The organism is Amycolatopsis sp. NPDC004772 (assembly GCF_053601215.1).
This window is the reverse complement of record NZ_JBSGBK010000026.1, coordinates 1-105,560: the sequence shown is the minus strand read 5'-3', so window position 1 is coordinate 105,560 and position 105,560 is coordinate 1. Positions and strand designations below refer to the sequence as shown.

General features: G+C 70.3%; 101 protein-coding genes. 47 read left to right on the top strand and 54 right to left on the bottom strand.

The window, feature by feature from the left end; translation table 11 throughout:
• Positions 1-363, bottom strand: a 363-nt coding sequence (locus ACWEF6_RS18295) for a DUF1707 SHOCT-like domain-containing protein (RefSeq protein ID WP_449684010.1), incomplete at its 3' end; no start/stop codon positions are given.
• Positions 364-435: 72 nt separating this feature from the next.
• On the opposite strand from ACWEF6_RS18295, the gene ACWEF6_RS18290 reads away from it, so the two are divergent.
• Positions 436-1,464 (top strand): hypothetical protein, encoded by a 1,029-nt coding sequence (locus tag ACWEF6_RS18290; RefSeq protein WP_449684009.1) that lies wholly within the window; start codon positions 436-438, stop codon positions 1,462-1,464.
• A 3-nt stretch (positions 1,465-1,467) separates the two neighbouring features.
• On the opposite strand, the gene ACWEF6_RS18285 is transcribed toward ACWEF6_RS18290, so the two are convergent.
• The 3 genes from ACWEF6_RS18285 to ACWEF6_RS18275 are packed head-to-tail and all read right to left on the bottom strand — an operon-like array spanning position 1,468 to position 4,456.
• The gene (locus ACWEF6_RS18285; protein WP_449684008.1) at positions 1,468-2,127 is read right to left on the bottom strand and encodes a response regulator; all 660 of its coding nucleotides are present in this window, start codon (positions 2,125-2,127) and stop codon (positions 1,468-1,470) included.
• Positions 2,124-3,260: a MacS family sensor histidine kinase gene (gene macS, locus ACWEF6_RS18280; RefSeq protein WP_449684007.1), complete on the bottom strand. Its 1,137-nt coding sequence runs from the start codon at positions 3,258-3,260 to the stop codon at positions 2,124-2,126. Before macS ends, ACWEF6_RS18285 begins: the two co-directional genes overlap by 4 nt.
• Positions 3,257-4,456 (bottom strand): AI-2E family transporter, encoded by a 1,200-nt coding sequence (locus tag ACWEF6_RS18275; RefSeq protein WP_449684006.1) that lies wholly within the window; start codon positions 4,454-4,456, stop codon positions 3,257-3,259. The genes macS and ACWEF6_RS18275 overlap by 4 nt, the downstream gene beginning before the upstream one ends.
• Before the next feature lie 226 nt (positions 4,457-4,682).
• On the opposite strand from ACWEF6_RS18275, the gene ACWEF6_RS18270 reads away from it, so the two are divergent.
• Both ACWEF6_RS18270 and ACWEF6_RS18265 read left to right on the top strand, forming a co-directional pair.
• Positions 4,683-5,660 (top strand): hypothetical protein, encoded by a 978-nt coding sequence (locus tag ACWEF6_RS18270; RefSeq protein ID WP_449684005.1) that lies wholly within the window; start codon positions 4,683-4,685, stop codon positions 5,658-5,660.
• Between the two features lie 206 nt (positions 5,661-5,866).
• The gene (locus ACWEF6_RS18265; protein WP_449684004.1) at positions 5,867-9,268 is read left to right on the top strand and encodes a beta strand repeat-containing protein; all 3,402 of its coding nucleotides are present in this window, start codon (positions 5,867-5,869) and stop codon (positions 9,266-9,268) included.
• Positions 9,269-9,492: 224 nt separating this feature from the next.
• Here ACWEF6_RS18265 and ACWEF6_RS18260 read toward each other — a convergent pair whose 3' ends face one another.
• Together ACWEF6_RS18260 and ACWEF6_RS18255 are read right to left on the bottom strand one after the other, a co-directional pair.
• Entirely contained in the window at positions 9,493-10,263 is a 771-nt protein-coding gene (locus ACWEF6_RS18260) for a dioxygenase family protein (protein ID WP_449684003.1), read from the bottom strand.
• Positions 10,264-10,293: 30 nt separating this feature from the next.
• The gene (locus ACWEF6_RS18255) at positions 10,294-10,503 is read right to left on the bottom strand and encodes a hypothetical protein (RefSeq protein WP_449684002.1); all 210 of its coding nucleotides are present in this window, start codon (positions 10,501-10,503) and stop codon (positions 10,294-10,296) included.
• Positions 10,504-10,528: 25 nt separating this feature from the next.
• Here ACWEF6_RS18255 and ACWEF6_RS18250 point away from each other — a divergent pair, with 25 nt between their 5' ends.
• Positions 10,529-10,981, top strand: coding sequence for a MarR family winged helix-turn-helix transcriptional regulator (locus ACWEF6_RS18250; RefSeq protein WP_449684001.1), 453 nt, complete (start codon positions 10,529-10,531; stop codon positions 10,979-10,981).
• On the opposite strand, the gene dnaB is transcribed toward ACWEF6_RS18250, so the two are convergent.
• The 12 genes from dnaB to ACWEF6_RS18190 form a co-directional block, all read right to left on the bottom strand.
• Positions 10,978-12,381: a replicative DNA helicase gene (dnaB, locus tag ACWEF6_RS18245; protein WP_449684000.1), complete on the bottom strand. Its 1,404-nt coding sequence runs from the start codon at positions 12,379-12,381 to the stop codon at positions 10,978-10,980. The two genes, ACWEF6_RS18250 and dnaB, sit on opposite strands and share 4 nt — an antisense overlap.
• A 506-nt stretch (positions 12,382-12,887) precedes the next feature.
• On the bottom strand, positions 12,888-13,676 hold the full coding sequence (locus tag ACWEF6_RS18240; RefSeq protein WP_449683999.1) for an ESX secretion-associated protein EspG: 789 nt from the start codon (positions 13,674-13,676) through the stop codon (positions 12,888-12,890).
• A gap of 108 nt (positions 13,677-13,784) precedes the next feature.
• On the bottom strand, positions 13,785-15,134 hold the full coding sequence (locus ACWEF6_RS18235) for a hypothetical protein (protein ID WP_449683998.1): 1,350 nt from the start codon (positions 15,132-15,134) through the stop codon (positions 13,785-13,787).
• 1 nt (position 15,135) lies between these two features.
• Positions 15,136-15,735 (bottom strand): DUF3558 domain-containing protein, encoded by a 600-nt coding sequence (locus ACWEF6_RS18230; protein WP_449683997.1) that lies wholly within the window; start codon positions 15,733-15,735, stop codon positions 15,136-15,138.
• On the bottom strand, positions 15,732-16,085 hold the full coding sequence (locus ACWEF6_RS18225) for a hypothetical protein (protein ID WP_449683996.1): 354 nt from the start codon (positions 16,083-16,085) through the stop codon (positions 15,732-15,734). The genes ACWEF6_RS18230 and ACWEF6_RS18225 overlap by 4 nt, the downstream gene beginning before the upstream one ends.
• A gap of 126 nt (positions 16,086-16,211) precedes the next feature.
• The gene (gene rplI / locus ACWEF6_RS18220) at positions 16,212-16,673 is read right to left on the bottom strand and encodes a 50S ribosomal protein L9 (RefSeq protein ID WP_310968405.1); all 462 of its coding nucleotides are present in this window, start codon (positions 16,671-16,673) and stop codon (positions 16,212-16,214) included.
• Between the two features lie 14 nt (positions 16,674-16,687).
• A complete protein-coding gene (rpsR, locus tag ACWEF6_RS18215; RefSeq protein ID WP_003098744.1) occupies positions 16,688-16,936 on the bottom strand; it encodes a 30S ribosomal protein S18 in 249 nt (82 codons plus the stop codon).
• A gap of 43 nt (positions 16,937-16,979) precedes the next feature.
• Complete coding sequence (locus ACWEF6_RS18210) at positions 16,980-17,492, bottom strand: single-stranded DNA-binding protein (protein WP_449683995.1); 513 nt, start codon at positions 17,490-17,492, stop codon at positions 16,980-16,982.
• Positions 17,493-17,509: 17 nt separating this feature from the next.
• A complete protein-coding gene (rpsF, locus tag ACWEF6_RS18205; protein WP_200876551.1) occupies positions 17,510-17,836 on the bottom strand; it encodes a 30S ribosomal protein S6 in 327 nt (108 codons plus the stop codon).
• A 114-nt stretch (positions 17,837-17,950) separates the two neighbouring features.
• The gene (locus ACWEF6_RS18200; RefSeq protein ID WP_449684015.1) at positions 17,951-18,850 is read right to left on the bottom strand and encodes a hypothetical protein; all 900 of its coding nucleotides are present in this window, start codon (positions 18,848-18,850) and stop codon (positions 17,951-17,953) included.
• 84 nt (positions 18,851-18,934) lie between these two features.
• Positions 18,935-19,744, bottom strand: a complete 810-nt coding sequence (locus ACWEF6_RS18195) for a hypothetical protein (RefSeq protein WP_449683994.1) — start codon at positions 19,742-19,744, stop codon at positions 18,935-18,937.
• A gap of 182 nt (positions 19,745-19,926) precedes the next feature.
• Entirely contained in the window at positions 19,927-20,724 is a 798-nt protein-coding gene (locus ACWEF6_RS18190) for a hypothetical protein (protein ID WP_449684014.1), read from the bottom strand.
• Positions 20,725-20,835: 111 nt separating this feature from the next.
• Here ACWEF6_RS18190 and ACWEF6_RS18185 point away from each other — a divergent pair, with 111 nt between their 5' ends.
• Positions 20,836-21,609, top strand: a complete 774-nt coding sequence (locus ACWEF6_RS18185; RefSeq protein ID WP_449683993.1) for a deoxyribonuclease IV — start codon at positions 20,836-20,838, stop codon at positions 21,607-21,609.
• On the opposite strand, the gene ACWEF6_RS18180 is transcribed toward ACWEF6_RS18185, so the two are convergent.
• Positions 21,606-23,156 carry a glycosyltransferase family 87 protein gene (locus ACWEF6_RS18180; protein ID WP_449683992.1) on the bottom strand — a complete coding sequence of 517 codons (1,551 nt, stop codon included), beginning with the start codon at positions 23,154-23,156 and terminating at the stop codon, positions 21,606-21,608. The genes ACWEF6_RS18185 and ACWEF6_RS18180 overlap by 4 nt on opposite strands.
• 48 nt (positions 23,157-23,204) lie before the next feature.
• On the bottom strand, positions 23,205-24,263 hold the full coding sequence (locus ACWEF6_RS18175) for an ROK family transcriptional regulator (RefSeq protein WP_449683991.1): 1,059 nt from the start codon (positions 24,261-24,263) through the stop codon (positions 23,205-23,207).
• 55 nt (positions 24,264-24,318) lie between these two features.
• On the opposite strand from ACWEF6_RS18175, the gene ACWEF6_RS18170 reads away from it, so the two are divergent.
• Positions 24,319-25,365, top strand: coding sequence for a Gfo/Idh/MocA family oxidoreductase (locus ACWEF6_RS18170; RefSeq protein WP_449683990.1), 1,047 nt, complete (start codon positions 24,319-24,321; stop codon positions 25,363-25,365).
• A gap of 63 nt (positions 25,366-25,428) precedes the next feature.
• Here ACWEF6_RS18170 and ACWEF6_RS18165 read toward each other — a convergent pair whose 3' ends face one another.
• The 3 genes from ACWEF6_RS18165 to ACWEF6_RS18155 form a co-directional block, all read right to left on the bottom strand.
• Entirely contained in the window at positions 25,429-27,693 is a 2,265-nt protein-coding gene (locus ACWEF6_RS18165; RefSeq protein ID WP_449683989.1) for a transglycosylase domain-containing protein, read from the bottom strand.
• Positions 27,694-27,862: 169 nt separating this feature from the next.
• Positions 27,863-30,514, bottom strand: a complete 2,652-nt coding sequence (locus tag ACWEF6_RS18160; RefSeq protein WP_449683988.1) for a transglycosylase domain-containing protein — start codon at positions 30,512-30,514, stop codon at positions 27,863-27,865.
• Positions 30,515-30,581: 67 nt separating this feature from the next.
• Positions 30,582-30,977: a DUF5318 domain-containing protein gene (locus ACWEF6_RS18155; RefSeq protein ID WP_310968414.1), complete on the bottom strand. Its 396-nt coding sequence runs from the start codon at positions 30,975-30,977 to the stop codon at positions 30,582-30,584.
• Positions 30,978-31,222: 245 nt separating this feature from the next.
• Between ACWEF6_RS18155 and ACWEF6_RS18150 the strand changes: the two genes are divergently transcribed.
• The 4 genes from ACWEF6_RS18150 to ACWEF6_RS18135 all read left to right on the top strand — a co-directional run bounded on the left by ACWEF6_RS18150 (position 31,223) and on the right by ACWEF6_RS18135 (position 34,273).
• Positions 31,223-31,768, top strand: coding sequence for a PadR family transcriptional regulator (locus ACWEF6_RS18150; protein WP_086679623.1), 546 nt, complete (start codon positions 31,223-31,225; stop codon positions 31,766-31,768).
• 72 nt (positions 31,769-31,840) lie between these two features.
• The gene (locus ACWEF6_RS18145; protein WP_310968415.1) at positions 31,841-32,929 is read left to right on the top strand and encodes an inositol-3-phosphate synthase; all 1,089 of its coding nucleotides are present in this window, start codon (positions 31,841-31,843) and stop codon (positions 32,927-32,929) included.
• 91 nt (positions 32,930-33,020) lie between these two features.
• On the top strand, positions 33,021-33,551 hold the full coding sequence (locus tag ACWEF6_RS18140) for an RNA polymerase sigma factor (RefSeq protein ID WP_449683987.1): 531 nt from the start codon (positions 33,021-33,023) through the stop codon (positions 33,549-33,551).
• Positions 33,548-34,273: a hypothetical protein gene (locus tag ACWEF6_RS18135; protein ID WP_449683986.1), complete on the top strand. Its 726-nt coding sequence runs from the start codon at positions 33,548-33,550 to the stop codon at positions 34,271-34,273. The genes ACWEF6_RS18140 and ACWEF6_RS18135 overlap by 4 nt, the downstream gene beginning before the upstream one ends.
• On the opposite strand, the gene ACWEF6_RS18130 is transcribed toward ACWEF6_RS18135, so the two are convergent.
• A complete protein-coding gene (locus ACWEF6_RS18130; RefSeq protein ID WP_449683985.1) occupies positions 34,239-34,877 on the bottom strand; it encodes an HAD family hydrolase in 639 nt (212 codons plus the stop codon). The two genes, ACWEF6_RS18135 and ACWEF6_RS18130, sit on opposite strands and share 35 nt — an antisense overlap.
• A gap of 67 nt (positions 34,878-34,944) precedes the next feature.
• Here ACWEF6_RS18130 and ACWEF6_RS18125 point away from each other — a divergent pair, with 67 nt between their 5' ends.
• The 5 genes from ACWEF6_RS18125 to ACWEF6_RS18105 all read left to right on the top strand — a co-directional run bounded on the left by ACWEF6_RS18125 (position 34,945) and on the right by ACWEF6_RS18105 (position 41,183).
• Positions 34,945-35,403 (top strand): MarR family winged helix-turn-helix transcriptional regulator, encoded by a 459-nt coding sequence (locus tag ACWEF6_RS18125; RefSeq protein ID WP_449683984.1) that lies wholly within the window; start codon positions 34,945-34,947, stop codon positions 35,401-35,403.
• On the top strand, positions 35,393-36,610 hold the full coding sequence (locus ACWEF6_RS18120) for an MFS transporter (RefSeq protein ID WP_449683983.1): 1,218 nt from the start codon (positions 35,393-35,395) through the stop codon (positions 36,608-36,610). The genes ACWEF6_RS18125 and ACWEF6_RS18120 overlap by 11 nt, the downstream gene beginning before the upstream one ends.
• Positions 36,611-36,721: 111 nt before the next feature.
• Positions 36,722-38,788, top strand: a complete 2,067-nt coding sequence (locus ACWEF6_RS18115) for a PhoX family protein (RefSeq protein WP_449683982.1) — start codon at positions 36,722-36,724, stop codon at positions 38,786-38,788.
• 86 nt (positions 38,789-38,874) lie between these two features.
• The gene (locus ACWEF6_RS18110; protein WP_449683981.1) at positions 38,875-40,509 is read left to right on the top strand and encodes a DUF7850 domain-containing protein; all 1,635 of its coding nucleotides are present in this window, start codon (positions 38,875-38,877) and stop codon (positions 40,507-40,509) included.
• Positions 40,506-41,183 carry an SDR family oxidoreductase gene (locus ACWEF6_RS18105; protein WP_449683980.1) on the top strand — a complete coding sequence of 226 codons (678 nt, stop codon included), beginning with the start codon at positions 40,506-40,508 and terminating at the stop codon, positions 41,181-41,183. Before ACWEF6_RS18110 ends, ACWEF6_RS18105 begins: the two co-directional genes overlap by 4 nt.
• Here ACWEF6_RS18105 and ACWEF6_RS18100 read toward each other — a convergent pair.
• Genes ACWEF6_RS18100 through ACWEF6_RS18090 form a run of 3 tightly spaced genes read right to left on the bottom strand, consistent with a single transcriptional unit; the run spans position 41,180 to position 44,957 of the window.
• Positions 41,180-42,487, bottom strand: a complete 1,308-nt coding sequence (locus tag ACWEF6_RS18100; RefSeq protein ID WP_449683979.1) for an amidohydrolase family protein — start codon at positions 42,485-42,487, stop codon at positions 41,180-41,182. The two genes, ACWEF6_RS18105 and ACWEF6_RS18100, sit on opposite strands and share 4 nt — an antisense overlap.
• Before the next feature lie 23 nt (positions 42,488-42,510).
• Positions 42,511-43,161, bottom strand: a complete 651-nt coding sequence (locus tag ACWEF6_RS18095; RefSeq protein WP_191313514.1) for a response regulator — start codon at positions 43,159-43,161, stop codon at positions 42,511-42,513.
• Complete coding sequence (locus ACWEF6_RS18090; RefSeq protein ID WP_449683978.1) at positions 43,158-44,957, bottom strand: sensor histidine kinase; 1,800 nt, start codon at positions 44,955-44,957, stop codon at positions 43,158-43,160. Before ACWEF6_RS18090 ends, ACWEF6_RS18095 begins: the two co-directional genes overlap by 4 nt.
• Positions 44,958-45,130: 173 nt before the next feature.
• Between ACWEF6_RS18090 and ACWEF6_RS18085 the strand changes: the two genes are divergently transcribed.
• Entirely contained in the window at positions 45,131-45,832 is a 702-nt protein-coding gene (locus tag ACWEF6_RS18085) for an ABC transporter ATP-binding protein (RefSeq protein ID WP_310968426.1), read from the top strand.
• The gene (locus ACWEF6_RS18080) at positions 45,829-48,078 is read left to right on the top strand and encodes an FtsX-like permease family protein (RefSeq protein WP_449683977.1); all 2,250 of its coding nucleotides are present in this window, start codon (positions 45,829-45,831) and stop codon (positions 48,076-48,078) included. The genes ACWEF6_RS18085 and ACWEF6_RS18080 overlap by 4 nt, the downstream gene beginning before the upstream one ends.
• Positions 48,079-48,169: 91 nt before the next feature.
• Here ACWEF6_RS18080 and trmB read toward each other — a convergent pair whose 3' ends face one another.
• The 6 genes from trmB to ACWEF6_RS18050 form a co-directional block, all read right to left on the bottom strand.
• On the bottom strand, positions 48,170-48,802 hold the full coding sequence (gene trmB / locus ACWEF6_RS18075; protein WP_449684013.1) for a tRNA (guanosine(46)-N7)-methyltransferase TrmB: 633 nt from the start codon (positions 48,800-48,802) through the stop codon (positions 48,170-48,172).
• 72 nt (positions 48,803-48,874) lie between these two features.
• Positions 48,875-49,444 (bottom strand): hypothetical protein, encoded by a 570-nt coding sequence (locus ACWEF6_RS18070; protein ID WP_449683976.1) that lies wholly within the window; start codon positions 49,442-49,444, stop codon positions 48,875-48,877.
• A gap of 159 nt (positions 49,445-49,603) precedes the next feature.
• Positions 49,604-50,359 carry a hypothetical protein gene (locus tag ACWEF6_RS18065; RefSeq protein ID WP_449683975.1) on the bottom strand — a complete coding sequence of 252 codons (756 nt, stop codon included), beginning with the start codon at positions 50,357-50,359 and terminating at the stop codon, positions 49,604-49,606.
• A complete protein-coding gene (locus tag ACWEF6_RS18060) occupies positions 50,356-51,288 on the bottom strand; it encodes an ABC transporter ATP-binding protein (protein WP_449683974.1) in 933 nt (310 codons plus the stop codon). Before ACWEF6_RS18060 ends, ACWEF6_RS18065 begins: the two co-directional genes overlap by 4 nt.
• Positions 51,289-51,394: 106 nt before the next feature.
• Positions 51,395-52,144, bottom strand: coding sequence for an ABC transporter permease (locus ACWEF6_RS18055; RefSeq protein WP_449683973.1), 750 nt, complete (start codon positions 52,142-52,144; stop codon positions 51,395-51,397).
• Positions 52,145-52,161: 17 nt separating this feature from the next.
• A complete protein-coding gene (locus ACWEF6_RS18050; RefSeq protein ID WP_449683972.1) occupies positions 52,162-53,100 on the bottom strand; it encodes an ABC transporter ATP-binding protein in 939 nt (312 codons plus the stop codon).
• 198 nt (positions 53,101-53,298) lie between these two features.
• Between ACWEF6_RS18050 and ACWEF6_RS18045 the strand changes: the two genes are divergently transcribed.
• Together ACWEF6_RS18045 and ACWEF6_RS18040 are read left to right on the top strand one after the other, a co-directional pair.
• A complete protein-coding gene (locus tag ACWEF6_RS18045; RefSeq protein WP_310968433.1) occupies positions 53,299-53,886 on the top strand; it encodes a TetR/AcrR family transcriptional regulator in 588 nt (195 codons plus the stop codon).
• Positions 53,883-54,794 carry an SDR family NAD(P)-dependent oxidoreductase gene (locus tag ACWEF6_RS18040; RefSeq protein WP_449683971.1) on the top strand — a complete coding sequence of 304 codons (912 nt, stop codon included), beginning with the start codon at positions 53,883-53,885 and terminating at the stop codon, positions 54,792-54,794. Before ACWEF6_RS18045 ends, ACWEF6_RS18040 begins: the two co-directional genes overlap by 4 nt.
• Here the strand turns inward: ACWEF6_RS18040 and ACWEF6_RS18035 are convergent.
• Positions 54,791-55,447: a response regulator transcription factor gene (locus ACWEF6_RS18035; RefSeq protein ID WP_310968437.1), complete on the bottom strand. Its 657-nt coding sequence runs from the start codon at positions 55,445-55,447 to the stop codon at positions 54,791-54,793. The two genes, ACWEF6_RS18040 and ACWEF6_RS18035, sit on opposite strands and share 4 nt — an antisense overlap.
• Complete coding sequence (locus ACWEF6_RS18030; RefSeq protein ID WP_449684012.1) at positions 55,444-56,613, bottom strand: sensor histidine kinase; 1,170 nt, start codon at positions 56,611-56,613, stop codon at positions 55,444-55,446. Before ACWEF6_RS18030 ends, ACWEF6_RS18035 begins: the two co-directional genes overlap by 4 nt.
• Positions 56,614-56,759: 146 nt before the next feature.
• Between ACWEF6_RS18030 and ACWEF6_RS18025 the strand changes: the two genes are divergently transcribed.
• The 13 genes from ACWEF6_RS18025 to ACWEF6_RS17965 all read left to right on the top strand — a co-directional run bounded on the left by ACWEF6_RS18025 (position 56,760) and on the right by ACWEF6_RS17965 (position 69,747).
• Complete coding sequence (locus ACWEF6_RS18025; RefSeq protein ID WP_449678247.1) at positions 56,760-58,319, top strand: dynamin family protein; 1,560 nt, start codon at positions 56,760-56,762, stop codon at positions 58,317-58,319.
• Between the two features lie 59 nt (positions 58,320-58,378).
• Positions 58,379-59,026 carry a hypothetical protein gene (locus tag ACWEF6_RS18020; protein ID WP_449683970.1) on the top strand — a complete coding sequence of 216 codons (648 nt, stop codon included), beginning with the start codon at positions 58,379-58,381 and terminating at the stop codon, positions 59,024-59,026.
• A 120-nt stretch (positions 59,027-59,146) separates the two neighbouring features.
• Positions 59,147-59,623 (top strand): YqeB family protein, encoded by a 477-nt coding sequence (locus ACWEF6_RS18015; protein WP_449683969.1) that lies wholly within the window; start codon positions 59,147-59,149, stop codon positions 59,621-59,623.
• The gene (locus ACWEF6_RS18010; RefSeq protein ID WP_449683968.1) at positions 59,620-60,234 is read left to right on the top strand and encodes a TetR/AcrR family transcriptional regulator; all 615 of its coding nucleotides are present in this window, start codon (positions 59,620-59,622) and stop codon (positions 60,232-60,234) included. Before ACWEF6_RS18015 ends, ACWEF6_RS18010 begins: the two co-directional genes overlap by 4 nt.
• Before the next feature lie 18 nt (positions 60,235-60,252).
• Complete coding sequence (locus ACWEF6_RS18005) at positions 60,253-60,639, top strand: nucleotide exchange factor GrpE (protein WP_449683967.1); 387 nt, start codon at positions 60,253-60,255, stop codon at positions 60,637-60,639.
• A complete protein-coding gene (locus tag ACWEF6_RS18000; RefSeq protein WP_449683966.1) occupies positions 60,636-62,474 on the top strand; it encodes a dynamin family protein in 1,839 nt (612 codons plus the stop codon). The genes ACWEF6_RS18005 and ACWEF6_RS18000 overlap by 4 nt, the downstream gene beginning before the upstream one ends.
• A gap of 101 nt (positions 62,475-62,575) precedes the next feature.
• A complete protein-coding gene (locus tag ACWEF6_RS17995; protein ID WP_310968443.1) occupies positions 62,576-63,271 on the top strand; it encodes a hypothetical protein in 696 nt (231 codons plus the stop codon).
• A gap of 349 nt (positions 63,272-63,620) precedes the next feature.
• Positions 63,621-65,444 carry a phosphoenolpyruvate carboxykinase (GTP) gene (locus ACWEF6_RS17990; protein WP_449683965.1) on the top strand — a complete coding sequence of 608 codons (1,824 nt, stop codon included), beginning with the start codon at positions 63,621-63,623 and terminating at the stop codon, positions 65,442-65,444.
• Positions 65,445-65,522: 78 nt separating this feature from the next.
• On the top strand, positions 65,523-66,365 hold the full coding sequence (locus tag ACWEF6_RS17985) for a TIGR03621 family F420-dependent LLM class oxidoreductase (RefSeq protein WP_449683964.1): 843 nt from the start codon (positions 65,523-65,525) through the stop codon (positions 66,363-66,365).
• Between the two features lie 14 nt (positions 66,366-66,379).
• Positions 66,380-67,261, top strand: a complete 882-nt coding sequence (locus ACWEF6_RS17980; protein ID WP_449683963.1) for an LLM class F420-dependent oxidoreductase — start codon at positions 66,380-66,382, stop codon at positions 67,259-67,261.
• The gene (locus ACWEF6_RS17975; RefSeq protein WP_449683962.1) at positions 67,258-67,863 is read left to right on the top strand and encodes an ABC transporter ATP-binding protein; all 606 of its coding nucleotides are present in this window, start codon (positions 67,258-67,260) and stop codon (positions 67,861-67,863) included. The genes ACWEF6_RS17980 and ACWEF6_RS17975 overlap by 4 nt, the downstream gene beginning before the upstream one ends.
• Positions 67,857-69,137, top strand: coding sequence for a hypothetical protein (locus ACWEF6_RS17970; RefSeq protein WP_449683961.1), 1,281 nt, complete (start codon positions 67,857-67,859; stop codon positions 69,135-69,137). Before ACWEF6_RS17975 ends, ACWEF6_RS17970 begins: the two co-directional genes overlap by 7 nt.
• 31 nt (positions 69,138-69,168) lie before the next feature.
• On the top strand, positions 69,169-69,747 hold the full coding sequence (locus ACWEF6_RS17965) for an EndoU domain-containing protein (RefSeq protein ID WP_449683960.1): 579 nt from the start codon (positions 69,169-69,171) through the stop codon (positions 69,745-69,747).
• Here the strand turns inward: ACWEF6_RS17965 and ACWEF6_RS17960 are convergent.
• The 3 genes from ACWEF6_RS17960 to ACWEF6_RS17950 all read right to left on the bottom strand — a co-directional run bounded on the left by ACWEF6_RS17960 (position 69,744) and on the right by ACWEF6_RS17950 (position 72,576).
• A complete protein-coding gene (locus ACWEF6_RS17960; protein WP_449683959.1) occupies positions 69,744-70,559 on the bottom strand; it encodes a GNAT family N-acetyltransferase in 816 nt (271 codons plus the stop codon). The two genes, ACWEF6_RS17965 and ACWEF6_RS17960, sit on opposite strands and share 4 nt — an antisense overlap.
• A gap of 10 nt (positions 70,560-70,569) precedes the next feature.
• Positions 70,570-70,842 carry a helix-turn-helix domain-containing protein gene (locus tag ACWEF6_RS17955; RefSeq protein ID WP_310969649.1) on the bottom strand — a complete coding sequence of 91 codons (273 nt, stop codon included), beginning with the start codon at positions 70,840-70,842 and terminating at the stop codon, positions 70,570-70,572.
• 114 nt (positions 70,843-70,956) lie between these two features.
• Positions 70,957-72,576, bottom strand: a complete 1,620-nt coding sequence (locus tag ACWEF6_RS17950; RefSeq protein WP_449683958.1) for an alpha/beta hydrolase — start codon at positions 72,574-72,576, stop codon at positions 70,957-70,959.
• 192 nt (positions 72,577-72,768) lie between these two features.
• Here ACWEF6_RS17950 and ACWEF6_RS17945 point away from each other — a divergent pair, with 192 nt between their 5' ends.
• Together ACWEF6_RS17945 and mctP are read left to right on the top strand one after the other, a co-directional pair.
• The gene (locus tag ACWEF6_RS17945) at positions 72,769-73,047 is read left to right on the top strand and encodes a DUF3311 domain-containing protein (protein ID WP_310969647.1); all 279 of its coding nucleotides are present in this window, start codon (positions 72,769-72,771) and stop codon (positions 73,045-73,047) included.
• The gene (mctP, locus tag ACWEF6_RS17940) at positions 73,044-74,699 is read left to right on the top strand and encodes a monocarboxylate uptake permease MctP (RefSeq protein ID WP_449683957.1); all 1,656 of its coding nucleotides are present in this window, start codon (positions 73,044-73,046) and stop codon (positions 74,697-74,699) included. The genes ACWEF6_RS17945 and mctP overlap by 4 nt, the downstream gene beginning before the upstream one ends.
• Here the strand turns inward: mctP and ACWEF6_RS17935 are convergent.
• The gene (locus tag ACWEF6_RS17935) at positions 74,696-75,298 is read right to left on the bottom strand and encodes a hypothetical protein (protein ID WP_449683956.1); all 603 of its coding nucleotides are present in this window, start codon (positions 75,296-75,298) and stop codon (positions 74,696-74,698) included. The genes mctP and ACWEF6_RS17935 overlap by 4 nt on opposite strands.
• 32 nt (positions 75,299-75,330) lie before the next feature.
• On the opposite strand from ACWEF6_RS17935, the gene ACWEF6_RS17930 reads away from it, so the two are divergent.
• Entirely contained in the window at positions 75,331-75,906 is a 576-nt protein-coding gene (locus ACWEF6_RS17930) for a peroxidase-related enzyme (RefSeq protein WP_449683955.1), read from the top strand.
• On the opposite strand, the gene ACWEF6_RS17925 is transcribed toward ACWEF6_RS17930, so the two are convergent.
• The 4 genes from ACWEF6_RS17925 to ACWEF6_RS17910 form a co-directional block, all read right to left on the bottom strand.
• Positions 75,903-76,832 (bottom strand): bifunctional helix-turn-helix transcriptional regulator/GNAT family N-acetyltransferase, encoded by a 930-nt coding sequence (locus ACWEF6_RS17925; protein ID WP_449683954.1) that lies wholly within the window; start codon positions 76,830-76,832, stop codon positions 75,903-75,905. The two genes, ACWEF6_RS17930 and ACWEF6_RS17925, sit on opposite strands and share 4 nt — an antisense overlap.
• A 224-nt stretch (positions 76,833-77,056) precedes the next feature.
• On the bottom strand, positions 77,057-77,206 hold the full coding sequence (locus ACWEF6_RS17920; RefSeq protein WP_167379635.1) for a hypothetical protein: 150 nt from the start codon (positions 77,204-77,206) through the stop codon (positions 77,057-77,059).
• Between the two features lie 260 nt (positions 77,207-77,466).
• Complete coding sequence (locus ACWEF6_RS17915; protein WP_003058004.1) at positions 77,467-78,657, bottom strand: ATP-binding protein; 1,191 nt, start codon at positions 78,655-78,657, stop codon at positions 77,467-77,469.
• 155 nt (positions 78,658-78,812) lie between these two features.
• On the bottom strand, positions 78,813-79,541 hold the full coding sequence (locus ACWEF6_RS17910; protein ID WP_449683953.1) for a MerR family transcriptional regulator: 729 nt from the start codon (positions 79,539-79,541) through the stop codon (positions 78,813-78,815).
• 171 nt (positions 79,542-79,712) lie between these two features.
• Here ACWEF6_RS17910 and ACWEF6_RS17905 point away from each other — a divergent pair, with 171 nt between their 5' ends.
• Positions 79,713-80,258, top strand: a complete 546-nt coding sequence (locus ACWEF6_RS17905) for a DoxX family protein (protein WP_449683952.1) — start codon at positions 79,713-79,715, stop codon at positions 80,256-80,258.
• Between the two features lie 45 nt (positions 80,259-80,303).
• Here the strand turns inward: ACWEF6_RS17905 and ACWEF6_RS17900 are convergent, their stop codons facing one another.
• A complete protein-coding gene (locus tag ACWEF6_RS17900; protein WP_449683951.1) occupies positions 80,304-81,593 on the bottom strand; it encodes an acetyl-CoA C-acetyltransferase in 1,290 nt (429 codons plus the stop codon).
• 92 nt (positions 81,594-81,685) lie between these two features.
• On the opposite strand from ACWEF6_RS17900, the gene ACWEF6_RS17895 reads away from it, so the two are divergent.
• The gene (locus ACWEF6_RS17895) at positions 81,686-83,020 is read left to right on the top strand and encodes a 3-oxoacyl-ACP reductase (protein ID WP_449683950.1); all 1,335 of its coding nucleotides are present in this window, start codon (positions 81,686-81,688) and stop codon (positions 83,018-83,020) included.
• Position 83,021: 1 nt separating this feature from the next.
• Entirely contained in the window at positions 83,022-83,864 is an 843-nt protein-coding gene (locus ACWEF6_RS17890; RefSeq protein ID WP_449683949.1) for a MaoC family dehydratase, read from the top strand.
• On the opposite strand, the gene ACWEF6_RS17885 is transcribed toward ACWEF6_RS17890, so the two are convergent.
• Positions 83,856-84,512, bottom strand: a complete 657-nt coding sequence (locus ACWEF6_RS17885) for a TetR/AcrR family transcriptional regulator (RefSeq protein ID WP_043787198.1) — start codon at positions 84,510-84,512, stop codon at positions 83,856-83,858. The genes ACWEF6_RS17890 and ACWEF6_RS17885 overlap by 9 nt on opposite strands.
• Positions 84,513-84,639: 127 nt before the next feature.
• Between ACWEF6_RS17885 and ACWEF6_RS17880 the strand changes: the two genes are divergently transcribed.
• The 5 genes from ACWEF6_RS17880 (at position 84,640) to ACWEF6_RS17860 (ending at position 91,883) form a co-directional block, all read left to right on the top strand.
• On the top strand, positions 84,640-85,302 hold the full coding sequence (locus ACWEF6_RS17880; protein ID WP_449683948.1) for an SCP2 sterol-binding domain-containing protein: 663 nt from the start codon (positions 84,640-84,642) through the stop codon (positions 85,300-85,302).
• Between the two features lie 61 nt (positions 85,303-85,363).
• The gene (locus ACWEF6_RS17875; RefSeq protein WP_449684011.1) at positions 85,364-85,918 is read left to right on the top strand and encodes an SCP2 sterol-binding domain-containing protein; all 555 of its coding nucleotides are present in this window, start codon (positions 85,364-85,366) and stop codon (positions 85,916-85,918) included.
• Positions 85,919-87,939: 2,021 nt separating this feature from the next.
• Positions 87,940-88,584: a hypothetical protein gene (locus tag ACWEF6_RS17870; RefSeq protein WP_449683947.1), complete on the top strand. Its 645-nt coding sequence runs from the start codon at positions 87,940-87,942 to the stop codon at positions 88,582-88,584.
• A 62-nt stretch (positions 88,585-88,646) separates the two neighbouring features.
• Entirely contained in the window at positions 88,647-90,056 is a 1,410-nt protein-coding gene (locus ACWEF6_RS17865; protein WP_449683946.1) for a transcriptional regulator, read from the top strand.
• The gene (locus tag ACWEF6_RS17860) at positions 90,057-91,883 is read left to right on the top strand and encodes a DEAD/DEAH box helicase (RefSeq protein ID WP_449683945.1); all 1,827 of its coding nucleotides are present in this window, start codon (positions 90,057-90,059) and stop codon (positions 91,881-91,883) included.
• Here ACWEF6_RS17860 and ACWEF6_RS17855 read toward each other — a convergent pair.
• The gene (locus tag ACWEF6_RS17855) at positions 91,876-93,168 is read right to left on the bottom strand and encodes a DNA cytosine methyltransferase (RefSeq protein WP_449683944.1); all 1,293 of its coding nucleotides are present in this window, start codon (positions 93,166-93,168) and stop codon (positions 91,876-91,878) included. The genes ACWEF6_RS17860 and ACWEF6_RS17855 overlap by 8 nt on opposite strands.
• 53 nt (positions 93,169-93,221) lie before the next feature.
• Here ACWEF6_RS17855 and ACWEF6_RS17850 point away from each other — a divergent pair, with 53 nt between their 5' ends.
• Positions 93,222-93,680 carry a very short patch repair endonuclease gene (locus tag ACWEF6_RS17850; protein WP_449683943.1) on the top strand — a complete coding sequence of 153 codons (459 nt, stop codon included), beginning with the start codon at positions 93,222-93,224 and terminating at the stop codon, positions 93,678-93,680.
• 76 nt (positions 93,681-93,756) lie between these two features.
• Here the strand turns inward: ACWEF6_RS17850 and ACWEF6_RS17845 are convergent, their stop codons facing one another.
• Positions 93,757-94,227 carry an FxsA family protein gene (locus ACWEF6_RS17845; RefSeq protein ID WP_449683942.1) on the bottom strand — a complete coding sequence of 157 codons (471 nt, stop codon included), beginning with the start codon at positions 94,225-94,227 and terminating at the stop codon, positions 93,757-93,759.
• A 42-nt stretch (positions 94,228-94,269) separates the two neighbouring features.
• The gene (locus ACWEF6_RS17840; RefSeq protein ID WP_449683941.1) at positions 94,270-94,821 is read right to left on the bottom strand and encodes a TetR/AcrR family transcriptional regulator; all 552 of its coding nucleotides are present in this window, start codon (positions 94,819-94,821) and stop codon (positions 94,270-94,272) included.
• An 80-nt stretch (positions 94,822-94,901) separates the two neighbouring features.
• On the opposite strand from ACWEF6_RS17840, the gene ACWEF6_RS17835 reads away from it, so the two are divergent.
• Positions 94,902-95,798 (top strand): quinone oxidoreductase family protein, encoded by an 897-nt coding sequence (locus tag ACWEF6_RS17835; protein WP_449683940.1) that lies wholly within the window; start codon positions 94,902-94,904, stop codon positions 95,796-95,798.
• Here the strand turns inward: ACWEF6_RS17835 and ACWEF6_RS17830 are convergent.
• From ACWEF6_RS17830 to pdhA, 5 genes are all read right to left on the bottom strand, one after another.
• Positions 95,795-97,741, bottom strand: coding sequence for an ABC transporter ATP-binding protein (locus tag ACWEF6_RS17830; RefSeq protein WP_449683939.1), 1,947 nt, complete (start codon positions 97,739-97,741; stop codon positions 95,795-95,797). The two genes, ACWEF6_RS17835 and ACWEF6_RS17830, sit on opposite strands and share 4 nt — an antisense overlap.
• 20 nt (positions 97,742-97,761) lie before the next feature.
• Positions 97,762-98,346, bottom strand: coding sequence for a TetR/AcrR family transcriptional regulator (locus ACWEF6_RS17825; RefSeq protein WP_449683938.1), 585 nt, complete (start codon positions 98,344-98,346; stop codon positions 97,762-97,764).
• Between the two features lie 123 nt (positions 98,347-98,469).
• Positions 98,470-99,822 carry a dihydrolipoamide acetyltransferase family protein gene (locus ACWEF6_RS17820; protein WP_449683937.1) on the bottom strand — a complete coding sequence of 451 codons (1,353 nt, stop codon included), beginning with the start codon at positions 99,820-99,822 and terminating at the stop codon, positions 98,470-98,472.
• Between the two features lie 16 nt (positions 99,823-99,838).
• Complete coding sequence (locus ACWEF6_RS17815; protein ID WP_449677812.1) at positions 99,839-100,831, bottom strand: alpha-ketoacid dehydrogenase subunit beta; 993 nt, start codon at positions 100,829-100,831, stop codon at positions 99,839-99,841.
• Positions 100,831-102,036, bottom strand: a complete 1,206-nt coding sequence (gene pdhA / locus ACWEF6_RS17810; RefSeq protein ID WP_310969626.1) for a pyruvate dehydrogenase (acetyl-transferring) E1 component subunit alpha — start codon at positions 102,034-102,036, stop codon at positions 100,831-100,833. Before pdhA ends, ACWEF6_RS17815 begins: the two co-directional genes overlap by 1 nt.
• 372 nt (positions 102,037-102,408) lie before the next feature.
• On the opposite strand from pdhA, the gene ACWEF6_RS17805 reads away from it, so the two are divergent.
• Positions 102,409-103,827 carry a M20/M25/M40 family metallo-hydrolase gene (locus ACWEF6_RS17805; RefSeq protein WP_449683936.1) on the top strand — a complete coding sequence of 473 codons (1,419 nt, stop codon included), beginning with the start codon at positions 102,409-102,411 and terminating at the stop codon, positions 103,825-103,827.
• On the opposite strand, the gene ACWEF6_RS17800 is transcribed toward ACWEF6_RS17805, so the two are convergent.
• Positions 103,824-104,384, bottom strand: a complete 561-nt coding sequence (locus tag ACWEF6_RS17800) for a TetR/AcrR family transcriptional regulator (RefSeq protein ID WP_310969624.1) — start codon at positions 104,382-104,384, stop codon at positions 103,824-103,826. The genes ACWEF6_RS17805 and ACWEF6_RS17800 overlap by 4 nt on opposite strands.
• A gap of 81 nt (positions 104,385-104,465) precedes the next feature.
• Between ACWEF6_RS17800 and ACWEF6_RS17795 the strand changes: the two genes are divergently transcribed.
• Positions 104,466-105,464, top strand: a complete 999-nt coding sequence (locus ACWEF6_RS17795) for a hypothetical protein (protein WP_449683935.1) — start codon at positions 104,466-104,468, stop codon at positions 105,462-105,464.
• Positions 105,465-105,560 lie beyond the last annotated feature (96 nt).

Sequence of the window (105,560 nt, the reverse complement as noted above, 5' to 3'; positions counted from 1 at the left end):
CACCCACGGCCCGCCGCGGTGCAGCGACGAGTACTTCGCGTTCAGCTCGACCCGCTGCCCGCTCGGAAAGCCGCTGTAGCCGGCCGGTGCCGCGTACGCCGGTGCGGCGGCGAGGGCCGCGGCCGGGTGGTACAGGCCCGCGAGGTCGGCCAGCACCGCGTTCAGCTCGCCGCGCGTCCGCGACGCCAGCGCGCGGTCGGTGCGCTCGGTGAACTCGTCGAGGTCGATCATCCCGCGGCCGATCGCCTTCTGCAGCACGCCGACGACGTGTTCGCGCTCGTCGTCCGACACCCGGAGATCGCGCTCGCTCAACGGCTTGGTTTCGGTCACCGGTTCCGCCGCCGCGGTCTCTTCCTCGCCCATGCCCACGATGGTAGAACTGGATTTCACCAGGGAGATCGGGGGAAAACCCTGAACGGACCCGTAGTCCGCGCCATGGCCGCCGTCGCGGCCGCCCTCCTGCTGGCCGCGTGCACCAACACCGCACCCCCGCCGCCGCCACCCCCTCCGGGGCCGCTGGCGGAACTCTCCGGCATCCAGGCGACCGGCGGCATCGGTGTCACCGCGCTGCTGCCGACCGTCGCCCCCACCCTGTTCGACGCCGACCGCGGCCCCGTCGCCACCCCGCCCGGCTACCCGGGCGGTGACGTCCAGCTCGATGTCGTGCGGGCCGGGACGCACGTCGTCCTGACGGTCCGCCCGATGTACCCGAAAGACCCCGAGCCCTTCGACATCCTCGAGTACACCGGGCCGTCGAGCCCGCCGCGGTCGCTCGGCAAGGCCTGGTCGGCGGGTCCGGACGCCGGTGGCGAAGGCCTGTGGCTGATCCGGCAGGACGCGCCGGACGACTGCCGCCTGCAGCACCTCTCGTTCGCCGGCGGCGAGCTCGGCCGCGGCCAGCCCGCCAGCTGCCGCACCCAGGTGCGGACCGAGATCCGGCACGGCCTGCTCATCACCATCAACGCCGACGCCGCCGAGTCGACCGACGCCCTGATCGAACCGGCGACCGGCCGCACGATCCGGCAGGCGCCGCGCATCCTCGGCGCCGCCGGCGACTGGCTGCTGCTCGACGGCCTGACCGACCTGACCCTGGTCGACCTGCGGGACAACAGCAGCAAGAAGCTCAGCCGGCCGTCGATCGGCTCGGCGCCCGCCGTGGTGCCGTCGCGCGAAGGAGCGATCTGGGCCGTCGACTTCGCGAACCCCGCCTACCGCGGCACCAGCACGCAGACGCGGGACCTCTGGCTGCTGCGCCCGGACGGGCCGACCTGGGACCACGCCCCGGGCATGCCGTTCGTCACCGAGCACCTCAAGCGCGGCGGCGGCTTCGGCTGGTCGGCGGCCGGGGACCTGGTGCTCGCCGACCGCGTCCTCGCCGCGTGGCACCCCGGCGAACCGCAGTGGCGGCTGAGCCGGGCCGCCCTGCCCGCCGGCACCTGGTCGGGCCTGGCGGTCGTGCCCTGAGGGTCACTCCTCGTCGAGGCCGTGCTCGATCGCGTACCGGGCCAGCTCGACGCGGTTGTGCAGCTGCAGCTTCCGCAGCGTCGACTGCACGTGGTTCTCCACCGTCCGGTGCGACAGCACGAGCCGCTCGGCGATCTGCCGCGCGGTCAGCCCCTTCGCGACCAGGCGCAGGACGTCGGTTTCGCGCTCGGTCAGCCGCGGCGGCTCCGCACCTTCGGCGGGCGCGTCGGCCATCCGCCGGTACTCCCCGAGCACCAGCCCGGCCAGGCCCGCGGTGAACACCGGGTCGCCGGCCGCGGTCCGGTGCACGGCGTCGACCAGCTCGACCGCGGACGCCGACTTGACCAGGTACCCGGACGCCCCCGCCTTCACCGCCTCCAGGACGTCCTTGTGCTCGCCGCTCGCCGAGAGCACCAGCACCTTCGTCGACGGCAGCGCCGCGGTGATCTCGCGGGTCGCGTCCACCCCGGAAGTGCTGCCCAGGTTCAAGTCCATCAGGACGACGTCCGGCTGCACGGTGCGGGCGATCCGCACCGCCGCCTCGGCGTCCGGCGCGGTCGCCCGGACGTCGAAGCCGTGCTCGGTCAGGTCACGGGCCACCCCGTCGCGCCAGATCGGGTGGTCGTCGACCACCATGACGGAGATCCGCGGTTCGTCGCTCATCTCGCACCCCTCGTGCTCGGCACCCTGACCTCCCACTCCGTGCCCCGGCCGGGCCCGGTGTCGAGGGTCGCGCTCCCCCCAAGATCGCGGACCCGCCCCCGGATGGATTCCACCACGCCGAGGTGCCCGTCCGCGGCGGCTTGCTCGAGAACGCCGTCCGGTATGCCCGGTCCGTCGTCGCGGATGCTCACCACGACCTCGTCGCCGAGGTCCTCCAGCAGCACCCAGGCGTGCGCGTCCGGGCCCGCGTGCTTCTCGACGTTCGACAGGGCTTCGCGGGTCACGGCGACCAGTTCGCCCGTGACGTGCGCGGGCAGCTCGACGTCGTCCGCCGGCGCCGAGACCTGCACCGACGACGTCGCGAGCACCTGCAACGCGGCGCGCAGGCTCATCGTGCCGCTGTCGGTCAGCTGCACCGGCTCGGTCGTCACCAGCGACCGCAGCGCGATCTCCTGCTCGCCGGCCAGCCGGGCCAGCTCCGCCGCTTCGCCGCCGACCTCGTTGCCGCGCTTGCGGACCCGCGCGAGCACCTGCAGCACGCTGTCGTGGATCGACCGCGCCAGCCGCTCCCGCTCGGCCGTCGCCGCTTCCTTCCGCAGCGCCTGCTCCAGCCGCGCCGACGACCGGCGGGCCATCGTCGAAGCCATGCCGACCAGCAGGCCGGCGGCGGCGAGCAGGACGCCGTCGCGGGCGACGTCGAGGTCGAACTTCTCCCGCGCCAGCCCGGTCGCCACGCCGACCACCAGCCCGGCGAGCACCCCGCCGGACGCGCCGAACCGGGCGCCCGCGGCGACCGGCGGCACGGCCGCCCACACCGTGGTGATGAGCGGGACGTTGAGCGCGAACTGCGTGTCGCTGAGCACCCACGGAGAGCTCAGCAGCAGCCCGGTGGTGAACACGAGGTCGAAGACGACCAGCGACGGCGGCCGCGTCCGCTCGCGCAGGTAGAGGAAGCTGCTGACGACCGACCACACGGCCATCACGCCGAGGATCGTCCACGCCAGCCACTCGCGCCGGTACTCACCGCTCTGGACGATCACCGTGCCGCAAGCGAACGCCCAGGTGAGGAAGCGGAAGGCCAGCACGCCCCGCCACATGGGCGTGACGGGGTCGGGAGTCCGCCGGACGGTCACTTCTCGTCTTCGCCGCGCGTCGGCACTTCCGCCTTCGGGGATCCGGGTGTCGCGTCGTTCGGCTGCGCGGCCTGATCCGCGAGGACGTTCACCTCGGCCGGGTCCGGGTTCTCCTCGTGCAGCAGGGACCGGATGCCCGCGTTGAGCACGGCCAGGATCGGGACCGCCATCAGCGCGCCCGCGATGCCGCCCACGACGAGGCCGACGGTGATGGCGAGGACGACGGAGAGCGGGTGCAGCTTCACCGCGCGCCCGAGCAGCAGCGGCTGCAGCACGTGGCTTTCCAGCTGCATCACGCCGATCACGATGGCCAGCACGATCACCGCGCCGATGAAGCCGTTGGTGACCAGCGCGATCAGCACCGCGACCCCGCCGGTGATGACCGCGCCGATGATCGGGATGAACGCGCCGAGGAACACCAGCGTGGCCAGCGGGATCACCAGCGGCACGCCGACGATCCACAGGCCGATGCCGATGCCGACGGCGTCGACGACCGCCACGGCCGCCGTCGCCCGCACGTAGCTGACCAGCGACGCGAACCCGCGGCGCCCGGCGACGTCGACCCGGTTGCGGACCCGGCGGGGCGCGACGCGGACGAGGAACGTCCAGATGCCGTCGCCGCCGCTGAGGAAGAAGATGGTGATGAACAGCGTGAGCAGGAAGCCGGTGACGATCTCGCCGACCGTGCTCGCCGTGGTCAGCGCCGTGTCGGTGAGCCAGCTCTGGTTGTTCTGCAGGAAGCCGAAGACCTGGTTGATGAACTGCTGGATCTGCTCCTGGCGCAGGTGGATCGGGCCGTAGATCAGCCAGTCCTTGATCTGGGTGAGGCTCTCGTTGAGCTGCCGCTGCAGCTGGGGCAGGCCGCTCGAGAACTGCGTGACGACGAACGTCAGCAGCCCGCCCAGCACGGCCAGCCCGGCGATCAGCACGATCGCCGTCGCGAGTCCCCGCGGGAACCGGACCGCCACGAGCTTCTGCACGGCCGGCGCGAGCAGCGCCGACAGGAGCAGGGCGATGCCGAGCGGGATCACGACGACCGACAGGCGGCCGATCACCCAGCCCACGACGTACAGGGCCGCCGCCACCACGATCAACCGCCACGCGAGTGCGGCACTTATCCGTAGGCCCCGGGGGATCAGCCCGGTGACGTCCTCGTGCTCCGGCAGAAACGGGTCTTCACGTCGCGCGTGGGTCACCGGCTCACCGTAGCGGTTGCTCCGCCCGATTCGGCCGCTTTCCCGCGGCCGCGTCCGACACGCGTGACGGCCAGGGATGATCACCGACCGTCAGATCGGGCTACACCGTGTGTCTTTCACACGATGGGGGCATCAAGTCGTGTCGAGGGTGCGCGGCGCGGCGCCGGTTTGATTAGGTCGCTTCCGCAACGGCCGGATCACGAACCCGACACGAGGAGACCACCCAGTGGCGAACACGGCGACGAACGAGGGGCAGGGCGCGAAGCGCGTCGGCCGTCTCGTGTCGCGTGCGCTGCTCGTCCTCGGTGGCGCGATGGCGGGCACCGCCGCCGCGTGGTTCGTCTCCGACGCCGCCGCTTCCGCCGACACCGTCCAGGTGGGCACCGCCTCCGTCACCCCGGTCACCGACGCCACCGCCGCCGGGATCGGCGACGTGAACCGCGGCGCCGGGCACTTCGCGGGCGAGGTCGCCGGCTCGGTCGCCGACGCGGCCTGCCACCAGGACGCGACGACGTGGAGCGAGCCGCAGGCCCCGCGGTGCGGCCGCACCGACGCCGGCACGCTGCAGCACGAGGTCTCCGAGCACGTCAGTGCCTCGGTCACCGACCTCGCCGACGACGCGGTGCTGACCCCGGCCCAGCGCACCCTCGGCGCGTTCGAGCACATCGCGCGCAAGCCGGAGGACACCCGCCAGGTCATCGAGGAGACCATCGCCCCCGCGCCGGCCACCGACTTCGGCCGCCAGGTGTGGCAGCTGCTCGACCCGGCCGGCCACGGCGACCTGGTCCCGCTCCCCGTCCTCCCGGGCACCGCCCCGGTCGAGGAAGAGCCGGTGACCTCCGGAACCGGCGAGGTCGCGGGCACGCCCGCCGTCTCGACCGTCGAACTTCCCGCCGCGCTGCGAGCCGCGCTCGCGATGCCGGCGGGTGGACAGCACGACGGCACCGGTGCCGCGGGGGACTCCCGCGACGGGCACCGTGACCTGCCGTCGCCGCTGACTCCGGCGCAGCTTCCGATCGCGCCGGCCGTCCCCACCGCCCCGGGTGGCACCACGGCCCCCGGTGGACACCTCGACGGCTTCAACTTCGGCGTCCCCTTCTGGACGACCGAAGCCGTCGACTCCGCTGTCGCGGCGATGAGCCGCGCCGGCCTGCGCCACTCGCTGCGCACCCCGGGCGAACAGCCCGGCGTCACTCCTGACTGAACACCTCCCTTCACGGGTCGCTGAGGCGTCCACGTCCGTCCTTCGCTGACGGCTTGGCGTCCGCGCAATCCCCGTGACACGGCGGTGCGCTTTTTCGCGCCCGCACGAAGTTCCACCTCCCCCTGGTGCGGCTCGGACCTTTCCGATTTCGACGAGCGCACCCCCATGAACCCGCAAGGGAACCCGAAATAAAGGAGAAAAACCCCATGCAGACGTGGGCAAAGCGCGGACTCCAGACCGCATTTGTCACGGGTGGGTTGCTGATGCTGGGCACCGGCATCGCCTCGGCTGACGAGAACGTCAACCCTGACACCCCTGCCTCGCCGCTCGACCTGAACGTCACGGCTCCGATCCAGGAGTCCAACAACGCGGTCGGCACCCCCTTCGGCCAGCTGGACCTGCCCGCCGGGCAGACGGAGCTGAGCACCAAGCCGGTCACCAAGGCCGCGAACGAGGCTGCGAAGCAGCTCGACGACGCGAGCCCGATCAGCGAGAGCACCCTCGGCGGTGTCTCCAAGGCCGACGGCGCGGGCAAGTTCACCCCGAGCCACAACAACCTCAAGGGCAACAAGGTCACCGGTGACCTCGTCGTCCCGATCCAGATCGTCGACAACGCCATCGGCGTCATCGGCGACGCGAACGTCCAGGGCGGCGACCACTCGCAGACGTGGACGCACGACCAGGACGTCAAGACGACCGGTAAGGACTCCAGCCTCGCGGGCAACGCCGTCGTCCTCGACTGGGCGCTGCCCGTCCAGATCGCCGGCAACGGCGGCGGGGTCGCCGGCGGCACCGGCCGCGTGACCGGTGGGTCGGCCAGCCAGAGCACCACCGAGACCGGGGACGTCGACACCAACGGCGACGGCTCCGCGCTCTCCGGCAACGTGGTGGCGGGCCAGTTCGCCACCCCGGTGCAGGTGACCGGGAACGCCGCTTCCTACCTGCTCGGCAACGGGCAGAGCCACGGCTACTCGGCCGACACCGTCGCCACCTCCGGTGGTTCGCTGCTGAGCTCCGGCGACCAGGCCTCCGGGTCGGGCAACGTGGTCGGCGCGCCGATCGCCCTGCCGGTCAAGTTCAACTGCAACTCCGGTGCGGTGTGGGGCTCGCTGTCGAACTCCGACGGCTGCAACACCTCCGCCGACGCCACGGCCGGGGCCACCCGCAAGGGCAGCCTGGGCATCCCGACCTACCTCGAGACCAGCGGCGACGACTCGTTCCTGTCCGGCAACGGCGGGGCGGCCTCGCTCTCCCCGATCGCGAACGTCGCGGGTGTCGCGGGCTCGTGGATCGGCAACGCCTCGGCGGGCATCCCCAGCGCCGGCAGTTCCTCCAGCACTGTCGACTCGGGTGGCTTCGTCAAGACCACCGGTGACGACTCCAGCGGGTCGGGCAACGTCCTCAACCCGTCGGTCGCGCTGCCGGTCGAGGCCTTCGGCATCGGTGGCACGTACATCGGCCAGGCGAACGCGGTCCACGACAACACGACCGACGCCAACGCCGGCAACGGCAGCTACACCAAGGGCAACGGCGCCTTCCTCGGCGGCAACATCGTCAACACCCAGGCCGCGGGCGCGCCCGAGGTCTTCGGCATCGGCGGCAGCCACATCGGCAACGCGACCGGCACGGCGACCGAGGACAAGACGGTCACCGCCGGGGCGTACGACGGCACCCAGGGCGCCAACTCGTCCGGCTCGGGCAACGTCGTCCAGGTCCCGGTGGGCCTGCCCGCCGAGGTCTTCGGCATCGGTGGCTCGTTCATCGGCCAGGGCTCCGGCGCGGCCGACGAGACCAAGGTCGTCTCCGGCGGCGGCGGTGGCAGCACCGTGGACGACGGCGGCTTCCTGAGCTCGAACCTGGGCACCGTCCCGCTGTCGACCCCGGTGCAGGCGGCCAACATCGGTGGCGCCCTCATCGGCCAGGGCCACGGCAAGGGCTCGACCGACACGACGTCCAACGCGGGCGGCGACGTCAAGGCCCACGGCCCGGCGGGTGCCGGCGCGGGCAACATCGTCGAGGCCCCGGTCGCGCTGCCCGTGCAGGCGATGGGCGTCGGTGGCGCCCTCGGCGGCATCGGGACCGGCGAGAACGACAACATCACCGACGCGACGGCGGGCGGCGACGCCGTGACCGACGGCCGCGACGGTGCGCTGACCGGCAACATCGTCAAGGCCCCGATCGCGGGCGCCGGCTCGGTCTTCGGCGACGGGATCGCCGCGGCCGCGCTGGGCACCGGCAAGGGCACCAACGACGTCGAGTCGGAGGCGGGCGGCGACGCCACCACCAGTGGCGACCGCGGCAGCGTGGCCGGCAACATCGTCGGTGTCGACCCGCTCGCGGTGGCGCAGGTCTTCGGGGACGCCGCCAGCGTGGCGGGCGTCGCCAAGGGCGCCGGCATCAACATGACCGAGGTCGAGAACGCGGGCGACGACACCACCTCCGGTGTCGAAGGCGCGATCTCGGGCAACATCCTCGACCTGCCGGTGACCGCGATCGCGCAGCTGTTCGGCGACGCGGTGACCGTGGGCGGCGTGGCGCACGCCATCGGCGACAACATGCTGACCACGCACAACGGTGGCAAGGCCGTCACCGCCGGCGACCAGTCCGCGCTGTCGGGCATCAACGCCTACCACGCGTTCGCGCTCCCGGTGCAGATCTTCGGCGTGCCGCTCGAGCTGCTCGGGGTCGCCACCGCGCACGCGACGGACATGACCAGCATCGACGACGAGGCCGCGGACCCCATCGCGTTCCCGGCCGAGGGTTCGGAGCTGGCGGCGGACGAACTGCCGTCGCTGGCCGCGCTCCGCAGCGGCCTGCCCACCCAGGGCGGCCTGCCGTCGGTGGACGGCCTGTCCGGCAAGCTGCCGGTCGCCGGCCTGGTCGGCGGTCTGCCCTCGCTCGACGGGCTGACCGGCGCGCTGCAGACCAGCAACCTGTCCACCGAGGGCCTGCCCACCCAGGGCCTGCCCATGAGCGGGCTGCCGATGGCGGCCGGCCTCGCCAGCAACCTGCCGACCGCCGGGCTGCCCACCCAGGGCCTGCCCGCGCTGCCGGTCGCGGCTCCGCTGGCCACCCAGCGCGCTGACGTGCCGTCGGTGACCAGCCCGCTGTCGGGTGTCTCGACCCTGCCGGCCCCGGCACTGCCGAAGCCGGCCCTGCCGACCGTCCCGGCGCTGCCGGTGAACGGCCTGGCGTCGCTGGGCACCCTCGGCGGCCACGGCACCGAGCGGGCCGACGTGCCGGCCGCGGGCCTGCCCATCGCCGCTCCGGCGCTGCCGGGCCTGGGTGGCGTTCCGGCGCTGCCGAAGCCGGCCCTGCCGGCGCTGCCCACCGCGCTGCCCGCGGTGAACGGCCTGGCGTCGCTGGGCTCGCTCGCGGGCCACGGCACCGAGCGTGCGGACGTGCCGGCCACCGGCCTGCCCGTCGCGGCGCCGGCGCTGCCGCTGGAGGTCCCGGCCGCCCTGCCGACGGCACTGCCCGTCGCCCCGGCCGTGCCGGTGAACGCCAAGCTGCCGGTGCTGGACAGCACCCCGCAGGTGCCGGCGATGTCGGGCCTGGACTCCACCGGCTTCCTCGCGAAGCTGATGGGCCTGGTCAAGCGCAAGTAGTGCGGTGAAGCCGGCGGGTTCTCCCGGGAACCCGCCGGCCCACGATCCCCGCGATCACGCCGCCCGGCGCTCCACCGCGCCGCGAGGGTGACCTCGCACGGAGCGCTCCGGCGACGAACCGCGGACGCGGGCCTCCCGCGAACACCGAATAGCTCTCCTTCCCTGGAGACGACGAGCCCCAGGAGCCACCCGGCTCCTGGGGCTCGCTTGCGTCTTCGGGCCGATCAGGAGAACTGGAGGGAACGCTTCGCCAGGCCGTGCCAGAAGCCGTCGATCACCGTGCGGCCGGAGCCCTCGTCCGAGGTGGCGCCGAGGGAGACGAACAGCGGCGCGAAGTGCTCGATCCGCGGGTGCGCGAGCGCCGCCGCCGGGGCCTTGTGCCGGAAGTCGAGCAGCGTGTCGACGTCCCCGCTGCGCAGGACCTCGTCGCCCCAGTGGTCGAACTCGGCCGACCACGCCGGCGGCGTCCCGTCGGTGGCGCGGGCCATGCCGCTCAGGTTGTGGGTGAAGAAGCCGCTGCCGATGATCAGCACGCCTTCGTCGCGCAACGGTGCGAGCTTGCGGCCGAGGTCGAACAGCTCCTGCGGGTCGAGCGAGGGCATCGAAACCTGCAGCACCGGGACGTCGGCGGCCGGGAACATCTCGACCAGCGGCACGTAGGCGCCGTGGTCGAGGCCGCGCTCCGGGGCGTCGTGCACCGGCGTTTCGGTCGAGTGGAGCAGCTTCCGGACCTTGGCCGCGAGCTCCGGGGCACCGGGAGCCGCGTACTGCACCTGGTAGTAGCGCTCGGGGAAGCCCCAGAAGTCGTACACGAGCGGCACGGTCGTCGTCGCGCCGATGGTCAGCGGCGCTTCCTCCCAGTGCGCCGACACGATCAGGATCGCGCGGGGCTTCGGCAGGTCGGCCGACCAGGCGGCGAGCTGGCGGGTCCACGTGGCGTCGTCGGCGAGCGGCGGCGCTCCGTGGCTGAGGTAGAGGACCGGGGTGCGGGTCATCGACGGCTCCAGTGATTGAAAGTTCAACTACTAGATTACCTGACGCCGCGGAATCCCGGGATATTCCTCAGGCGGCTTCGAGGTTGGCGGCGCACCGCTCCAAGGCGTCGAGCCCTCGCCGGTGACGAACGGCGCCATGGCCGCGTCGACCTGCTCCGGCGTGCGGGCCCCCAGGGCGATCGTGTTGAGTACCTGCCAGTGCCGGCGGGTCAGCGACTCCGCGTCGAGGACCTGGGCCATGGAGGATTTCGGAGGTGGAGCAACCATGACGGACGCCGTGGCCGACGTCGAGCGCGCGATGATCGCGATCCGCCGCAGCCAGCAACGGCGGGCGCTGAGCCGGATCGGCAAGGCGAGGGGCCGCGGTGCGCACGACCCGGTGTTCGAGCTGCTCGACGTCGTCGAAGAGCTCGCTGAGCGCGGAGAGCCCGGCACGGTGACGGCCTTGAGCGCGGCGATGGGCGTCGACCAGCCACGCGCCAGCCGGCTCGTGGCGCGCGCGGTCGACCAGGGATTGCTGCGCCGCGAAGCCGATCAGCGCGACGGACGGCGTGCGGTGCTCGTGCCGACCGAGGCCGGCCAGGCCCACCTCGAGGAGATGCACGCCTTCCGCCGCGGCGTGTTCGCCGAGGTCATGGCGGACTGGCCGGAGGAGGACCGCGACACGTTCGGCCGCCTCCTCACGGCGTTCGTCCGCGGGTACAGCGCCCTCGGCTAGTCGTGGGAGAGGTCGACGAAGCGGCTGTAGTGCAGCTGGTGCGCGACCGTGATCGTCGCCGTCGGGCCGGCGCGGTGCTTCGCGATGATCAGGTCCGCCTCGCCCGCGCGTGGGTCGTCGCGCTCCCAGGCGTCCGGGCGGTTGACCAGGATGACGAGGTCGGCGTCCTGCTCCAGGGAGCCGGACTCACGCAGGTCGGACAGCATCGGGCGCTTGTCCGTGCGCTGTTCCGGACCACGGTTCAGCTGGCTGATCGCGATCACCGGGACCTCGATCTCCTTCGCCAGGAGCTTCATCTGCCGGGAGAACTCCGAGACTTCCTGCTGCCGGGACTCGACGCGCTTGCCGGACGTCATCAGCTGGAGGTAGTCGAGGACGACGAGCTTGAGGTCGTGGCGCTGCTTCAGCCGCCGGGCCTTCGCGCGGATCTCCATCATCGTCATGTTCGGTGAGTCGTCGACGAACAGCGGCGCCTCGGAGACCTCGCTCATCCGGCGGGCCAGGCGCGTCCAGTCGTCGTCCGACATCTTGCCGCCGCGCATGTCGGCGAGGCGGATCTTGGCCTCGGCCGACAGCATGCGCATGACGATCTCGGTGCGGCTCATTTCCAGCGAGAAGATCACGCTGGTCATGCCGTGCCGGATCGACGCCGACCGCGCGAAGTCCAGGCCGAGGGTCGACTTGCCGACACCGGGGCGGGCCGCGACGATGATCATCTGCCCGGGGTGGAGGCCGTTGGTCAGCTCGTCGAAGTCGGCGAACCCGGTCGGGATGCCCTGGGACTGGCCGCCGCGCGAGGCGATCGCGTCGATCTCGTCCATCGTCGGCTGCAGCAGCTCTTCCAGCGCGACGTAGTCCTCGCTGGTCCGCCGCTCGGTGACGTCGTAGATCGCGGCCTGCGCGCGGTCGACGACCTCGTCGATGTTCGCGCCGTCGCCCGCCGCCGCGCCGTAGCCGTACTGCACGATCCGGGTGCCCGCCTCGACGAGCCGGCGCAGCACCGCCTTCTCCGAGACGATTTCCGCGTAGTAGCCCGCGTTCGCCGCCGTCGGCACCGTCGCGATCAGCGTGTGCAGGTAGGGCGCGCCGCCGACGCGGCCCAGCTCCCCGCGCCGCTCCAGCTCGGCCGACACCGTGATCGGGTCGGCCGGCTCGCCGCGGCCGTAGAGGTCGAGGATGCAGTCGTAGATCGCCTGGTGCGCCGGCTTGTAGAAGTCGTCGGGGCCGAGCGCCTCGATGACGTCGGCGACCGCGTCCTTCGACAGCAGCATGCCGCCGAGCACGGACTGCTCGGCCGGGATGTCCTGCGGCGGCTGGCGGTCGAACCCGCCCGGGCCGGGGTCGCTGGGCCCCGGGTCTTCCTCCGCATACATCGGACTGCGGTCGTCGGTCAGAGCCACCGCCCCGGACACCTCCTCATCATGTCGAACACCCGTTCGATTATGCCGGATCTTCGCTCTCGAAGCACGTGGCCGGTGCTCGTGCAGCCGGCCGCCCGGACCTCGTCCCCCGATGATCGGCGACAACGCCGGCCGGCTGCCGCAGACACGCGGAGCGCCACCGTGAGTACAGGCCCGAGCGGGCACGCTAGATCCCCCGGAAGGCCGATGGCAATTCAGGGTGGGGACCCATCTGTGGACAACCTGGGGATGAACGGGGGTAACCAATCACAGGTGCCGCGAGAGCTGTGGACAAGTTGGGGACAAGCGTGATCGGCTTTGGTGAATGCGCTGGTCAAGGGCTGTGTACAAGGTGTGGAGAACTCGCGGAAAACTCGTCCGGCGTGTCGCGAGAAGTCCGTTCTTCGGCGTGTCGTGGACCAGCTCGAACCCATTGGACCGAGCGGCCTGTGGATGAAAATCACGGAGGGTAGACGCGTAACCCGGTGGGCTGAACGGCCCGTCACTCAGGCCGCGGTGAGCCGGCCCTGTGCGCTGCGTAACCGTTCGGCGAGAACGCGCTGGTCGGCCGGGGTGAAGGCGATCCGGTTCTCGCCGCGTCCCGGAACCTCCTCGGTCAGCCAGCGGCCTTCCGAGGTATCGATGTAGTTCACCGGGCGTTCGATCCGGTGCCGCGCGCCGGTGCGGCTGCGGGCCGCGACGTAGAGGCTGCCGCTCCCCATCCGGCGCAACGCGAGGATCCGGCGGAGCTCCTCGACCTCCTGCGAACCCTCGGCCGGACGGTCGCTGCGGAGCACCGCGAATCCGCCGTCGTCGCCGCGGGCAGTGCCCTCGAGCAGGCTCTTCGGCACCGCGAGCGGTGTCCCGCGGCCCGGCGCCAGCTTCGGGATCTGGCCGAGGAAGTCGTCGAGCAGCTCGCCGGGCCGCGACGACTCCAGCACGACGGCGTCCAGCTCCTCGTGCTTGGCCAGCACGAACGCCTCGCCGCCGGCGCTGCCCGCCAGTAGCCGGTAGCTCACCGGCTTGCCCTGGAACCCGCCGTCGATCCAGCCGTAGTACTCCAGCTGCGGCCGGGCGATCGCTTCGATCGTCGCGACGAACCCGGGGTGCATGCCGCGCGGGCCGAACAGCCCGGCCTTCGCGAGCTCGGCGTTGGTCTGCTCGTCCTCGGCGCGCTGGGCCTCGTCGCTGTACCAGGTCGGCGTCTCGGACAGCACCGTGTGCGGCTCGCCGCCCCGGCGCCGGATCAGGTTGATCAGGGTGCCGGTCGAGATGGTGACCTGCCTGTCCAGCACCGCGCTTGCCCCCAGAAAGAATCGGACACAGAAAGAAATCGAACCCGGTGATCACGGGAAACGCCCGGGCGCGCCCATCTTGGCACGCGCCCGGCGGTCCCGCGTGCGCTACTCGCCGATGACCGGCGGTGCGGTCAGCTCGTCGGTGCCGAAGATGTCGTTCGGGTCGTCGCCGAGCAGGTACTTCGACGTGCGTTCCTCGTCGCCGCCGCCCTGGCCCTTGGCGCCGCCGGGGTGCATGCCGCCCATGCCACCCATCCCGGAGGCACCGGCGCGGCCCGCCGCCGCACCGCCCATCGCGCCGCCGGCACCCGCGCCGCCCCGGCCGGCGCCGGCCGCGTCCGCGCCGCCGGGCATGGCCCCGGTCGAGCCGCCGGGCCCGAAGCCCACGCCGCCCGGCCCGAAGCCCGCCGACGGGTCGCCGATCCCGCCCGAGCCACCGGGCCCGAAGCCGCCACCCGGGATGGAGAAGTCGCCCGCGCCGCCCGCGCCGCCGCCGGGGCCGAACCCGCCGGCCCCGGGGATCTTCGGCGGGGTGAACCCCGACGAGTGCGTGCCGTCGCCGAAGTTCGGCGGGGTGTAGGTGCCCGCGCCGGGGATCTTGGACGGGTCGTAGGTCCCGCCCGGGATCTGCGAGGGGTCGAAGTTCGGCGGCTTCGCCGGGTCGAAGCCCGGCACCTTGCCCGGGTCGAAGCTGCCGCCCGGGGTGTTCGGCTGGCCGGGGAAGGACGGGACGCTGCCGGGGCCCGGCATGTTCACCCCGGGGACCGAGCCGGTGCCGTTGGGGTTCCCGGTGCCGGTGTTCCCGTTGCCGCGGCCGTCGTCGCCCGGCTTCTTCTTGCCGTTCTGGCCGCCGTCGACGTTGACGTTCTCCTGCTGGCCCTTCAGCGCGGAGTACGTCGGCATCTTCTGGCCGTTGTCGTTGCTCGCCTTGTAGTAGGTGTTGAAGGCGTCGACGTTGGCCTGGCCCTTGGAGTTGTAGTCGCGGATCGCCCGGTCGGTGTCGGTCGTCCACGGCGTCATCGCGTTGAGCAGGTTGTTCTTCGGCGGGTCCTTCGGCACCTGCTGCACCTGCGCGTGCACCGTGGTGAAGGCGTTGTGCTGCTCGCCGAGGTACTTGTCGGAGTCGGTGAGCTTGGTGCCGGAGTCCTCCATCCACACCCGCAGCGGGTGGGCGCCGGCCTGCTGCGCCGCTTCGGCACCGCCGCCAGTCCAGGCCGCGTCCATCTCCTTGGAGAGGGCATCGATCGTGCCGAGGCGTTCGGCGTAAGCGCCCTTCAGCCGGCTCGCCGCGGACTGCCCGTTCTCGATCGAGCCTGCTCCGGGACCGGTGGTGATCTTCTCCCAGATGTCGTAGCAGTCGATCTTGCGGTCGCCCTGCACCGACGTGTGGTCGTCCGAATGCGTCGTCGCCATGTTGTAGGCGGCGAAACCGCCCAGGAGCACCAGCTCCAGCATCTCAGCCTCCCAGGGTGCGGATCATCGACTCGCCGAACTTCATCGCCACGGAGCACGGGTCCGAGGCGCCGGCGCCGTTGTCGTACTGGACCAGGATGTTGACCACGAGCTGGTCGGTCACCGCGACGAACAGGCCGCACTTGCCGCTCTTGCGGTCATCCACCGCGGCGGCGTAGACGCCCGGGTAGCCGTAGGCCTGGGTTTCGCCCCAGTAGGCGTCGTTCGCCTTGGTGTCGTAGACGTCCTGCAGGCCGTTCTTGTTCGCCGTCACCGTGGTCACGTCGATCTGGTTGCCCGGGTCGGCGGCTTCCTGGAACGTGCAGCTCGGGCCGTTGCCCGTGGACCGCGACTGGCCCTCGCCGAGGCCGAGCGAGGAGCGCCCGGACGCGTTCATCGTCGCGCAGGCGTCCGAGGTGATCGACGCGGTGTCCAACGGGCTCGGCACCCTCGGCGCGGTGTCGGCGGTGGACCGGGTGGTCTCGCTGCCCGATTCGGCCGTCGACGGCGCCGGGTTGGCGGTGCCGCGGGTCTTGCCGCCGCAGCCGGCGAGCGCGAGCACGGCGCAGGCCAGCGCCGGAACGGCGAGGAGTCGTCGGTTCACGTGGCCTGGTTCCCCTGCTTCGAAAGGTCGGTGTAGGCGTCCGACTCCTTGGTGGTGATCTTCTGCTTCGCGGCGGTCAGCGCCTCGATGTAGTTCTTGACGTAGTCCTGCATCTTCTGGTTCTGCTCGAGGAACGCCTTGCCGGACGGGTTCGCGAGCTTCTCCCAGTCGCCGCTCGCGAACTCCTTGCCGGGCGCCTTCACGTTCGCCATCAGGTTGGCGTCGGCGTAGTCGCGCTTCAGGTCGGCCTGCAGGTCCTGCCACTTCTTGATGACGCCGTCGATCTTGTCGGCGTCGAACGTGAAGCCGCCGCCACCGGCCGGCGCGGACATGTTGACCTCGTTACCCATGCGATCCCATCCCCTTCGCGTCCTCGCCCATTCTCCTCCGACGCCGCCGCGGTGTCCGAGGTTCCCCGGAAAGCGTGAAGGCGGGCCACCCACCAGGGGTGACCCGCCTTCTCACGACGTACTGCCTTACTGCGCGACGGCCTTGACCTCGAGCCGCACGTCGACCTTGACGTCCGGGTGCAGCCGGGCGCCGACCGAGTGCTTGCCCACGGTCTTGATGTGGTCGCGCAGCTCGATGACGCGCTTGTCGAGCAGCGGGCCACCGGCCGCCTTGATCGCGTCGACGATCTCGCCGGCGGTGATCGAACCGAAGAGCTTCTTCGAGCCCGCGGCCGCCTTGCCGGTCAGCTGGATGGCGCCGAGGCCCTCCAGCGTCGCCTTGATCTCCTTGGCGTGGTCGAGGTCGCGGATGCGACGGCTCTCCTGCGCGCGCTGGATCGTGCGGACGTTCTTCTCCGCGCCCTTGGAGGCCACGATCGCGTAGCCCCGCGGGAGCAGGTAGTTGCGCGCGTAGCCGTCCTTGACCTCGACGATGTCGCCGGGGCCGCCCAGGTTGGCCACGTCCGTGGTGAGGATGATCTTCGCCATTTCGGTGCCCTCCCTTAGCGCGCGGTCGAGGTGTAGGGCAGCAGCGCCATCTCGCGGGAGTTCTTGACCGCGATGGCGATGTCACGCTGGTGCTGGCTGCAGTTGCCGGTGACGCGACGGGCACGGATCTTGCCGCGGTCGGAGATGTACTTCCGCAGCAGGTTGGTGTCCTTGTAGTCGATCAGTTCCGGGCGGCCCTTCTTCTCGGCCTTGCAGAACACGCAGACCTTCTTCTTGGGCTTGCGGATGGGTGGCTTGGCCACTGTCTACTCCTGGTAATTCAAATCTTTGTGGATGTGTACGAGATCAGAAGGGGGGCTCGTCCGAGAAGCCGCCGCCACCGCCGCTGCTCGCGGCCGGGGCGGAACCCCACGGGTCGTCGGCCGGCATGCCGCCACCGCCGCCGCGGTTCCCACCGCCGCCACCGCCGCCGCCGAAGTCACCGCCGCCACCGCGGCTGACCTTGTTGACCTTGGCCGTGGCGTAGCGCAGCGAGGGGCCGATCTCGTCGACCTCGAGCTCGACGACGGTCCGCTTCTCGCCTTCCTTCGTCTCGAACGACCGCTGCTTGAGGCGGCCCTGCACGACGACGCGGGCGCCGCGGGTCAGGGACTCGGCGACGTTCTCCGCCGCCTGCCGCCAGATGTTGCAGCGCAGGAAGAGGGCCTCGCCGTCCTTCCACTCGCCGGACTGCCGGTCGAGGGTGCGCGGGGTGGACGCGACGGTGAAGTTCGCGACCGCCGCACCGGACGGGGTGAAGCGCAGCTCCGGGTCGGACGTCAGGTTGCCGACCACCGTGATGACGGTGTCTCCAGCCATCGGGGTTCCCCTCGGGCTCAGGCCTTGGCGGCAGCGGGCTTGGCCGCGGCGCGCTTGACCTCGCGACGCATGACCTTGGTGCGGAGCACGGTCTCCTGCAGCGACAGCTGCCGGTCGAGCTCCTTGACCGCGTCGGCCGAGGAGTTCAGGTCCAGCAGGGCGTAGATGCCCTCGGCGTGCTTCTTGATCTCGTACGAGAGGCGACGACGGCCCCAGACGTCGACCTTCTCCACGGAACCGCCCGAAGTGCGGATCACGTTGAGGAAGTTGTCCAGCGTGGGGGCGACCGTGCGCTCGTCGAGCGTGGGGTCCAGGATGACCATTACCTCGTAATGGCGTGACACAACCACTCACCTCCTATGGGCTCACGGCCACGGGCTGTCCGTGGCAGGAGGGTTTGTCCAGGTAAGGCTACCTGGAGGTACCGGCAGGACCGGACAGTGGGTCTTCTCGGGGGGTCAGGCGGCCCGGCGGAGCACCCAGGTGCGGACCAGTCCGGCGGTCACCCCGGCGAGCACGATCACCGCGATCAGCATGGGCAGCTGCACGTCGTTCGACGCGCTGTTCGAGGCCAGCGACTGCGCGTTGCCGGCGTCGCGGATGTCCGCGCCCTGACCGCTCTGGCCGCTCTGGTCGCCCTGACCCGCCTGCGGGGCGGAGGCGTCACCGGGCAGGGTGCCGTTCGCGGGGTAGCGCACCCCGGGGGCGACGGCCGTGCCGGCGGTCGCCGTGGGGATGCCGCTGTAGTCGCGCATCGGGGCGCTGCCGCCCGTGCCGCCGGCGGTGCCCGGGTTCAGGTTCGAGAGGTTGCCGGACGCGCCGCCGGGAGCGGTGTCGGCGCGGCCCTGCGTGCCGCCGGTGCCGCTCGTGCCCTGGGCGCCCGGCGCGACGTAGTTCGTGGCGATCGTGGTCAGGCCGCAGCTCTTCGCGACGGTCGAGGAGATCGCGGCGAGCACCTCGGCCTTGGTGCCGTCCAGCACGCCGAGGTGGTCGGCGCCCTTGAGGGCGGTCGCCACCGTGCTGCCGATCGCGGACCCCGCGATGGTGCCGCCCGCCGCGTTCGGCACCTGGCCGACCTCCAGTGCGCCCTTGCCGCCGATGGTGTCGGCGATGGAGTTCGGCCACACCGTCGCGAGGGTCCAGAGGTGCGAGTTGACGTAGTCCTGCGCGCCCTTGCGGACCAGTTCCTTCACCGAAGCGCCGGTGACCGCCACGGTGTCGCCCATGCTGCCATTCACCGAACCTGTGCAGGTGCCCGCGAGGGTCGTCGCGGCGGAGGCCGTGCCCGTGGAGAGGAACGCGCCGCCGACGATGAACGCGGCGATGGCGGTGACGGTCAAGCTCTTCCGCACGAGCAGTCCTCCAGGGAAATCACGGGGGCGTCGTTGGACACAACATCAGGATGAACGACCGAGATACGTGAAAGATACTCGGCAGTCGGCTCAATTCGCAGCGGCCATTCGGCGGAGCACCCAGGTGCGGACGAGGCCCGCGCTGACTCCGGAGAGTGCCAAAACCGCGATCAGCAAGGGCAGATTCGACCCGTTCGTGAATCCGTCCGATGCCGAGGGTAGCGCTTCCGCCTGGCCCGCGGTCTGGACACCGGAATTGCCCTCCGCCGCGCCGTCCGGACCGGTGAGGCCGTACTGCGGCGCGTAACCGGGGATCTGGCTGCCGTACCGGATCGCCGGGGACGGCGTGAACAGCCCGGCCGTCGCGAACGGGATGCCGCTGTAGTCGCGCATCGGGGCGTAACCCGTGCCGAGGGTGAACGGGAAACCGCCGAACACCGGGGTGCTGGCGAAGCCGGGCAGGAGCGGGCTGTTGGCGTCCGGGATCGGCGTGGTGCCCTGCGGGGTGCCGCCTTGCGGCGCGCCCCCGGTGCCACCCTGGGCCGGCGGCTGCTGTTGCGGGTTTCCGCCTGTGCCGGGCTGCGGCGACGACTGCTTGCTGCCACCGTCGAGCGCCTTACCGACATCGCCGGCGGCCTGGTTGATTCCGTTCGTGGTGCCGGCGACGGTGTTATTCAGGGCACTCGCCGCGGGAGGGCCGACCACCGGGACCGGTGAGACGACTGTGTCCACGACTTTGACCGTGATCTTGCAGAGACTGCCGAGCAATCCGCCGAGGATGTCCGTGACCGACTTGATGCCGAGCGGAGTGGAAATCAGGTCGCCGGGCTTCACGGTTACCGTGTCGCCGCAGTTCGCCTTCACCGTGTCCGCCGAGGCGGTGCCGGGCAGGCCGAGCACGGCGGAACCCGCGAGGACGACCGCCGCCGCACCGACTGCTGTTGCCCTCCGTGTTCGATCCTGCATGCTCGCCGCCCTGGTGTCGTCGCCTACTTCCCAGTACAACGACGCTAAGGCAGCTCGGTGACGCCCGCTCGCTCAAAAATGTCCGGCATTCGGGTGGAAGCGGCCGTGACCGTGCGTCAGGCGGGGCTGCGGCGGATCCAGGCGCGGACCAGCGCGGCCGCGACGATCGCCAGCGCCAGCACCGCGAGCAGCATCGGCAGCTTCGCCGGCGGCGTGACGCCCGGCAGGGCTTCCGCGGTGCCCGACTTCTGGGCGTCGACGGTCGGCGGGACCTGCTGGCCGGGGATGATCTGCGCGATCACCGGGGCCTGGACCAGGCTGCCCGGCAGCAGCGCGGCGTTGGTGTAGATGCCCGAGATCGCGTCACCCGGCAGACCCGCGTTCCCCGGGCCGGTCACGACCGGGCCGGTGCTGGAGCCGGGCGGGTTCGGCGCCGGGCTCGGCGGTGTCGGGCCGGGTGGGGTGGGCGGCGCGGGCTGCGGCGGGTTCGGGCCCGGCGCCGGCGGCAGGGGCAGCGGCGGCAGCTGCGCGGCCACGCCCTGCGTCAGGCCGCCGACCGTGTTGACCGTGCCCTGCGCGGCCGGGCAGACGCCCTTCGCCGCCGCGTCGCCGACCAGCGGTACCCGGCCGATGCCGAGCGCCTTCACCGTGTCGCCGAGGGGCAGCGTGAGCAGGGGGGCCGAGCCGTTCGTGTTCCGCGAGCTCGAGTCGAGGCCGACGGTGAGCTGGTTCGGGGCGTTCAGCGGGGCGCCGGCGTCGAGCGTCAGGCCGGGCGAACCGCCCTGCTGCAGCGTGGCCTCGCAGCTCCCGCCGAGGGTGGGGTTGGTTTCCGCGGCGGCCGGCGCCGCCAGCGCGGCCGACGCCGCCAGCGTGAACCCCAGTGCGGTGATCCGGGCGACGTGCTTCCCCATCATGCCCTCCGGCAGTCGGACCAATCTGGATCACGGAACGCGCTCACGGTACTCCACGAGCGTCACCAACCGGGCCCACCGGCCGGAAACGGCGTCCGGAGTACCGTGCTCGGCATGCTGATTGGCGCCCATGTCCGTGACGACGACCCGTTGACCGCGGTCGCCGAGCGCAAAGCCGACGTCGTCCAGTTCTTCCTCTCCGACCCGCAGGGCTGGAAGGCCCCTAAGCCGCACCCGCAGGGCGAAGCCATCGCGGCCGACCCGGTCGAGGTGTTCATCCACTCGCCGTACCTGATCAACGTGGCTTCGCTGAACAACCGGATCCGGATCCCGTCCCGGAAGAACGTCACCCAGCACGCGGACGGCGCCGCGGCGATCGGCGCGAAGGGCCTGATCGTGCACGGCGGGCACGTCGGTGCGAACGACGACGTCGAGGCGGGCCTGGACAACTGGCGCAAGCTGTTCGAGCGCGAGCAGGAAAAGGGCGGCTTCAAGGTCCCGATCCTGATCGAGAACACCGCCGGCGGCGAGAACGCGATGACCCGCGACCTCGACGTCATCGCTCGCCTGTGGGACAAGGTCGGCGAGTTCGGCGCCGGGTTCTGCCTGGACACCTGCCACGCGTTCGCCGCGGGCTGGGACCTGGCCACCGCGGTCGAGAAGGTCAAGGCCATCACCGGCCGGATCGACCTGGTGCACCTCAACAACTCCCGCGACGAGTTCGGTTCGACCCGCGACCGGCACGCCAACGTCGTCGAGGGCGACGGCACGATCGACCCCGAGGTGCTGGTCGCCGTCGCCCGGGCGGCCGGTGCCCCGGTCATCGTCGAGACGCCGGCCGACGGTCAGGCCACCGACATCGCCTACCTGCGCGAACAGCTCGGTTAGACGGCCACGGCCCGCCGGCGGCGCCGGGTGGCGTTCGGGATGATCACGTCCCGGGCGCCGTCGAGGAAGCCGCCGGCCGGGTCGTCGTCGCCGTCGGCCCGCACCAGGTCGGTCGCCGGGCGGTAGATCTCCCGGACCACCAGGACGCACAGCCCGGCCACGGCGAGGTCGCGGACCACGACCGTGCCGAGGAACCAGCCCTCGGGCAGGCCCTTGTGGTCGACGCCGAGGTAGTAGAACATCCGCGGCACCCAGACGACGGCGTCGAGCAGCATCCAGCCGAGCAGCAGCCGCCAGCGCGGGATCGCCAGCACCGCCAGCGGGACGAGCCACAGCGAGTACTGCGGGCTCCACACCTTGTTCGTCAGCAGGAACGCGGCCACCACGAGGAACGCCAGCTGACCGACGCGCGGCCGTCGGGGCGCGGCGAGCGCGAGGTAGGCGATCCCGGCGCAGCAGGCCAGGAACAGCACGGCGACGGTGATGTTGAGGTACGTCGGCGTCTGGTTCTTCTGCAGCACGCCGTCGAACCCGGCCCAGCCGGTGGTGTACGAGAAGACGTTGTACAGCGAGTCCGGGTCCATCGGCCGCAGGGTGCTCATCCGGAAGAACTCCCACCAGCCGCGGGTCGCGGTGAGAATGAACGGCACGTTCACCGCCAGCCACGTCAGGATCGCGGCGCCCGCGGTCTTCCAGAACGGCGTCAGCTTGCCCGCGCGCAGGCACAGGAAGAACAGCACGCCGAGCAGGAGGAGCGGGTAGAGCTTCGCCGTCGCGCCCAGCCCGAGCAGGACGCCGGCGAGCACCGGGCGCCGGCGCGCCCAGGCCAGCAGGCCGGTCGCGGTGAACGCGGTCGCGATGGCGTCGAAGTTGGTGAAGGCGTGCACCAGCACCAGCGGTGAGATCGCGACCAGGACCATGTCCCACGGACGGCGTTTCACCGTCCGGCCGGTCGCCCAGACGGTGACGAGCCAGGCGAGCCCGAGGAACAACGCGGTGATGTCGAAGTAGATCGCCACCGGCAGCGCCCCGGGCAGCCAGCCGGACTCGGCGACGTTGTACCAGCCCGCCGCGAGCTTCGCGTTCACCCACTGGAAGAGCCCGGTGAGCACCGGGTACTCCATGTACCGGGTGTTGTCCTCGGCGGTCTGGGAGCTTTCCTGCCACGACGTGTAGTACGGGAAGGTGCCCGGCCGGTCGAGCCGCTCGGAGCCGTAGAGCGGCACGATGTCGGAGTAGCACATGGCGACGAACGGGCGGCCCGCCCGCCAGTCGAGCTGGGTGTTGCCGTTCGCGTCCTGGTACTGCTGGATGCAGGAGCCCTTGCCGAACCAGCAGAGCATCAGCGCCAGCGTGGCCAGCAGCAGCCCGACGCGCTGGGGCGACCAGAACCAGTGCCTGCCGACCGCCGCGTGCTCACCGAGCGGGCCGCCGAGTGGTCTGGTGACCGCCGCCGCAAGGGGCTCGTTCCAGCTCGGGACGATCCGTTCCGCCCTGGTCAGCGTCACCGGACCGGGTTCCGGCTCCCGCGTGGTCTCCTCTGGCACGAGGCGGATCGTATCGGTGATCGACGTGCGCGGTGGTGAAGCCGGTGATCACGCCGGATTCGCGTAGTACGAGGCCAGCACCTCCGCGGCCGCCCCGCGGGTGACGATCTCCTCGCCGGAGCCGTCTTCGACGACCTCGATGCGCTGCCAGTGCGGCAGGGGCAGCAGTTCCGCGAGCCGGGCCGAAACGGCTTCGCGGTGGACGTCCGGCTCGTCCCGCACCGCCCGTCCGGCCAGCACGATCCGCTCCAGGTCGAGCACCTGCACCAGGTCGGCCAGCCCGATGCCGAGGAAGCCCGCGGCGGCCCGGGTGTCCGCTGCCTGCTTGGCCATGATCTCGACGCAGCCGCGCCGCCCGCAGGCGCAGCGCGGCCCGTCGAAGGCGATCGTGGTGTGCCCGAACTCACCCGCGTTGGTCCGCGGCCCGCGGTACAGCCGCCCGTCGATCAGCAGGCCGACGCCGATGCCGGTGCCGACGAGCACGACCGCGGTCGCCGTCGGCTCGCCGTGCGGCCAGAGCCGCGCGAACGCGGCGGCGTTGGTGTTCTTGTCGAGCGTCACCGGCAGCCCGGTGCGCTGCTCGAGCAGGTCGCGCAGGGGCACGTCGTGCCAGCCGGGCATGTTGGTCGCGGCGCGGACCAGGCCGGCGCGGTGGTCCAGCGGGCCGACCGCGCCGAGGCCGAGGCCGAGCACGTCGAAGCCGTCGCCGAGTTCGAGCGCGGTGGCCCCGATGGCTTCGACGGCCTGCGCGGGGGTGAAGCCGGGCGGCAGCGGGCCGCCCGCCGTCTCCTCGACCTCGCCGACGAGGTTGATGCGCAGCACGTGGTACTCGTCGCGGTCGAGGCGCGCGCCGAGCGCGTGCCGGGCACCTGCCCGGATGCGCAGGGCCGTGCGGGGTTTGCCGACACCGGCCGACGGCTGCCGCTGCTCGTCCAGCAGGCCGGTGTCGAGGAGTTCGGGGACGATCTTGGAGACGGCCTGCTGGGTGAGCCCGGTGCGTTCGGCCAGCTCGACGCGGCTGAGGCCGCCGGCGCGCAGGATGTGCGAGAGCAGCAGGGCGCGGTTGTGCGCGCGCACGTCGCGCAGGTTCACCCCGGTCTCCGCCATGGACAGGATCTTCGCACGTCTGGTCAGTTAGGCAACGCTGTTGTTTAATGGCGGCATGGCGGACGACTTGCGCGTGGGCATCCTCGGGTACGGCATCGGGGGCTGCGTCTTCCACGCGCCCCTGGTGGCCGCGACGCCCGGGCTCACCCCCGCGGTGATCACGACGTCGAGCAACGCCGCCCAGGCGCGCACCGACCACCCGGGCGCGGAGGTCGTGCCGGACGCCGACGCGTTGTTCGAGCGGGCCGGCGACCTCGACCTCGTCGTGGTCAGCACCCCCAACCGCACGCACGTGCCGCTCGCGCTGCGGGCGATCGACGCCGGCCTGCCGGTGGTCGTCGACAAGCCGTTCGCGCCGACCGCGGCCGAAGCCCAGCAGGTCGTCGACGCGGCGAAGGCGGCCGGCGTCAGCCTGACCGTCTTCCAGAACCGGCGCCTCGACTCCGACTTCCTCACCGTGCGGAAGGTGCTCGACTCCGGGCGTCTCGGCGAGGTGTTCCGCTTCGAATCCCGCTACGACCGCTGGGTGCCGAAGCCCAAGGACAACTGGCGCGAGTTCGGCGACCCGGCCGAGGCCGGCGGCCTGCTCTACGACCTCGGCGCGCACATCGTCGACCAGGCGCTGCAGCTGTTCGGCCCGGTCACCCGCGTCTACGCGGAGGTCGACCGCCGCCGGGCCGGCGTCCAGGTCGACGACGACGTCTTCGTCGCGCTGCACCACGCGAACGGCGTCCGCTCGCACCTGTGGGCGACCGCGCTCGCGGCCACGCTGAACCCCCGGTTCCGCGTCCTCGGCGACCGGGCGACGTTCACCAAGTACGGCCTCGACGTGCAGGAACCGCAGATCAAGGCGGGCCTGCGTCCCGGCGACGCGGCCTGGGGCACCGAGCCCGCGGCGGACGCCGGGAAGCTCGGCGTCGGCCCGGAGATCGAGACCGTGCCCACCGAGACCGGCCGCTACGAGCAGTTCTACGCCCAGGTGCGCGACGCCCTGCGCGGCGAAGGCGAGTTCCCGGTCGACCCGGCCTCGTCGGTCGAGGCCCTGCGCGTCATCGAGGCGGCCCACCGCTCCGGCGTCGAAGGCGCCGTGGTCGACCTCTGACCCCCTGACCGGCCGTGACCCCGGTGACCCCCAGCTCCGAGGTCACGGCCTCCTCCCCCGGTCTCACGGACCGGAGTTCGACTGGCCGGTGTCGTTCCCGTTGCCGCGTCCGGGACCCCGGCCGTCGCGCCGCACGCGGTTCTGCTGCTGCTGTTGCTGCTGATCCTGGTTGCCGCCGCGGCCGATGGTGAAGCGCTGCTCCTGCTGCTGTTGTTGTTGCTGCTGGAACTGTTGCTGCTGCTGTTGCTGCTCGAGCTGGAACTGCAGCTGGTCGTCCTGCGGCGAGGTGATCGCCTGGACGCGGTCGAAGCGCTCGCCCGGTTTCCCGGACAGGTAGAGCTGCATGAACCGCTGCCACACCGGTCCGGCCACCAGGGACGGGGTCAGCGGCTGGCCGGCCGGGCCGCGCAGGGCCTTGTCGCCGTCACCGCCGACCCAGACCGCGGCGGCGACCGAGGGCGTGTAGCCCACCATCCACGTCTGCGAGTTCGTGTTCGCCGCCGACGCGGGTTCGTCGTCGCCGGGGGTGTGCTGCTGGGTTCCGGTCTTGCCCGCGCACTCGTGGCCGGCCGGGCAGGTCAGCCGCGAGAACGGGATCACCGGCGCCAGCGCGGCGGTCACGTTCCCGGCGATCTGCCTGCTCTTGCCGCGGTCGTTGTCGGCGAACGCGTCCGTCGCACGCGCGTCGGCCTCGTAGGCGGTTTCGCCCTGGGAGTTCGTCACCTTTTGCACGAAGTGGCGGCCGTGCTGGACGCCGCCGGCGGCGAAGGTCGCGTACGCCGAGGCCATGTCCGCCGGCGTGACCGCGGTCTGGCCGCCGCCGATGGAGATGTTGTTGTCGCCGGTGAACAGCACGCTGCGGCCGCCGGTGTCCTTCGTGCGGATCCCCGCTTCCTGCGCGGCTTCGGCGACCCCGCCCGGCTTGGTCACGTTGAGCACCATGTCGTAGAAGACGGTGTTGGTGGACCGCTGCATCGCCTCGGCCACCGTGCACTGCTCGGAGCAGCTGCTGCTGACGCCGGCGTTGCGCACCGGCAGCGGCACGTCGGGGAACGTCCGCGGCGAGCGGCCGTCGAAGACCGCGTTGAGCCCGCGGCCGCCCTTGAGGAACGCGGTGAGGTCGAACGGCTTCATCGACGACCCGGGGTTGTGCGCTTCGTCCGCCCAGTCGCGTCCGGCCTGGTCCTCGCCGTTCGGGCCCTTCACGATCGGCGCGCCGCCGTAGTAGGCGAGCACGCCGCCGGACTTGGGGTCGACGGCGACGAGCGCGTCGAGGATGCGGTCGTCGGTCTGCTCGGCCATACCCTCGGCGACGGCTTTCTCGGCGGCTTCCTGCGCCTTCGAGTCGATCGTCGTGAACACCTGGAACCCGCCCGAGTAGTACTTCTCCTCGGGAATTCCGGCCGCGGCCAGCTCGGCTTTCACTTGTTTCTTGACGAACGGGTTCAGCGTGGTCCCCTGCCGCGATTCGACGAGCGGGACAGGTGCCGGGAACTTCGCCGCCTTGCGGTCGGCGGCGGAGAGGTACCCGTTGCGCTGCATGCGGTCCAGTGCCGTGCTCCACCGGTCGCGGGCGACCGTCCCGTTCTCCGACCGGCCCGGCTGCTGGATCAGCCCGGCGAGCAGCGCGGCCTCGGAGTAGTTCAGCTGGTTGGCGTCCTTGCCGAAGTACGCCTGCGCCGCCGACTGGATGCCGTACGCGCCGCGGCCGAAGTAGATGATGTTGAGGTAGGCGGTGATGATGTCCGCCTTCTCGTAGGTCTGGTTCATCTTGAACGACTTCGCGAGCTCGACCCACTTGCGGGTCAACGTCGGGGCGTCGTCGCCGGACGAAACCTTGATGTACTGCTGCGAAATCGTCGAACCGCCGCCGGACCCGCCGGTGACCTGGTTGTAGGCGGCCCGGGCGATGCCGGAGAGGTCGAAGCCGGAGTTGGTCTCGAAGGACGCGTCCTCGGTGGCGATCACCGCTTTCTTGACGACGTCCGGGATCTGGGCCGGGCTCAGGATCTGCCGGTTCCCGCCGGTGGGCACGTCCTTGCCCATTTCGGTGCCGTCGGCGTAGAGGTAGGTGACCGCTTGGCCCTGCGACTGCGCGACCGTGTCCGGCGACGGCACGTCGACGGAGAAGTACGTGATCACGAAGGCGACCGCGGGCACCAGGAAGAACAGGCCGGACAGCACGTACAGCACCCGGCGGACCGTCTTCCAGCGACGGCGCTTGCGCGCATCCGGCGCCGGTTCCGGGGTGACGTCGGCGGCGAACTCGTCCGGTTCGGCCGGCCGCGGCGGAAGGGGCCGGCGTGGCTGGTAGCGACCACGCGGCACCGGCCTCCGGCCGGACCTCGAGCGATTTCGGTCGGTGTACACGGGGCCGTCCTCGGGTACGCAAGTGGGCTGCGGGCGCAGACCCCTCGACACTCCACACGGACCACGGGCGGCGGTGGTTCACCGAAACGGCGAAGGCCCCGCACCGTTCCCAGTGCGGGGCCTTCGATCAGCCTTCTCCGGCGCCCGGTGGCCGGGCGAGCCCGTCGCCGGGCAGCGGCGGGGTGGACCCGCCCGGACCCGGCCGCGTCGGCCGGCCCGTCCGCGTCGTCTCGGTCTCCGTCTCGGTCTCGGTGGGCGTCGTCGTGGGCGTCTCGGACGGCGTCGAGGTCGGGGTGTTCGACGGCGTGTCCGAGGGCTTCGACTGCGTCGTGGTGACGTCGTTGACGTCCTTGCCGATCGGGTCGACCTTGTTGAACTTCTCCGGCGGGGCCCCGTCCAGGTAGTTCTTCATGAACTCTTCCCAGATGGGCCCGGAGATGGTGCTACCGAAGATCGGCTTGTTCTTGTTGTCGTGCAGCGGGATGTTGCCGTCGCCGCCGACCCAGACCGCGGCCGAGACCGACGGCGTGTAGCCGACCATCCAGGTCTGGGCGTTGCGGTCCTTGTACGAGGCGGGGTCGCCGTCGCGCGGGTCGTACTGCTGCGTACCGGTCTTGCCGGCGCACTGGTGACCGGCCGGGCAATCCAGGTTGGAGTGCTTGATGACCGGGCCGAGCGCCGTGGTCACGTTGCCGGCGATCTGCGCGGTCTTCTGCGCGTCGCTGTCGAACGCGGGCTTGGCCTGGTACTTGCTCTCGTCGAACTCGACCTCGTCCTGGGCGTTGGTCAGCTTGGCGACGAAGTGGGCCGGACGCTGCATGCCGTCGCCGGCGAAGGTGGCGTACCCCGCGGCCATGGCCTCCGGCGTGGCCACGGTGGCGCCACCGCCGAGCGCGATGTTGATGTCCTGGCTCATCTGCGGCGACGTCGGCACGCCGGCTTCGTTGGCGGCCGCGGCCACCTTCGCCGGCTTCGTGATGTTGTAGACCATGTCGTAGAACACGGTGTTCGCCGAGATCTCCATCGCCGTGGCGACGGTGCACTGCGGGCCGCAGCTGGAACTCTCGCCCGCGTTGCGGATCGTCTTCGGCGGGTTGCCGAACTTCCGGTTGTTGGACCCGTCGAAGGTGTCGCCGAGGCCCTTGCCCATCTTCAGGTACGCGGTGAGGTCGAACGCCTTGAACGACGAACCGGGGTTCCGCGCCTGGTTGGCCCGGTCCTGACCGGTCTGATCCTTCCCCTCCGCGTTCTTCACGATGTCCGGGCCGCCGTAGTAGGCGAGGACGCCGCCGGTCTTCGGGCTCACCGCGACCAGCGCGCTGAGGAGCCGGTCGTCGGTCTGGCCCTTCATCTTGTCCGCGACCGCGTCCTCGGCCGCCTTCTGGGCCTTCGGATCGATCGTGGTGTAGACCTTGGCGCCGGTCGCGTGCAGCTTGGCGCTGTCGTAGCCCTCGTCCGCCAGCTCGTCGTCGATCCGCTGCTGGATGTGGAACGACATCGACTGGTTGGTGTCCTTGGCCGCCTTCGGGACCGGCGTCGGGAACTGCGCGCCCGCGCGTTCGTCGGCCCGCAGCCACTTGTTGGCCACCATCTGGTCCATCACGTAGTTCCAGCGGCGCTGGGCGTACTCCTGGTTCTCCGACTTGCTCGGGCCCTGGATGAGCCCCGCGAGCAGCGCCGCCTCGGACGCGTTGAGGTCCTTGACGTCCTTGTTGAAGTAGGCCTTCGCGGCCGCCTGGATCCCGTTCGCCGAGCGTCCGAAGTAGATGATGTTCAGGTAGCCCGTGATGATCTCTTCCTTGGACTCCTGGTTGTTCATCTTGAACGACTTGGCCAGCTCGGTCCACTTGCGGGTGAGCGTCGGCGCGTCGTTCTCCGTGGCCTTCTTGATGTACTGCTGGGAGATGGTCGAACCACCGCCCTGGCCACCGGTCGCCTGGTTGAAGACCGCGCGCAGGATGCCGGTGAAGTCGAAGCCCGAGTTGGTCTCGAACGTCGCGTCCTCGGCCGAGTACACCGCGTGCTTGACGACGTCGGGGATCTCGCCCGGCTTGACCAGCTGCCGGTCGCCGCCCTTGGGCAGGGACTTGCCCATCACCGTCTTGCCGTCGTTGTAGTAGTAGGTCACCGGCTGGCTCTGCAGCGCCGCGACGCTCTCCGGTGTCGGCACGTCGACCATGAAGTAGGTGATCACGAACGCGATCGCCGGAACGACGAAGAAGACGCCGACGCACGCGTAGGCGACCCGCCGGATGATCTTCCAGCGGCGCTTCTTCCGCTGCGCCGGGGTGAGGACCTTGCGGCCCTTCTCGTCGAGCTCCTCCTGGGGCCCGACGTCGTCGGCGAACTCGTCGAAACGGTCGTCGTCGTACGGCTCGTAGGCGTCCTCGGTCCCGTTGTGCGCGTGGTGGGTGATGAGATCCGGCTCACGTTCGGGTTCCGGGTCCGGACGCCGTCCGGCCGGCGGGGGCTGCCGGAACCCCTGCGGCGGCGAGCCGGGCGGGCCGCCGGGACGCCGTCCGGGCGGCTGGCGCCGGTCGGACGCGCCGCTCTGGCCGCGTGGCGCCTGCGGACGTCGTGGCTGGTCAGCGGGCCACTGCCGGCCGCCCTCGTCGCCGGCGGGCCAGGCCGGGCCGCCCTGCCCGGGGTTGCCGCGGGGCGGGGTGGCGCGCCGGGGCGACTCACCGGGCCACGCCGGTCCCGCGTCTTCACCCGGCCATGGGGCGCGACGGGGTGCGTCTGGCTCCTGGTTGGGCCAGGAGCGGTTGTCGTCGGTCACGGACGGTCCTCCCGGATCAGTCCCCACAGGGGGTCTGACCTGCGTGTTGCGATGGTCGTACGGTGGCTCACCGGCCCGCGGTCCTTCGCGGACCCGCCGGTTCCCCTGTGCCCAGGACGTATGACCGGACCAAGTGGTTCCAGTGGCACGCCCGGCACACTTCGACGTCGTACACGGTGAACTCGGCGAACGAGCCCGCCATCCGGGCCAGCTCTTCCGGTGTCCTGGCCGAGCCCGCCACGTGCTTGAGCTCGTCGCCGTACACCCAGGACACCAGGGTCAGCGGCTCCTGGCGGCAGATCGGGCAGGGCTGGTCGCCGTCCCGGCCGTGGAACTTCGCCGCTCGCAGCAGGTACGGGCTCGCGTCGCAGGCCTCGTGGCTGCCGACGCGCCCGGAGCGGACTTCGGCCAGCAGCGCACGGCGCTGCAGCGCGTAGTCCACGACCTGCCGCTGGTTAATCACGAGGACAGAGTACGGGCTCTTCCTGTGTCGTCCACGCCCCCTAGCGCCCGCAAGCCCGGGACCGGGGCGGACACGCCGGACGTTCGATAACTCTCCGGTGAATTTCGACCCTGATGGGTAGCGAGGAGAGGTTAGCTTCGCCACTTCGATGTATCGGCGCGATATAGTGGCTGAGTAGGTTGGATCGAGGCGCTCGTTCGGAGCAACGCGGGTGGTCTCGGTTTGTTCCCGAAAGGGGGTGCGGTGTGCTGGAGTTCGCGATCCTCGGTCTTCTGCACGAAGCGCCCATGCACGGGTACGTGCTGCGCAAGCGGCTGCACGAGACGCTCGGCACGTTCCGGACGTTCTCGTACGGCTCGCTGTACCCGACCCTGCGGAAGCTGTTGCGGGCCGGGTACCTGGTCGAGGAGCTGGACGAGGCCGACGACCGGGCGTGGTCGCGGCGCGGGCGCCGGGTCTACAAGCTCACCGCGGAGGGCAAGGAGCGCTTCGGTGAGCTGCTCGGCGACGCCGGGCCGCAGACCTGGGACGACGAAGGCTTCGGCGTCCACCTGGCCTTCTTCTCGCGGACCCCGGCCGACGTGCGGATGCGGATCCTCGAGGGCCGCCGCCGCCGCGTCGAGGAACGCCGTGAGGGCATGCGGGCGGCGCTGGCCAGGGCCGAGGAGAAGATCGATCGCTACACCCGCGAGCTGCACCGGCTGGGGCTGGAGACCAGCGAGCGGGAGGTGCGCTGGCTCAACGAGCTGATCGCGCACGAACAAGCCGAACGGCAGGGTCCGGAGACCTGAGCCGCCCGGCCCGGGCCGCAGCGTCGCGGCACCAGACCTACTGAACAGACACGGATTGAAGGAGAAACCCCCATGGGCGAGAACCGCCGCGTACGGGTGGCCATCGTGGGCGTCGGCAACTGTGCGGCGTCGCTGGTCCAGGGTGTCCAGTACTACCGCGACGCGGATCCGGCCACCCGCGTCCCCGGTCTGATGCACGTCGACTTCGGCGGCTACCACGTCCGCGACATCGAGTTCGTAGCCGCGTTCGACGTGGACGCCAAGAAGGTCAGCCGCGACCTGTCCGAGGCGATCTTCGCCTCCGAGAACAACACCATCAAGATCGCCGACGTGCCGCCGCTCGGCGTCACCGTCCAGCGCGGCCACACCCACGACGGGCTCGGCCGCTTCTACCGCGAGACGATCGAGGAGTCCGACGAGACCCCGGTCGACGTCGTCGCCGCGCTGCGCGAGGCGCAGGCCGACGTGCTCGTGTCGTACCTGCCGGTGGGCTCCGAGGTGGCCGACAAGTTCTACGCCCAGGCCGCGATCGACGCCGGCGTGGCCTTCGTCAACGCGTTGCCGGTGTTCATCGCCTCCGACCCCGAGTGGGCGCAGAAGTTCACCGACGCCGGCGTCCCGATCGTCGGTGACGACATCAAGTCCCAGGTCGGGGCCACCATCACGCACCGCGTGCTGGCGAAGCTGTTCGAGGACCGCGGCGTCCAGCTCGACCGGACGATGCAGCTCAACGTGGGCGGGAACATGGACTTCCTGAACATGAAGGAGCTCGAGCGGCTCGAGTCCAAGAAGATCTCCAAGACCCAGTCCGTCACCTCGCAGGTCGACCGCGAGCTGGGCAAGGGCAACGTCCACATCGGACCGTCGGACTACGTGCAGTGGCTCGACGACCGCAAATGGGCCTACGTCCGGCTCGAGGGCCGCGCGTTCGGCGACGTGCCGCTGAACCTGGAGTACAAGCTCGAGGTGTGGGACTCGCCGAACTCGGCGGGCATCATCATCGACGCCGTGCGCGCCGCGAAGATCGCGCTCGACCGCGGCATCGGCGGCCCGATCCTGTCGGCGTCGTCCTACTTCATGAAGTCGCCGCCGGAGCAGTACGACGACGCGACCGCCCGCGACGCCGTCGAGAAGTTCATCCGCGGCGAGGTCGAGCGGTAGGAACTGTCGTCGGAGGAGGCCGTCACCGCTGGTGGCGGCCTTCTTCGCGTGTTGCACTAAACCGGTGGGGCGGGGCAGGCGTTGGCGGGGTGTGAGTGCGAGTGTGGGCGAGAGCGTGCCGGGGGACCTGGGCGCGCCGACCTTCCACGACCTGTTCCGCGAGTACTTCGGGCAGATGACCCGGCTGGCCCACCTGCTCGGCGCGGACGACGCGGAGAACGTCGCGCAGGAGGCGTTCGTCAAGCTCCACCAGCGCTGGGACACCCTGACCGACCACACGCGCGTGGCGGGCTACCTCCGCACGACCGTGGTGAACATGTCGCGGTCGCGGACCCGGCACCTGCGCGTCGTCCGGCGGACCCCGCAGGAGCGGCCGCCGGACGAGCTGTCGGCCGAGGTCCGGGCAGTCGCCAACTGGGAGCACCAGCAGCTGCGGGCGGTGCTGACGCGGCTGTCCCGGCGGCAGCGCGAGGTCCTCGTGCTGCGGTACTGGCTGGACCTGAGCACGGCGGCCATCGCGGAAACGCTGGGCATCTCGCCGGGCACGGTCAAGGCGACGACGCACCACGCGATGGAGAACCTGCGCAAGCACCTGGGGGACGACCTGGGAGGTGAGCGATGACCGACCTCGAACGCAAGCTGGCCGAAGCACTGCGCGAACAGGCCCGGGAGGTCTCGCCCGACCTCGAGTCCGCCTGGCTGGAACAGCAGCGCCGGCAGCGGCGGCCGTCGCGCCGCCGCCGGGCCGCCGTCTGGGTGGCTCCGCTGGCCGCCGTCCTGGTCGTGCTGACCAGCGTGCTGCTGGCCACCCAGGTGAATACGGCCCAGCCTCCGCCGCCGCAGCCCGCGACGCAGCCGGGGCAGGAGCTGGTGCTCGCCGAGCCCGTGATCTCGCCGGAGAACCTGGTCGGCGGGGACGAGCCGGTGGCGCTCACCGACTTCGCGGGCCAGACGAACGCCTGGACGTCGTACGCGGTCAACCCGGCCGGCCCGGCGGGGCAGCCGTGGTTCTGCGTCGAGACGTTCCTCAAGGGCACCACCCACGGCGGCCCCGGCTCGCAGTTCGGCATCGAGTCGCCGTCGTGCGTCCCGCGGTCGGACGGGGTCGTCCGGGCCGGGTACGTGGGCAAGGACGGCGGCCCGCTGCCGGCGGGCAAGGCGGTCCTCCTCGTCGACCCGACGGTGCGGGTGCTGCGCCTCTACAGCGCGGCCGGCGACCTGAGCCCGGCCAAGGAGGTCGGCACCCTGGGCCGCGACCACGTGTTCCTCGCCGACGTGCAGCCCGGGTCGCCGCCGGTCCGCTTCGAGGTCAACCCAACCCAAGCGCTCCCGGCAAGCCGGTGATCTTCTCCACCACGGCCGTGGCCTGCCCCAATACCTCGGGATCCGGCGGGAAGTGCGGGTTCGGCACCGCGTACACCGCCATCTTCGCCGCCAGGGCGGACCGCAGCCCGTTCGTCGTGTCCTCGACGGCCGCGCAGTCCTCCGGGGCCACGCCCAGGAGCTCGGCCGCCCGCAGGTAGACGTCCGGCGCGGGTTTGCCCGCCCCGACCTGCTCGGACGACACCGCCGCCCCGACCGGCAGGCCGGTCACGTCCAGGAACCCCTTGATCAGGATCACCGGCGACGAGCTCGCGATCGCCACCGGCCACCGCGCCGACACCTGCCGGACGACGTCCACCGCGCCCGGGATCAGCGGCGGTTCCGCGGCGTACCGGGCCGCCATCCGCTTGACCACCAGCGTGGCGATCTCGGCCGGGGTGGTCCGCGCGCCCAGCTCCTCCACCAGGTAGCGGGCCCATTCCGGGGTGCTCATCCCCTGCTGCGCCCGGGTCGCCTCCTCGCGCCAGGTGCCGCCGTGCTCGGCGACGACCGCGCGCCGCACCTCGTCCCAGATCCGCTCGGAGTCCACCAGTACGCCGTCGAGGTCGAAGATCACCGCGTCCATGGCCCGAGCCTAACCTGTGAGCGGACTTACTTAGCCACCCTTACTAATTTTTTGTTAGCCTAGCTAAGTGACTTCCGCGATCACCGATCTCGCCCACCGGCTGCGGCCGCTGGTCTTCCGGCTCTACCACCAGGTCCGCCGCCAGACCCCGCAGCTGACGCTGACCCTCACCCAGGGTTCGGTGCTGAGTGAGCTGGTCAACGGCGGTCCGCGGCGGATGTCCGCGCTGGCCGAGTTCGAAGGGGTGCGGCTGCCGTCGATGACCGACGTCGTCGGCCGGCTCGAACGGCTCGGCCTCGCGACCCGCCGCCCGGACCCCGCCGACGGCCGCGCGGTGCTGGTCGAAGTCACCGACGAGGGCCTGCGCTTTTACGCCGAACTGGTGACGGCTCGCGAGGAGTTCCTCCGCGAGCGGCTCATCGCGATGGACGAAACCGACCGCGCAGCGATCGATGCCGCCCTGCCCGCTCTCGCCAAATTGCTCGTCGACACCGAGAAGGAGGAACTGATCAGCGATGAGCGCTGAACACCACTCGAGCCTGCTGGACGCGGTCAAGGGCCAGCCGAAGCAGGTGTGGATCACCGCGTTCGCCGCGGTCATCGCCTTCATGGGGATCGGCCTGGTCGACCCGATCCTGCTGTCCATCGCCAAGGGCCTGGACGCGACGCCGTCCCAGGTCACCCTGCTCTTCTCGTCCTACCTCGGCGTCCAGGTCGTCGCGATGCTGGTCACCGGCGCGGCGAGCGCCCGCTTCGGCGCCAAGCGCACGGTGCTCGTCGGGCTGACGCTGATCGTCGCGGCCACCGCCCTGTGCGCGGCCGCCGGGTCGATCGAGCAGCTCGTCGGGCTGCGCGCGGTCTGGGGCCTGGGCAACGCGTTCTTCATCGCGACCGCGCTGTCGGTGATCGTCGGCGCCGCGACCGGCGGCCAGTCCGGCGCGATCCTGCTCTACGAAGCCGCCCTCGGCGTCGGCCTGTCGGTCGGCCCGCTGCTGGGCGCGCTGCTCGGCAGCATCTCGTGGCGCGGCCCGTTCCTCGGCACCGCGATCCTGATGGCCGGCGCGCTCGTGCTGTGCGCGGTGTTCCTCAAGAGCGACAAGCACGAGCAGCGGTCGCCGATCAAGCTGCTCGACCCGCTGCGCGCGCTCAAGCACACCGGCCTGCTGCGCACCTCGGTCGCCTCGGCGCTGTACACGGCCGCGTTCTTCGCCGTGCTGGCCTGGTCGCCGTTCGTCCTCGGCTGGAGCGCGATCGCCGTCGGCCTGGTCTTCTGCGGCTGGGGCCTGTGCGTCGCCGTCGCCGGAGTCGCCCTCGCGCCGCGGCTGGCCGCCCGGCTCGGCGAGCGGCACGCCGCCGCGGCCGCCGTCTTCGGGTACGCCGTGCTGATGCTGGTCCTCGCCGTGCCGAGCAAGCCGGTGCTGGTCGCCGGGATCGTCGTCTCCGGGCTGGTGTCGGGCCTGCTGAACACGCTGTTCACCGGCACCGCGATGTCGATCAGCGACGCGCCGCGCCCGGTCGCCAGCGCGGGCTACAACTTCTGCCGCTGGCTGGGTGGCGCGGTCGCCGCGACGCTCGTCGGGCACGTCGCCGAGTGGTTCGGCTCGCCGCAGGCGCCGTTCGTCGCCTCGGCCGTGCTGTGCGTCGTCGCGGGGGCGTTGCTCTCGCTGCGGGAGAAGAAGGCGGACCCGCACACGCTGCCGAAGGAAGCGGTCCTCGTCGGCGAAGAGTTCTGAGTCACACCCGTACGGAGCAGCAATACACCCGCCGTTCACCTGTATGTCGTGAATGGCTGGTTTGGGAAGCTTACGGTCGGTTCGTTCCCGAACTCCCACCATGGAGGCCTCGTGCCCGACCGCCTGCTTCCCCTGCTGCCCGTCCACCCCGGCGGCCGTTCCCCGGTCACCTGTGAGTACCGCTGCGGCAACGCCTGCGCCCACCCGGAGGCCAACGAATCCGGGAACGAGTACTTCGGCGACGTCGTCAAGGACATCTCGCGCCGCCGGGTGTTCAAGGCCGGTGCCGTGATGGCCGCCGCCGCGGGCGGGTTCGCCGCCCTGTCCGGGACGGCGGCGGCCTCGCCGCTCCGGAAGCCGCAGCCCCGGCCGCGTCCGGTCCCGGGCACCGACTTCACGCCGGTCCCGCCGAACAAGCTCGACGCGGTCAGCATCCCCGACGGGTACGCCCAGCGCGTCGTCGTCCGCTGGGGCGACCCGGTCGTCGCGGGCGCGCCGAAGTTCGACTTCACCAAGCAGACCGCGGCCGCGCAGGCCAAGCAGTTCGGGTACAACAACGACTTCGTCGGCCTGATCCCGCAGGACCCGCTGGGCCTGTCGAACCTGCTCGTGGTCAACCACGAGTACACGACCGAGGTCCACATGTTCCCGGCCGACCAGTACGACCCGGCCAACCCGACCGAGGAGCAGGCGAAGATCGCCTGGGCGGCGCACGGCCTTTCGGTGCTGCAGGCCCGCCGCGACCCGATCCACGGCGGTCTGGAGGTCGTCCCGAGCCGCTACGGCCGCCGGATCACCCTCGACACGATCTTCGAGGTCCGCGGCCCGGCCGCCGGCTCGAAGTTCCTCAAGACGTCGGCCGACCCGACCGGCCGCAAGGTCCGCGGCACGCAGAACAACTGCTCCGGCGGCGTGACGCCGTGGGGCACGGTGCTCTCCGGCGAGGAGAACTTCGACCAGTACTTCGCCAACTCCGACCAGGTCACCGACCCGGTCGCGGCGGCGCGGCTCAAGCGCTACACCGTCGGCACCGGGACGAGCACCCGCAAGTGGGAGCGCTTCGACAAGCGCTGGGACGTCGTGCAGGAGCCCAACGAGCCGAACCGGTTCGGCTGGGTCGTCGAGATCGACCCGAACGACCCGAACTCGACGCCGGTCAAGCACACCGCGCTCGGCCGCTTCAAGCACGAGGCCGCGAACATCAAGATCACCGCGGACGGCCGGGTCGCCGTCTACTCCGGCGACGACAGCCGCTTCGAGTACATCTACAAGTTCGTCTCCAAGGGCAAGTACAAGCCGGGCCACAGCGCCCACGCGCGGCGGCACAACTCGGCGCTGCTCGACGAGGGCACGCTGTACGTCGGCCGCTTCACCGGCGACAGCCCGGCCGCGGAGATCGACGGCACGGGCAAGCTTCCGGCCGACGGCGAGTTCGACGGCCGCGGCGAGTGGATCCCGCTGGCCGCCGGCAACAAGTCCTTTGTGGACGGCTTCACCGCCGAAGAGGTCTACGTCTTCACCCGCCAGGCCGCGGACAAGGTGGCCGCCACGAAGATGGACCGGCCGGAGGACATCGAGCCGAACCCGGTCAACGGCCGGGTCTACGCGGCGCTGACCAACAACAGCGACCGCGGCGCGGCGGGCAAGGCCGGCGTCGACGAGGTCAACCCGCGCAACGGCAACAAGAACGGCCACGTCCTGGAGTGGGAAGAGGACCGCGGCGACGCGGCGTCGACGAAGTTCGCCTGGCGGCTGCTGCTGGTCTGCGGCGACCCGAAGGCGGCGGACACCTACTTCGGCGGGTTCCCGAAGGACCAGGTCAGCCCGATCTCCTGCCCGGACAACGTGGCCTTCGACCGGCACGGCAACCTGTGGATCTCCACCGACGGCAACGCGCTCGGCGCGAACGACGGCCTGTTCTCGGTGCCGGTCACCGGCCCGGAGCGCGGCCACGTCAAGCAGTTCCTGTCGGTGCCGGTCGGCGCCGAGACCTGCGGCCCGGTCGTGACCGACAACCTGGTGCTCGTCGCCGTCCAGCACCCGGGTGAGAACGCGGCGAGCTCGGCGAACCCGACGTCACACTGGCCGGACGGCGGCACCGCGCAGCCGCGGCCGGCCATCGTCTCGGTGTGGAAGAAGGGCCGCTTCGGGCTGCCTGGCCGCATCGGCGAACGCTGACGCACCGGCCCGCACCCGCCGAGGTTCACTCTTAAGTGGACGGTCTTCGGCCGGTGCGGGCCCGGTCCGCGCGCCATAGTCGAGAGGTGATCTTCTCGGGGCGCACGGCGGCGGTCGCGGTGGTGGCGATCGCCGCGGCGGTCGTGCCCGCGTCCGCGTCCGTCGCCGAGGACGCGCCGCCGGTCTGCGGCGGGCTCGCGGCGAACCCGAGCGTCGAGCTCGCGGCCCGCAACGGCGCCCCGGACGGGTACGTGTTCGCCCCCGCCGCCCCGGTCCCGCCCGGCACGCCGGCCGCGAAGGTGCCGAAGCTGGCGACGGAGCAGCAGTACGCCGTCGACGGGCAGCGGTCGGCGGCTATCCAGACGCCGGACGGCAAGACCAGCACCGCCTACCAGACCGAACGGTTCGTCCCGGGCGGCGTCTACACGCTCAGCGTCTGGACCGCTTCGCGCGCGCCGCGGTACGAACCCGGCACCGGCCTGCGGTTCTTCGACGCCACCGGCACGCAGGTGCAGGAGACCAAACTGGTCGCCGACCACTACGTCGGCGACGACACCCTGGTGCGGCAGAACTTCCCGGCGGCGACGGCGCCCCCGAAGGCGACCGCGGTGAAGTTCTTCGCCACGACCACCCTCGACCGGCTGTACTGGGACTGCGTCGACCTCCAGCTCGCGGCCTACTCGGTGAAGAAGGAAGTGCAGAACCCGGCGACCGGCGCGTGGGCGTCGTTCGCGACGGTGACCGCGGGCGAGACCGCGCACTACCGCATCACCGTGACCAACGAGGGCACCCAGGACCTCACCGGGATCACCGTGCAGGACCCGTGGTGCCCCGGGTCGTTCGAGCCGTTCGCGCTGGCCGCGGGCGCGAACCGGCAGGTGACCTGCGACCACGCGGACCTCACGGTGGCCGACAGCGGGCACGTCAACACGGCGAAGGTGACCGGCGTGCACCACGCGGGCGGCACGCTCGGCGACAAGACGGCGTCGGCGACGATCACCGTGCTCCCGCCCCCGGCCATCGCGAAGATCGGCGACTTCGTCTGGGCCGACCGCAACCGCGACGGCCTGCAGGACCCGGACGAACCCGGCGTCGCCGGGGTCAAGGTGACGCTGAAGGACGGCGCCGGCGGCACGGTCGGCACCGCGACGACCGACGACCAGGGCAAGTACGGCTTCGAGAAGCTGAAGGACGGCACGTACCAGGTCTGCTTCGCGGTCCCGGCGGACTTCACCGTGACCCGCCGCGACGCCGGCAGCGAAGAGCGCGATTCGGACGCCGACCCGGACGGCTGCACCGCGCCGCGCACCGTGGGCGGCCCGTCCCACGAGGACTTCGCGGCGGACCTCGGGCTGCTGTCCCCGACGAACCGGATCGGCGACTTCGCCTGGGCCGACACCGACGGCAACGGCCTGCAGGACGCGGGTGAGCCGGGCCTCGCGAGTGTCCAGGTGGTGCTGAAGGACGCGAGCGGCAAGGAAGTCGCGAACGTGGTCACCGCCCCCGACGGCTCGTACGGCTTCGACGGCCTGGAGGACGGCACGTACCAGGTGTGCTTCACCGCGGACGGCCACCACCCGGCGGCCAAGGACGCGGGCGACGACACCCGCGACTCCGACGTCGACCCGGCGTCCGGCTGCACGGACCCCCGCACCCTCGGCGCCGGAAAGCGCGAAGACCGCACGGTGGACGCCGGGTTCGCCGCTACGGTGAGGTCATGACGGATCTTCCCCTGGCCCTGGTGACCGGCGCCTCCCGCGGAATCGGCGCGGCGATCGCCCACCAGCTGGCCCCGACCCACCGGGTCCTCCTCGGCGGCCGGGACGCCGACGCGCTCGCCGCGCTGGCGAAGGAGCTCCCGGACGCGAAGCCGTGGCCGGTGGAACTGACGGACCCGGCCTCCCTCGCGGCGGCGGTCGCGGACATCGCGTCCCTGGACGTCCTGGTCCACTCGGCGGGCGTCGCGCGCCTGGGCCGCATCGAGGACGCGTCGGCGTCGGCGTGGCGCGAGAACTTCGAGGTCAACACCCTGGCGGTGGTCGAGCTGACCCGCCTGCTGCTCCCGGCCCTGCGCACGGCCCGCGGCCACGTGGTGGTGATCAACTCCGGAGCCGGCCTCAACGCCCGCCCGGGCTGGTCCCCGTACGCGGCGAGCAAGTTCGCGGCCCGCGCCTTCGCCGACGCCCTCCGCGAGGAGGAGCGCGACATCCGCGTGACGTCGGTCTACCCGGGCCGCACGGACACGGAGATGCAGCAGGCGATCTTCGCGGGCGAAGGCCGCGAGTACGACACGTCCCACCTGCTGACGGCGGACTCGGTGGCCACCGCGGTGCTGACGGCGGTGTCAGCCACCCCGGACGCCCACCCGACGGAGATCATCCTCCGCCCGCGTTAGGCCCGCAGCCGCGCGGCGGTCTCGGCCACGCCGGCCTGCACCTTCGCCCGGTCCACCTTCGTCGACTCACCGTCGGCGACGACCTGCTCGCCCGCGACCCACACGTCCCGCACCCGCCGCGACCCCGCCGCCCACACGAGGTTCGACAGCAGCTGCGCGTCCGGCACGTCCAGCCCGCACGCGAACGCCGGGTCGTCCAAATCGATGTGCACCAGGTCGGCCCACCGCCCCGGCTCCAACGCACCGATGTCCGACCGCCCCAGCGCGGCCGCCCCACCCCGGGTGGCCAGCAGGAAGACGTCCGCCGCCGTCAGCACCGTCGAATCGCCCGTCGCCAGGCGGGCGAACATGGCCGCGAGCTGCAGTTCTTCCCACAGGTCGAGGTCGTCGTTGGACGCCGGGCCGTCGGTGCCGAGACCGACCGAAACCCCCGCCGCACGCAGGTCCGCGATTCGCGCGATGCCCGACGCCAGCTTCGCGTTCGAGCCCGGGCAGTGGGCCATGCCGACGCCGTGGGCCGCGTACAGGGCGATGTCCGAATCCGACAGGTGGATCGAGTGCGCCGCCAGCACCCGGCCGTCGAGCATGCCCAGCTCACGAAGCAAAGCCGGCACCGAACCATGGGAAGCGCGGACCGCGGTGTCCTCCGCCGCCGCCTCGGCGACGTGGATCTGGACCAACGCGCCCCGCGAAGCAGCCGACTCCGCCGTCGCGCGCAAGCCGTCGGAAGACAGCATGTACGCCGAGTGCGGGCCGTAGCCGAGCTCGATGCGGTCTCCGTGGCCGAAGCGGAGGCCGTCCGTGTCGATCCAGCGCTCGATCGCCGCCAGCTGGGCCTTCCAATCCAGGCCCGGCAGCTCCATCACCGGGGGCGCCACCAGCACCCGGCCGCCCGTGGTGAGGACCGCGTCGACCAGCTGCTCGCCTTCGAAGTACATCTCGGCGCTGGTCGTGACGCCGTGGCGCAGCATCTCGACCGAGCCGAGCAGCATGCCGGTGCGGACGTCCTCCGGGCGCAGCTTCGCCTCGGCCGGCCAGATGATCTCGTTGAGCCAGGGCAGCAGCGGCAGGTCGCCGCCCATGCCGCGCAGCAGCGTCATCGGGCTGTGCGCGTGCGTATTGACCAGGCCGGGCAGCAGGATGCCGGTCAGGGTGGTGACCGGTGCGGCGGATTCGGGGGCGGTGGCCGCCGGTCCGCAGTACGAAATGCGCCCATCGGCGTCGACGTCGACGACCGCGTCACGGAGAAGCGAACAGGACGGGTCGGCGGGGAGAACGACAGGGGCGTGGAAACGGCGTTGCATCTCTGGATACTACGCACCCGGAATCACGAAACGACTCCGCTCCGCCACGCCCACGCCGCGCTCTCCACCCGGTTCCGTGCGCCGATCTTGCTCTGCACCGACGCCAGGTGCGTCTTCACCGTCGACAGCGACATGAACAGCTCCGCGCCGATCTCGGTGTTGGTCAGCCCGCGCGCGACGGCCTTCAGCACGTCCAGCTCCCGCGGCGTCAGCGGCTCGGACGGCGAGGCGGCCTGCGGCTTCACCGCGCCGCCGTTGAAGTGCTTGAGCAGCCGCACGGTGATCTGCGGCGACACGAGCGCGTCACCGCGGTCGGCCGCGCGGACCGCCTCGATCAGCAGCGCCGGGCCCGCGTCCTTCAGCAGGAACCCGGACGCGCCGTTGCGCAGCGCCGTGTGGACGTACTCGTCGAGGTCGAACGTGGTGACCACGACCACCTTCAGCGGGTCCGCCACGTCCGGGCCGGCCAGCTGCCGGGTGACCTCCAGGCCGTCGAGGCCGGGCATGCGGATGTCGAGCAGGCAGACGTCCGGGCGCAGCTCGCGGGCCTTCGAGACCGCCGAGACGCCGTCCGCGACGTCGGCGACGACCTCGATGTCGTCCTGCGCGTCCAGGATCATGCGGAAACCCATCCGCACCATCTCCTGGTCGTCCGCGATCAGTACCCGGATCACTCGTCCCCTTCCGTGTCTTCTCCGGCCGCCAGCGGCAGCCAAGCTTCGACGCGCCAGCCGCCACCGGAGTCCCGCCCGGCCGACAACCGGCCCTTGAGCAGCGCGACGCGTTCGCGCATGCCGACCAGACCGTAGCCGCCCGAGCCGCCGGCCGGCCGGTGCGCCGTCTCGCGCCCGTTGTCCGTCACCCTCAGGTGCAGCTGATCTCCCTGCACCTCGGCGACGACGAAGGCCTCGGTCGCGCCCGAAGCGTGTTTGCCGACGTTCGTCAGCGACTCCTGGACCAGCCGCAGCGCCGAGCGGCCGACCTCGTGCGGCAGGTCCGGCGGCACGTCGAGGTGCATCGACGTCGGCACGCCGTGGTTCGCGGTTTCGACGAGCTTCCGCAGGTCCGCGCCGAGATCGGTGGTGGCCTGCTCGCTGAACTCGCTCATCCCGGCGGGTGCGTCGCCGCGCATCGAGCGAACCAGCCGCCGCATCGCCGCGAGCGCCTCGACACCCGCGTTTTCGATCCTGGCCATCGCTTCGACCGCGATCTCGGGCTTCTTTTCGGCCATCATCCGCGCGGCCTGCGCCTGCACGACGATCCCGGTGACGTGGTGGGCGACGACGTCGTGGAGCTCGCGGGCCAGCGCCATCCGCTCGGCCGTCTGCGCGTCGCTCACCGCCGTCTGCACGGCCTGGGTGCGCTGGGCGTCCCGCGAGCGCAGCATCAGGCCGACGGCGATCGAGATGCCCAGCATCAGCGCCGCGGCGAACGCCAGCAGCGTCAGGGTTTCCGGGTCGGTCTGCAGGCCCCGGGACCGGTAGGAGTTGAGGATCGCGGCGAGCGCCACCACGCTCGACAGCACGGCGATCCGCGGCCAGGACCGGCTCAGCCCCTGGGCGCGGGTCAGGTTCACCACCACGCCCATGCCGGCGATCACCTGCACGGCCGGCACCCCGCCGGGCATCTGGTAGTCGTAGGTCCGCAGGTTCAGGAACGGCGTGACGACCGCGGAGACGAGCATGATCCCGGCGAGGCCGAGCAGCGCGTCGGCGGGCCGTCGCGGCGAGAGCACCGCGATGACGGCCGCGACCAGCGAACAGAACAGGATCGGGAACCCGCGGGCGTTGCTCGAATACGTGTAGCCGAACTCGAACAGCAGCGCGAACGCCAGCAGCCCCATCAGCGGCCACTGCCCCATCGCCAGCTCGTTGACCCGGTTCAGCCGCCGCACCCGCGGATCGGCCTGCGGCCGGCGGTCCCGGGTCGCGATGGCCGGCACCAGGGCCCCGACGAGCAGCAGCAGGCCGAACAGCAGCGCCTGGGTGCCCGTGCCGCTGTCGATGTCGCCGACCCCGGCGTACCGGCCGAAGACGGCGATGAGCCCCGCGACGACCAGGAAGCCGACCACGCAGAACGCCACGCCCGCCCGGGCCCGGCGGGCCACGTAGTAGACCATCAGCACCCCGGCCACGACCTCGGTGATCGTCACCTTCGGCAGCACGCTGGAGTACGGCGGGATGTGGAACGCGTGCAGGAAGAGGGTGGAGAAGATCAGCACCCCGCCACCGGCCACCCCCGCGACGGCGGCCCGCTTCTGGGCCCAGACGCCGCACGCCGCCATCGCGAAGATGCCCGGCAGCAGGCCGAAGTCGACGAAGCGCGGGCCGTGCTCGTCGAGCGCCGCCTGCGTCGTGAAGACGACGTCGAACAGCAGCGCGGCGTACAGCACGGCGGAGGGCACGCCGATGCGCCGCACCAGGGCGGCGGCGCGGGTGTACAGCGTTTTCGGCAGGGGCGCGGCGGGCACAACGTGACGTTACGTGATTCCCCGGTGCCCGCACCTTGGCCGAGTGGCCCGCCCTCCCTCGGCCGATCGGCCGAGGTGGCCCGGGCAGTCACTGGCCGTCTGCCCGAAGTGGACACCCCGTGGTTTCGGCGAGGCTCGTCGGCATCAAGATCCGACCGACAGGGAGAAACCTCGTGGACCCGAACACTCCACACGCGACGAACGGCCCGGTGCTCTCCGGCCGCGGGCTGGTGAAGCGCTACGGCAACCAGCACGCCCTGGCCGGCATCGACATCGACATCCAGCCGCGGGACGCCGTCGCCATCGTCGGGCCGTCCGGCTCGGGCAAGACGTCGCTGCTGCACGTCCTGGCCGGCATCCTCCGGGCCGACGACGGGCAGATCTTCCTGGCCGGGCAGCGGATCGACCACCTCGGCGAGAAGAAGCGCAGCGAACTGCGCCGCACCGAGTTCGGGTTCGTCTTCCAGTCGGGGATGCTGGTGGCCGAGCTGTCGGCCGAAGAGAACGTCGCGCTGCCGTCGCTGCTGGCCGGGCTCGGGCGCAAGGAGGCCATCGACGCCGGCCGCGTCTGGCTGTCCCGGCTCGGCCTGGCCGGCAAGGAGCGCCGCCGTCCCGGCGAGCTGTCCGGCGGCGAGGCCCAGCGCGTCGCGATCGCCCGGGCGCTGACCCACCGGCCGAAGGTCATCTTCGCCGACGAGCCGACCGGCGCGCTCGACACGCGCACCGGCCGCGACACGATGGACGCCCTGCTCGGCGCCGCCCACGAGACCGGGGCCGCGGTGATCGTGGTGACCCACGACCGCGAGCTGGCCGAGTCGATGCCCAAGACCGTCGCCATCCGGGACGGCCTGATCGCGGCGAGGCTGGCCGCGTGAACTCCCTCCAGATCGCCCTGCGGGTGCTGAAGGTCGACCGGCGGACCCGGACGTCGGCGATCCTCACCGCGATCGGGGTGGCCGTCGCGACCGGGCTGGTGCTGCTGCTGGCGACGCTGCCGTTCGCCACGCAGAACCGCGAACAGCGCGCCCTCTGGCAGGGCGAGCAGTTCTACAGCCACGGCTCCGACGGCCCGGTCAACCTGCTCTTCAACGCGTCGAAGGACTACTTCGACGGCAAGCAGATCGTCCGCGTCGACGTCGCGCTGGCGCCCGGCGCGACGGCCGGGTCGGTCAAGCTGCCGCCGGGCGTGCCGCAGCTGCCCGGCCCCGGCGAGACCGTCGTGTCCCCCGCGCTCGGCCGGCTCCTGCAGGCCAACCCGGCCGCCCAGCTCGGCGACCGGTTCGGCAAGCCCGTCGGCTCGCTCGGCGAAGACGGCCTCCGGTTCCCGGAGCAGCTGGTCGCGCTGACCGGGCACGCGCCGGACGCGATGCCGGAGAACGTGTCCCAGGTGGCGGGGTTCCCGAGCGGGAAGGCGAGCCCGGACGCGCTGCTCATGCTGCTGTCCTGGGTCGGGATCATCGTGCTGCTGGTGCCGAGCCTGGTGCTGGTCGCGTCGTCGGCGCGGCTGACCGCGGCCCGGCGGGAACGGCGGCTGGCCGCGATCCGGCTGGCCGGGGCGACGCCGGGGCAGGTCACGAACATGGTGGCCGCCGAGACGACGTTGTCCGCGGGCATCGGCGCGCTGTTCGGGCTGCTGATCAGCCCGGCGCTGCACGGCCTCGCGTCGTTCGTGCCGTGGGCCGGCGGCACCTGGCTGGCGTCCGACTTCGCGCTGCCGGTCGGCCTGACGGTGTTCATCGTCCTGGCCATCCCGGTGCTCGTGGTGCTCGCCGGCGTCCTCGGCCTGCGCCGGGTGCTGAAGAACCCGCTGTTCGCCACCGGGGGGCACACGAAGAAGCCGCTGCACTGGTGGCGGCTGCTGGCCCTGCCCGCGGCCGGGGCGTTCTTCCTCATCGCCGTGACGACGGTGCAGGAGACCGGCGGTATCGGGCTGGTCATGGCGGGCCTGTTCTTCCTGGTCGGCTCGGCCGCGATCGTCGGGCCGTGGGTGACGTCGGCGGTCGGCGGCACGTTCGTCCGGATCTGGCGGCGCCCGTCCGCGCTGCTCGCCGGCCGCCGCCTGCGTGACGACCCGAAGGGTGCCTACCGGGCCTCCGCCGGGATCGTGCTGGCGGTGTTCGCCGGGTCGATGGCGCTGACGCTGCTGCCGACGTTCGAATCGATGGCCGGCGGCGGGCGGTCCTACGCCGACTCCGTGCTTTACGTCGACACCGACGGCCGGCACGCGGGCACGATCGTCGACCAGGCCAACGCCGCCCTGCGGAAGTACGGCCAGAACGAGCAGGCGGTCGCGGTCGGCGAGGTCTACCTCGTCAAGGGCCAGGCCCCCAACCGGTACGGCCACCGCGCGCTGGTGATGACCTGCGCCGACGCCGTCAAGCTGACCCGCTACGGGCTCACCCCGGAGAACTGCGCGGGCGGCCCGGCCGTGTTCGGCGACTCGGCGATCGACCTGGCCCAGTACAAGTTCGCCACGAACTGGGAGGGGACGGCGGTGGCCGCGAAGTCGGGGACGCGGGTGGAAGCCGTGCACCCCCGGGACGCGGACCTGTCGGACACGCTGATCGTCGACCCGGCCGCGCTGCCGGACGGTCTCGAGCTGACCGACTACACCGTCGTCGCGCCGACCACCGACGCGAACCGCGAGACCGTCCGGACGGCCTTGGCCGGCCCGGCGGCGGGCGCGGAGATCGGCAGCCGCGACCAGTACCTGTACAACCAGCAGACCGAGCTCGGCGACCTGCGCCGGGTCACCGTGATCGGGCTGATCGCGGCGGGCGTCCTGGCCGGCTGCAGCGCCGCGGTCGCGACCGCGGGCTCGGTGATGGACCGCCGCCGCACGTTCGGCGCGCTGATGGCCGCGGGCACGCCGGTGCGGGTGCTGGCCAGGGCGTTGCGGATGGAGGCTGCGCTGCCGGCGCTGGTCGCCACGATCGGCGCGGGAATCGTCGGGGTACTCGTCGGCGTTGGGCTCTACAGCATGGTCGACGCGCGCGGCATCGTGCTCAGCCCGTGGCTGCTGGCGCCGGTCGTGCTCGGGGTCGGGGTGGCCCTGCTCGGCGCGTCGGTCTGCACACCGGCGCTGAAGCGGGTCCAGGCCGAGCCGCTGGCCGACGAATAAGGCGTTCGCCCCTCTGTCGGGGGAGGGGCGGATACCGGGGGTAGTGAGCTGAAGGGGACTTTCTCCGCAGGGGATCCGGGGAGAGTCCCCTTCAGCGCTTCTCGAAGATCAGGTCGTGCGAGACGCGGCCTTCGACGTCGGCGCGCTGCTCGAACTTCGTCACCGGCCGCCACTCCGGCCGTGGCGCCCAGCCGTCGTAGCGGTTCCGCAGCGCGGGTTCGGCGGAGCAGACCTCGAGCATCTGCTCGGCGTAGTTCTCCCAGTCGGTCGCCATGTGGAAGGTGCCGCCCGGCGCGAGCCGCGACGCCACGAGCGCGGCGAACGACGGCTGCACGATCCGCCGTTTGTGGTGCTTCTTCTTCGGCCACGGGTCGGGGAAGAACAGCCGCACGCCGTGCAGCGTCCCCGGCTCGACGTGCTCGGTCAGCAGCACGACGGCGTCGCCGTGCAGCAGCCGCAGGTTCTCGACGCCCAGCTTTTCGGCGCGCAGCATCAGCTGGCCGAGGCCCGGGTCGTAGACCTCGGCCGCGACGTAGTTGAGCTCCGGCGCCGCGGCGGCCAGCCGGGAGGTCGTCTCGCCCATGCCGGAGCCGATCTCCAGCAGCACCGGCGCCTCGCGGCCGAACCACGCGGTGAAGTCGAGCGGCCCTTCGGGCAGCTCGCTCACCGTGCGGCCCAGCCGCGGCCAGTGGTCGTCCCACGCCCGCTGCTGCCCGACGGTCATCCGGCCACCGCGCTTGACGTAACTGACCACGCTGCGCAGTCGACGTCCGTCCTGTTTCTCCACGCAGGGAGGTTAACGAACGGCCTCGATCACCCCGAGACGCGACCGGAGTCCGGCGAGTCCGGCGATCGGGATCGGGTCCGGCGTCGGCCCGGTGTGCGCGGGCAGGACGTCGATCCAGCCCTCGTGCCGGTCGGTGTTCATCACCGTCGTGGGAATCGCGTGTCCGGATTTGCCGCGTTCGGACGGCATGAACTCCCAGTAGCCGGATTCACCGTCCGCGGCCCACGGGACGAATTCCCACCCCGGGCGCCTGCCGAGCAGTTGCGCGATCCGGTCCTCGACGCGGAAACCCTGTTCCCGCGAATCGAGCTTGCCGTCCGCGATCGCGCGCAGCCACCACGGCGCGGGGATCGGGCCCGCCATCCCGGCCGAAGCGCGGAACAGGGCCAGGACGCTGTCTTCGGGTGCGCGGTGCACCCACGCGCGGCGGAGTTCCGCCGGCGTCGCCGCCGTCATGGCGGCCTGCGGGAGTTCGATCGCCCGCGACCATTCGAGGTCCAGCATGGGTTCGAGCCGGGGAGCGTCGTCTTCGACGCGGGCTCGGGGAATCGTGCCGCCCAATTCTTGCCCGGTGTCCACCGTCAAGATTCACCTCCAGGGGGAGTTCAGACGGGTCCGGTGCTCTCACTTATGAATCTTGCCTGGTCGTAGCAGTATGTCCGGTGCCTGTGAGAGAAGCCACAGGTGTTTCACCTTTTGTTAACAAGGTTTTTTGCGGTATTGAGACCGCGGTCACGCTCAGGCGTCGCGTCGTGCCGTCACGAGTACACCGGCCACGAACAGGGCAACGGTGATCGCCGCGAAGTAACCGAGGTACCCCCAGGGCCCGAGCGGCGCGGGCGCCAGCCCCAGCGGCCCGGCGGCGAACCCGCCCGCCCCGACGAACTCGTCGGCGGCGTGGAACGGCATCCACTGGTAGATGTGCTTGCCGATGCCCGGGATGAAGACGAGCACGCCTTCGAGCACCTGCGTCCACACGAGGACCACCGTCAGCCCGAAGGCGACACTGCGCAGCAGGAGCGCGACGCCGACGCCGGCCACCGCCGTGAAGAGGAAGACGAGGCTCTGGCCGAGCACCGAGCGCCAGGCGGCGCCCGACTGCAGCGCGAGGTCGGCGTCCGGCTGCACCAGCGCCGCCAGCCCCCAGGAACCGAAGCCGACGACCAGCCCGAGCACGGCGCCCAGCGCGCCGACGACCAGCACCTTGGCCACCAGCGCGGGCACCCGGCCCGGCACCGCCTGGAACGTCAGCCGCATGGTGCCCCAGTTGAACTCCGACGCCGTCGCGAGCACCGCGAGCACGAGCAGCACGGTCCGGCCGTTGCCGCTCGCGAGCTGGGTGTTGCCGACCGTCGGCGGGATCTCCGGCCCGGCCAGCGCGAAGAACAGCGCGGTGAAGGCGAGCGGCGCGATGATCGCGATGGCCAGGCACCACCACGGCGCCCGGGTGCTGAAGAGCTTGATGCGCTCGGCGCGCAGGAGGTTGGTGATCATCGGGCGGCCTCCGAAGACGGCACAGACGGCGCGGACGGCACCGCGAATTCGACGGCGTCGCGGGTCAGGTCGAGGTAGGCCTGCTCGAGCGAGCCGGTGATCGGGCTCAGCTCGTGCAGCGTCGCGCCGGCGTCGAAGGCGAGCTGCCCGATCCGGTCACTGTCCATTCCGGACACGACGAAGGCGCCGTCGGCTTCGGTGAACTCGGCCTGCCCGGTGAGCGCCGCGCGCAGCTGGTCCGCGTGCGGGGTGCGGACGCGGACGCCGTGTTCACTCGTCTGCGCGATGAACTCGTCCATGGTGCCCTGGTAGATCAGCCGGCCGCGGCCGATCACCACGAGGTCCTGCGCGGTCTGCGCCATCTCGGGCAGCAGGTGGCTGGACACGAACACGGTCCGGCCTTCGGCGGCCAGCGCGTGCAGCAGCTGCCGGATCCACGCCATGCCCTCGGGGTCGAGGCCGTTCACCGGCTCGTCGAACAGCAGCACGCGCGGGTCGCCGAGCATGGCGGCGGCGATCCCGAGCCGCTGCTGCATGCCGAGCGAGTACTGCAGGACACGGGTCTTGCCGACGCTCGTCAGGCCGACCAGCGCCAGCACCTCTTCGACGCGCTTGTCCGGGATGCCGTTGGTGGCGGCCAGCCAGCGCAGGTGGTCGCGCCCGCTGCGGCCGGGGTGGCGCCAGGTGGCGTCCAGCATCGCGCCGACCGTCCTCAGTGGATCCGTCAGCTCGCGGTACGGGACGCCGTCGACGAGCACCCGGCCCGCGTCCGGGGTGTCGAGGCCGAGGATCAGCCGCATGGTCGTCGACTTGCCGGCGCCGTTCGGGCCGAGGAAGCCGGTGACGCGCCCCGACCGGGCGGTGAACGTCAGTTCGTCGACCGCGGTGGTCGCGCCGTACCGCTTGGTCAGTGCTGTCGCTTCGATCATGGGCTCCCCGTCCGTCGAGGCGAGCCTACTGCGAAACACCGGATCCGGGTCGCCCCCCGACAGCGCGACCCGGATCCGGTGTTCTCCCCTTTTCCCCTGTTACCCCCTACGCGTCCCGCTTCTTCGCGACCCCGAGCGCGACGAGCAGGACCACGAGCGCGATGCCGGCGAAGTACGCCAGCGCCCAGCCGGGGCTCAGCGGCGAGTCCGACGGCGGCGGGCCGTCGACCACCGCGGAGCCGCGGAGGAACTTGTTGGCCACGTTGAACGGCATCCACTCGTGGATGTGGTTGCCGATCTTCGGGATCAGCTGCACGAGCTCCTCGACGGCCAAGTAGTAGATCAGCAGCAGGGCGATCGCCCCGGCGCTGTGCCGGATCAGGATGCCGAGCGCCACCGCGAGCACGGCGCTGAGCGCGAACACCGGCCCGAGCCCGGCCACGTTCATCCAGTCCTGCGCGGTGTGCAGGCCGAGGCCGTCGTTCGGCCGCATCAGCATGCCGAGGCCGAGGGCGCCGAACGCGGCGAGCTCGCCGATGACCAGCGCGACCAGCGCGACCACGATCGCCTTGGCGACCAGCGCCGGCGAGCGGTGCGGCACGGCCTGGAACGTCGTGCGGATGGTGTTGAAGCGGTATTCGGTGGTCACCGCGAGCGCGGCGAGCACCATGACGACGGCGATGCCGAACTGAGAGCCGCCGAACTGGGTGGCCGGCAGCGTGAGCTGGGCGTCGGACGGCGTCGCGCCGGCGATGATGGCCGCGAAGCCGATGGTCAGGGCCAGGGTGATGAGCGCGCACCACCACGGCGAGCGGGTCGAGAACAGCTTGATGCGTTCCACGGCGAGCAGGTTCATGGTCTTGGTTTCCCCGGTTACTTGGCGGACTCGAGCACGTGCTGCGCCTCGGCGTCGAGGCCGGTGTGGTACTCGACGGAGTCGCCGGTGATCTGCATGAAGGCCTGTTCGAGCGAGCCGGTCTGCGGGCTCAGCTCGTGCAGCACGATCCGGTTGGCGGCGGCGATCTCGCCGATCTTGTCGCTGTCCATCCCGGACACCACGAGCGCGTTGGCCTCCTCGACGACCCCGGCGCTGGCGCGCTGCAGGGCGTCGCGGAGCTCGGCCAGCTGCGGAGAACGCACCTTCACCGTGTTCTCGGCCGCGCGGGCGACGAAGTCTTCGGTGGACGACTGCGAAATCAGCTGTCCCCGGCCGATCACCACGAGGTTGCTCGCGGTCAGCGCCATCTCCGAAAGCAGGTGGCTGGAGACGAACACCGTGCGGCCTTCCTCGGCCAGCCGGTGCATGAACTTCCGGATCCAGAGGATGCCCTCCGGGTCGAGGCCGTTCACCGGCTCGTCGAACAGCAGCACCTCGGGGTCGCCGAGCAGGGCGGCCGCGATGCCGAGGCGCTGCGACATGCCGAGCGAGAACCCGCCGGCGCGCTTGTTCGCGACGCTCGTCAGGCCGACCGTCTCGAGGACTTCGTCGACGCGGGTGGCCGGGATGCGGTTGGACTTCGCCATCCACAGCAGGTGGGCGCGCGCCGAGCGGTTCGGGTGCACCCACTTCGCGTCGAGCAGCGCGCCGACGGTGCGCAGCGGCTCCTTGAGGTCGTGGTACTTCTTGCCCCCGATGGTGACCTGGCCGCCCGTCGGGTTGTCCAGGCCGAGGATCATCCGCATGGTGGTGGACTTGCCCGCCCCGTTCGGACCGAGGAAGCCGGTGACCTGCCCCGCGGCCACGGAGAACGACAGGTTGTTCACCGCCAGCGTTTTTCCGTACCGTTTGGTGAGGCCCGTTGCCTCGATCATGACTGCTCCTCTTCCGCCCCTCGCTTACGACGCGTTCATCGTCGCGGGTCGGGGAGGGTTTGCGCGTCACCCTGGAGGCCGAACCACTCCCCCTACCTGAGTAGTACCTTGCTGGCTCTTCGGCCGATGCGCGATCCGTGATGACCCTGAGTCGACCCTGACTTCGACGTCATTAATGAACTGTGGTTCAATAACTGGGTGGCCCGGCCGAGGAGCATCACCGACGAGCGGCTGCTGGGTGCGGCGGAGACCGTGATCGGCCGCTGCGGCCCCGGTTTCACGCTGGCGCAGGTGGCGGCCGAGGCCGGGGTCTCGGTCGGCACGGTCGCGCAGCGGTTCGGCTCCAAGAGCGGCCTGCTGCAGGAGATGAGCCGGCGGGCCACGCGGCGGGCGGTCGAGCAGATGCGGGAGTGCGCCGAGCGGGCGGACGACCCGGTCGACGGCCTGCGCGCCGCGGCGGTGGCGGTCTACGCGGTCCTCGGTGACGCCGAAGAAGCGGCGAACCACCTGGGCCAGCTCGGCGTGGACATCGGCGACCCGGTGCTGCGGTCGCTGCTGGGCGAGCACTTCACGGCGGTCGAGGACGAACTGCGGCGGCTGGTGCGGGCGGCGGCTCCTTCGCTGCCGCACGCGCCGAGCGTGCCGCGCGCGGCCCGTGCGGTGCTCGGCGTGATCAACGGGGTGTCGATCGACTGGTCGATCCGGCCGCACGGGCGGCTGGCCGACCGGCTGGCGGAGGACGTCGACGCGGTGCTGTCCGCGTGGCGGGGACGGGAGGAAGCATGAGCTTGACGGGCAAGGTCGCGGTGGTCACCGGGGCGACCCGGGGCTGCGGCCGGGCGATCGCGGTGGAGCTGGGCCGCGCGGGCGCGACGGTGTACGTCACCGGCCGCACCACGCGCGAAACGGCGTCACCGATGAAGCGCCCGGAGACGATCGAAGAGACGGGCGAGCTGGTCGAGGCCGCGGGCGGGAAGGCGGTCGTGGTCCGCTGCGACTTCACCTCGCAGTCCGATGTGGACGCGCTGAAGGCCCGCATCGAGTCCGAAGTGGACGGGATCGACATCCTGGTCGACGACGTCTGGGGCGGCGACATGTACTTCCACTTCGACGCGCCCTACTGGGAGACGCCCCTCGACGACGCGCTCAAGCTGACGCACAACGCGTTGGACACCCACCTCATCGCGTTGCACAAGCTCCTGCCGCTGGTGATCACCCGCCGCGGTCTGGTGCTGGAGGTGACCGACGGCGACAACGACGACTACGTCGGCGCCGGCTTCCCCTACTACCTGGCCAAGTGCGGCATCCGCGCGCTCGGCCGCGCCCTCGGCGCGGAGCTGAAGGAGTACGACTGCGTCGGCTTCGCGGTGACGCCGGGCTTCCTGCGCTCGGAGTCGATGCTGGACATCTTCGAGGTCACCGAGGACAACTGGCGTGACGCGGTCGGCAAGATCGCGCCGGTCGACTTCAAGATCTCCGAGACGCCGTACCTGCTGGCCCGCGGTGTCGCGGCCCTGGCGCAGGACCCGGACGTCGCCCGCTTCGCCGGCCAGACGGTGGCCTCCTGGACGCTGATGAAGGAGTACGGCTACACGGACGTCGACGGCGACCGGCCGGACTTCGGCCGCTGGCTCACCGAAGTCCGCCACGCGGGCAAGGACCCGGCGACCACCCCGCCGGACGACTTCCGCTAGCCGAGGCCGGGGCGCGCGAGACCGGTTTCGTAGGCCAGCACCACGGCCTGCACCCGGTCCCGCAGCTCCAGCTTCGCCAGGATCCGCCCGACGTGCGTCTTCACCGTCGCCTCGGACAGGAACAGCGCCTCGGCGATCTCCAGGTTCGACATGCCCTTGGCGATCAGCACGAGCACCTCGCGCTCGCGGTCGGTGAGCACGTCCAGCTCGGTGGTGTCCCGCATCGGCGCGCCGCCGGTGCCGACGAAGCGGTCCAGGAGACGCCGGGTCACCGACGGCGACACCACCGCGTCGCCCGAAGCGACCGCGCGCAACGCCGAGACCAGGTGGCCGGGCTGGGTGTCCTTGAGCAGGAAGCCGCTCGCCCCGCCCTGCAGCGCCGCGTAGACGTACTCGTCGAGGTCGAACGTCGTCATCACCAGCACGCGTGCGGTGCCCGCGGCGACGATCCGCTTCGTCGCCTCGACGCCGTCCAGCACCGGCATCCGGACGTCCATCAGCACGACGTCGGGACGCAGCTTTTCGGCCAGCTCGATGGCCTGCGCGCCGTCGCCCGCCTCGCCGACGACGTCGATGTCCTCCTGGGCGCCCAGCACCATCCGGAACCCGACGCGCATCAGTTCCTGGTCGTCGACGACCACCACCCGGATCACTTGTCCAACCTAACCGGCAGGGCCGCACGGACCTGCCACCCTCCACCCGGAGCGGGGCCCACGTCGAGCGTCCCGCCGTACACGTGCGCGCGTTCGCGCATGCCGATCAGGCCGTTGCCGCCCGGCAGCCGCCGGTCGCCCCGCCCGGCCGGGACGAGCTGGGCGGCGCCCGCGCCGTCGTCGGACACCAGCACCTCGACCAGGTCGCCGGTGCGGTGCACCCGCACCGAAGCCGTCGCGCCGCGGCCGGCGTGCTTGAGCGTGTTGGTCAGCGACTCCTGCACGATCCGGTAGACGCCCAGCGAGACCCCGGCCGGCAGGTCGCCGAGCTCGCCGAGCTCCAGGTCCACCGGCACGCCGGCGGTGCGCATCCGGTCGGCCAGCTCGGCGAGGGCGTGCGCGTCCGGCTGCGGCACCCGGGGCTCGCCGTCCGCGTCGTCGCTGCGGAGCACGTCCAGCAGACGCCGCAGCTCGCCGAGCGCGCCGCGGCCGGTCTCGGAAATCGTTTGCAGAGCCCGCTGAGCGAGCTCGGGGTTGCTCTGGATCGCGTAGGACGCGCCGTCGGCCTGCACGACCATGACGCTCACCGCGTGCGCGACGACGTCGTGCAGCTCGCGGGCGATCCGCCCGCGCTCCTCGGCCACCGCGATCCGGGTGGCCTGGTCCCGTTCGGTCTCGAGCAGGTGCAACCGGGCCTCCACTTCGACGTCGTAGGCGCGCCGGGCCCCGACGAACTCGCCGAGGGTCCAGCACAGGGCGATCCCGAACGCCAGGAACAACGCCGAGATGACGAGCTCGTCCGAAGGGCCGAGCGCGAGCATCAGGGCCGAGCCGGCGACGACCGCGCCGACGTACACCAGCCCCGGCCGCCGCCCCGCGTAGACGACGACCGAGTAGATGCTCATGGCCAGCCCCGCGATGCCGGCGATGCCCAGCTCCAGCGTCGCGTGCACGATGCTGATCACCAGCACGACGTAGGCCGACCACAGCGGCGACTTCCGCCGGAACACCAGCGGCGTGACCATCGCGACGTTCACCGGCAGCGCGATGTACCAGGGCGGCAGTTCGGCGAAGTCGGACAGACCGTCGGCGGCGAACAGCAGGAGGTCGAACAGGCCGAGCAGGACGGCGAGCACCGAGTCGCCCGCCATGGGGTGGGCACGCATCCAGAGGCTCAGCCGTCGCACCACACAACCCTAGGTCGCGGCGCGGAAACCGCGCGTCGGCCGGCGGTACCACCTTCGGTGCGACCTGGGGATGACCCGCATGGCACGATTCACGGGTCGCCGAACGACGGGGAGGACTGGGGGCCGTGACGTCACCGGAGCAGGGCCGGCTCGCGGGCCCGCTGTCGATGTCGGTGGCCAACCTGTGTCACCGCCTGCAGCCGCAGGTCTCCGCGCGCACCGCCGCCGGGTTCGCCGAGGTGCTGCGCCGGCTCGGGGCGCCGCTGCAGGTGGCCGTCGCCGGCCGGATCAAGTCGGGCAAGTCGACGCTGGTCAACGCGCTGATCGGGCGCCGGGTCGCGCCGACCGACATCGGCGAGTGCACCCGGCTGGTCACCCGGTTCCAGTACGGCACGGTGGACCGCGTCGAGATCGTCTTCACCGACGGCCGCAAGCAGGTGCTCCCGTTCGCCGCCGACGGCATGATCCCCGCCGAGCTGGGCGTCGACATCGAGCAGGTGTCGCACATCGAGGCGTACCTGACCAACGCCGTCCTCCAGGGCATGACGGTGATCGACACCCCCGGCCTCGGTTCGCTCGACGCCGCTTCGGTGTCCCGCACCGAGCAGCTGCTGGGCGCGGCGAAGCACCGCAAGGAAGAGGACGACGAAGAGGGCTCGGACGAGCTCGACGACACCTCGCGCAACGCCGTCGCCGGCGCGGAAGCCGTGCTGTACGTCGTCACCCAGGGCGTCCGCGCGGACGACCAGCAGGCCCTCGCCGCCTTCACCGCGGCCACGGCGAGCCGCGAGGCGGGCCCGGTCAACGCGATCGCCGTCCTCAACAAGGCCGACACCATCGCGCCCGAGTCGGTCGACGGGTCCGGTGGCGACGTCTGGAAAGCCGCGACGCTGCTCGCCGAGAAGCAGGCATCGACGCTTAAGCCGCGCGTCGCCGACGTGCTGCCGGTGATCGGGCTGATCGCCGAGTCCGCCGAGTCCGGCGGCTTCACCTCCGCCGACGCCGAGGCCCTGCGGCAGCTCGCCGAGCTCGACGACGACGTCCTGCAGACCATGCTGATCTCGGCCGACATCTTCACCAGCTGGGAGTGCGACGTCCCGGCGGGCACCCGGCTGCGGCTGCTGGAGAAGCTCGACCTGTTCGGCATCTCGCACGCCGTCGAGGCCATCCGCAAGGAACCGGAGATCACGGCGGGCGCGCTGCGGCGCGCGCTGCTCGACGCGTCCGGTCTCGAAGCCGTCCGGCAGCGGCTGTCGATCGTGTTCGCCGCCCGCGCCGACGGCATCAAGGCGGCCGCGGCCCTGGCCTCGGTGACCGCGCTCGCGCACGCCTCGGCCGACCCGGCCGAACGCCAGCGCGTCCACGACGCCATCGAGGTGCTCCTCGCCAAGCCCGAGGCCCACCAGCTGCGGCTGCTCGAAGCGCTGACGCTGGTCGCGTCCGGCGCGGTCGACATGCCGGAGGACCTGTCCGAAGAGGTGCTGCGGGTCGGCAGCAACGCCGACATCGGCGCCCAGCTCGGCAAGCCCGGCGCCCCGCGCCAGGAGCTGGCCGCGCACGCGCTCGAACGCGCGGGCTGGTGGCGGTCCTTCGCCTCCTTCGGGGCGACGCCGGCGCAGAGCCGCGTCGCGCACGTCGTGCACCGGGCGTACTTCTTGATCTGGCAACAGGTCCGCGAAGCCTGAGGTTGTTTCGGCTTGCCGACTCTCCCTGGTAGACGCGTTTTTCCGCGTACTGTTGAAGCGTGCGCCTAGAAAACACGACATCCTGGCGAGCCGGCTGGAGCAGCGAGACCGAGGTCGACGTCGCGCTGTACATCCGGGACGCCCTGGCGCTGTCCGTTTCCGAGGAGCAGGTGCTGCCGCCGGTGGAGCCGCAGGTGCCGGTGCACATCCCGGCCGGGATCGACCGCGCGGCCGTCCAGGCGCACTGGGCCGGCTGGTGGGTCGACCTGCTCGCCTTCCTGCGCAACCGCGAGGACCCGGACCCGCGCAGCCCGCGCATCCGTTACGGCAGGCCCGCACTCGCCCCCGGCTCGGCGATCCGCCAGGCGGTCGACTTCTTCGGTCCGGCCGCGGCCCGCCACTTCGCCAACGCCCGCGGCCCCGCCCTGCGTGGGACGCACGAGCCGGCGGGCAGCACCCCGTGGGCCCCCGGCTTCTACCGCCGCCAGATCGTGGCCGGCGAGCGGCTCGGCCAGCTCGTGCGCGAGGCCGAGGTCCGCCTGGGCCGCCGCGCCTACCCCTTCCGCCTCAACGTCATCGAGATCTCGGTCGCCGGTTCGATCTGGCTGCGCACGGCCGAGAACCAGCTGCTCGTGTCGTCCCGCCTCGCCGAGAACGGACCGGGCCTCGAAGCGGTCCTCCGCGAGGTCATCGACCAGCTCGTCTGACCCCGTGTCGCCCCTCCAATCACGCGAGTTACGCGCTCAATCACGCGAGATCCGCCTCCGAGCACGCGAGATCCGCCCCGGGTCTCCATAAACCGAGCACGCGGTCTAATAATGGACCGCATGGAGACGACCGTCGACGAGCCGTCGTGGCTGCGCACCGGGTCCTGGGTCGGCTGCCCGCTCATCGGGGGTGCGCTCGGCGTGGGCGTCTGGGCCATCGCCGCGTGGGTCAGCGACTTGCCCGCCTTCCCCTTCCAGGGCGTGTTCAAGGTGCTCACGAAGCTGCCGCAGCCGTGGGCGACGCTCGCCGCGGTCGCCGGCGGGCTCGTGCTCGGCCTGGTGTTCGCCGCGATCTGGGCGCACGAGCGCCTCGTCGTCACGGTGTCGCCGACCCGGGTCACCCTGGTCCGCGGCGACAAGACGCGCCGCATCGAGGCCGACCTCGAAGCCGTCTACCTCGACGGCAAGGAACTCGTCCTGCGCACGACCGACGGCCGGGAGATCGCCCGCGAGAAGACCGACCTCACCGGCCGCGAGCTGGCGCCGGCCTTCGCCGAGCACGGCTACCCCTGGCAGGACGAGCCGGTCGAGCGATGAGGACGGTCGACCCGGCCAAGCACGCGGCCAAGCGCGCGTCGATCGTCGATGCGGCGGCCGGCTGCTTCGCCGAGAAGGGCTTCGAGCGGACGACGACCGCGGACATCTGCCGGGCCGCGGGCATCAGCTCCGGCAGTCTCTTCCACTACTTCCCCAGCAAGCGCGCGGTGTTCACGGCGATCTTCACCGACGACGCCGCCGAGACGGCCGACCGCCTCGAAGCCGCCGCGAAGACGGACGATCCGCTGGCCGCGCTGCTCGACGTCGTCACCGAGCTGGCGGGCCAGGTCGCGCACCCCGCGGTCGTCCGGCTCGTGCTGGAAGCCGCCGCCCAGGCCGCTCGCGACGACGAGTTCGCCGAGCTGATCCAGCGCAACGACCGGGCGGTGCGGGACGGCCTGGCCGTCCTGGTCGCCCGCGCCGGCGCGGCCGGGCAGATCGACCCCGGCGTCGCCCCGCGCGCGGTCGCCGGCTGGCTGGCCGGCCTGATCGACGCGATGATTTCGCGGGCCAGCATCGACCCCGACCTCGATCTGGCCGCCGAGCAGGCGATCCTCCGGACGATCCTGATCCGGTTCCTTCGCCCGGTTTCGCCCCCGGAGGGCAGCTGAGTCGGCCAGAATGTCGGCATGGCGTGGTTTCGCAAGGAGGGAACCGACGGCGGTGCGGCCGCGTCGGACACCGATGTGCACCCCTTGCAGCAGGTGAGTGATCTCGAACGGGCACTCGCGGACCGCCAGGCGCTGATCCAGATGTGCCTGTACGCCCTGGACCGCGCCCGCAGCGGCGGCGTCGTCGAACGCCTGGAGGAGGGGCTCGCCGCGATCGGCGTCCAGGCCCTGCGGCCCGACGGTGAGCGCTTCGACCCGGCCCGCCACGAAGCCGGCGGCGCGGTCCCGACCGAAGACCCGGCGCTCGACGGCATCGTCGCGGAAACCGAGGTCACCGGCTTCGCCGACCACGACCGGCTGCTGCGCGCCCCCATCGTCACCGTCTACGCGAAGAAGAACCCGTGAGCGCACCGACCGCGCCGAGCCTGCCCGCGCAGGTCGCCGCGACCCGAGACCAGCTGCTGACCGTCGTCCGCGACGCCGATCCCGGCGCCGCCAAGTGGGTCGAGGACATCCGGAAGGCCCGGCCGAAGAAGCCGGCCGTCGTGGTCGTCGGCGAGACGAACCGCGGGAAGAGTTCGCTGGTCAACGCCCTGCTGGCGAGGCCGGGACTGTCCCCGGTGGACGCCGACGTGGCCACCGCGACCTACCTGGTGTTCGACCACGCGGACAACTGGGGCGCGCGGGCCTGCTACCCCGGCCAGCTCGCCCCGGTGCCGATCGACCTCGGTCAGCTGATCCACTGGGTGTCCGCCGCGCACGAGCTGCCGCCGGGGCAGATCCCGCCGCGGTACGTCGAGGTCACCGGGCCGGTGCCGCTGCTCGAACGGCTTTCGCTGGTCGACACCCCGGGGGTCGGCGGGCTCGACTCGATGCACGGCGAGCTGGCCAAGGAAGCCGCGGCCGGGGCCACCGCGCTGCTGTTCGTCGTCGACGCCTCGGCGCCGTTCACCTCGACCGAGCTGCAGTTCCTGCGGGACGTCGGCGAGCGCGTCGAAACCGTCGTGTTCGCGCTGACCAAGGTGGACATGTTCCGCGGCTGGCGCGAGGTCATGGAAGCCGACCGGCAGCTCCTGCGCGAGCACGCGCCCCGCTTCGCCGAGGCGGTGTTCCACCCGGTGTCGGCGCGGATGTTCGAGACCGCGGCGAAGGCGCCCAACGAGCAGATGGCCGCGATGCTGCGGGAGAAGTCCGGCGTCGCGGCGATCCAGACGGCGTTGCAGGAGCTGCTCGTCGGCCGGTCGGCGATGCTCGGCGAGGCGAACACGCTGCGCGCGCTGTCCAGCGCACTGGGCGAGCTCAAGGCGAAGCTGCAGGCCGAGAGCCGCGCGCTGTCGGCGGGCGAGGCCGAGGCCGAACAGCTGCGCGAACGCCGTGACCAGCTGCAGGCCGAACGCCGGAGCTCGACCCGCGGCTGGCAGCTGAAGCTGCGCGGCGAGGTGCAGCGCACCCGCGTCGAGGTCGGGCACGAAAGCAGCCGGCAGATGCGGGACGCGCAGACCCACTTCCGCCAGCTGATCGACGCCGCCAAGCGCGACGAGCTGGCCGCGCTGCCCCAGCAGGTCGACATCGCGCTGCAAACGACGTCGCAGCGCATCTCCATGCTGCTCTCGCAACGGCTGAACCAGGTCACCAACGTCTCGCTGTCGGAGCTGTTCTCGCCCGAAGAGCTCGACGTGATCCGCGCGCAATTCGCCCGGGCGGGCGGCCCGCCGGTGGTGCTGCGCCCGCCGGACAAGAAGCCGCCGACGGCGGAAGACAAGCTGCTCGTCTTCATGGGCATCTCCGGTGGCGTCGGGGCCGGCAAGGTGGCCGCGCTGCCGCTGGCCGGCGTCGCGATCCTCAACCCGGTCGTGCTGCCCGCGACGATCATCATCGGCCTCGGCGCCGGCTGGTGGATGGCCCGCACGCGCAAGCACGCGGCCGACAAGCAGCACATGAAGCAGTGGCTGGTCGAGGCCATCGCGGACGCCCGTTCGACGCTCGACCAGCTCGTCGCCGAGCAGCTCATCGAGGCCGAGCAGCAGCTGTCGATGGCCCTGGACGAGGCACTGGGCCGGCGCATCGACGCCATCGAGGCCGAGCTGAAGGAAGTCGACAAGACGATCAAGATGGGTGCGCAGGAGCGGGCCAAGAAGATCGCCGTCGTGTCGAAGCGGCTCAAGGAGGTCAGCGACGGCCGCGAGCGCGCCGAAGCCTTCCTGACGCGGATCCGGGCGCTGCGGGACAAAACCGCCTGAGCACCGGTCCGGTTGTGGAGCGGAACCGAACGGGCCTACGGTGAGTCATACCCTCAGACAGCAGGTCGGAGCGTGTTACCCGGTTCGAAGGGGGAAGTGCCATGTGGGTCGACGAGAGCGGCGGCAGCGACACCGACGCGAGCAGCCCGGACGCGATGACCGTCCACGTCGACGGCCAGGAGTACCAGGCCGAGGTCAACTACGACGTGAACGAAGACGGGGTGAACGACACCGCGATCATCGAGCACGACGACGGCTCGGCCCAGGCGTTCATCGACACGAACCACGACGGCGAGGCCGACCACTACGCCGTGCTGGACGAGAACGGGAAGGTCGTCGAGCAGGCGGTCTACGACGAGGCCAGCGGCCAGTGGGTCCAGGACGGCGCGGGCGGCGGCCACGACGACTCCGACACCGGCGGCCGGGACGACAGCTCCGGCGGCCACATCCACGCCGACCTGCCGGACGGCGAGGTCGACGCGGGCGTCGCGACCATCGACACCGACCACGACGGCCACAACGACACCGCCATCGTCGAGACGAAGAGCGGCGGCACCATCGCCTTCACCGACAAGGACGGCGACGGCGAAGCGGACATCGCGGTGCAGACCGAGTCCGACGGCACGACCACGACGTTCGAGCACTCCGGCCCCGGCCAGTGGACCGAAGTCTCGAGTGGACTGAGGAACGACGGCGATCCCGCCGCGGACGCGGCCTGGGGCGAGGCCGGCACGCAGACCCTGGAAGGCGTCGCGCGCATCGACTCCGGCACCGGGCAGTGGATTTCGCCGAACTGAAAGTGACCCAGGTCATAGTTTGAAAGCCCGAGGCTGCGGCCTCGGGCTTTCTTCATGTCTTCAATGAAAACGAGCAGGTCACAGGTGTGTCCCGGGCCACCGCAAGATTTTCGGCGAATACACCGATCAAGTGACATCTGAATCGATTCCCTTATCGTTCTTGTGAGAGAACCTACACGTCAGCTCTCGGTTACTTGCCGGTCATGCGGCTACTCTCGGGGAATCCCAAATCGCACACACCGGTTCGCCAGCCGGTGTGCGAAGCCATTCGGTCGCCGGCAATGACGCCCGCACCGGGACAACGTCGTTCCGGTGCGGGCGCATTTGTCGTCGGAAGTCAGGAGTAGAGATGACCGCAGTCGCCATCCCCGGACTGGACACCGCGCCGACGACGCACAGTGGCGTGCTGTCCTTCGTCCGGGAGGTCGCCGAGCTGACCACCCCGGACCGCGTGGTGTGGGTCGACGGGTCTGACGAAGAAGCCGCCCGGATCAACCAGGAGCTGGTCGAGGCGGGCACGTTCGTGCAGCTCAAGTCGAAGCCGAACTCCTTCTGGGCCACTTCCGACCCGAACGACGTCGCCCGCGTCGAAGACCGGACCTTCATCTGCTCCGAGCGTCCCGAGGACGCCGGTCCGACCAACAACTGGATGGACCCGGCCGAGATGAAGGCCACCATGACCGAGCTGTTCCGCGGCTCGATGCGTGGCCGCACGATGTACGTCATCCCGTTCTGCATGGGCCCGCTCGGCGACGAGAATCCCAAGCTGGGTATCGAAATCACCGATTTCGCCTACGTTGTCGCGTCGATGCGCGTGATGACCCGCGCCGGCAAGGCGGCCCTCGAGAAGTTCGTCGCGCCGGACGGCAGTGAGCGCGAATTCGTGCCCGCGCTGCACTCAGTCGGCCACCCGCTCGAACCGGGCGAGAAGGACGTTTCCTGGCCCTGCAACGAAACGAAGTACATTTCGCACTTCCCCGAGGAGCGCGCGATCTGGAGCTACGGCTCGGGGTACGGCGGCAACTCGCTGCTGGGCAAGAAGTGCTACTCGCTGCGCATCGCTTCGGTGATGGCGCGCGACGAGGGCTGGCTCGCCGAGCACATGCTGATCCTCAAGCTGATCTCGCCCGAGGACAAGGTCCACTACGTCGCGGCCGCGTTCCCCAGCGCCTGCGGCAAGACCAACCTCGCCATGCTGCAGCCGACCATCCCGGGCTGGCGCGCCGAGACCCTGGGCGACGACATCGCCTGGATGCGCTTCGGTGAAGACGGCCGCCTGTACGCGGTCAACCCGGAGTTCGGCTTCTTCGGCGTCGCGCCGGGCACCGACTGGCACACCAACCCGAACGCCATGCGCACGATCGAGAAGGGCAACACGGTCTTCACGAACGTCGCCCTGACCGACGACGGCGACATCTGGTGGGAGGGCATGGAGAACAAGCCCCAGCACGCCACTTCGTGGAAGCACCAAGACTGGACGCCGGACTCCGAGGAGAAGGCGGCTCACCCGAACTCGCGCTACTGCACGCCGATGTCGCAGTGCCCGATCCTCGCGCCGGAGTGGGACGACCCGAAGGGCGTGCCGATCTCGGCGATCCTGTTCGGCGGCCGCCGCAAGACCACGGTCCCGCTGGTCAACGAGGCCCGCGACTGGCAGCACGGCGTCTTCATGGGCGCCACCATGTCGTCGGAAACCACCGCTGCCGCCGCCGGCGCGGTCGGCAACGTCCGCCGCGACCCGATGGCGATGCTGCCGTTCCTCGGCTACCACGCCGGTGACTACTTCAAGCACTGGCTGAACCTGGGCAAGAACGCCGACGCGAACAAGCTGCCGAAGATCTTCTACGTCAACTGGTTCCGCCGCGGCGACGACGGCCGGTTCCTGTGGCCGGGCTTCGGCGAGAACTCGCGGATCCTCAAGTGGGTCGTCGAGCGCGTCGAGGGTCGCGGCAACGCGGTCGAGACGCCGGTGGGCTTCGTGCCGCGGGCCGAGGACCTCGACACCGAGGGCCTGACCGAGCCGATCGAGGACATCCAGGCCGCCCTGGACGTCAAGCCCGAGGAATGGCGCGAGGAGCTGCCGCTGATCGAGGAGTGGTTCGAGAAGATCGGCGACAAGGTTCCGACGTCGCTGCGTGACGAGCTCGACGCGCTGGCCCAGCGCCTCAGCTGAGCTCCCTGAGACAGGGGACGCCTCCCGGCCGCATCCGGGAGACGTCCCCTTCTTCCTTTTCCGGGTAACTTCGCGGCCATGAGACCGTTCCGCTTCGGCGTCGCGCTGTACGTGCCCGGCTCACGGGCCGAGTGGGTGGCGAAGTGCCGCCAGGCCGAGGACCTCGGCTACGACGTCGTCGGCGTGGTCGACCACCTCGGCCGGGTCGCGCCGCTCCCGGCCCTGCTCCTCGCCGCCGAGGCCACCGAGCGGATCCGGCTGAACACCTACGTCCTCAACGCGAGCTTCCACAACCCGGTGCTGCTGGCCCGGGACGTCACCGCGCTCGACGAGTTCACCGGCGGCCGGGTGGAGATCGGGATCGGTGCGGGGTACGTCCGCGCGGAGTTCGAAGCCGCCGGCGTCGACTGGGGCACGCCCGGCCGCCGGTTCGAACGGCTCGTCGACGTGGTCACCGAGCTGGAGCGTGCGTTCACCGACCGCCCGCGGCCGCCGCTGCTGCTCGGCGGCCGCGGCGACCGGATGCTGACCTTCGCCGCCGCGCACGCCGACACCATCGCCCTCACCGGCACCGCGCCCGGCGCGGCCGAGGGGCGGCTCGCCCTGGCCGGTGCCGCCGCGCTGGCCGAGCGCGCCGGCTTCGTGAAGCAGGTGCTCGACGGCCGGGACGTCGAGCTGAACCTGATGGTCCACTTCGTCCGGATCACCGATGACCGGCGGGCGGCCCTGGAGGCGGCCCACGAACTCGTGCCGCACCTCGGCGTCCAGGAGCTCGGCGAGCTGGCCACGGTCCTCGCCGGCTCGGCGGAAGCGGCGGCCGAGCAGCTGCTGCGCACCCGCGAGACCCTCGGCGTCAGCTATTTCACGGTGCTCGAAGACGACCTGGGCAGGCTGGGCCCGGTGATCGAAAAGCTCCGGTGAGTACCTTGGTCGGCATGACTGGGGATTTCCGTTTCGGTGTCAACATGGTCGTGCCGGAAGGCCGCGCCGCCTGGGTCGAGAAGTGCCGCAAGGCCGAGGACCTCGGCTTCGACGTCCTGTCGGCGGCCGACCACCTGGGCATGGCGCCGCCGTTCCCGGCGCTCGTGCTGGCCGGCGAGGTCACCTCGCGCGTCAAGCTGAACACCTTCGTGCTCAACGCACCCTTCTACAACCCGGTGCTGCTCGCCCGGGACGTCACGGGCACCGACCAGTTCACCGGCGGGCGCCTGGAGCTCGGGCTCGGCGCGGGGTACGTCAAGGAGGAGTTCGAGGCCGCCGGGATGCCGTTCCCGTCCGCCCGCGAGCGCGTCGACCACCTCGAGCGGACGATCACCGAGCTCAAGCGGCGGTACGCCGACCCCGAGCACCAGCCGGCGCCGGTGCGTCCGGACGGCCCGCCCCTGCTGCTGGGTGGCCGCGGCGACCGGGTGCTGAGCCTGGCCGCGCAGCACGCCGACATCATCGGTTTCACCGGGACCACCAAGACGCCCGACGGCTCGCCCTTGGCCGCGGCCGCGCCCGAGGAGGTCGACGAGCGCGTGGCGTTCGTGCGGGCGAAGCTCGGCGACCGCGCGTCTTCGGTGGAGTTCAACCTGCTCTGCCAGTTCGTGAAGGTCACGAACGACCGCGCGGCCGGCCTGGCCGAGCTGGAGCAGCTGGTGGGCGGCCGCCTGAGCGCCACCGAGATCGGCGAGCTGCCGGTCGCCCTCGTCGGCACGCCCGCGCAGATCGCCGACCAGCTCCGCGGGCACCGCGAGCGGTTCGGGTTCAGCTACTTCACCGTCCTCGAGCCGTTCCTCGACGAGTTCGCCCCGGTCCTCGAAGCCCTCCGATGATCGACGCGAAGGCGCTCGGCGTCCGGGCCGGCGAGCTCTGGCTGTTCGACGACCTGGACTTCGCCGTCGACCCCGGCGAGTGCGCCGCGATCGTCGGGCCGAACGGTGTCGGCAAGTCGACATTGATGCGCTGCTTCTACGGCATGCAGAAACCGCAGCGGGGCCGCGTGCTGATCGACGGCAAGGTGCCGGACGAGCGGGTCGTCGAATTCCGGCGCAAGGTGTCGGTGCTCTTCGACGACTCCGACTTCTTCGCCGAGCTGACGCCGTTGCAGCACCTCGAGCTGCTGTCCGGTTCGTTCGGCGCCGACCTCGGCGACCACGAGGAACTGCTGCGTGACGCGGGCCTGGGCGAACGCATGCGCGTGACGGCCGGGCACTTCTCCGCGGGCCAGCGGCGTCGGCTGCTGCTGCTCGGCGTCACCGCGCGGCCCCACCGGGTGCTCCTGCTCGACGAGCCGGAACGCGCGCTGGACACGGCGGGCAAGGAATGGCTGGTCGAGGTGATCGCCCGGTCGACGGCGGCCGGCGCGGCGGTCGTGGTGGCCACCCACCACCCGCCGCTGCTCGAAGCCGCGGACAGCGTGCTCGAACTGTGGTGACCCTGACCCCGAGGCGGATGCGGATCCCCGGCCGGAAGCGGTTCGGCGGGATCTTCAGCGGCGACACCGCGAGCTTCGTCTTCCTGTTCGGCTTCGGGTTCCTGTTCACTGCGTTCTTCCACGTCGACGCCTGGCGTCCAGCGCTCTACGGATCGTCCATTGTGGACTTCCCGGCCGTGCTCGGGCTGCTGACGCTGTGCTGCGCGGTGGCCTGGCGCGGCCTGCTGCGGCGAGGCTTCGCCTGGGTCGAGCCGGCGGAGCTGACCTGGCTCGACTTCGCCCCGGTCGACCGCGGCCGCGTCGTCACGCTCCGGCTGCTCGGCGCCTGGACCGGCGTGATCGCGGTGACCGGCTACCTGGCCGCGCTGCTGCTCGCCGTCGGCGGCGCCGGGCTGAACGAGTGGCGCGCGGCGGTCGCGATCGTCGCCGCGACCGGGGTGGCGGCCTTCGCGTCGGCCCGGCGGACGGCACTGCGCCTCGACGCGCTCGGCCCGCTGGCGCTCGCGGTGCTCGGCCTGGGCATCGCCGCGCTCCGCCTCGGCCCGGCCACCGTGCAGTTCGTCGCGGCCGGGGTGCTGGTCGCGGCGCTGCCGCTGGCCTTCGGCGGCGAACCGGTGTCGCGCGCGGGCCGGGCGGCGCTGCTCGCCGGGTGGGACGGCCGGGTGCTGCGCTCGGTCGCCGTCACCTTCCTCGACCCGATGATGCTGCTCCCGCCGTCCGCGCCGATCGGCGGGCTTTCGCTGCGCCGCCCGACCCCGCTGCGGCTGGCCTGGGCCGGGACGCTCGGCCGGTCCCGGTACGCGGGTGCGGCGCTGCTGGTCGGCCTCGCGGTCGTCGTCGCGCACATCGCGGTGCCGACCGTGCCGGGCGCGGTCCTGGTCGGCCTCGGCGCGTACGTCGCGCTGACACCGTTCGCCGGCGGGCTCGGCGAGCTGTGGCGCAATCCGGGCCGCCGCAGGTGGCTGGGTTCGCGGGATCGGGACCTAGTGCTGGCCCACGGCCTGGTGCTCGCCGGGGTGGGTCTCGCCTGGTGGACAGTGCTGTTCGTGGTCACCCTCGCGGGTGGGACGTCGTTCGCCGTGGGCGCGTGGCTGGCCGTGCCGCTTTCGGTGCTCTCGATCCTGCGGACGGTCACCCGCACCGCCGTTGACTACGCGAATCCCGGGTTCATCGACACCCCGATGGGCCCGATGCCGGCCAACCTCACCCGCCAGCTCTTCCGCGGTCTCGATCTCCAGGTCGTCGGCATCGTGCTGCTCGCCGCCGCCGTTTGACCTACGCTCGTTGCGACGAAGGGAGCAGCGAGTGGGCGGCGGGCACGCACCGGGCGTCGGGCGCAGGGCGACCAGCGAGTTCCCGGCCGGCTGGACTGACGAGCAGATCATCTCCGTGGTCAAGGACGTCGCCAACGACCCCAGCGAGGCCCGGCGCCAGCAGCGCAACGGCCGCTGGCGCTGCGCCGGCGAGCGGTTCAACGTCCACTTGATCGTGCTGGTCGAGGACAACGGGCACGTCCACACCGCCTACCCGGTGGCCGGGCCGGGCGTGGTCCGCAACCCCGACACCGCCCGCGACCCGGCGAACCCGACGGTGGCGGACCTCAAGGGCAACCGCATCAGCTTCTTCGCCGACAGCGTCCTCACGATGATCGGCAACCGCCTTTCGCCGGAGGACTACACGCACTACCGCACCCTGCTGTGGGCCGGCGAGTGGGAGGAACTGGCCGACGTCCTGGCGGCGCACGCCTTCCGCGTCGGCTTCGGCTTCTCCGCCGACGAGTTTTCGGACTTCGAGAAGCTGCTGAACAGCTACGACCTCCCGGTGCCGGGCTGCGCGTTCCTCAACGACCGCGAGCACATCCTCAAGCAGCTGCGCCCGCTCTAGCGGAAGTCGTACCCGCAGAACGCGGCGATCGGGACGAAGCCGAGGCGCCGGTACAGGGCGTTGCTCGTGACGTTGGCGGGATCGGTGTAGAGGACCACGTCCGTCGCGCCGGCGGCGAGCGCGGCCTGGCTCGCCGCCACCGTCACCGCGCCCGCGTAGCCCCGGCCGCGGAACCGGGCCGGGGTGTAGATGGGGTCGATCCGGACCATGCCGCTCAGCAGCGGGGTTGAGCCCGCCATGGCGACCGGAACGCCGGTCTGCCAGAACGTGAACCGCTTGCCCGCGAAGTTCGAGGCGGCCCAGGACCGCTCGTCGGCCGGGGGCGCGTGCCCGACCGCGGTGGCGAACTCGCTGCACCAGCGCACGACCTCCGCGTGGTCCGGCGCGGCCGAAGCGCGACCTTCGGGCATCGGGTCGGGCGGGGTGAGCGTGCCGAGCCGGTGCAGGCGCACCCGCACGCCCGGCTCCGGCGTTGTGCCGGTTCGGCGGTGCCACGCCTCGGCGAACGCGGTGGCGGAGTCGTCCTCCGCGGTCACTCCGCACAACGCGTGGCCGGTCAGGTCCGCGGCGAGGGCGTCGGCCTCGTCCGGGGCGACCGGAGTCAGGATCAGGCGTAGCGACGGGCGGAGGTAGCAGATCGCGCGGACCTCGCCGTCCCGCTCCAGCCGGCCGAAGAGCGTGCCCTCTTCTTCGTGGGTTCGCAGCTTCTCGAGCCGGGTCAGCTGCGAGGTGTGCAGCGCGGGCCGCGAGCGGAGGAAGTCCCCGGCCTGGGTCAGGAAGTCGCCGATGTCCTCGGTGAGGTGCCAGCGCATGTCCAGGAGGTCAGCTCGCCTGCGAAAGCGGCGGCGACGCGGCAGGCGTGACGGCCGCCCGCAGCTCCTCCAGCGGCAACCCGACAGCGTCGGCAATAGCCGCGACCGTGAAGAACGCCGGCGTCGGAATCCGGCCGGTCTCGATCTTCCGGAGCGTCTCGACCGAGATCTCCGCCTCGGCGGCGACGTCGACCATGCTCCGGCCGGCCCGCGCCGCCCGCAGGGCCTGGCCGAGGCGTTCGCCTCGCTCGCGCTCTTCGTCCGTAAGCGGCACTCGCACCATGAGCGTGATTCTAATACCAGTAGTTGTCCACGGCCTGTGGACAACTCTGTGCACAGGTGTGGAAAAGGCCCCGCCGAACCGGAGTTCGGCGGGGCCCCACCACATCTAGTGCCCTCAGGCGCCCGCGGGCACCGGAAGTGGCATGCCGGGCAGGCTCTGGTCGTTCGGCACCACGCCGTCGATCAGGTAGGCCTCCACGACCTTGTCCACACCCGCGTTGCCGCCGGCGTAGATGCCGTGGTCACCCTCGCCGGTGATGGTCAGCATCCGCGAACCCGCGAACGCCTTGTGCGCGCGCTTCGCGCCTTCGATCGGCGTCGCCGGGTCGTGCTCCGACTCGACGATCAGCACCGGCGGGACACCCTTGCCGTCCAGGACGGGCAGCGGGGACGGCGGCTTCTTCCAGAACAGGCACGGCTGGATGAACCAGCCGGCCCCGAGGAGCGGCAGCTGCTTGTCGATCAGCTTCTGCGAGTCCTTGATGGCGCTGTTCGGCGAGCCGGTCCACGGACCCTCGTTGCACGGGATGGTCCAGAAGCTGGCGTCGTAGGAGTCGCCGTCGGCCGGCACCATCAGCGGCTGCGCGCCGTAGGTGACGGTGCTCTTGTCCGCGGCCTTGGCCTTCTGCGCGGCCGAGGACTTGGCCGCCGCCGAAGCGGTGCCCTGGGTCAGCGTGCGGACGCTGACCAGGTAGTCGGCCAGGCCGGGGAAGGCGCGCTTCGAGTAGATCTGCGACGCGATGAACGAGTCGAGGCCGTTGGCCGAGACGGTCGAGCCGTCGGGCAGGGTGACCGCGCCCTGGGTCAGGGCGTAGCGGACCTGCTCGTAGGTCTGGCGGGCGGCCTCGCCGGTGGTGCCGAAGTGGTAGAGCTTGTCGTACTTCGCCACCCACGGGAGGAAGTCCTGCCGGAAGCGGCGCTCGAAGCCGAGCGGCTGCCAGTCGAACGACTTCTGCCAGGTCGTGGTGAACTCGGTGGCCGAGTCGAGGACGAACCGGCCGGTGCGCGTCGGGTAGGCCTGCGCGTAGTGCGCGCCCATCCAGGTGCCCGCCGAGTAGCCGACCCAGTTGATCTTGTCGCGGCCGAGCAGCACGCGCAGCAGGTCGATGTCCTTGACCGTCTGGTCGGTGTTGATCAGCGGGCCGAGCTCGCCGGACTTCTGCTGGCAGGACAGCGCCGCGTACTTCGTCGCCTGCAGGATCAGGTTCAGGTTGCCGCGGTCGCGGTCACGCGGGTCCAGGTCCGACCCGGTGCCGATGGCGCCGCCGCAGGTGATGTTGGTGCTCTTGCCGGTGCCGCGCGGGTCGAAGCCGACGATCTCCTGGTGCTCGCGCAGCTTCGTCTGGTTGCGCAGGCGGGCCGGGAAGTTGCGGCCGGGCGCGCCCGGGCCACCGGGGTTGGTGACGACGCTGGCGGTCGCGTCCTTCGTCGCCTTCAGGCGGCTGACCGCGATGGTCAGGTCGATCTGGGCGTTCGCCTGGTACCAGTTGCGCGGGGTCTTGTAGGTCGCGCACTCCATGTCCTCGGCGCCCGCGGGCGGGGCCGTCGGCAGCTCGGAGGGGACAGCGCACTGGTGCCAGTCCAGCTTCTGGTTCGCGTACTGCGCCGGGATGTTCGTGGAGTTCAGCGGCTGTTTACCGGCCGCGACCTCCTGACCTGCGAACGCAGGAGTGAACCCGGCCAGCAGGGTGCCGGCGATCGCCGGGATCACCACCGCGTAGCGGAGTCGTGTCATACGGTTGCCCCTTTTGGGTTTTTGCGCGTGCGGAGTCGGCTATTGATATCGGGCCCGTACGGGCGGGGCAACCCACGTTCGTCGGAGAGCTTTGCGCGGGGCGATCAAATCGATATCGGACAAGCGTGACTCGCTGTCACCCAGGTCTTAAGGTCAGTCAGTCGGTTACGGAAGTGTCAAGGGTGAGGTCCGATGTCGACTGTGAAGCACGACGGAAAGGTGCGCGGGTTCCAGTTCAGCCCGTGGAACCTGCTCCTGATCGTCCCGTTGCTGGTCCTGGTCACGCCACTGTTCAACATGGACGGTCCACGGCTGTTCGGGATGCCCTTCTTCTACTGGTTCCAATTCCTCATGGTCGGCGTCGGGGTGCTGAGCACCTGGATCGTCTACCTGATGACGCGGGACAAGCCGACCGTCGACGCGCCGGACAAGCTGAGCGTCGAGGACCTGGACGAGGGGGACGCTCGATGAGCAACCTGCAGTGGCCCGAGCTGATCATCTTCACGCTCCTGTTCGCCCTGGTCACCGTGCTCGGCTTCATGGCGTCGCGCTGGCAGCGCGGCAGCACGCTGGACCACCTGGACGAATGGGGACTCGGCGGCCGCAAGTTCGGCTCGTGGATCACCTGGTTCCTGCTCGGCGGTGACCTCTACACGGCGTACACGTTCGTCGCGGTGCCCGCGCTGGTGTTCAGCGCCGGCGCGCTCGGCCTGTACGCGCTGCCGTACACGATCGTCGTCTACCCGATCGTCCTGCTCCCGGCGCTGCGGATGTGGTCGGTTTCGCGGGTCCGCGGCTACGTGACCCCGGCCGACTTCGTGCGCGGCCGCTTCGGCTCGCCGATCCTGGCGCTGCTGGTGGCGATCACCGGCATCGTCGCGACCATGCCGTACATCGCGCTGCAGCTGGTCGGCCTCGAAGCCGTGCTGCGGACGATGGGCATCAACGGCTCCGGCATCGTCGGGCACCTGCCGCTGCTGGTCGCCTTCATCATCCTGGCCTTCTACACCTACCAGTCCGGCCTGCGGGCGCCCGCGCTGATCGCGTTCGTCAAGGACATCCTGATCTACCTGGTGATCCTGGTGGCGATCATCTACCTGCCCTCGAAGCTCGGCGGCTGGTCGCACATCTTCGACGCGGCGGCGAAGAAGCTCGGCACGCCGAGCCCGACCACCGGCAAGCCGTCCGGGTCGATCCTGCTCACGGCCAACAACCAGCTGCAGTACGCGACGCTGGCCCTGGGGTCGGCGCTGGCGCTGTTCCTGTACCCGCACTCGCTGACCAGCGTGCTCGCCTCGCGCGGCCGCAGCGTGATCAAGCGGAACATGGTCGCGCTGCCGGCGTACTCGCTGGTGCTCGGCCTGCTGGCGCTGCTCGGTTACGTGGCGATCACCGCCGGCGTCAAGCCGCTGACGAACGCGGCGACCGGCAAGGCGGACGGCAACACGATCGTCCCGGTCCTGTTCGACAACCAGTTCTCGTCTTGGTTCGCCGGCATCGCGTTCGCCGCGATCGGCATCGGCGCGCTGGTGCCGGCCGCGATCATGTCGATCGCCGCAGCCAACCTGTGGACCCGCAACATCTACAAGGAGTACATCCGCAAGAACGCGACCCCCGCCGAGGAAGCGAAGCAGGCCAAGCTGGCTTCGCTGGTCGTCAAGCTCGGCGCGGTGGCCGTGATCATCCTGATCGACCCGCAGTTCTCGATCGACCTCCAGCTCATCGGCGGCGTGCTGATCCTGCAGACGCTGCCGGCCGTGGCGCTCGCGCTGTACACGCGCTGGTTCCACCGCTGGGGCCTGATCGCGGGCTGGATCGTCGGCATCGGCTGGGGTCTGATCATGCTGTACGGCATCCCCAACCCGGCCAACGGCAAGCTCCACTTCGGCGGTTCGGCGCTGGCGCTGGGCAACATGTCGATCTTCGGCTGGCACCCGTTCGCGGGTTCCCAGGTCCAGATCTACGTCGGTTTCGTGGCGCTGATCGCCAACCTGGTGGTCGCGGCGATCGTCACCGTGATCGCCCGGCAGCTGAAGGTGTTCAACGGAACCGACGACACCAACGCCGAGGACTACCACGCCGACGAGAACGACAAGGACCTCCGCCCGATCGGCGTCCACTAGGTCCACTGTGGACGGATGATCGCCCGGGAAACGAGGTAGAGCACCAGCCCGTTGAGCAGGTGCCAGAGGAAGTGCGTGCCGGCCGGGACGTAGTCACACACGTCCCGGTCGAGCGTGCGCAAGCTCAGTGAGAGCGCGAAAATCGCACCCGCGACGGCGAACTGCGGCCAGGCGGTGTCCCGCTGGAAGGCGAGCACCACGGCGAAGACGCCGAGGCCGATCAGCGCGGAGAGGTAGAGCCCGCCGCCCAGCAACGCGGTGGCCGCGGTCAGCACGAGAAACGCCGGCGCGGCCACCCACGCCCACCGCGTGCTCCAGAACTCCCGCACGAACACCACGGCGTACACCAGCACGAAGACGAGGATGGCGCCCGAGTCCGCGGCGCCCGCCCACCGCGTCGCCAGCACGTGGAAGACGCTGCTGGCCACGAAGACGAGCCCGATCAACCCGGCGAGCACCCGACCGGTCCGGTTCCCCGCGGCCAGCCGCCACACCAGCACCGCGGCCACCAGGAAAGCGAGGTTGCTGAGACTGTTGAGCGGTTCACCCCAGAGCCCGGGCGCGAGGCGTTCGCAGTACCCGTCGACGTAGTCCGTCACACCACCAGCCAACCACGGCTAGCGTGCGGGGTATGAGCGACGCCATCAGCCGGTTCCCGGTGACCGAACTGGAAGACCTGCCCGACGACCTGCGCGAGCGCGTCGGCGTGATCGCCGAGAAGTCCGGGTTCACGCCGAACATCTTCCGCGCCCTCGGCCACCGCCCCGCCGAGCTGCGCGCGTTCCTCGACTACCACGACGCGCTGATGGAACGCAGCGACGGGCTCACCAAGGCGGAGCGCGAGCTGGTCGTCGTCGCCACGTCCGGCGCCAACCACTGCACGTACTGCGTCGTCGCCCACGGCGCGATCCTGCGCATCCGCGCCAAGGACCCGGAGTTGGCCGATCGGGTGTCGAGCAACCCGTGGCAGGTGGAGCTGGACGAGCGCGGCCGCGCGATCGTCGATCTGGCCCTGGCCCTCGCCCGGGACTCCGCCCTGTTCGGCGAAGGTGACCTCGAAGCCGCCCGCAACGCCGGCCTGACCGAAGACGAGATCTGGGACATCGGCGCGATCACGGCGCTGTTCGCGATGTCGAACCGCCTCGCCCACCTCACCGCGCTGCGGCCGAACCCGGAGTTCTTCCTGCTCGGCCGCGTCCCGCGCTAGAACGCCAGGCGCCAGGTTTCGTCGGTGAGCTTCGGGCCCCAGTCGTCGAACTCCGTCTCGGCGACCAGCCGGAACCCCACCGCGCGGTAGATCGACCGCGCGGCGTCGAGGATGGACACCGTCGACAGCTCCATCGCGCGGTAGCCCTGCGCCCTGGCGAACGCCACGCACTCGGTCACCAGCCGCTTGCCGACACCGTGGCCGCGAGCCGACGGCTCGATCAGCAGCAACCGGATCTTCGCCGTGTCCGCGTCCGGTCCCCGGCCGCAGCCGATGCTGCCCACCCGCTCGCCGTCGAGCTCGGCGATCCAGAACGCCTGCCGCGGGTTGCCGGTGTTGTCGAGGAAGTCCGCGGCGAGCCGGGCGACGAGCGCTTCGAACGGGGCGCCGAAGCCGTACTCGCGGGCGTACAGCGCGCCGTGCCGCTCCACCACCCATCCGAGGTCGCCCGGTCGTGGCGGGCGGAGGACGAGAGCCGGGTCGCGGCGGCAGTCGCCGACCAGGTCGCCGATCGTGCGCATCGCCGTCAGGAGGCGCTGCTGGTCTTCGTCGGCGAAGCGGCGCAGCAGCCCGCCGATCTGGTCGGTCGACCGGCGGTTCAGCACCGCGAAGGCGTCCCGGCCCGCCGCGGTCGGGCGCACGAGCTGGCGGCGGGCGTCCTCCTCGGACCGTTCGCGCACGACCAGCCCGCGGGACTCGAGGCGCGCGAGCAGCCGGCTGGCGTAGCCCGCGTCGAGGTCGAGCCGTTTCCGCAGGTCCGTGACCGGAAGCGGGTCTTGGTGGGCGAGTTCGAAGAGCACGCGGGCTTCCGGCAGCGAGTACTCGGCGTCCGCCGGTCCTTCGTCGAGCACGCCGATGACCGACGTGTAGAGCCGGTTGAAGGCGCGGACCGCGGCCACCCGGTCGGCGAGCTGAGTGTCGTTCATTGACCACCTCAACAAGTTCGTTGACGAAGTCAAAGATTACTGCGGAGGGCGCCGCCCGCAAGAGGTTTACCGGGGAAATGGGAAACCCCGCGATGCTGCCAGGTCGGGGGTCCGCCAGCATCACGGGGTCGTACTGGGTATCGACGCCCCTCCGGGCGGCGTTACACCATGAGCACGATGTGGCCTAGGTCACTCGAATGGGCGACCGCCACGGGGTGAAGAGATCAGCGCATGTAGCCCGAGCGAGCCTGCGCGATCGCGATGAGTTCCTGACGGACCGTCGCGGTGGCGGCGGTGTCGATCGCCCGGTTCAGCGCCCGGCGAGTGCGAACCTCGGCGCGACGGGCACGGAGCTTGGCGGCGATGTTGTTCATCGGTTTCTGCATCCCCTTCGAGGGTCTTGGTGGCTTGTAGGTCTAGTATGCGCCGTTTTCCCCAAGAACGCCAACGAATATCCGGTGACTTGGCGCACTTGCCGATGAATCATCGGCAAATTTGGGTATCGGCCGGAGAGATCGCGGGTGGCGCCGGTCACCGCGAAGCAACCCGCTAGAGACTTCTAGCGGTATCTAGTAGAAACGCAAGACACTCTTAGTGACGCTCATAGATCGCGAGACAGCGGTAAAAGCCCAGGTCAGTCGCGGCCGAGCAGGTAGTGGCCGAAGTGCGGCACGGTGAAGGCGATCTGCCCCCGCTCGGCGGAGTACACGAGGCCCTTCTTCATCAGGCTGTCGCGCGCCGGCGAGAGCGACGACGGCTTCCGCCCCAGGAACACGGCGACGTCGGCGGTGCCGGCGGGCTCGTCGCGGCCCTGGGTCAGCGAGGCCATCGCCTGGAGGTACTCCCGCTCGGCCGGCGTCGCCCGCTCGTAGCGCGACCCGAAGAAGCCGACCGCCAGCTCGGACTCCGCCTCGGGCGCCGCGACCTGGACGTCCTTGACGGTGATCGGGTCGGACGGCGCCGCGTCCCAGGCCGCCTTGCCGTAGGCCTGGATGAAGTAGGGGTAGCCGCCGGACGCGTCGAAGAGGGCGTCGAGGGCCTCCGGCTCGATGCCGGCGTCTTCGCGTTCGATCGGTGCCATCACGGCGAAGTCGGCGTCCTCGCGGCTGAGCCGGTCGATGCGCGCATACCGGAAGAGCCGCTCGGAGTAGGACTTCGACGCCGAAAGAACGGCGGGCACGTGCGGCAGCCCGGCCCCGACGACGACGAGCGGCGCCCCGGACTGCGAGAGCTCGTGGCAGGCCGCGCACAACGCCGAGACGTCGTCCGGTTGCAGGTCCTGGATCTCGTCGATGAGCAGCGCAACGCCGGTGCCGACGTCCGCGGCCAGCTCGGCGACGTCGGTGAACAACTCGACGAGGTCGATCTCGATGTCCCCGGAGTCGGCCCGCCCCTGCGCGGCGGGCACGTCGATGCCCGGCTGCCATCGGTCGCGCAGCTTGGCATCGGGCTTGTTGGCCCGCAGCGCAAAGGCCTTCAGGACCCCGAGCACTTCTTCGACCCGATCCGGCGCCCGATGCCGCACGGCGAGGTCCCGGATGGCCCGGTGCAGCGCGGCGGACAGCGGCCGCCGCAGCTCGGCGTCCGGCCGCGCCTCGATCTTCCCGGCCCCCCACTTGTGCCGCACGGCCATCGCCCGCAGCTCCCCGAGGAGGACGGTCTTCCCGACCCCACGAAGGCCGGTGAGCACGAGACTGCGTTCGGGCCGCCCCCGCGCAACGCGTTCGAGAACCACTTCGAAGGCCTTGAGCTCGCGCTCCCGCCCGGCCAGCTCGGGCGGCCGCTGCCCGGCGCCCGGCGCGAAGGGATTGCGGATGGGGTCCACTCTGCCAAGCTATCGGCGTTTCTAGCGTGAGCCCGATATTCCGCCATAGACGCCTAGCGCGTGTCGCGCAGGTTCGACCGGATGGCCGTACATAGAGACGAACAGGTCTGCAGCCCTGCTCGTCCCTACCCCCAGTGCGCCCTTACGACGCACCACTAGTCACTCAGGTTCCGTTCCGCGTAGATCTTCATCGCATCCCGCACGAACCCGGCCGTCGGGCCTTCGAGCCCGTACCGCGGGTCGTCCACGTACAACTGCCCGAGGCCCGCGAAGTACCCCGCGGACACCGACGAAACCGCCGGCCGGAGCCACTCGTGCAGCCGCCGCGTGATCGCCTGGACCTCGTCGGAGTCCGGGGCGAGGCCGGACGCCGCTTGGAACGCGGCCACGATGTCGCGCTGCTCCTGCTGGTGGGCCTCCTTCTCCGCGGCCGACAACGAACTCCACCACTGGTCGCCGCGCCGGTACGCGTCAGCGCCCCAGCGGCGCGTGACCTCCTCCTCGTAGCGGGTGTGGTCGAAGCCGTCGAACACCTCTTCTGCCATCAGTCGTTCACCTCCCTTCAGTTTCCGGAGGGTCGTACGGACCGACTCGATCTGCCGTCCGATCCGCCGCTGCTCCCCTTCGAGCAGCTCCAGGTGGGTCTCCAGCGCCGCGGCGCTGTCCTGCTGCCCGTCGAGCACCCCGGCGATCGCCGGCAGGCCGAGGCCGAGCTCGCGCAGCAGCAGGATCCGCTGCAGCCGGACGAGCGCCTGCTCGTCGTAGTAGCGGTAGCCGTTGCTGCCGACCCGGCTGGGTTCGAGCAGGCCGACCGCGCCGTAGTGGCGCAGCGTCCGGCTCGTGGTCCCCGCCGAGCGGGCGATGTCCTGGATCGACCACTCCATGTCGTCGACGATAGAAGTTGACGCAGCGTCAAGGTCAACCGCTAAGTCTCTATAAGACTATCTAGCACCAAGGCTATAAAGAGCCAGAAAGCCCGATGAGGATTCGAGCACGGGCCGAGCGGGCATCCACGGAGTAGGTTCGACCAGGCAGCGGCCCGTACGAGGAAGGCTATGACCGTGATACTCCGTCGAGTGGCCCGTCCCCTGCTCGCCACGATCTTCGTGACGGGCGGGATCAATGCGCTGAGGCAGGCCGAGGGCCACGCCAAAGCGGCGGAACCGTTCCTCAACAACGCGCTCGACAAGTTCGGCGACAAACTCCCGGAGCAGATCCCGCGGGACCCGGTGACGCTCGTCCGGATCGACGCCGCGGTGAAGATCGGCGCCGGTCTCGCGCTCGCGTCCGGCAAGGCGCCGCGGCTCGCGGCGGGGCTGCTCCTCGGCAGCCTGGTGCCGACGACGCTTTCGACGCACAGCTTCTGGACCATCAAGGACCCGGGCGAGCGCCAGCAGCAGCAGGTCCAGTTCTTCAAGAACGCCAGCCTGGCCGGTGGCCTGCTGCTCGCGGTGGCCGACACGCACGGGAAGCCGTCGGCGGCCTGGCGCGCGAAGCACGCGGCGAAGGACGTCGGCGCCGCGGCCGGGAAGCTGAGCCGCAAGGCCGAGAAGCGGGCGAACAAGCTCGCGAAGCGGGCGCAGAAGGCGCTCCCCAACTGAGCCTACGCGTAAGTGCCACCCTCGGGTGGCACTTACGCGTAGGGGCTACTTCTCCAGGATCGCGGTGACGCCCTGGCCGCCGGCCGCGCAGATGGAGATCAGGCCGCGGCCGGACCCCTTCTCGTGCAGCAGCTTCGCCAGGGTCGCGACGATCCGGCCGCCGGTCGCGGCGAACGGGTGCCCGGCCGCCAGCGACGAGCCGTTGACGTTCAGCTTGGCCCGGTCGATCGCGCCGAGTGGCTCGTCCAGTTCCAGCTTCTCCTTGGCGAACGCCGGGTCCTCCCACGCCTTGAGCGTGGCCAGCACCTGCGACGCGAACGCCTCGTGGATCTCGTAGAAGTCGAAGTCCTGCAGCGAAAGCCCGGCGCGCGCGAGCATCCGCGGCACGGCGTAGGCGGGCGCCATCAGCAGGCCCTCGTCGCCGTGGACGTAGTCGACGGCCGCGGTCTGCGAGAACGTCAGGTAGGCCAGCACCGGCAGCTTGTGCGCCTTGGCCCACTCGTCCGTGGCCAGCAGAACCGTCGACGCACCGTCGGTCAGCGGCGTCGAGTTGCCCGCCGTCATCGTGCCCTCGGGGCCGCCGAAAGCCGGCTTGAGCTTGGCGAGCTTCTCCGCCGTCGAGTCCGGCCGCAGGTTCTGGTCGCGCGCGAGCTTGAGGAACGGCGTGACGAGGTCGTCGAAGAACCCGCGGTCGTAGGCGGCGGCGAGCTTCTGGTGACTGCTCGCGGCCAGTTCGTCCTGCGCCTCGCGAGTGATCTCCCAGACCTTCGCCGTCAGCGCGGCGTGCTCGCCCATCGACAGGCCGGTGCGCGGCTCCTCGTTGCGCGGGATCGCCGGGACGATGTGCCCGGGCCGGATCTTCGCGACGAGCTTGAGGCGGTCGCCGAGCGTCTTGGCCGCGTTGAGCTGGATGAGGATCTGACGCAGGTCCTCGTTGACGGCGAGCGGCGCGTCGCTGGTCGTGTCGACGCCGCCGGCGATGGCCGAGTCGAGCTGGCCGAGCGCGATCTTGTTGGCGACGTTCACGATCGCCTGCAGGCCGGTGCCGCACGCCATCTGGACGTCGGACGCGGGCGTCGCGGGCGAAAGCTTGCTGCCCAGCACGCTCTCGCGGGCCAGGTTGAAGTCCTTCGAGTGCTTGAGCACGGCGCCGGCGGCGACCTCGCCGATCACCTCGCCCTGCAGCGAGAAGCGGCTGACCAGGCCGTCGAGGGCGGCGGTGAACATGTCCTGGTTCGACGCCTTCGCGTACGGCCCGTTGGACCGCGCGAAGGGGATCCGGTTGCCCCCGATGATGGCGACCTTGCGCACGGCGGGTGTCTTCTTCGGCGGCATGACTTCACCTCTCTGGTCGTGTCCCTCACACTTTAACCTACTCGGGAGTAGGTTAGACTGCGACGTGACGCAGACTGCACGGGAGGCAACCGATGGCTGACAGGTACCAGCAGTTCACGAAAACCCCGTTGGGGAAGTTCGTGGTGCCGAAGCTCGGCCTGCCGAACCCCGCGACGCTGCGCCGCTACCAGCCCGGGCAACCCGCCCTCGAGGGTCCCGCACTTCTCGGCGCCGCGCCCGGCGGCCGGCTCGAGAAAACCCTTCGCGACCAGCTGGCCGACGCCGGTATCGAGGTGATCGCCTCGGCTGCCGACCGGCACGCGGCGCTCGTCTTCGACGCCACCGGCGTCACCGACCCGGCCCGGCTGCGCGAGGTGTACGACTTCTTCCACCCGGTGATCCGCAGCGTCGGCCCGTCCGGCCGGGTCGTCGTGCTGGGCACGCCGCCGGAGCAGGTCGAAGGCCGCGAGCGGATCGCTCAGCGCGCGCTCGAGGGATTCATCCGTTCGGTGGGCAAGGAGCTGAAGCGCGGCGCGACCGCCCAGCTCGTGTACGTCGCCGAGGGCGCCGAAGAGGCCACGGACTCGACGCTGCGCTTCCTGCTCTCGGCGAAGTCGGCGTTCGTCGACGCGCAGGTCATCCGGATCGGCACCGAAGGCAAGACGGCTTCGGCGCCGTCGAACTGGGAAAAGCCCCTCGACGGCAAGGTCGCCCTGGTCACCGGCGCGTCCCGCGGCATCGGCGCGGCGATCGCCGAGGTGCTGGCCCGCGACGGCGCGCACGTCGTCGCGCTCGACATCCCCGCCCAGGGCGGTGACCTGTCGAAGGTGGCGAACAAGGTCGGCGGGTCGTCGTTGCAGCTCGACATCACTTCGCCGAGCGCGCCCGCGAAGCTCGCGGAGTACTTGAAGGAGCGTCACGGCGGCGTCGACATCGTCGTGCACAACGCGGGCATCACGCGCGACAAGACGCTGGGCAACATGAGCGAAAGCGCGTGGGACTCGGTGATCGCCGTCAACCTCGCTTCGCAGCTCGCGGTGAACGACAAGCTCCTCGCCGATCGCGTCCTGAACGAGAACGGCCGCATCATCGGCGTCTCGTCGATCGCGGGCATCGCCGGCAACGTCGGCCAGACGAACTACGCGACGTCGAAGGCGGGCGTGATCGGCATGGTGAACGTCGGCGCGCCGCAGCTCGCGGCGTACGGCGGCACGATCAACGCCGTCGCGCCCGGGTTCATCGAGACCAAGATGACGGCCGCGGTGCCGCTGTTCATCCGCGAGGCCGGGCGGCGGCTGTCCAGCCTCGGCCAGGGCGGGCTGCCGGTCGACGTCGCCGAGACGATCGCCTGGTACGCGAACCCGGCGTCGGCCGCGGTGAACGGCAACGTGGTCCGCGTCTGCGGCCAGGCCCTGCTGGGGGCGTGACGTGGCGATCCGCGAACTCGACAGCACGCCGAGCCTGGCCACGCTGTACCCGAAGGCCCTGCTCGGCGGCGTCCTGCGCAAGCCGTCGGGGGGCGAGCTACCGGACACGGAGCTGGTGCGCACCGGCGTCGTCGTCGACCCGGCCCACCTGGCCGCGTACACCACGGTGTGCGGCTTCCGGCTGAGCGACGAGCTGCCGGCGACGTACCCGCACATGCTGGCGTTCCCGCTGCAGATGGCGCTGATGACCGAGCCGGGGTTCCCGTTCCCGCTGCTCGGCATGGTGCACGTGGCGAACCGGATCACCCAGCACCGCGCGCTGCGGGTGGGCGAGCCGCTGACCGTGCGCGTGCGGGCGGAGAACCTGCGTCCGCACGAGAAGGGGCGTCAGTTCGACGTGATCAGCGAAGCCCAGGCCGGCGACGAGACGGTGTGGACGGACGTCAGCACGTACCTGCGTCGCGGAGGCTCGTCGGGTGCTTCTTCGCGGCGTGAGCAGCTGGCGCCGCCGACCCCGGACGCGATCTGGCGCATCCCAGGCGACATCGGACGGCGCTACGCGGAGGTATCCGGCGACCGCAACCCGATCCACCTGCACCCGCTGACGGCCCGCCTGTTCGGCTTCCCGGCGGCGATCGCCCACGGCATGTGGACGAAGGCCCACGCGCTAGCCGCCTTCGAAGGCCGGCTGCCGGAGGCGTTCACTGTGGACGTCCGCTTCAAGCAGCCGGTGCTGCTGCCGGCCAAGGCCGCCTTCACGTCCTGGCCGGTGGACGACGGCTGGGCGTTCGAGCTGTGGAGCAAGTCGAAGCCGCACCTGGAGGGGACGATCAGCTCACTCTGACGGCTTCCAGACCGCGCCTTCGATGAGGTCGTTGAAGCCGAGCCAGACGAGGTTCATCAGCCAGGAGGCGAGGACGCCGTCGGAGATGTCGGGGTGGTCGAGGGCCCAGTCGGCCAGGGACTCGGCTCCCCCGACCAGCGAGGCGGCCAGGCCTTCGCCGGAGAACTCGGCTTGCTCGCCGACGCCCTTGCGGGTGCCGGCGGACACGACGAGCGCGGCGACGAGCTGGATCGCGCGCGCCCGCATGTCGGTGATCTCCGCGGCGAAGGCGCCGCCGACGGTGAGGGCCTGGCGGTGCAGGACCGTCCAGGACTCGCGGTACTCGGCGACGAAGCGGTAGAAGGACCGCAGGCCGTGCCAAAGCTGCATGTCCGGCGGCAGGTCGGGCTGAACGCCGGCCTGGATGGCCTCGAGCAGGCGCGTCGCCTCGCGGCGGATGCACGCGCCGAAGAGGTCTTCCTTCGAGCCGAGGTAGGTGTAGATCATCGGCTTCGAGACGCCGGCGACGTCGGAGATCTCGTCCATCGACGCGGCGTGGTAGCCGTGGCGCGAGAAGACCTGGACGGCGGCGTCCAGGATCTGCCGCTCGCGCACGGCACGCGGCAGCCGCCGGGCCCGCTCGGGCGGACGCTGATCTTCCTCTGACACGCTGGACCTCCTCGTTGCTGCCCGGAGACGGTACCGGCAGTGGACCCGTCAGGGTGATTTCGGCACGCTTGCCCGCCTACCTACTGGCAAGTAGTATTACCCTCGAGTAACTGGGAGAGGGGTGACCATGGCCGAAAACGCCGGGATGACCAGCGCCGATCGGATCGCGGAGCTCCGCGGCACGGCACTGCTCGACGCCCTGGAGCGGCTCGACCCGCTGGGCCCGGAGGCCCACGCCCTCGACGTCAACACCCTCGTCGAAGCCCTCGACCCGGCCGAGCTCCGCAAGGACGACTTCCGCCGGTTCCTGAATGTCCTGCTCACGCTGGCATCCCGCGCACCGGCGTTCGACCTGAGCAAGGTCGAGCCGGCCCGCTTCGCGTCCCTGGTGGCCTCGGCGTCGCGTGCGCAGCTGGAGAGCGTCGTCGCGGACAGGGCCCTGCGAGAGCGCGTGCTGGACGAGATCTTCGCCCGCATGGGCGCCCACATCAGACCGGACCGAGCCCGCGACGTGCAGGCGGTGGTCCACTGGCGCCTGTCGGGAGGAGCGGGAGAGGGCGGCTTCGACCGCTACGAGACGACGATCGCCCACGGGTCCTGCACGGTGAGCAGGTCGATGCACGCCACCCCGCGAGTAACGATCACCATCGCCCCGGCCGACTTCTTCCGTCTCATCACGCACCAAGCAACCCCGGCGGTGTTGTTCGTCACGGGAAGAATCAAGGTAAAAGGTGACCTCGCCTTCGCGGCGGGGCTGATCGGTTTCTTCGACTTACCAAAACCCGTATAGTCCGCCCGTGCCCCGAAACGCGAGATGGCGCCGCCCCCGCACCCTTCGCGGCGGCCACGCGGTGAACGCGTTCGCGGAGAAGCTGGTCATCAGCCGCCTGACGCCGTCCCAGTTCGTCCAGGTCCTGGAAACGTTGCACATGCTGGGCTCCGCGGGCGCCGGCATCGAGCTGAGTTCCCTGTCGACGGACGTCCTGGTGGACGTGGTCCGCAAGGCATCCCGCGAGCAGCTGAAGGCCATCGCGTCTCATGCCGAGCTGCGATCGGTGTTTTTGGACGAGATCTTTCGCCGAATGTCGGAGCATTTCTCGCCGTCGCGTGCCCGCCACGTCGACATAGTAGTTTCGTGGCGCTTTTCGGAGGGCACCGGAGAGGACGGCTACGACCGTTTTCAAACGGTCATCGAGGACGGCGTGTGCGTGTCATCGACGGACCTGTCCCGGACGCCGGACACGACGATCACGCTGTCGGTGGACGACTTCATCAGGATGGCCACGGGCAACGCGGCAGTGGCAGCGATGTTCGTGACGGGCCGCGTGAAGGTGAAGGGCGAGTACGCCCCCGCGGTGCGGTTCTCCAGCTACTTCGACATCCCCAAGCCATCCGTGGACAGGTAGGGTCCGCCGGCTGCGGCAGACCCTACCCGTCCTGTTCAGCTCCAGAGGGAGAAGACCGCGTGAATCACCCACTCGGCGCCGGCCTTGCCCAGCCCGAAGAAGGCTCCGCGGACGAGAAATCCTGGCCAGCTCGGCTCCCGGGACGCCGTGCTCGCACCGTGCACCGTTCTGGTGAGCGATGTCCGCTTACCAGAACGCGTGATGCTCGCCGTATGGAGACGCATCCTCCGCGTCTGACCCGTAGACTTGGTCAACAGGGCTCCTTACTTGTTCAGGCAGCTAGAGGGGTTCCTGGAAGGGGAAGGTCCGCCGCGACTGCTGTCCGGCATGGCCGGCTGGCCTTCCCCGATCGCACCCAGACGATCGCATGTCATCGCTGGACGCCTTCTGCGATTTGGTCCGTCAGGATCAGCTCGCATTCTGTGTGGCCGAGGTCGCGTCCTGGACGTTGAGTGCCTGGCCCGGCAACTACACATGTTCACCTCACTTTCGTATGACGGTGTTACTGTGTGTGACCGTCTTCGGTTGAAACTGATACCGCTGAAACTGATACTTCGGTGCGGCAGGCCGTGCCGCGCCGAATACCGGCATCACTGTGGGAGAAATCGCATTGACAGAAGTCCTCGCGAGAATCGCAATGCCTCTCGAAGGCAGCTTGGTGCCGCCTCGCTCAGGTGCGGTCATCTGCTGGTTTGCGGTGAGTACTTCAGCGGCTGTCCTTCCGGCCCCCGTACGGCACTCGACGCGCGGGACGCAGAGGCCGGTGCGGCAACTTGTCGCCGCTATGCGTGTCGATGTAGGCGGCAAGTTGCTCTTTACGTTGCGCCGGTCGGCTTGAGTGGCTGAATCGCGTTGCGCCGGTCCTTGATGCGGGCTGCATCACGAAGCCTCATGGCCTGACCTTCTGACGGGAGCTCGCCTTCCTGGCACTCGCCTCCCGGGCACTCGGCTTCTTCTGGGTTCGATTCTTCTGGGTGCTCAGCTTCGCGAGCGCGCGCAGCTCGACGAGCTCCTCCCAAGTGCAGATCAGGTGCGCTCTGCCGCTCTTCGTTGCCAGCTCGTACATCGATCGCAGCACTGCAATGGAGGGGACCCTGTGTGCGTTGACGTAAAGCGACAGCGCCGGAGTGGAAATCCAGATCTTCGCAGCCCTCTCCGCTTGGGTCCGAGGTGCCATGCATCGGCACAGCGACAAGAGGGCGTCAGCAAGTTGTCGCTGTGCCGCCGTGGCATCTGAGGGGTATCGCCCTCCCATGTGACCTAATCTCATGATGTCCACTGTCTTTCGGGTGCGCTTAATAGAAACGAGTAGCGGTTGCTGCTCGCCTGGCGGCTTGGCTGGGTTGCTTATCCGGATTGCTGTCCAGCGCATGCGTAGTGGAGTTGTTGGCCAAGGTTGCGCTCGGAGCTCGTACGTCTCGTGGCCACGGGTCGAAGCCGGTCTCAGATGGTGCTCCTTCCGTGTCAGCGAAGAACTTTGCGAACAGTTGAGTCTCAGGCAGCCTACCGCAGTCTGCTGCGCCACGGGTCTCTTCACTGCTTCGCGGCGCGTTGTGCCTTCGGGACGTCGAAGCAGTGAAGGCGGTCTGCCGGGGCTTACTTGTAGTGCCTTTGTGATCAGGCTGCCTGATTGTAGGTTGTCAACAATCTGCAATCAGGCAGTCATGAAGCATGGGTCCCGCTTGAAGGGGGCGAGAATGTGCAGGTCAAGGACGAGAGATGTCGCGCATGTCTCCCCGGCCTGGGCGGGAGAACCAACTGTCTGATTGAGACTTCAACCAAATAATCTGCCAAAATGATCATGTCTCGCCGCCGGGCTGCCCGCGTTCCTGGTTCGCGGTAGCCGATGATTCTGTAAACACCTTCGACGAGGCGTGCTGCCGCTTCCGTGCTACAAAGGGTTAACAGTGTCCGGCCGCGTGAACATCTCAGCCGAGCCGTGTGCTCTCAGCTAATGTGCGCGCACAGAAAGTAAGGGCAAGCTATTGCTACCGTCGTGGGAAGACCCGAACCTCGGGACGATGAAGCGCGTCGCCTTGTGGTTGATTTCTGAGGTGGGTGAGGGGAACGAGTTCACCAAGGAGCAGATGCGTGCCGCCTTTCCTGGGGTTTCGCAAATCGATCGCCGGATGCGTGACCTGCGAAGTTTCGGCTGGCGCATCGACACCAACAGGGAAGACCCCCTGCTCACTTCGGCGCAGCAGCGTTTCGTGACGCGCGGTCAGCCTGTCTGGGAAAAGGGAATGGCTTCCCGGCCTGCATCAGCGCCGGCTATCGGCGCGGTTCGGCGTCGCGAGGTGATCTCCGGTGACAGCAATATGTGCCGGTCGTGCGGAATCACCCCCGGCCAGCTCTACGCGGGCACCTTCGAGGGGGCACAGCTGGATATTGCCCGCCGCGAAGTGCTGTTGCCTGGCGGCGGCAGTGAAGTGCAGCTGATCACAGAGTGCAACCGATGCCGGGTTGGCGCCAAGGACCTCACTGCGGACCTGTCCGCAGTAGTCGAGCGGGCCGGCGCGCTGAGCCCGGACGATCGTGAGCTTCTTGCTGGTTGGATGGACGCGGGCGAGCGGCCGTTCAGTCCCGTGGAACGAGTCTGGGCCGAATACCGGGCTTTGCCTGCTGACGCTCGCGCAGCTCTGCGTGAGTTCTTGGGCTTGGCCTGAGCTGTGTGCCGGCTCCGGTTATCGTTCTTCGTCGGTGGCGCGTTGGTGGTACAGGAGAATGCATGATCAAGGATTACGGTCGGCCGCCTCGAGCTGATGAGAACCGCGCTGTCGTAGAGCGTCGTCTCAAGGAGATCGATGCCCGAGGCGGCGCTCGTGAAACGCAGAGCGTCGACTGGCGTGGTAATCAGGTACATCTGGATGTGATCCAGATGGCCGTGGGCGACCTCTACTACAACCCGGCGACCCATCGGGTTCGTGCGCAACGCAGCCATGACCCCGAGCGCGACCGTCTCGTCGATGAGGCCCCGTGGAGCACTGAGAGCCAGGAGTACCTCGGCTACCTGCTGCAGGCACTGCCCTCAGATCCCGGCAGGACCGACCCAACCTTTACGGAACTCCTCGAGAGCCTCCGCAACTACGAGCAGACCGAGCCTGGGCTGATCACCCGGGAAGGCATTCTGGTCAATGGCAACACGCGCCGGGCCGCCCTGTTGAAGCTAGGGGGCCCGCAACAACCCATCCGGGTTGCTGTTCTGCCTGACTCGTGTGACTGGCCAGACATCCGGGACGTCGAGCTGTCGTTGCAGCTCAGGAAGGAGCACCGCCGCGACTATTCGTACATTAACCGCCTGCTGGCCATCGACGAGCTGGTAAGCCAGGGGCTGCCGCTACCGAAGATCGCCGGCATCTTCCGGACGACGGTGGCAGCTTGCAAGCAAGACCAGTGGGTCTTCTCGTGCATCAAGTCGATGATAGAGCGCAGCGAGGTGGACGGCCGCCGGATTCCGCTCATAGCGTTCGAAGATCATCAGGAGAAGCTCAAAGAGCTGCATCGCCGCTACCTGAAGGATCAAGCAACGAGCGGTGATCGCGCCGAGCTGACCAAAGAGTCACGCTTGGCGGCCATCATGCTCGGCTTCTCGAAGACCGATGTCCGGTTCATCGAGGCAGATTTCCAGTCTCGTTATTTGAACGACACGCTGCCCGCCAAGCTCAAGCCCGGGCAGCCGTCGTCGCAGAAAGTCGCGATTCCAGGCCTGGGTCTCTCTGTGAAGGGTTCCTCTAACGATGTCGCGAACGCCAAGGAGCTGACAAACACGGTGCTCAAAGCGCGCGCCGTAGAGATCAGCTCGTCCGGGCTGGAGACTGGTCAGCCGGCCGAGCCGATCAGTGAGCTGAAGGGGGCGGTGAACGAAGCAATCCGGCTGGCCGGGCGCCAGGCGCAGCTTCAGAAGCGGAAGCAAGCGGCGCCAGACCGCCTGAACACCGCACGGGCGGAGATCGATCAGTGCGTTACTGAGCTGGTCATGTCGCGGGCATCACGGGCGCTGGACGAGGAGGCATTCAATGACGCCGTGATGGGCTTCCGTCGCAGCTTGCGCAGCTTAGCGGTTGAAGCGGCCCGTACTGTGGAAGAGCCGAGTGAAGGCGTCGACTGGCTGCGTCAAGTCCTTGAACTGGAGACCTGAGTGCATCGAAGCGGGCCAAGCCTGATCATCGGGTTCGATTTGACGAGGACTCAGGCGCGGCTGCAGACCGTGAGCCGTCGCAGGGAAGACCTCGCCAGCCTTCTGGCGGGGTTTCCCGGTGGTCAGATGACGGAACGGCTAGCGGCCGCTGTCCCCATCGACGAGTTCATCGGGAACATTGAAGCTCTGGCTGAGTGGCCCGAGCCCGACTCCGTCGCATGGGAACAGTCTTTCCAGGTCCTCGCCACGGAGATGATCGCAGACGCGGAACGCTCCGAGCGTCTCCTCTCCGGCGAAGTGGACGAACTGGTCGTAAGCGACAGCGAGGTCGCAGACGCCCTTGAGCCTATGTGGTCCGGGGATCTCACGTCTTTCCAGCGCCGAGACGTAGCGAAGCTCGTCTCGCTCGGTCACGGCGCGAACTTTTCAGTGCCTGGTGCCGGCAAGACACGAGTGGCGTTGGCGGAGTTTTCGATCTTGCGCCGGCGCGGCCACGTGACGCGGATGCTGGTCGTTTGCCCGAAGTCGGCTTACGAAGCCTGGCAGGAGGAAAGCCAGAAGTGCTTCGCCGGCGGCCTGGATGTCCAGGTGTTCGATGGCAGGGGCTCGCTGGCAGCGGACGTCTTGCTGGTGAATTACGAACGACTTGATCGTTCGCTCGGCGTAATTACCGATTGGCTCGAGTCTGCGCCGACGATGATGATCCTCGACGAGGCGCATCGCATGAAGCTGGGTAGCGCAGGAGTCTACGGAGCCGCGTGTATGGCTCTCGGGCCGCTGAGCACGACTAGAATGATCCTGACCGGGACTCCTGCTCCAAACGGCCCAAAGGATCTTGAGAGCTTGTTCGCTTTCGTCTGGCCGGGACGTGGGAAACGCGTGGTCAATGACGCGGTAGGCGGTGGAAATCTGGTTCATGCCAGCCGGGTTCTCAAACCGCTCTACACCAGGACGACCAAGCAGGAACTCGGCTTACCGCCGGTTTCGGTGAAGATGCGCATGGTCGACCTCCCGCCTCTGCACCGGGAGATCTACGATGCCATCGTCGGGAGGTTCACGATGCGCGCCGTGCGAAGCAAATCGGACTTTGACTCGATCGGCAAGACCGTGCTCCGGCTGATCATGGCTGCTACCAGCCCGGCTCTTCTTGCTCAAGGAGCCACGAAATACGAACCTCTCTCGCTTCGGGTGCCACCCTTGGAGGTGCCCGCCGATGATCCTCTGTACAGCCTGCTCGGCTCGCTTTCGGAATACGAGATGCCGCCGAAGTACCAAGAAGTGCTCGCGATCGTGAAGGAGAATTCGGCGAAGGGGCGGAAAACTCTGGTATGGGCCAGTTTCGTCCGCAGTATCAGTACTCTGGAGAAGCTCTTGGAGGACTTCCAGCCTGCTGTTGTGCACGGGGGAACCGCAGAACGCGAAGAGCAGATTGATCTTTTCCGAAACGATCCTGACTGCTTGGTCCTCATCTCCAATCCGGCAACCCTGGGTGAGGGTATCAGCCTTCACCAAGTCTGCCATGACGCTGTGTATGTCGATCGAGATTTTCAGGCAGGCCGGTTCCTGCAAAGCTTGGACCGGATTCACCGCCTTGGCCTTGCGCCGGACGCGGAGACCAGGGTGACTGTCCTGGCCACCAGGCGCACAGTCGATGAGGTGGTGGCAAAGAGGCTTAATGAGAAGCTTGAGTTCATGGGTAAGCTGCTTGATGATGCTTCGGTTCAGAAGCTCGGGGACCCATTCGAAGAACAGTCAGCAGTTGCCGGTATGGATACTGCGGACGTCAGGGCATTGCTTGCACATGTGCAGAAGCCGTGGCCTAACTGATTTTCGATCGGTTCTGAATGAACTTCTCGTGGCGTTCATGGTTTTCCTGGCCGATGAATGCCTTGAATTCGCCAAGTTGATAAGCCAGCGTGTCGTCGCTGGTAGGCGTGGATTCAATGTGGAAGTCGCGGCCAAGCTGTGCGATTCTCTCCTCGAGTTCCGGGATGCCATTCCGGAGCCCGGCCAGGTCGACGATAAGTTTGGCGGGCACAAGCCCGCCTTGCTCGCGAAGTACCTTGTACACGGGATCATGGCTCGGGTTGTCCCGGGCGACCACGTCTCCTTCGTGCTTGAGTGCCTTGATAATCGCCGAGCCAACAGCTCTGGCAACCGGAGGGGGGAACGCGTTCCCGATCTGGCGATACCGGGAGGTTTTCAGGCCGGTGAACTCCCACTTGTACTCAGGGCGCCAGCCTTGGATGCGGGCAACCATCTCGTTCGTCAGCTTTGGCCCAGGCGCTGGGAATTCGTCTGTTCTCGCCGGGGCGGAGTTGGCAACGCCCATGGCATCGACGCCAAGTTCGGCCCAAGCGCGCTTAGCGCGGGTCGGGCCGAGATCTGCGCCGCCGTGCTTCTTGGACCCGCCGACGATCGTTGGGCCGATCTTGTTGGCAAGCTTCTGCCACTCCGCAAGACCTTCCCAGCCGTTGACGCCCATGAGGTCAGAGATGGCATCGCTCACGGTCAGCGTCTCGGATTCGGGTTCGGGCCATCTGAAGTACTTGGCGTCATCTTCTTGCATGGCGACCAGGACAAAACGTGGCCGAAGCTGGGGAACACCGAAGTCGCTGGCGTTGAGCAGGCGCCACTCAGCAACGTATTTGAACTCCGCGAGGCGGTCCAGGACGTACTGGCGATAGCCCGAGAAACGCGGCAAGCTGAGACCGCGGACGTTCTCGAGCATGAGCGCGCGCGGCCGGACCTTGTCGACCTGCTCCACGGCCCAGGCGAACAGGTCACGTTCATCGTTTGCGCCGAGCTGTTTCCCGGCGATGGTGAACGGCGGGCACGGGACGCCTCCCGCTAGAAGAGCGACTTCCCGGTGATCCTCAGGGGTGAAGACCTCGGGATCGGCCACGTCGCCCATTTGAACGATCGGCCGCCACTCCTCGTTGACTTCGATCTTGCCGGAGAGGTTCTTCTTCAGGGTTTCGAAAGCGTTTGGGTCCAGCTCGACAGCGAGCCGGTGCTTGAAGCCGGCGAGCTCGAGGCCGAGGGCCTGCCCTCCTGCGCCAGCGCAGAGCTCAACGACTTCGAAGGAGCTGTCGTCGGTTGCGCCGGTCATCGGAGTCCTTCCCAGGGTGGCGTGGCGAGGTGGCGCCTGAGACTATCTGGCGCATGGCGCGCCGTGTGACACCCCCGCCGGCTGATGGAAAAGCGAAGCCGAAGCCCTATCCCGCTGCGGCGAACGAGGGCCGCTCTCGCAACATGCGAGCCAACAGGCGCACTGACACCAAGCCTGAGGTGACTCTTCGCAAGGAGCTGCATCGGCTTGGTTATCGGTACCGCAAGGACCTGCCGATAGTGCTCGAAGGCGTGCGTGTCCGCCCAGACATCGTCTTCACCAAGCGTAAGGTCGCGATCTTCGTCGATGGTTGTTTCTGGCACGTCTGCCCAGAGCATGGACGGCACCCGACCAGCAACGAGTGGTACTGGACGCCGAAGCTCCGGCGCAACATGAGCCGCGACCAACTGGTTACCGAAGCACTTGTAGACGCGGGCTGGCAGGTGGTCCGCATCTGGGAGCACGTGCCGCTGCGGGATGCCGTCTCGGCTGTCGAGGCCGCAATCTCGTAGCACGAACACGCGTTCGATCTTAGAGACTGCACGTGCAAACGCCTAGCAGCATCAGCTCGCGTGTCGTCGCCGCTGGTCAGCCTTCGATGACACGCCCTTCGATCACCGTAGGCTGCTCCCGCCGCCGCGGCTCGTCCGGCGACACAACCTCACTATCAACCACCATCACCGGCCCACGTCGCTGGTTCGCGAAGCGGACTGCGCGCTTCTCCATCCGCTTCAACCACAGCCGGCGCGCCACCGCGCGCGACGGCGGGAGGATCAGCAGCAATCCCAGGACGTCCGAAACGAACCCCGGCACCAGGATCAGTACCCCGCCCAGCCCGACCAGCATGCCGTCGGTGAGTTCCTTCTCCGATGGGCGCCCCAGGCGGGCCGACTCGACGAATGCCCTCATGGCCTTGCCGCCTTCGCGGCGGGCCAGCCACGACCCCAGGAACGCGCCCGCCAGGAGGAGGCCCAGCGTGCCGAGGACGCCGACGGCCGAACCCACCGCCCAGATCGCGGCGATCTCGGCGAACACATACAGCAGGAACGCGACAGCCATACCCTCTCCAACGAACGACCTGTCCGTTTTGCTCCCGGGCGGCTAGCGCAGCAGCGTCGTCACCATCGACCGCAGGCCGGTGGCCAGCCGGTCCGTCTCGCCCGTCTTCAAAAACCGCAGCATCAAGTCGCTGTGCAGCGAGCCCAGCAGCAGGTGCGCGATCAGGTCCGCATCGAAGGACGGCGACGCCGACGCGATCAGCCCTGACACGTGCGCGTGCCACGCCAGGTAGATCGGGCTGTTCAGCCGGTCCGACGACGCCTGCTCGAACGCCGCCATCACCTTGACGTTGCGCGTGACCAGCTCGATCACCGCGTCGAAGAACGCCGCCAAGCGCGCAGCGGGGGGCGCGCCCGGGCCTAGCGGCGGCGGTCCCGAAGCCACGGCGAGAGACAGCGACTCGATTCGCGATTCCACCAGCGCGCGCATCAGGCCTTCGCGGTTGCCGAAGCGGTGGAACACCGTTCCCTTGCCGACGCCGGCCGCCGCTGCGACGCGGTCCATCGACACCTCGGACAACTCGTGGGAGGACAACAGCTCCTCCGTCGCGCGCAGGATCGCGCGGCGGTTCCGGGCCGCGTCGGCGCGCTCCATGACTACTCCTCGACAAGTTGACCGGCGGTCCATATAGTAGGCCACCGTAAGTTGACTGACGGTCCAGTTAGGGGGCGCGGATGCGCGCGGTGGTGCAGTACGGCACGGGTGGCCCGGAAGTGCTCAAGGTCGAGGACCGGCCCGAACCGACGCGGAAAGCCGGCGAAGTCCTCATCAAGACCGAGGCCATCGGGGTGCCGTTCTACGAGATGCAGCTGCGATCCGGGGTGCTCCCGGCCGGTCCGCCGGCGATCTTCGGGCACGAGGCCGCCGGAATCGTCGTCGAGGCCGATGACGAAACGCTGCGCGGGCGCCGGGTCGTCACCGTGTCCTTCACCGGGGGTGCGTACGCCGAGTTCGTCGCCGCTGGCCAGTACACGCTCGTGCCGGACGAGCTCACGCCCGAACAGGCCGTCGCCGCCGCTGTGCCGGCCTCCGTGGCGCTCGCTTTGATCAAGACCGCGGACCTCGAAGCCGGCGAGACCGTGCTGGTCGAAGCCGCGTCCGGGGCGATCGGCGGGTACTTGGCGCGGCTGGCCGCACAAAGAGGCGCCCGGGTCGTCACGACCGCCGGCAAGGGGAAAGCCGACATCGACCACGACGACCCGGACTGGCGGCCACAGGTCCCCGACGGCATCGACGTCGTCTTCGAGTCGATCGGCGGCCCGCGCGCGGCCGAGCTCCTCGCGAAACTCGCGCCGCACGGCCGGATCCTCGCCTACGGCCTGCTCAGCGGCGAATTCCCGACCTTCCCCGTCGCCGGCCTGATCGCCCGCGGCCTCACCCTGATCGGCTTCGGCGGGCCGGACGCCTACGGCAAGCGGGTCGCGGCCGTCCGCGCCGAGGCACTCGGCCTGGTCGCGGACGGCACGCTGACCCCGGTCTTCGACCGCACCTACCCCCTCGCCGACGTCGCCGCCGCGCACGCGCGCGTCGAGAGCCGCGAAGGGGTCGGCAAGGTCGTGCTCATCCCCTAACTCGGCACCTCGTCCAAGTACGCCCGCGCCTGCAGCGTGAACAGCTCGGCGTACCCCGCCTTCGCCGCCATCAGCTCCTCGTGCGTGCCGTACTCGGCCACCTTCCCGTGGTCCAGCAGCAGAATCCGCTCCGCCTGCCGGACGGTCGAGAACCGGTGCGAGATGTACAGCGTCGTCCGCCCCTCGGACAGCGAACGCAACCGCGAGAACAGGTCATGCTCAGCCTGGGCGTCCAACGCCGACGTCGGCTCGTCGAGGATCAGGATCGGCGCCTCCCGCTGGAACGCCCGAGCCAGCGCGATCTTCTGCCACTCCCCGCCGGACAGCGAGACGCCTTGGTCGAACCAACGACCCAACGGGCTGTCGTAGCCCTGCGGCAGCCGCTCGATGCGCTCGTCCGCTCCGGCCCGGCGGGCCGAATCCTCGATGTGCGGCCGATCCTCCAGCCGGGAGAGTTCGCCCAGACCGATGTTCTCCGCCGCCGTTCCCTGGTACGTCACGTAGTCCTGGAACATCGCGCTGATCCGCGCGCGCAGCTCGACCGGGTCGTACTCGCGGATGTCGACGCCGTCGAGGCGGATGACGCCGCCGGTCGGGTCGTACAGCCGGCACAGCAGCTTGAACAGCGTCGACTTGCCCGCGCCGTTGCGGCCGACCACCGCCACCGTCTCGCCCGGGCGGATCTCGAAGCTGACGTCCTCCAGCGCCGGCTCGTCCGAACCCGGGTAGGCGAAGGTCACCGAATCGAATTTGATGTGACCGTCCACAACGGACGGGAACGGCCGGGGTGACGCGGGCGCCGTGATCTCCGGCTTCGTGTCCAGGAACCGGTACAGCGTGTCCAGGTAGAGGTTGTTCTCGTACATCCCGGAAAACGCCGTGAACAGGCCGGACACCGACGTCTGTACGGACGTCGCCGCGGCCGTGTACAACGCCAGGTCGCCCAGGGTGAGCCGGCCGCCGACCGCCTCCAGGGCGATGTACAGCGCGATCGCCGAGCCGGCGAGCGTGCTCAGCAGGCCCCAAGCCGTCGAGCTGATGTTGCGGTTGATCGTCAGCTTCCGCTGCCGCTCGTACGAGACCACGCCCAGCCGCCGGAAGCGGTCGACGAAGTACGGGCCGAGCCCGAACAGCTTCGTCTCCTTGGCGTACGTGTCCGTCGTGACCAGCGAAGACAGGTAGTCCATCCGCCGCTTGATCGGCGACATCAGGAACGTCAGCCAGAACGCGCGCGAGCCGTACTTGGACTGCGAGATGAACGCCGGGATCGGTGCCACCAGCGCGACCAGCGCCAGCAGCGGGCTGATCGCGACGAGCAGCGCGATCATGCTGCCGAACGTGATCAGCGTCCGCACGAGCCCCAGCGCGGAGTTCATCATCGACAGCGGCCGCGTCGGCGCTTCCTGCGCGGCCTGGCGCAGCATGTCGTAGGACGCCGACCCCTCGAAGTACGCGAGGTGCAGCTCGCTCGCGTGCGCCATCACCTGGTGGCGGATGGTCAGCGTCATGCGCTCCTGCAGCAGCGACTGCGCGATCGAAGTCAGCGCGCTGCTGATCGCGGTCGCGGCGAGCACGCCGAACTGGAACAGCGCGACGTTCACGATGTCGCCCGTGGTCCCCTTGCCCTGGATCGCCGCGACGACGGCGTCGAGCAGCAGCTTCGCGACGTACGCGGTCACCGTCGGCAGGAGCCCGGACAGCAGCGTGATCAGCGCCAAGAGGATCGTCAGGACCGGGCTGGCCTGCCAGGTCAGCTTGACGACCTTCGGCAGGCCGCGGACCGTGCCCGCCACCGACGTCTTCGCGCGCCGCAGCCGCGAGCGCAGGTCCTTCGGCTGGTCGTCCTGCTTCGGTTCGGGAATGTCGACGGGCCCGGTCAGCCCGCTTTCCGGCACCGTGACGGCGTGCCGGCGCCGGCCGCGCCGGGCCAGCATGAACTCCATGCCGCCCCCACCGCCCGGGATCACCGAGCCTCCACGGCGCCGTGCAGGAAGACGTCGACCACCTGGCGCGTGGTGGCGGCGTTCTCGTCCGAAGCCATCCGGCGGCCGCCGAACAGCAGAGTCAGGAACAGCGCGGCCAGCTGCTCGGGGGCCAGCCGCAGCCGGTCCTTCTCGGGTTCGAACAGCTCGGTGATCGCGCCGCGCATGGCGGCCATCGACTCGCTGCGGCCGCCCTTCATCGTGCGGTTCTTCAGGCGCTGCTCGGGATCGCGGTGCCGGACGCGGCCGGACGCGTGCAGGGCGCCCATCAGCGCGCCCATCCGCTCGAAGTGGGCGCCGAGCGCTTCGGCGGCCTCGACGAGCCGATCCGCCAGTGGCTGCTCGATGGGGATTTCGGCGATCGCGTCGAGGACGTGGTCGGGGCGCAGCACCTCGGCGGTGCAGGCGTCGAACAGCTCGTCCTTGTCCTTGAACGCGCGGAAGATGGTGCCCTCGCCGATGCCGGCGGCGCGGGCGATCTGGCTGGTCGTGACGCCGGTGCCGTGCTCCATCAGGAGCGGCAGCACCGCGTGCACGATCATGGCGCGCCGGTCTTCGGCGCTCATGCTCGGCGCTCTGCGCCGTGTCTCGGGTGCTGGTGTCATGCGACCAGTGTGCGGAGTGAGTGCTCACTCCGTCAAATGGGTAAAAGTGAAGGCCGCCCGAAGACGGCCCTCACCTGCGGAAACTCAGTACGTCATGGCCATCGCCGGGTCGGCCAGGAGGGCGCCGACGTCGGCGAGGAACTCCGAGCCCTGCTGGCCGTCGACCACTCGGTGGTCGAAGCTCAGCGACAGCTGGAGGACCTTGCGGACCTTGATCTCGCCGTCCACCACCCACGGCTGGTCCTTGATCGCGCCGAGGCACAGGATCGCGGACTCGCCCGGGTTGATGATCGGCGTTCCGGTGTCGACGCCGAACACGCCGACGTTCGTGATCGTGATCGTGCCGTTCGCCATGTCCGCCGGGGACGTCTTGCCCTCGCGGGCGGTGTCGGTCAGGGCCGTCAGCGCCTGAGCCAGCTCCTTCAGCGACATCGAGTCGGCGTCCCGGACCTTCGGCACGATCAGGCCGCGCGGGGTGGCCGCGGCGATCCCGAGGTGGACGTAGTCCTTGTAGACGATCTCCTGCGCCGCTTCGTCCCAGACGGCGTTGACGTCCGGCGTCCGCTTCGCCGCCAGGCACACGGCCTTCGCGGCGAACGTCAGCGGCGTGACCTTGACCCCGGCGAACTCCCGCGACTTCTTCAGCTTCTCGCGGAACTCCATCATCGGCGTGACGTCGATGGTCAGGAACTCCGTGACGTGCGGGGCGGTGTACGCGCTCTGCACCATCGCGGCCGCGGTCATCTTCCGGACGCCCTTGATCGGCACGCGCCGCTCGCGGGACCCGTTGTCCGCAACGGCCGTGACGACCGGAGTTCCGTTGGCAGCCCGCTCGACGTCGTCGCGGGTGATCACGCCACCCTCGGCGGTGCCGGTCAGCGCGTGCAGGTCGACGCCGAGCTCCTTCGCCAGCTTCCGCACCGGCGGCTTCGCCAGCGGGACGTACCCGCCGCGCGGAGCAACCGGCTGCGGGGACGGCTGGGGCGAGCGCCCCAATGTGGCGTTGGTTGCCTTGGACGCACCCAATGTGGCGTTCGGTGCGTTGGATGCACCCAACGCCACATTGGGGTCTTTGCGGGCCCGGCGCTGCGTGACCACCGTCTTGGAGCCGTAGCCGACCAGCGGCTTCATCTCCTCTTCCTCGGCGGGAGCCGGAGCGGCAGCGGCCGGAGCGGGCGCCGCCGCGCCGCCGGGGTCGACGTCGATGGTGAGGATCGGCGTCCCGACCTCCACCGTCTGGCCCGGCTCGACGTGCAGCTCCGTGACGACCCCGGCCCACGGGATCGGCAGCTCCACGGCGGCCTTCGCGGTCTCGATCTCGACCACGATCTGGTTCACCGTCACCGTGTCGCCCGGCTTCACGTGCCAGGACAGGATGTCGGCTTCGGTCAGCCCCTCCGCCGTGTCGGCCAGGGGGAATTGCTTGTACGTGGGCATTGCGCGGAAATCCCCCTTACCAGGCGAGCGAGCGGTCGACGGCGTGCAGCACCCGGTCCAGGTCGGGGAGGTAGTGCTCCTCGAGCTTGGCCGGCGGGTACGGCGTGTCGAACCCGGTCACCCGGAGGACGGGCGCTTCCAGCGAGTAGAAGCACTCCTGCTGGACGCGCGCGGCGATCTCCGACGTCAGCGACGACTCCGAGGGCGCTTCCGACAGCGCGATCAGCCGTCCGGTCTTGCGCACCGACTCGAACACCGGGCCGAGGTCCAGCGGCGAGAGCGTGCGCAGGTCGATGACCTCGAGGGACTTGCCTTCGTCCTCGGCCGCGGCGGCCGCGTCGAGGGCGACCTTCACCGACGGGCCGTACGCGACGACCGTCGCCGTCGTGCCTTCGCGCACCACCTGCGAGGAGAACGCCGGAACCGGGGTGCCGGTGACGTCGATTTCGGCCCGCAGCGCACCCGAGTGGTACAGCCGCTTCGGCTCGAAGAACAGCACCGGGTCGTCCGACTTGATCGCCTCCTGGATGCCCCAGTAGGCGTCGACGGCGTTCGAAATGGACACGACCTTGAGGCCCGGGATGTGCGCGAACAGCGACTCCGGCGACTCCGAGTGGTGCTCGACCGCGCCGATCCCGCCGCCGAACGGCACCCGGATCACGACCGGCATCTTGATCTTGCCCTGCGTCCGGTAGTGCAGCTTCGCCAGCTGCGAAGAAATCTGGTCGAAGCCCGGGAAGATGAAGCCCTCGAACTGGATCTCGCAGACCGGCCGGAAGCCGCGCACGGCCAGGCCGACCGCGGTGCCGATGATGCCCGACTCCGCGAGCGGCGTGTCCAGCACGCGCTGCTCGCCGAAGTCCTTCTGCAGGCCGTCGGTGATCCGGAAGACGCCGCCGAGCTTGCCGACGTCCTCGCCCATGATCAGGACCTTCGGGTCCTCTTCCATCGCGCGGCGCAGGCCGAGGTTGAGGGCCTTGCCGATGGTGAGTTTCTGGAGGTCGGACATCAGTGCTCACCCGCCGATACGAAGCCGTCGAGGTAGGACAGGAACTCTTCGCGCTGCGCGTCCAGCACCGGGTTGCCCTCGGCGTAGACGTTGCTGAAGATCCGCTCCGGCGGTGGTTCGGGCATGTTGAACGTGTACTCGCGCAGGTCGGCGGCGAACGTGTCCGCCTCGGCCTGGACGCTGTCGAAGAACGCCTGGTCGGCGTAGCCGCCGCGGGCCAGGTACGCGCGGACGCGCTCGATCGGGTCCTTGAGCTTCCACTCCTCCAGCTCGTCGGAGAGCCGGTAGCGGGTGGGGTCGTCGGTGGTCGTGTGCGCGTCCATCCGGTAGGTGAACGCCTCGATCAGCACCGGGCCGTTGCCGTGCCGGCACTCGTCGAGCGCCCAGCGCGACACCGCCAGGCAGGCCAGGACGTCGTTGCCGTCGACGCGGATGCCGGGGAAGCCGTAGCCGCGGGCGCGCTGGTACAGCGGCAGGCGCGACTGGCGCTCGGTCGGCTCCGAGATGGCCCACTGGTTGTTCTGGCAGAAGAAGACGAGCGGGGCGTCGTAGACGGCGGCCCAGACGAAGCCCTCGTGGACGTCACCCTGCGAAGTGGCGCCGTCGCCGAAGTAGACGATGGTCGCTTCGCCGTCGTCGTCGCCGACCTTGCCCTCGAACTTCTGGCCCATCGCGTAGCCGGCGGCGTTGAGCACCTGGTTGCCGATCACGATGGTGTACGGGTGGAAACCGTGCTGCCGGTAGTCCCAGCCGCTGTGGTCGGTGCACCGGAAGATGCCGAGCAGGTCCTTCATGTCGACCCCGCGCGCATACGCGACGCCGTGCTCGCGGTAGCTGGGGAACGCCATGTCGTGGGCCTTCAGCGCGCGGCCGGAGCCGATCTGCGCGGCCTCCTGGCCGAGCAGCGGGACCCAGATGCCGAGCTGGCCCTGGCGCTGCATGGCGTTGGCCTCGCGGTCGGCCCGCCGGACCAGCACCATGTCGCGGTAGAGGCCGCGGAGTGCTTCGGCGTCGACGTCCTCGACGTACTTGTCGAACTGGGGCGAGGGAACCCGTTCGCCTTCGGGGGTGAGCAGCTGAGTCAGCTCAGCGCCACCTTCGCTGGTTGCCCGCAATCCGGCGATCACCTGCTCGGGGGACGGCTGGGCCGCGACGGCGGCCGGCCCGTCTCCGGGCTCCGGGTGCGTCCACTGTTCGGACGGCATGCGCAGTACTCCTCGGTGTCGGTGCCTCTGGCGGCCGCTTGTGGCGACCACAGCGACTGCACCGGCGGGGACCAGCGCATCGGGTCCGAAGCGCTCGGTCACCGTCGGCGTTGACGGTTCACGCCGACATCCTGGCACGAAGGTCCGCGCTTTGGTGAGACGCGGTTGCTGATTTGTTGCTGAGAAAGGGGCCCTGAACAGGGGAAACGCTAGGAAGCCCGAGCATCGGACCTACGAGAGTAGGGACTTGGCCGCCCCGCTCACCAGGCTCGTGAGTGGTAAGGCGCGTTCTAACCCGCCTTACCACTCACGAGGCGTAAGGCGACGTTGTGACGTGCCGCACTGTCGGACCCCCGTGGCACGATGGGCCGGGTGGAGCAGAAAACCGTGCGTGAATCCGTAGTGGCGTCGTGGACCGGCGACGTCATCCCGAGCCTGTCCGGACTGGTGGCGATCCCCGCCTTGTCCCCGGCCTTCGACGCCGACTGGGCGAACAGCGGCCACCTCGCCGCCGCCGTCGACCACGTCCGCGCGTGGATCGCCGGGCGGGACCTGCCGGGCGCCACCCTCGAGGTCGTCCAGCTCGAAGACCGGACCCCGCTGCTGCTCGTCGACGTCCCGGCGACTCCGGGCGCGGCGGACAAGGGCACCGTCCTGATGTACGGCCACCTCGACAAGCAGCCCCCGGTCGGCGGCTGGTCCGAGGGCCTCGGCCCGTGGACCCCGGTGATCCGCGACGGCCGGCTGTACGGCCGCGGGTCCGTCGACGACGGCTACTCCGGCTACGCGGCGACGACGGCGATCGAAGCCGTGCACGCGGCCGGCGGCGAGCACGCCCGCATCGTGCTGCTGCTGGAGACCGGCGAGGAGTCCGGCAGCCCGGACCTGCCCGCCTACGTCGAGCACCTGGCCGACCGGATCGGCGAGGTGTCGCTGGTGATCTGCCTCGACGCCGGCGGCAGCGACTACGAGCGGTTGTGGCTGGTCACGAGCCTGCGCGGGATGCTGCACCTCGACGTCACCGTGCAGCTGCTGGGTTCGGCGCAGCACTCGGGCATCGCGTCGGGTGTCGTCGCGAGCTCGTTCCGGATCCTGCGTCACCTGATCGAACGCCTCGAGGACAGCGCGACCGGCGAACTCCTGCTGGACGAGCTCAAGGTCGACGTCCCGGCGAACCGGCTCTCCGAGCTCAAGGCCGTCTCGCAGGACTTCCCGGAGGCGCTGGCGAAGGCGTTCCCGCTGGTCGAGGGTGGTCGCGTGATCACCGAGGACGCGCTGGAGCTGATGCTCAACAACGCGTGGCGCCCGACGCTGTCGGTGATCGGTGCGGACGGCTTCCCGAAGCCCGCCGACGCCGGCAACGTCCTGCGCGAGAGCACGACGTTGACGCTGAGCTTCCGCCTCCCGCCGACGGCCGACGCCGAGAAGGCGCTCGAAGCCGTGAAGCGCGCCCTGACCACGGACGTCCCGTACGGCGCGAAGGTGACGCTCGGCTCGCCGCAGGCGGAGAACGGCTGGAACGCGCCGACGGAGTCGCCGTGGCTGACGACGGCCCTGCGCACGGTCAGCGACGAGGTCTTCGGCCGCCCCCACCGCGCCACCGGCATGGGCGGCTCGATCCCGTTCATGGGCCTGCTCTCGCGGAAGTTCCCAGAGGCGCAGTTCCTGGTGACGGGCGCGTGCGGAGCCGACTCGAACATCCACGTGCCGGACGAGTGGCTGCACCTGGACTACGCGCAGCAGGTCACCGAGGCCGTCGCGCACATCCTGGACGCCCACGCGCGCGGCTAGCGGCAAGCCTCCCGGAAAGCTTCGGCGGCCGCGTCGAGGTAGGCCGGGAAGTCGTGGGCGCCGCCCGAGTCGATCCAGCGGTCGAAGGCGTCGCCGAGGATGATCGCCGCGACCTGGGCTGCCGGTTTCGCCAGCTCGGGCGCGGTGCCCCGGCGTTCGAGGGCGTCCCGGATCGCGGCCGTGATCGCGGCGGCCTTGCTCCGCTCGCGTTCGCGGAGTTCGGGCGTCGCCGCGATGACCGTCCGGCGTTCCGGTGACGGGTCGACGAGCTGCGTGACCCGCGTGCCGACCTCGGCCAGCGCGGTGAGCGCGGTCCGAAGCGGTGACTCGCCTTCTTCGGCGGCGAGCACCGCTTCGGCGACCGCGGGCGGCAGCTGTTCCGCGCCGGCGAAGAGGACTTCGCGCTTGTCGGGGAAGTAGCGGAAGTACGAGCGGCGCGTGATCCCGGCGCGCTCGGCGATCTGCGTGATCGTCACGGCGTCGTAGCCGTGCTCGGCGTACAGCTCCAGCGCGGCTTTCCGCAGCCGGTCCGCGGTCCCGGGATCCCATCTGGCCACGGTTCAGCCTAACCGACGTCTCAGTGTGTCATCACATGCTAGCCTCGGTGATGACACACTGAGACGTCACTGGAGGAAACCGTGGAGATCTGGGTTCTTGGCGCAGCGGGCCGCACCGGCCGGGCCGTCACCGCCGCACTGACCGCACGCGGGCTGCCGGCCGTGCTGGTCGGGCGCGACCGGGCACGGCTCGAGGCGCTCGGCGGGAAGTTCGTCGTCGCCGACGGGGCCGACGCCATCGCGGCGGAAATCCGGCGGCAACGGCCGGCGGTCGTCATCAACACGATCGGCGAGTACGCGGCGACGGCTCCCGCGATCGCCCGCGCGTGCCTGCCCGGGGGCCACTACCTCGACCTGGCCGCGGACCTCGTCGCCGTCTCCCGGCTGCTCGACCTGCACGAAGAGGCCCAGGCCGGCGGCAGCACCTTCCTGACCGGGGTCGGCTTCGGCGTCCTGGCCACCGAAGCCGTCGTGGTGAAGCTGTGCGAAGGACAGCCGACGCCGGCCACGGTGCGGGTCGACGCGCTGGCGTCCGTCGCCGTCGAGGAAGGCGCCGTGGGGGTCGCGCTGGCCGCCAGCATCGTCGACGCCCTGACCAGGGCCAAGCCCGGCGCGGCCCCCAGAACCATCGCCCTGCCGGACGGCGAGTCGGTGACGGCGGCGGGGGCGTCCTCGGGCGAGGTGATCGCCGCCCAGCGCGCGAGCGGCACGCCGGACGTCACGGTCTACTCCGGACTCGCGCCGGTGTCGCCGGTGGTCCGGGCGCTGGTGCCGCTGCTCGGCCGGCTGGTGGCGATCCCGGTCGTGCGCCGGTTCGCCGTCCGGCGGCTCGCCGCGATCCGCTCGAAGCCCGCTCCGCGCCCGCGCACGCACTCCTGGGGCCACGCGGTCGTCACCTGGCCGGACGGCACGACGCGCGAAGGCTGGCTCCGCGCGGGCGAGGGCATGGACTTCACGGCGGCGGTCGTCGCCGAGACGGCCGCCAGGCTCGCCCGCGGTGACGGCAAGCCCGGCGCCCACACCCCGGCCGCGGCGTTCGGGGCCGGCCTGGCCGAAGCCGCGGGCGGGACCTTCCTCTAGGTGTGATGTCCAGGGACGTTGTCCCGGCTTGAGGTGACCCGGTGATGGCCTGTCGTGCTGACAGGTGAAGGCCTCCGGTTGTGAAGTGGAGCTGTC

Excerpts from the sequence above, each read along its gene's own strand:
- ACWEF6_RS18290 (WP_449684009.1), top strand. The coding sequence starts at position 436 with ATGGCCGCCGTCGCGGCCGCCCTCCTGCTGGCCGCGTGCACCAACACC.
- ACWEF6_RS18285 (WP_449684008.1), bottom strand. The coding sequence starts at position 2,127 with ATGAGCGACGAACCGCGGATCTCCGTCATGGTGGTCGACGACCACCCG.
- ACWEF6_RS18265 (WP_449684004.1), top strand. The coding sequence starts at position 5,867 with ATGCAGACGTGGGCAAAGCGCGGACTCCAGACCGCATTTGTCACGGGT.
- ACWEF6_RS18260 (WP_449684003.1), bottom strand. The coding sequence starts at position 10,263 with ATGACCCGCACCCCGGTCCTCTACCTCAGCCACGGAGCGCCGCCGCTC.
- ACWEF6_RS18255 (WP_449684002.1), bottom strand. The coding sequence starts at position 10,503 with ATGGCCCAGGTCCTCGACGCGGAGTCGCTGACCCGCCGGCACTGGCAG.
- ACWEF6_RS18250 (WP_449684001.1), top strand. The coding sequence starts at position 10,529 with ATGACGGACGCCGTGGCCGACGTCGAGCGCGCGATGATCGCGATCCGC.
- ACWEF6_RS18235 (WP_449683998.1), bottom strand. The coding sequence starts at position 15,134 with ATGCTGGAGCTGGTGCTCCTGGGCGGTTTCGCCGCCTACAACATGGCG.
- ACWEF6_RS18225 (WP_449683996.1), bottom strand. The coding sequence starts at position 16,085 with ATGGGTAACGAGGTCAACATGTCCGCGCCGGCCGGTGGCGGCGGCTTC.
- rplI (WP_310968405.1), bottom strand. The coding sequence starts at position 16,673 with ATGGCGAAGATCATCCTCACCACGGACGTGGCCAACCTGGGCGGCCCC.
- ACWEF6_RS18210 (WP_449683995.1), bottom strand. The coding sequence starts at position 17,492 with ATGGCTGGAGACACCGTCATCACGGTGGTCGGCAACCTGACGTCCGAC.
- ACWEF6_RS18190 (WP_449684014.1), bottom strand. The coding sequence starts at position 20,724 with ATGATGGGGAAGCACGTCGCCCGGATCACCGCACTGGGGTTCACGCTG.
- ACWEF6_RS18185 (WP_449683993.1), top strand. The coding sequence starts at position 20,836 with ATGCTGATTGGCGCCCATGTCCGTGACGACGACCCGTTGACCGCGGTC.
- ACWEF6_RS18175 (WP_449683991.1), bottom strand. The coding sequence starts at position 24,263 with ATGGCGGAGACCGGGGTGAACCTGCGCGACGTGCGCGCGCACAACCGC.
- ACWEF6_RS18170 (WP_449683990.1), top strand. The coding sequence starts at position 24,319 with ATGGCGGACGACTTGCGCGTGGGCATCCTCGGGTACGGCATCGGGGGC.
- ACWEF6_RS18145 (WP_310968415.1), top strand. The coding sequence starts at position 31,841 with ATGGGCGAGAACCGCCGCGTACGGGTGGCCATCGTGGGCGTCGGCAAC.
- ACWEF6_RS18135 (WP_449683986.1), top strand. The coding sequence starts at position 33,548 with ATGACCGACCTCGAACGCAAGCTGGCCGAAGCACTGCGCGAACAGGCC.
- ACWEF6_RS18130 (WP_449683985.1), bottom strand. The coding sequence starts at position 34,877 with ATGGACGCGGTGATCTTCGACCTCGACGGCGTACTGGTGGACTCCGAG.
- ACWEF6_RS18120 (WP_449683983.1), top strand. The coding sequence starts at position 35,393 with ATGAGCGCTGAACACCACTCGAGCCTGCTGGACGCGGTCAAGGGCCAG.
- ACWEF6_RS18105 (WP_449683980.1), top strand. The coding sequence starts at position 40,506 with ATGACGGATCTTCCCCTGGCCCTGGTGACCGGCGCCTCCCGCGGAATC.
- ACWEF6_RS18100 (WP_449683979.1), bottom strand. The coding sequence starts at position 42,487 with ATGCAACGCCGTTTCCACGCCCCTGTCGTTCTCCCCGCCGACCCGTCC.
- trmB (WP_449684013.1), bottom strand. The coding sequence starts at position 48,802 with ATGACCGTCGGGCAGCAGCGGGCGTGGGACGACCACTGGCCGCGGCTG.
- ACWEF6_RS18065 (WP_449683975.1), bottom strand. The coding sequence starts at position 50,359 with ATGATCACCAACCTCCTGCGCGCCGAGCGCATCAAGCTCTTCAGCACC.
- ACWEF6_RS18060 (WP_449683974.1), bottom strand. The coding sequence starts at position 51,288 with ATGATCGAAGCGACAGCACTGACCAAGCGGTACGGCGCGACCACCGCG.
- ACWEF6_RS18055 (WP_449683973.1), bottom strand. The coding sequence starts at position 52,144 with ATGAACCTGCTCGCCGTGGAACGCATCAAGCTGTTCTCGACCCGCTCG.
- ACWEF6_RS18050 (WP_449683972.1), bottom strand. The coding sequence starts at position 53,100 with ATGATCGAGGCAACGGGCCTCACCAAACGGTACGGAAAAACGCTGGCG.
- ACWEF6_RS18040 (WP_449683971.1), top strand. The coding sequence starts at position 53,883 with ATGAGCTTGACGGGCAAGGTCGCGGTGGTCACCGGGGCGACCCGGGGC.
- ACWEF6_RS18030 (WP_449684012.1), bottom strand. The coding sequence starts at position 56,613 with ATGCGTGCCCACCCCATGGCGGGCGACTCGGTGCTCGCCGTCCTGCTC.
- ACWEF6_RS18015 (WP_449683969.1), top strand. The coding sequence starts at position 59,147 with ATGGAGACGACCGTCGACGAGCCGTCGTGGCTGCGCACCGGGTCCTGG.
- ACWEF6_RS18010 (WP_449683968.1), top strand. The coding sequence starts at position 59,620 with ATGAGGACGGTCGACCCGGCCAAGCACGCGGCCAAGCGCGCGTCGATC.
- ACWEF6_RS18005 (WP_449683967.1), top strand. The coding sequence starts at position 60,253 with ATGGCGTGGTTTCGCAAGGAGGGAACCGACGGCGGTGCGGCCGCGTCG.
- ACWEF6_RS17995 (WP_310968443.1), top strand. The coding sequence starts at position 62,576 with ATGTGGGTCGACGAGAGCGGCGGCAGCGACACCGACGCGAGCAGCCCG.
- ACWEF6_RS17990 (WP_449683965.1), top strand. The coding sequence starts at position 63,621 with ATGACCGCAGTCGCCATCCCCGGACTGGACACCGCGCCGACGACGCAC.
- ACWEF6_RS17985 (WP_449683964.1), top strand. The coding sequence starts at position 65,523 with ATGAGACCGTTCCGCTTCGGCGTCGCGCTGTACGTGCCCGGCTCACGG.
- ACWEF6_RS17980 (WP_449683963.1), top strand. The coding sequence starts at position 66,380 with ATGACTGGGGATTTCCGTTTCGGTGTCAACATGGTCGTGCCGGAAGGC.
- ACWEF6_RS17975 (WP_449683962.1), top strand. The coding sequence starts at position 67,258 with ATGATCGACGCGAAGGCGCTCGGCGTCCGGGCCGGCGAGCTCTGGCTG.
- ACWEF6_RS17960 (WP_449683959.1), bottom strand. The coding sequence starts at position 70,559 with ATGCGCTGGCACCTCACCGAGGACATCGGCGACTTCCTGACCCAGGCC.
- ACWEF6_RS17955 (WP_310969649.1), bottom strand. The coding sequence starts at position 70,842 with ATGGTGCGAGTGCCGCTTACGGACGAAGAGCGCGAGCGAGGCGAACGC.
- ACWEF6_RS17950 (WP_449683958.1), bottom strand. The coding sequence starts at position 72,576 with ATGACACGACTCCGCTACGCGGTGGTGATCCCGGCGATCGCCGGCACC.
- ACWEF6_RS17945 (WP_310969647.1), top strand. The coding sequence starts at position 72,769 with ATGTCGACTGTGAAGCACGACGGAAAGGTGCGCGGGTTCCAGTTCAGC.
- mctP (WP_449683957.1), top strand. The coding sequence starts at position 73,044 with ATGAGCAACCTGCAGTGGCCCGAGCTGATCATCTTCACGCTCCTGTTC.
- ACWEF6_RS17930 (WP_449683955.1), top strand. The coding sequence starts at position 75,331 with ATGAGCGACGCCATCAGCCGGTTCCCGGTGACCGAACTGGAAGACCTG.
- ACWEF6_RS17925 (WP_449683954.1), bottom strand. The coding sequence starts at position 76,832 with ATGAACGACACTCAGCTCGCCGACCGGGTGGCCGCGGTCCGCGCCTTC.
- ACWEF6_RS17920 (WP_167379635.1), bottom strand. The coding sequence starts at position 77,206 with ATGAACAACATCGCCGCCAAGCTCCGTGCCCGTCGCGCCGAGGTTCGC.
- ACWEF6_RS17910 (WP_449683953.1), bottom strand. The coding sequence starts at position 79,541 with ATGGAGTGGTCGATCCAGGACATCGCCCGCTCGGCGGGGACCACGAGC.
- ACWEF6_RS17905 (WP_449683952.1), top strand. The coding sequence starts at position 79,713 with ATGACCGTGATACTCCGTCGAGTGGCCCGTCCCCTGCTCGCCACGATC.
- ACWEF6_RS17900 (WP_449683951.1), bottom strand. The coding sequence starts at position 81,593 with ATGCCGCCGAAGAAGACACCCGCCGTGCGCAAGGTCGCCATCATCGGG.
- ACWEF6_RS17895 (WP_449683950.1), top strand. The coding sequence starts at position 81,686 with ATGGCTGACAGGTACCAGCAGTTCACGAAAACCCCGTTGGGGAAGTTC.
- ACWEF6_RS17880 (WP_449683948.1), top strand. The coding sequence starts at position 84,640 with ATGGCCGAAAACGCCGGGATGACCAGCGCCGATCGGATCGCGGAGCTC.
- ACWEF6_RS17870 (WP_449683947.1), top strand. The coding sequence starts at position 87,940 with ATGAAGCGCGTCGCCTTGTGGTTGATTTCTGAGGTGGGTGAGGGGAAC.
- ACWEF6_RS17865 (WP_449683946.1), top strand. The coding sequence starts at position 88,647 with ATGATCAAGGATTACGGTCGGCCGCCTCGAGCTGATGAGAACCGCGCT.
- ACWEF6_RS17855 (WP_449683944.1), bottom strand. The coding sequence starts at position 93,168 with ATGACCGGCGCAACCGACGACAGCTCCTTCGAAGTCGTTGAGCTCTGC.
- ACWEF6_RS17850 (WP_449683943.1), top strand. The coding sequence starts at position 93,222 with ATGGCGCGCCGTGTGACACCCCCGCCGGCTGATGGAAAAGCGAAGCCG.
- ACWEF6_RS17845 (WP_449683942.1), bottom strand. The coding sequence starts at position 94,227 with ATGGCTGTCGCGTTCCTGCTGTATGTGTTCGCCGAGATCGCCGCGATC.
- ACWEF6_RS17840 (WP_449683941.1), bottom strand. The coding sequence starts at position 94,821 with ATGGAGCGCGCCGACGCGGCCCGGAACCGCCGCGCGATCCTGCGCGCG.
- ACWEF6_RS17835 (WP_449683940.1), top strand. The coding sequence starts at position 94,902 with ATGCGCGCGGTGGTGCAGTACGGCACGGGTGGCCCGGAAGTGCTCAAG.
- ACWEF6_RS17830 (WP_449683939.1), bottom strand. The coding sequence starts at position 97,741 with ATGGAGTTCATGCTGGCCCGGCGCGGCCGGCGCCGGCACGCCGTCACG.
- ACWEF6_RS17825 (WP_449683938.1), bottom strand. The coding sequence starts at position 98,346 with ATGAGCGCCGAAGACCGGCGCGCCATGATCGTGCACGCGGTGCTGCCG.
- ACWEF6_RS17820 (WP_449683937.1), bottom strand. The coding sequence starts at position 99,822 with ATGCCCACGTACAAGCAATTCCCCCTGGCCGACACGGCGGAGGGGCTG.
- ACWEF6_RS17815 (WP_449677812.1), bottom strand. The coding sequence starts at position 100,831 with ATGTCCGACCTCCAGAAACTCACCATCGGCAAGGCCCTCAACCTCGGC.
- pdhA (WP_310969626.1), bottom strand. The coding sequence starts at position 102,036 with ATGCCGTCCGAACAGTGGACGCACCCGGAGCCCGGAGACGGGCCGGCC.